Here is a 110,959-nt window from a genome sequence, read left to right as displayed (position 1 = left end):
ATCCGCAGGCCCGCTTCGTCGGCGTGGAGACTGCACCGCTGGTGTTCGCCCTTGCCTGGCTGCGTTGCCTGCCGCGCCGCAATTGCCATATTCGCTATCGCAGCCTGTGGAAAACCCCGTTGGCGCCCTATGCGGTGGTTTATTGCTTCCTCTCCCCGGCCCCGATGCCGGCGCTATGGCGCAAGGCGCAGGCGGAAATGCGGCCAGGCGCGTTGCTGATCAGCAACAGCTTCGCCATTCCCGGGGTCGAGCCGAGCTGGGTGATCAAGCTGGAGGATTGGCGCGACTCGCGCCTGCTGGGCTGGCGCATCGGGGACCAAGCGCCGCCCGCCGTCTGAACGGCGCCGCCATTATTTCGCTACACTGCGCTCTTGAGCCGAGGAGCCGTACCATGCAGAACCCGCAGAACCTGATCTGGATCGACCTGGAGATGACCGGCCTGAATCCGGATCGCGATGTCATCATCGAAATGGCCACCATCGTCACCGACAGCGAGCTGAACGTGCTCGCCGAAGGGCCGGTGATCGCCGTGCACCAGAGCGACGAGATCCTTGCCGGCATGGACGAGTGGAATACCCGCCAGCATGGCGCCTCCGGGCTGACCCAGCGGGTGCGCGAGAGCACCATCGACAGCGCCGAGGCCGAAGCGCTGACCCTCGCCTTTCTCGAACAATGGGTGCCGGCGCGCAGCTCGCCGATCTGCGGCAACAGCATCTGCCAGGACCGGCGTTTCCTGTACCGGCACATGCCCACCCTGGAAGCCTACTTTCACTACCGCAACCTCGACGTCTCCACCCTCAAGGAGTTGGCCGCGCGCTGGGCGCCCCAAGTGCGCGACAGTTTCAAGAAGGGCAATACCCATCTGGCGCTGGACGATATCCGCGAATCCATCGCCGAACTGCGCCATTACCGCGAGCATTTCATCAAAACCTGACGCGTACCGTCGGCCTCTATTGCCGCGCGCGTTCTCGGGCGTTGCCTGCTAGCTCGCGCCGTGCCGCTCCAGCGCCCACTGCACATGTTCGCGCACCAGTGCCGACGGATGCTCGCGACGAGCCTTGAGCGCCTCGAGCACCGGGATGGTCGAGGGCGCATTGCCCAGTCCCACGGCGAGGTTGCGCAGCCAGCGTTCGTAGCCGGCGCGGCGCAATGGCGAGCCTTCGGTGCGGCTGAGAAACTCCTCTTCGCTCCAGCGGAACAGGTCGGCCAGCTCGGCGCTGTCCAGCCCGTGACGCGGCTGGAAATCGCCCTGCTCGGTGGGACGGGCGAAGCGGTTCCATGGGCAGACGATCTGGCAGTCGTCGCAGCCGAATACCCGGTTGCCGATCAGCGGTCGCAGCTCCGGGTCGATGCTGCCCTTGTACTCGATGGTCAGGTAGGAAATGCAGCGCCGGGCATCCAGCACATAGGGACCGACGAAAGCGGCGGTGGGGCAGATGTCCAGGCAGGCGCTGCAGCGCCCGCAGTGCTCGCTGGCGTGCGGCTCGTCCACGGGCAGCGGCAGGTCGACGAACAACTCGCCGAGAAAGAACCAGCTACCGGCCTTGCGGTTGAGCACCAGGGTGTTCTTGCCGATCCAGCCAAGGCCGGCCTGTTCGGCAATGGCCTTTTCCAGCACCGGCGCACTGTCGACGAAGGCGCGGTAGCCGAACGGGCCGATGGCCTGTTGTACGCGCTCGGCCAGTTGCTGCAAGCGCTTGCGGATCAGCTTGTGATAATCGCGGCCGAGGGCGTAGCGCGACACATAGGCCTTCTCAGGCTGGGCCAGGCGCTGGGCCATCTGGGTGTCGCCGGGCAGATAGTCCATGCGCAGCGAGATCACCCGCAAGGTGCCCGGCACCAGCTCCTGCGGGCGCGAGCGCTTGCTGCCATGGGCGGCCATGTAGTCCATCTCGCCGTTGTAGCCGGCGTCCAGCCAGCGCTGCAGATGCTGCTCGTGCGTGCCGAGGTCGACGTCGGCGATGCCCACCTGCTGGAAACCCAGCTCGCGGCCCCACTCCTTGATGGAAAGGGCGAGGGTGGCGAGGTCGGGAGCGGCAGGGCACATTGCGGGAAACCGGGGCGGAGGTGCGTATAATTCTGCCAGACATCTGCAGCCGATAGACCCCATGGCCGACCCCCGCAATAGTTTTCCGACCGCCTTGTACCGCGCCGAGCAGATCCGCGAGCTCGATGCGCGGCTGATCGCCGCCGGCACCAGCGGCTTCGAACTGATGCAGCGCGCCGCCCACGCCGCCTGGCGCGCCTTGCGCCGCCGCTGGCCGGACGTCGGCGAAATCACCGTACTGGCCGGGAGTGGCAACAACGCTGGCGACGCCTATCTGGTCGCGACTCTGGCCTGGCGTTCCGGATGGCGCGTGCAGGTGCTGGCAGTGGGCGAACCCACCCGCTTGCGCGCAGACGCCGCGCAGGCCCACGACGAGGCACTGGCCGCCGGCGTCGCGATCCAGCCCTGGCATGCAGACGCGCCGCTGGCAGGGGTGGTGGTCGACGGACTGCTTGGCACCGGCCTCGCAGGCGCGGTGCGCGAGCCCTACGCCGGGGCGATCGCCCGGCTGAACGCCGCCGACCTGCCGGTCCTGGCGCTGGATATTCCCTCCGGACTTTGCGCCGATAGTGGCCAGGTGCTCGGCGTGGCGGTGCGCGCGTCGCTGACGGTGACTTTCATCGGGCTCAAGCTCGGGCTGTTCACCGGTGAGGCACCCGACTGGGTGGGCGAGCTGCAATTCGACGATCTGCAAGCCGCCGCCGAGGTTGTCGCGCAGATGCCTGCCGAGGCTCGACGCCTGGCGCCCGGCAGCCTGGCCCGGCTGGCGCCGCGGCCGCTGACTTCGCACAAGGGGCGCTACGGGCACCTGCTGGTGGTCGGCGGCGACCGGGGCATGGGTGGCGCCGCGTTGCTGGCGGCGGAAAGCGCCCTGCGTGGCGGCGCCGGGCTGACGTCGCTGGCCACCCGTGGCGAGCATCTGCCGGCAGCCTTGGCGCGTCGGCCGGAGATCATGACCCACGGCGTTATGTCCGCCAACCAGCTACTCGCGTTGAGCGGGCCCGTCGACGTGCTGGTGGTGGGGCCCGGCTTGGGCCGGGGCGCGTGGGGCAAAGGCCTGCTGTCGGCGGCAGCGAGCTGCGAGGTGCCGCAGGTCTGGGATGCCGATGCGCTCAACCTGCTGGCGTCCGGCACGGTGCAGTTGCCGGGCGGCTGCGTGATTACCCCGCATCCCGGCGAGGCGGCGCGCCTGCTGGGCTGCGCCACGTCCGAGGTGCAGGCCAACCGGCCGCAGGCTGCTCGCGAGCTGGCGCGCAGATTCCATTGCGTGGCGGTGCTCAAGGGGGCGGGCAGCTTGGTTGCCGCAGCCGACGGGCGGCTCGCCTTGTGCGACCGCGGCCACCCGGCCATGGCCAGCGCCGGCTTGGGCGATGTGCTGTCCGGTCTGGTCGGTGCCCTGCTGGCCCAGGGCATGGGCGCTTTTGACGCGGCCTGCCTGGCGGTTTGGCTGCATGCGGCGGCCGGCGAGGCGCTGGCCGAGCGGGGGCGCGGCCTGGCCGCCGGCGACCTGCCAGCTGCCATTCGTCAGTTATTGGAGGAGCAGTCGCCATGCCTGAAATGAATCGTTATCTGCCCGACGAGGCGGCAATGCTGGCCTTCGGTGCGCGGCTCGGCGAGCAGACCGACGGTCGCGGGACCGTCTACCTGCATGGCGACCTAGGGGCCGGCAAGACCACCCTGTCCCGAGGTTTGCTGCGGGGCCTGGGCCATGCCGGCGCGGTGAAGAGCCCGACCTTCACCCTGGTCGAGCCCTACCAGATCGGCGGGCGGCAGGTCTTCCACTTCGACCTCTATCGCCTGAGCGATCCGGAAGAGCTGGAATTCCTCGGCATTCGCGACTACTTCGAAGGCGAAGCCCTGTGTCTGATCGAGTGGCCGCAGCGCGGCGCCGGCATTTTGCCAAAGCCAGACCTGGACATTACCATTAGCCAGCAAGCGGGCGGCCGTTCATTGCGCCTGACGCCGCATAGCGCGCGCGGCGAGGCCTGGTGTGCCGCCCTGGCGTTGGAAGTCTGAATAACACAAAGGGGTGGGGTATATGCGCATAGGCGCACTGGTAGCCGGTGTGGGAATGCTGCTTGTAGCGTTGGCCGGCGATGTGCTGGCTGCCGCCGAAGTCCGCAGCGTGCGCCTCTGGCGGGCGCCGGACAATACGCGCCTGGTGTTCGACCTGAGCGGCCCTGTGCAGCACAGCGTATTCACCCTGAGCGCGCCGGAGCGCATCGTCATCGATGTCAACGGCGCCACGCTGGCCGCGCAGCTCGAACAGCTGTCCCTGACCAACACCCCGATCAAGGGCATGCGCTCGGCGCAGCGCAGCCCGGACCAGCTGCGCCTGGTCATCGACCTGAGTGCGCCAGTGACGCCGAAGAGCTTCGCCCTGGCGCCGAACCAGCAGTATGGGCATCGCCTGGTGGTCGATCTGTTCGATCAGGACGCTGCCGATCCCGCCCCTCCCGTACTGCCGGCAACCGGCGCGGCGCAGACACCCACCGTTCCGGTCAGCCCCGCACAGCCGGCGATCAAGCTGCCGCCGATCGCCAACGGCAAGCGCGACATCGTCGTCGCCATCGATGCCGGTCATGGCGGCGAGGACCCCGGTGCCATCGGCCCGAAAGGCCTGCGGGAGAAGGACGTGGTACTCGCCATCGCCAAGGAGTTGCAGCGCCAGATCAGCGCGGAGAAAGGCTTTCGTGCCGAACTGGTCCGCACCGGCGACTACTTCATTCCGCTGCGCAAACGCACCGAGATCGCCCGTAAGAAGGGTGCCGACCTGTTCGTCTCCATTCATGCCGACGCTGCGCCGCGCAGCTCCGCGTTCGGCGCTTCGGTCTTCGCTCTCTCCGAACGTGGCGCGACGTCGGAAACCGCGCGCTGGCTGGCCGACAACGAAAACCGTTCGGACCTGATCGGCGGAGCCGGCAACGTCAGCCTGGATGACAAGGACCGCATGCTCGCCGGCGTGCTGCTGGACCTGTCGATGACCGCGTCCCTGGCTTCCAGCCTGAATGTCGGGCAGAAGGTGCTGGGCAACATGGGCCGCATCACCCCGCTGCACAAGCGCCGGGTCGAGCAGGCCGGGTTCATGGTGCTGAAGTCGCCGGACATGCCATCGATCCTGGTGGAGACCGGGTTCATCTCCAATCCCGGCGAGTCGAAGAAACTGTCCGCTGCCAGTCATCAGCAGGCGCTGGCGCGCTCGATTCACAGCGGCATACGTCAGTTCTTCCAACAGAATCCACCGCCTGGTACCTATGTCGCCTGGCTGCGCGACGAAGGCAAGATCGCCCAGAGCGACCGCGAGCATGTGGTGAGCGCCGGTGAAAGCCTGGCGCTGATCGCCATGCGCTACCAGATCAGCCTGGCGGCCCTGAAGAGCGCCAACTCGCTGACCTCCGACGTAATCAAGGTCGGCCAGACCCTGAGCATTCCAGCCACTGCCCTGGCGGCCCAGCCGTGAGCGCCCGGGAATCGATGAGCGCCGCGCGTCGCATTCAGCTGCTTAGCCCGCGACTGGCCAACCAGATCGCCGCGGGTGAAGTGGTCGAGCGTCCGGCGTCGGTGATCAAGGAGCTGCTGGAGAACAGCCTGGATGCCAGTGCTCGGCGCATCGACGTGGATGTCGAGCAGGGCGGCATCAAACTGCTGCGGGTGCGCGACGACGGCTGCGGGATTCCCGCCGAGGACCTGCCGCTGGCCTTGGCACGCCATGCCACCAGCAAGATTCGCGACCTGGAGGACCTCGAACGGGTGCTCAGCCTGGGCTTTCGGGGCGAGGCGCTGGCCTCGATCAGCTCCGTGGCACGGCTGACCATGACCTCGCGAACCGCCGACGCCGAGCAGGCCTGGCAGGTGGAAACCGAAGGTCGGGAGATGGAGGCTCGGGTTCAGCCGGCGGCGCATCCGGTCGGCAGTTCGGTGGAAGTGCGCGACCTGTTCTTCAATACCCCGGCGCGGCGCAAGTTCCTGCGCGCGGAGAAGACCGAGTTCGATCATCTGCAGGAGGTCATCAAGCGCCTGGCGCTGGCGCGCTTCGACGTGGCCTTCCATCTGCGCCACAACGGCAAAACCGTGTTCGCCTTGCACGAAGCCAATGACGAACTGGCTCGCGGTCGACGGGTCGGCGCGGTCTGCGGTCCGGCCTTCCTCGAGCAGGCGTTGCCGATCGAAGTCGAGCGCAATGGTCTGCGGCTGTGGGGTTGGGTCGGGTTGCCGACCTTTTCCCGTAGCCAGGCCGATCTGCAATATTTCTACGTCAACGGCCGCATGGTGCGTGACAAGCTGGTGGCCCACGCGGTGCGCCAGGCGTATCGCGATGTGCTGTTCAATGGCCGCCATCCCACCTTCGTGCTATTCCTCGAGGTCGACCCGGCGGTGGTCGATGTCAACGTGCACCCGACCAAGCATGAGGTGCGCTTCCGCGATGGCCGCATGGTCCATGACTTTCTCTACGGCACATTGCATCGTGCACTGGGCGATGTGCGCCCGGAAGATCAACTGGCGGCACCGGCGGGGGTGACCCCTGTGCTGCGCCCGAGTGGCCAGGCCGCTGGCGAATTCGGCCCGCAGGAAGAAATGAGCCTGGCCGCCAATCTTCTGGAGCGGCCGGCAGCGGAATCGGTATGGCGCTCGCCGGGGGCCGGCTACCAGGCGCCGCGGGCCAACCCTGCGGTTCCCGTGGCCGAGGCGCAAGGTGCCTACCGTGACTACTTCGCGCCGCTGCAGCCAACCCAGGTGGCGGCGCCGTTGCCGGAAAACGGCGGGGACATTCCCCCGCTCGGTTATGCGCTGGCCCAGCTCAAGGGGGTCTATATCCTCGCCGAGAACGCCCATGGCCTGGTGCTGGTGGACATGCATGCCGCCCATGAACGCATTACCTACGAGCGTTTGAAGACTGCCATGGCCAGCGAAGGCTTGCGCGGACAGCCGCTGCTGGTGCCTGAATCCCTCGCTGTCAGCCAGCGCGAGGCTGACTGTGCCGAAGAGCATGGTGCCTGGTTCCAGCGCCTGGGCTTCGAATTGCAACGCCTGGGGCCGGAAACCCTGGCGATCCGCCAGACACCGGCACTGCTCAAGCAGGCCGAGGCCACGCAGCTGGTGCGTGACGTGCTCGCCGATCTGCTGGAGTACGGCAGCAGCGACCGTATCCAGGCACACCTCAACGAGTTGCTGGCGACCATGGCCTGCCACGGCGCGGTGCGGGCCAATCGACGACTGACCTTGCCGGAAATGAACGGGCTGCTGCGCGACATGGAGCAGACCGAGCGCAGCGGTCAGTGCAACCACGGGCGCCCGACCTGGACCCAGCTCGGCATGGATGATCTCGACAAGCTGTTCCTGCGCGGTCGCTGAGAACCGGTCGCTGGTGTCGCAAGTGCTTGAAGCTTGCGGCCCGAAGCTTGAAGCTATGTGCTTCGAGTTGTAGAGCGTGCCGATGTCCCAGTTACCTCCCGCCATTTTTCTCATGGGGCCGACCGCCGCCGGCAAGACTGACCTGGCCCTGGAGCTGGCTCGTGTGCTGCCGTGCGAGCTGATCAGCGTCGACTCGGCCCTGGTCTACCGCGGCATGGACATCGGTACCGCCAAGCCTTCGCCAGCTGTGCTGGCCGAGTTTCCGCATCGACTGATCGACATCCGCGACCCCGCCGAGAGCTATTCCGCTGCCGAGTTTCGTGCCGATGCGCTGGCCGCCATGGCCGATATCACTGCCCGGGGACGGATTCCGCTGCTGGTTGGCGGCACCATGTTGTATTACAAGGCATTACTGGAAGGCCTCGCGGACATGCCCAGCGCCGACCCGGCCGTACGCGCCGAACTGGAGGCGCGCGCGGCCCGCGAAGGCTGGGAAGCCTTGCATCGCGAATTGAATGCGGTCGACCCGGAATCTGCGGCGCGCATCCATCCCAACGATCCTCAGCGGCTGACCCGCGCCCTCGAGGTCTATCGCGTCAGCGGATTGACGATGACCGCACACCGCAACCGCCAAGCGGCGCAAAATACCGCGCTAGAGGCGTCTGATGGCGTTTGCTTGCCTTATACTGTCGCGCAATTGGCTATTGCGCCAACGCAGCGGCAAGTGCTACACGAGCGCATAGGACTGCGTTTTCGGCAGATGCTGGAACAGGGCTTCATCGAAGAGGTCGAAGGTCTGCGCAAACGAAGTGACTTGCACGCGGGTTTGCCGTCTATACGTGCTGTGGGCTATCGCCAGGTGTGGGACTACCTCGATGGCAATCTGGGGCACGCCGAGATGGTCGAGCGCGGCATCGTTGCAACGCGGCAATTGGCGAAGCGTCAATTTACCTGGTTGCGCAACTGGAACGATTTGCGCTGGCTGGACAGTCTGGCCGGCGACAATCTGGCGCGCGCCTTGAAATACCTGGAGTCGGCCTCCATATTGGCCTGAGACTTCAGCGTTGGCCGTCTATCCTTGGGGGTGGGGCGGGAAAAGCTAGTTTGCTTTCTACTACTACAACTAATTGATTCCTAAAGGAGTGCGGCACATGTCAAAAGGGCATTCGCTACAAGACCCTTACCTCAATACCCTGCGTAAGGAACGCGTACCGGTTTCCATCTACTTGGTCAACGGCATCAAACTGCAAGGGCAGATCGAATCTTTCGACCAGTTCGTCATCTTGCTGAAGAACACTGTCAGCCAGATGGTCTACAAACACGCCATCTCCACCGTGGTGCCCAGTCGCCCGGTGCGTCTGCCCAGTGCCAGCGAAGGCGAATCGACCGAGCCGGGCAACGCTTGATAGGAGTCCGTCTTGTTTTTTGAGCGTCCTGGCGGTGGTGAACGGGCCATTCTGGTTCACCTGGATGGCCAAGATCCCGAGGCGCGTGAAGATCCCCAGGAGTTTCGCGAGCTGGCGTTGTCGGCTGGAGCGGACATGGTGGCATTCGTCAGCGTGCCGCGCCATCAGCCAACTGCTCGCTATCTGATCGGCAGCGGCAAGGTCGAGGAACTGCGCGAGCGGGTCAAGGCCGAGCAGGTGGAGCTGGTGATTTTCAATTACAGCCTCACGCCCAGCCAGGAGCGCAACCTCGAGCGTGCCTTCGAATGTCGCGTGCTCGATCGTACCGGCCTGATCCTCGATATCTTTGCCCAGCGCGCGCGCACCCATGAGGGCAAGCTGCAGGTCGAACTCGCCCAGCTTGAACACATGAGTACGCGTCTGGTGCGGGGCTGGACTCACCTGGAGCGGCAGAAGGGCGGTATCGGTCTGCGGGGTCCGGGTGAGACCCAGCTGGAAACCGACCGCCGCCTGTTGCGAGTGCGTATCCGCCAGATCAAGCAGAAGCTGGAGAAGGTGCGCAGCCAGCGCGAGCAAGCGCGGCGGGGGCGGCGGCGTGCAGATATTCCCTCGGTTTCCCTGGTCGGCTATACCAACGCCGGCAAGTCCACGCTGTTCAACGCGCTGACTTCCTCCGAGGTCTATGCTGCCGACCAACTGTTCGCCACGCTCGATCCGACCTTGCGCCGGCTAGAACTGGACGACCTCGGGCCAATCGTGCTGGCGGATACGGTGGGCTTCATTCGGCACCTGCCGCACAAGCTGGTGGAAGCGTTCCGTGCCACCCTCGAGGAGTCGAGCAATTCCGATCTTCTGTTGCATGTGATCGATGCCCATGAGCCCGAGCGCATGGCGCAAATCGAGCAGGTGATGGCGGTGCTCCAGGAAATCGGCGCCGAAGGGCTGCCGATGCTGGAGGTGTACAACAAGATCGACCTGCTGGAAGGCATCGAGCCTCAGATCCAACGCGATGCCAATGGCAAACCCCAGCGTGTCTGGCTCTCCGCCCAGGATGGCCGGGGCCTGGAGCTGTTGCGCCAGGCGGTGGCCGAGTTGCTCGGTGAAGACCTGTTCGCCGGCACCTTGTGCCTGCCTCAGGCCATGGGGCGGCTGCGCGCCCAGTTCTTCGAGCTGGGGGCGGTACAGAGCGAGGGTCATGACGAGCAGGGTGGCAGCCTGTTGGCGGTGAGGTTGCCCCGGGTGGAGCTGCATCGCTTGATCAGTAGAGCGGGCTGGCAGCCGACCGAGTTCCTCGAACAACACACTTTGCAATAAAGCCTGCGCCTGCGGCTTTGCCGCTGATGGCAGGCTTCGGTAGCATTAGCCGGCGCGCCGTGGGCGCGCCTTCGCTTTATCAGATGGAGAGCGCTATGGCTTGGAATGAGCCGGGTGGCAACTCGAACAATCAGGACCCCTGGGGCGGCCGCCGTGGCGGCGGTCGGCAGGGCCCGCCGGATCTCGACGAGGCCTTCCGCAAGCTGCAGGACCGCCTCAACGGCATGTTCGGCGGCAAGAAACGTGGGGGCGGCGACGACGGCGCTGGCAGCGGCGGGGGCGGTTTCGGGCTGGTTGCCATCGTTCTCCTGGTGCTGGCGGTGCTCTGGCTGTGGAGCGCGGTGTACGTGGTCGACGAGCAGGAGCAGGCGGTCGTGCTGCGCTTCGGCAAGTACTACGAGACCGTGGGGCCCGGCCTGAATATCTATTTCCCGCCGATCGACCGCAAGTTCCAGGAAAACGTCACGCGCGAGCGGGCGTACAGCAAGCAGGGGCAGATGCTCACCATGGACGAGAACATCGTCGAGGTGCCGCTGACCGTGCAGTACAAGATCAGCAACCTGCAGGACTTCGTGCTCAACGTCGACGAGCCGGAAGTCAGTCTGCAGCACGCCACCGAAAGCGCCCTGCGCCACGTGGTGGGCTCCACCGCCATGGACCAGGTGCTGACCGAAGGCCGTGAGCTGATGGCCAACGAAATCAAGGTGCGCCTGCAGCGCTTCCTGGATACCTACCGCACTGGCATCAACGTGACCCAGGTCAACGTGCAGAGCGCCCAGGCGCCGCGGGAGGTGCAGGATGCCTTCGACGACGTCATCCGTGCTCGCGAAGACGAGCAGCGCGAGAAGAACCAGGCAGAGACCTACGCCAACGGCGTGGTGCCGGAAGCGCGTGGCCAGGCCCAGCGCATGCTGGAGGATGCCAATGGCTATCGCGACGAGGTGGTTTCCCGCGCCAAGGGTGAGGCCGACCGCTTCACCAAGCTGGTGGCCGAATACCGCAAGGCGCCGGAAGTGACCCGTCAGCGCCTGTACCTCGACACCATGCAGGAGGTCTTCAGCAATACCAGCAAGGTGTTGCTGACCGGTGACAAGGGGCAGAACAATCTGCTCTACCTGCCACTGGACAAGATGATCGATGGCAATCGTACCGGCAGCACCTCCACTACTTCCGCCGCGAGCGCTGGCGCCGCCGGCGGCGATATCGGCTCGCGCATGGCCAGCGAGCTGGAGCGGCGTGATCTGCGTTCAAGGGAGAGCCGTTGATGAGTAACAAGTCTCTGAGCGTCCTGATCGTCGGCGTGGTACTTGCGCTGTTGGCATGGAACAGCTTCTACATCGTGTCGCAAACCGAGCGCGCCGTGCTGCTGCGCTTCGGCAAGGTGGCCGAGGGTGACGTGCAGCCGGGGCTGCATGTGAAGCTTCCCTTCGTGGACAAGGTGCGCAAATTCGACGGCCGGCTGCTGACGCTGGACGCGCCGACGCAGCGCTTCCTCACCCTGGAGAAGAAGGCCGTGATGGTGGACGCCTACGCCAAGTGGCGAGTGGCGGATGCCGATCATTTCTACACCGCCACCTCGGGTCTGAAGCAGTTGGCCGACGAGCGCCTGTCCCGTCGCCTCGAGTCCGGTCTGCGCGACCAGTTCGGTCGACGCACCTTGCACGAAGTGGTTTCTGGCGAGCGCGATGCGCTGATGGCGGACATCACGGCGTCGCTCGACGCCATGGCCCGCAAGGAGCTGGGCATCGAGGTGCTGGACGTGCGGGTCAAGGCCATCGACCTGCCTAAGGAAGTCAACCTCAGCGTGTTCGAGCGCATGAGCACCGAGCGTGAGCGCGAGGCGCGCGAGCATCGGGCCAAGGGGCGCGAACTTGCCGAAGGCATCCGTGCCGATGCCGATCGTCAGCGCCGCGTGCTGCTGGCCGAGGCCTATCGCGAGGCGGAGGAGATTCGCGGTGACGGCGATGCCCAGGCAGCGGCGATCTATGCAGATGCTTACGGCCAGGACCAGGAGTTCTATGCCTTTTATCGCAGCCTGCGCGCCTACCGCGAAAGCTTCGCCAGCAAGAGCGACGTGCTGGTACTCGATCCGGATAGTGAATTCTTCCGTTATCTGCAGAAGGCCAAGTGAGGCATGCCCGGCGCACCTGAGACGTGCGCCGGGATGACCGCCGGATAAAACGTGTTATCATGAGTCAGCCGGGAAAAAGCCCGGCTTTTTTGCGTCTGCGGGAACCATGTGGCAGGAACTCGGCATTGCCCTCTGTTTGATGCTGGTGCTGGAAGGCGCGCTGCCCTTTCTCTATCCGCGACGCTGGCGCGAGGCATTACGGCAACTGGCACGGCTGCCTGATCGTCGACTGCGCCTGATGGGGTTGGCCAGCATGCTGCTGGGCACCGCCCTCCTGTATTTACTGCACTAGGCCGTCCGAGCAAGAGGAAAGGCGTAATGGCAACGGTAGACCGCTGGCTGCTGCCAGATGGCATCGAGGAAGTTCTGCCGCCGGAAGCGGCGCGCATCGAGGCGGCGCGCCGCCGGGTGCTGGACCTGTTCCAGCGCTGGGGCTATGAGCTGGTGATCACCCCGCATATCGAATATCTCGAATCCCTGCTTACCGGCGCCGGCCAGGATCTGGACCTGCGCACATTCAAGGTGACCGATCCCAACTCCGGCCGGCTGATGGGTTTTCGCGCCGACATCACGCCGCAGGTCGCCCGTATCGACGCGCATACGCTGCGCCGCCAGGGGCCCAGCCGCCTCTGCTATGCGGGTAGCGTGCTGCACGCGCGGCCGCGTGCGTTGTCCACCTCGCGCAGCCCGATCCAGTTGGGTGCCGAGCTCTACGGCGACGCCAGCCCGGCCAGCGACGTCGAGGTCATCAGTCTGATGCTGGAGACCCTCGAATTGGCGCGGGTGCCGGACGTGCACATGGATCTCGGTCATGTCGGCATCTACCGGGGCCTGGCGCAAGCCGCCGGGTTGTCCGGGGATGCCGAGCAACTCTTGTTCGATGCGCTGCAGCGCAAGGCCACCGACGAGATAGCCGAGCTGACCGCGTCGCTGCCAAAGACGCTGGCCATCATGCTGCGCGCGTTGGCGGAGCTGTGCGGCGGTCGCGAGGTGCTCGATCTGGCGCAGGCCGCACTGGTGGAGGCACCAGCCCAGGTGCATGCCGCGTTGGACGAGTTGATCGCCATTGCCGACGCCCTGAGCCTGCGCTATCCGGAGCTCCCGCTATATTTCGACCTTGGCGAGTTGCGGGGTTACCACTATCACACCGGAGTGGTGTTTGCCGCGTTCGTGCCGGGTGTGGGCCAGTCGATCGCCCAGGGCGGTCGCTATGACGATATCGGCGCGGACTTCGGCCGGGCCCGCCCGGCGACCGGTTTTTCCACCGATCTGAAGAGCCTGGTGAGTCTCGGCAGCCTGGAGCTGGTCGAAGCTGACGCGGGTGTCTGGGCACCGGACAGCCACGACCTGTTGCTCTGGCAGGTGGTTCAACGGCTGCGCCGCGAGGGCGAGCGAGTGGTCCAGGCGCTGCCCGGACAAGAGTTAACGGACGCGCGCGAGGCAGGCTGCGATCGGCAGTTGGTGCAGCGCGAGGGTTCCTGGCAGGTGACGCCGCTGGCGTCCTGAGTATTCCGTCGGCCGAGGGCCGGCACCGAGCTTCCGCGATTAGAGGACAAGCGTTATGGGTAAGAATGTCGTGGTCCTGGGCACCCAGTGGGGTGATGAGGGCAAGGGCAAGATCGTCGACCTGCTCACCGACCAGGCTGCCGCCGTGGTGCGCTACCAGGGTGGCCACAATGCTGGCCACACTTTGGTGATCGAGGGCGAGAAAACCGTGCTGCACCTGATCCCCTCGGGCATCCTGCGCGAGGGCGTGCAGTGCCTGATCGGCAACGGTGTGGTGCTGGCGCCGGACGCGCTGATGCGCGAGATCGCCAAGCTGGAGGAGAAGGGCGTGCCGGTGCGCGAGCGCCTGCGTATCAGTCCGGCTTGCCCGCTGATCCTGTCCTATCACGTGGCCTTGGACCTTGCCCGCGAAAAGGCCAGGGGCGACGCCAAGATCGGCACCACAGGTCGTGGCATCGGCCCGGCCTACGAGGACAAGGTGGCGCGCCGCGGCCTGCGCGTCGGCGACCTGTTCCACCGTGAGCGCTTCGCCGCCAAGCTGGGCGAGATCCTCGACTACCACAACTTCGCCTTGCAGCATTACTACAAGGAGCCGGCCATCGACTTCCAGAAGACTCTGGACGAGGCCATGGGCTATGCCGAACAGCTCAAGCCGCTGATGCTGGACGTCACTGCGCGCCTGCACGAGCTGCGCCGCGAAGGCGCCGACATCATGTTCGAGGGCGCCCAGGGCTCACTGCTGGACATCGACCATGGGACCTATCCCTACGTCACCAGCTCCAACACCACCGCCGGCGGTACCGCCACCGGTTCCGGCTTCGGTCCGCTGTACCTGGACTATGTGCTGGGCATCACCAAGGCCTACACCACCCGGGTCGGCTCCGGTCCGTTCCCCACCGAGCTGTTCGACGACGTCGGCGCATTCCTCGCCAAGCGCGGTCATGAGTTCGGCGCGACCACGGGCCGCGCCCGGCGCTGCGGTTGGTTCGATGCGGTGATCCTGCGTCGCGCCATCGAGATCAACAGCATCTCCGGCCTGTGCCTGACCAAGCTCGACGTGCTCGATGGGCTGGACACCATTCGCATCTGCGTCGGCTACAAGGACCACAACGGCGAGGTGCTGGTCGATGCGCCGACCGATGCCGACAGCTACATCGGCCTGCAGCCGGTGTATGAGGAAGTGCCGGGCTGGAGCGAGTCGACCCTTGGGGCGAAGAGCCTGGACGAGCTGCCGGCCAATGCGCGCGCCTACATCAAGCGCGTAGAAGAGTTGGTCGGTGCGCCGATCGACATCATTTCCACCGGTCCGGATCGCATCGAGACCATCATCCTGCGCCACCCGTTCGGCTGATCGGGGCTGTCGCCGGGCAAAGGGTCGCGCAAGCGGCCCTTTTTCTTTTCGGGCACGGTGCAGGCTTTGCGCTATATAAATCCCAGAAGTCGCCGTTATACCGGTAACGGTCGTTGAGGAGTGCCTGCCGTGTCTGCCGTCCTTTCGCTATTGCGTAGCCGCCTGCTGCTGCCGGTTTTCGTTGCCTTGGGTGTTGCCTTGCTGGTCCAGGTGCTGGTTGCCGTGGCCCTGACCCGGGGTACGGTGGCGGTACTGGTGGCGGATATCGACCAGCGCCTGGGAGCGGATAGCCAGCGCCTGGGCGGTGAGCTGGAGCAGGCCGGGAGGGAGGTGCGGGGCGGCCTGGAGGGTCTTTCCACGCGGGCTCGCGAGCGGCTCGGCTCCGGCCTGTCGACTCGCCTGGAGAACGAGCAGGCACAGCTGCGCGGCGTACTCGAGCGCAACCTTACCCAGTCGGCCGATGAGCTGGCCGGGTTGCTCGCGGCGGTGGCGCCCAAGGCCATCTGGGATAGCGACGTGCCGGCGCTTACCGAGCTGGTACGCATGGCGCATCGCAACCCGGCGATACTCTTCGTGGTGTATTCCGATGCCAATGGCGAGCGCCTGACGCGCCACCTCAATCGCCAGGACCCGCGTGTGCAGGCGCTGTTGGAGAAGGGGGAGGGGCGCGGTGCGCTGGACAAGGTGATCGACGCGGCGCGCAAGGATTCCGGTGTCTACCTCGCCGAGGCGGCCGTCAGCCCGATGGGGTCGGAGATCGGCAAGGTGTTGCTGGGTATCTCCACGGCGGCGGTTGACGAGGAGCTGGCGGCGCTGGACAAGCGCTTCGCCGGCTTGATCGTGGATGCCGGTCAGCTGGTGTCTGAGGTGTTGAGCAGTGCTGCGGCCGACAGTGGCGCGGCACTGGATGCGCGGCTCGGGGCGGCCCGCCAGGCAGCGGCTGGCATGGCGACGAACAGTCGTGCGGCGGTGGAAAAGGCGGCCGATGGGCTGCGTTGGAACATCGGCTTGAGCCTGGTGCTGGTGGGGTTGGGCGTGCTGTTGGTGGTGGCGCTGGTGCTCGGTCGGCGGGTGCTCAGCAAGATCCGACTGCTGATCGTCGCCCTGGATGATCTGGCGGCCGGAGAGGGTGACCTGACTCGGCGCATCGAGCTGAATAGTCGCGACGAGCTTGGCGACATGGCGGCGGCGGTCAACCGCTTCGTTGCCAAATTGCAGCCGATCGTGCGCGAAGCGGGCGAGGTGGCCGAACGTACCGAGGAGGAGATCCGTGGCTTGGCCAGTCGCAGTGCGGCAGCGGAGTCGGCGGCCGGACGCCAGCGCGATGAAGTGGCGGGCAGTTTGCAGGCGCTGGCGGCGATGGCCGAGGATGCCCAGGCCGAAAGCCAGGCCATGCAGTCGGCGCTGCAGCGGGTCGGGGCCATTCGCCAGGCGGCCCATGACAACGCGGCAATCGCGGCCCGCGTCAGTGCGCTGATCGAGGAACTGGCGGCCAGCGTGCAGTCCGGCACGTCGGTGATCGAGCGGCTGGCGCGGCAGAGCGAGGAGGTCGAGGTAGTGCTGACGGTGATTCACGGTATCGCCGAGCAGACCAACCTGCTGGCGCTGAATGCAGCGATCGAGGCGGCGCGCGCGGGAGAGAGCGGGCGCGGCTTCGCCGTGGTGGCCGACGAGGTGCGGGCGCTGGCGAGCAAGACCCAGCAGTCCACCGGCGACATCAAGGCGCATATCGCTGCGTTGCAGCAAGGTGCTCGGGAAGCGGTGGAAGCTATCGGCCAGGCTGGGGCGCGGGCCGAGCAGGGGCAGGGGGCGCTGCGTGAAAGCGCGCGTCTGCAGCAGTCGGTCCAGGAGGCGGTGGACGAGGTGCATGGCGCCATCAACGCGGCGACCCAGGCCTCCGAACACCAGGCCGAAGGTGCTGACAAGGTGCGTGGCAGGGTCGAGGTCATCCATAGCGAGGCGCAACGGGCGGCCGAGGCGGTAGCGGCGACGGCGGCCAGCGGGCGAGTGCTGCAGGGGTTGGTGGCGCAGTTGAAGGCAAGTCTGGGGCAATTCCGCGTATAGGGCGGAAGTGCGGGAAAAGGGCTGCAGGCCCTTTCTCGCCCTAGGGTAGAAAAATTTGCAGAAACGGAAAAAACAAAACCGAGCCATTGGCTCGGTTTTGTCTGGAATTTGGTGCCCAGGAGAAGACTCGAACTTCCACGGTGTTGCCACCGCTAGGACCTGAACCTAGTGCGTCTACCAATTCCGCCACCTGGGCATTGAGTTCGATGATTGCTCATCTATTCTCAACTCAACAACGTTTGCCGTCGTTGTGGGGGCGCACTATACGGATCGAGTTTTAGCTTGTAAACCCCTGTTGTTGAAAAAATTTTATTCCATCCGTCGGGCTGACCGGAGCACCGGTTTCGCGCTTCAATAGGCACCATGGCAATCATTCCAGATCAAGACAAGGTGAATTCCCTCTAATGGCCGACTGGCAATCCCTCGACCCCGAGGCCGCCCGCGAGGCGGAAAAGTACGAAAACCCCATTCCCAGCCGCGAGCTGATTCTCCAGCATCTCGCCGAGCGCGGCTCTCCTGCCAGCCGCGAGCAACTGGTCGACGAGTTCAAGCTGACCACCGAGGATCAGCTCGAGGCCCTGCGCCGCCGCCTGCGGGCGATGGAGCGCGACGGCCAACTGATCTACACCCGCCGCGGCGCCTATGCACCGGTGGACAAACTGGACCTGATCCTCGGTCGCATCAGCGGCCACCGCGACGGTTTCGGCTTCCTGATCCCCGATGACGGCAGCGACGACCTGTTCCTCAGCCCGGCGCAGATGCGCCTGGTCTTCGATGGTGACCGTGCGCTGGCGCGGGTGGCCGGCCTGGATCGTCGCGGTCGTCGCGAGGGCTCCATCGTCGAGGTCATCTCCCGCGCCCACGAGACCATCGTCGGCCGCTACTACGAAGAGGGCGGCATCGGTTTCGTCGAGGCCGACAACCCGAAGATCCAGCAGGAAGTGTTGGTCACCCCCGGGCGCACCGCCGGGGCGAAGATCGGCCAGTTCGTCGAAGTGAAGATCACCCATTGGCCGACGCCGCGCTTCCAGCCCCAGGGCGATATCGTCGAAGTGATCGGCAACTACATGGCGCCGGGCATGGAGATCGACGTGGCCCTGCGCAGCTACGACATTCCCCATGTCTGGCCGCAAGCGGTGGTGGACGAGGCGCACCTGCTCAAGCCGGAGGTGGAGGAGAAGGACAAGCAGAAGCGCGTCGACCTGCGCGAGCTGCCCTTTGTCACCATCGACGGTGAGGATGCGCGCGACTTCGACGATGCGGTGTATTGCGAGAAGGTCGGCTGGGGGCCGTTCTCCGGCGGCTACCGGTTGTATGTCGCGATTGCCGACGTGTCCCACTACGTGAAGGTCGGCTCGGCGCTGGACGAAGAGGCGAAGAACCGCGGCAACTCGGTGTACTTCCCCGAGCGGGTGGTGCCGATGCTGCCGGAAGAGCTGTCCAATGGCCTGTGCTCGCTGAATCCCCACGTCGACCGGTTGGCGATGGTCTGCGAGATGACCATTGCCAAGAACGGCAAGCTCACGGACTACCAGTTCTACGAGGCGGTGATCCACTCCCATGCGCGGCTGACCTATAACAAGGTCAGCGCCATGCTCGAGCAGCCGAAGAGCTCCGAGGGCAAGCAGCTGTGCGGCGAATACGCCGAGGTGCTACCGCACCTCAAGCAGCTCTATGCGCTGTACAAAATCCTGCTCAAGGCGCGCCATGTGCGCGGCGCCATCGATTTCGAGACCCAGGAAACCCGGATCATCTTCGGCAGTGGGCGCAAGATCGCCGAGATCAAGCCGACCCAGCGCAACGACGCCCACAAGCTGATCGAGGAGTGCATGCTGGCGGCCAACGTGGCCACTGCGGCCTTCATGCAGAAGCATGAGATTCCCTCGCTCTACCGTGTGCATGACGGTCCGCCGCCGGAGCGCCTGGAGAAGCTCAAGGGCTTCCTTGGCGAGCTGGGTCTGAGCCTGCACCGCAGCAAGGACGGCCCGACGCCGAAGGACTACCAGAAGCTGCTGGAAACCATCCAGGATCGCCCGGACTACCATCTGATCCAGACGGTGATGCTGCGCTCGCTGAGCCAGGCGGTGTACAGCGCGGAGAACAATGGCCATTTCGGTCTCAACTACGAGGCCTACACCCACTTCACCTCGCCGATTCGCCGCTATCCCGACCTGCTGGTGCATCGCGCCATTCGCAGCGTGATCCGCTCCAAGCGCGAGACGCCGCACGTGCGGCGTGCCGGTGCTGCGAGCATGGCCAAGGCGCGCATCTACCCCTATGACGAGCCGGCTCTGGAGCAGCTCGGCGAGCAATGCTCGATGACCGAGCGGCGCGCCGACGAGGCAACCCGCGATGTGGTCAACTGGCTGAAGTGCGAGTTCATGCAGGACCGCGTCGGCGAAACCTTCGATGGCGTGATCACCGCGGTGACCGGGTTCGGCATTTTCGTCGAGCTGAAGGACATCTACGTCGAGGGTCTGGTGCATGTCACCGGCCTGCCGGGCGACTACTACCACTTCGATCCGGTGCACCACCGCCTGTCCGGTGAGCGCAGCGGACGCAGCTTCCGCCTCGGTGACAGCGTTTCGGTCAAGGTCATGCGGGTCGACCTGGACGAGCGCAAGATCGACTTCGAACTGACGGATAGCCAGCTCGCCCAGCCGGTCGGCCGCAAGAAGCGCGGCGAGCGCGCGCCGCTGGAAGAGCGCACCAAGGGCCGCGGTAAGCGTGGCGACAGCCCTGTCGCGCCGTCGCGGGCCAAGGCTGGCAAGGGTGGCAAGGGGGCCAAGTCGCTGCCGCCGGTGGCGCCGGAGCTGCTGGAGCAGGCCGAAGGAATGCTCGGCAATACCGATGTGAAAAAGAGCCGTGCCATCAAGCAGTCGCTGCTATCCGGGGCCAAGGCCGGCAAGTCGGCCGGTAAGCCTGCGGCTGGCAAGGGCGCAGCCAAACCCAAGGCGGCCGGTGCGGCCCGTAAGCGCAAGACCAAATCATGAGTGACCTGGAAAAAGTCTACGGCGTGCATGCCGTCGAGGCGCTGCTGCGCCATCATCCGAAGCGGGTCAAGCAGCTGTGGCTGGCCGAGAGCCGGCACGATCCGCGGATGCAGCAACTGGTCGAGCTGGCCCAGCAGGCGCGGGTGACCGTCGGCCAGCGCGATCGGCGCGAGTTGGACGAGTGGGCAGGCGAGGGTGTGCACCAGGGTGTGGTGGCGGAAGTCAGCCCCAGCCAGGTGTGGGGCGAGGCCATGCTCGACGAGTTGCTCGACCGCACTTCCGGTCCGCCGTTGCTGCTGGTGCTCGACGGCGTGACCGATCCGCACAACCTTGGTGCCTGCCTGCGCACCGCTGACGCTGCCGGGGCACTGGCGGTAATCGTACCCAAGGACAAGTCGGCCACGCTCAATGCCACGGTGCGCAAGGTCGCCTGCGGTGCCGCTGAAGTGATTCCGCTGGTGGCGGTGACCAACCTCGCGCGCACCCTGGAGAAGCTGCAGAAGCGCGGCCTTTGGATCGTCGGCACCGCCGGCGAGGCGGAGCAGGAGTTGTACCAGCAGGACCTCAGTGGCCCGATCGTGCTGGTCATGGGCGCAGAGGGCAAAGGCATGCGTCGGCTGACCCGCGAGCATTGCGACTACCTGGTAAAGCTGCCGATGGCCGGTAGCGTCAGCAGCCTGAACGTCTCGGTGGCTACCGGTGTCTGCCTGTTCGAAGCCGTGCGTCAGCGTGGTGCGAGGCCCGGGGCTTGAGCGTCAGCCGGACGGGCCTCGGTTGGCCGGGGTTGGGGTTGCTCAAATAATCGCCAATTACCTTGCTTCCCGGTCGGCCCTTCTCTAGAATTGCGCCCCTTGTCCGGTGGGCGGTGCTCGCGCATTGCCCGGCTCGGCAAGAAAAAAACGAGAAACTCACTCCTTGCCTGATCGCCCTGGCGGCAGGCTGCAACCCGTAAGGAGCATTTATGCGTCATTACGAAATCGTGTTTCTGGTTCATCCGGACCAGAGCGAACAAGTCGGCGGCATGGTCGAGCGTTACACCAAGCTGATCGAAGAAGACGGCGGCAAGATCCACCGTCTGGAAGACTGGGGCCGTCGTCAGCTGGCCTACGCCATCAACAACGTTCACAAAGCCCACTACGTGATGCTGAACGTCGAGTGCAGCGGCAAGGCACTGGCCGAGCTGGAAGACAACTTCCGCTACAACGACGCCGTGATCCGTAACCTGGTCATCCGCCGCGACGAAGCCGTTACCGGCCAGTCCGAGATGCTCAAAGCCGAAGAAAACCGCAGCGAGCGCCGTGAGCGTCGTGATCGCGTTGAAACTGACGGCGCCAACGATGGCGACGACAGCGACAACAGCGACAACGCTGACGAGTAATCCCGGATCAATTGAGGAGCCAAGTCCATGGCACGTTTTTTCCGTCGTCGTAAGTTCTGCCGTTTCACCGCTGAAGGCGTGAAAGAGATCGACTACAAAGATCTCAACACCCTGAAAGCCTACATCTCGGAAACCGGCAAGATCGTTCCCAGCCGCATCACCGGGACCAAAGCCAAGTATCAGCGTCAGCTGGCCACCGCTATCAAGCGCGCCCGCTACCTGGCCCTGCTGCCCTACACCGACAGCCACGGCCGTTAAGACCGGACGTCGACAAGCAGTAAGGGATAGATCGCATGCGCGCCTTGGCTGAGTTCATCATGCGCGGCCGCATGCAGGCCACTCTGGTAGTGGTCGGCTCCGCGGCAGTGCCGCTGTTGTTCTGGTTGAGTGCCGCCGCTGGCAGCCTGGTTTTGCTGCGGCGTGGCGCGAACGATGCGCTGAGCATCGTCGTCTGGGCGCTGCTGCCGGCGCTCGGCTGGTGGTACTTCGGCGAGCCACGCACCGCGCTGGTGTTGTTCGGTGCGCTGGGGTTGGCGCTGTTGCTGCGAGCCAACCAGCCGTGGAGTCGGGTGTTACTGGCGAGTGTGGTTGTAGGCGTTGTCTACAGCCTGGTGCTCGGGAGTGTGTTCGGCGAGTTGCTCGACGCCACTGCAGCGGAGCTGAACAAGCTCATGCCGCAGGTGCTCGATGGGGTTTACCAGCAGATGTCCGAGCAAGAACGGACACGGCTGGGCGACCTGCTGGTGCCGGTATTGACCGGTCTGTTGGCATCGCTGCTGCAGATCGTCAGCGTGTTGAGCCTCATGCTCGGACGCTACTGGCAGGCAGAGTTGTACAATCCGGGCGGTTTTGGCCGAGAGTTCCGCGCGCTGCGGCTGCCGATGGCAGTGGCGATGCTGCTGCTAGCGGCCATACTGCTAGGCCCCAACCTGGGGCCGCAGGTGGCGATATTGGCGCCGCTTTGCAGTGTGCCGCTGGCGTTTGCCGGTCTGGCGTTGCTGCACGGATTGGGCTTGGCCCGGTTCTGGCTGGTAGGGCTCTACGTCGTGCTATTGCTGTTCATGCAGCTGATCTATCCGTTATTGGTGGTGTTGGCCATTGTCGACAGCCTGTTTGATTTCCGCGGACGCCTGGCGCGCAAGAACGGCTCCGGTCCCGCGGACGGTGAAGGTTAAAAGTTAAGAGGTAAGACCCAAATGGAAGTCATCCTGCTGGAAAAAATCGCCAACCTGGGCAACCTGGGCGACAAAGTGAACGTTCGTGCCGGTTACGGCCGTAACTTCCTGCTGCCGCAAGGCAAGGCCACCGCCGCTACCGCCGAGAACGTTGCTGCGTTCGAAGCGCGTCGCGCCGAGCTGGAGAAAATTGCCGCCGAGAAGAAGGCTTCTGCCGAAACTCGCGCTGCGCAACTGGCTGAGCTGGAAGTCACTATCACCGCTACCGCGGGCGATGAGGGCAAGCTGTTCGGTTCCATCGGCACCCACGACATCGCCGACGCCCTGACCGCCTCCGGCGTGGAAGTGGCCAAGAGCGAAGTCCGTCTGCCCAACGGCACCATCCGCCAGACCGGCGAGTACGACGTAGCCGTGCACCTGCACACCGACGTCGAAGCTACCGTTAAGGTGATCGTGGTCGCTGCCTAAGCCGACCGCCAGGCGGGCTTGCGCTCAGGTGCGAGCCCGCTAAGATTCGGGCACGATCCGCGCGAGCGGTTCGTGCCCGTTGTCTTTCTGCAGTCCCGAATTCCTAGCCATGAACGACATCAGCGTCCCCGAGCAATACGACCTGCAAACCGCTGCACTCAAGGTGCCGCCGCACTCCATCGAGGCCGAGCAGGCCGTGCTGGGCGGACTGATGCTGGACAACAATGCCTGGGAGCGGGTGCTCGATCAGGTGTCCGATGGCGACTTCTACCGCCATGACCACCGGTTGATCTTCCGCGCCATCTATACGCTGGCCGAGCGCAATCACCCGTTCGACGTGGTGACCCTGTCCGAGCAACTGGACAAGGAAGGCCAGCTGTCACAGGTCGGCGGCCTGGCCTATCTCGGCGAGCTGGCGAAGAACACGCCGTCGGTGGCCAACATCAAGGCATACGCGCAGATCATTCGCGAGCGCGCCACCCTGCGCCAACTGATCGGCATCAGCAACGAGATCGCCGACAGCGCCTATGCGCCGCAGGGCCGTACCGGCGAAGAGATTCTCGACGAAGCCGAGCGGTTGATCTTCCAGATCGCCGAGGCGCGGCCGAAGACCGGTGGCCCGGTGGGCATCAACGACATCCTGGTCAAGGCCATCGATCGCATCGACTCGCTGTTCAACGCGGGCGACGCCATCACCGGCCTGTCCACCGGCTTCACCGACCTGGACAACCTGACCAGCGGCTTGCAGCCGGCCGACATGATCATCGTCGCCGGCCGTCCGTCCATGGGTAAGACCACCTTCGCCATGAACCTGGTGGAGAACGCGCTTATGCGCAGCGACAAGGCGATCCTGGTTTATTCGCTGGAAATGCCGTCGGAATCCATCGTCATTCGTATGCTCGCCTCGCTGGGGCGCATCGACCAGACCAAGGTGCGTGCCGGTCGCCTGGACGACGACGATTGGCCGCGCCTGACCTCGGCGGTCAACCTGCTCAACGACCGCAAGCTGTTCATCGACGATACCGCCGGCATCTCGCCGTCGGAAATGCGTGCGCGTACCCGCCGCCTGGCCCGCGAGCACGGCGAGATCGGCCTGATCATGGTCGACTACCTGCAACTGATGCAGATTCCCGGTTCCAGCGGCGACAACCGGGTCAACGAGATCTCCGAGATCTCCCGCTCGCTCAAGGCCCTGGCCAAGGAGTTCAATTGTCCGGTGATCGCCCTGTCGCAGCTTAACCGCGGCCTGGAGCAGCGCCCGAACAAGCGCCCGATCAACTCCGACCTTCGCGAATCCGGGGCCATCGAGCAGGACGCCGATATCATCCTGTTCGTCTACCGGGACGAGGTGTACCACCCGGAGACCGAGTACAAGGGCGTCGCCGAAATCATCATCGGCAAGCAGCGGAACGGTCCGCTGGGTACCGCGCGGCTGGCCTTCCTCGGCAAATACTCGCGTTTCGAGAACCTGGCGCCCGGCGCCTACAACTTCGAAGACGAATAAACCGTCGTGGATCAATGAAAGCGGGCGCCCAGGGGTTAACATGGGCGCCCGTTTTCGTTTCCAGGATTCGCCGTATGCGTCCCCTCGCCGCCACCATCGATCTGGCCGCCATTCGCCATAACCTCGCTGTCGCCAAGCGCTGCGCGCCCGGCCGCAAGGCGTTTGCCGTGGTCAAGGCGAATGCCTATGGGCACGGCGTGCGCGAGGTGGTCACGGCGCTGCACGACGACGCCGACGGTTTCGCAGTGGCGAGCCTGGAGGAGGCGGCCGAGGTGCGCGCCCTGCATGGCGAGGCGCGCATCCTGCTGCTCGAAGGCTGCTTCGACGCCGCGGAGCTGCCGCTCGCCGCCCAGTTGGGGCTGGACGTGGTGGTTCACAGCAACGAGCAGGCCGAAGCGCTGCTGGCTGCCCCGCCAGCGCGACCGCTGCGTGTCTGGCTGAAGCTCGACAGCGGCATGCACCGGCTGGGCTTCGGCCCTGCCGAGATTCGCCAGTGGTATGGACGGCTGGCGGGTTCGGCCATGGTGGCCGAGGTCAATTTGCTTAGCCACTTCGCCTGCGCCGACGAGCGCGGCCATGAGATGACCGAGGCGCAGCTGGAAGCCTTTCTCGATCTGCTGGACCTTGATTTCGTCGAGCGCTCGCTGGCCAACTCGGCGGCGATCCTGACCATCCCGGCGGCCCATATGGATTGGCTGCGGCCGGGCATCATGCTCTACGGCGCCAGCCCCTGCGGCGATCTGACGGCGCGGGAACTCGGCCTGCAACCGGCGATGAGCCTGACTGCGCAGCTGATCGCCGTGCGCGAGGTGCCGGCCGGGGACAGCGTCGGCTATGGCGCGGACTGGTCGGCGCCCCGTCCGTCGCGCATCGGCACCGTCAGTTGCGGGTACGCCGATGGCTATCCGCGCCAGGCCCCGGCCGGAACTCCGGTGCTGATCCGCGGCCAGCGGCTGCCGCTCGCCGGGCGCGTGTCGATGGACATGCTGACGGTGGACCTGACCGACCTCGCCGATGCCAGGGTCGGCGATGCGGTGGAGCTGTGGGGGGCGCAGTTGCCGGTGGATGAGATTGCCCGGGCGTGCGGCACCATCGGTTACGAGTTGCTGAGCAAGGTCACCGCCCGCGTGCCGCGGCGCTATCGCGCCTGAGGATCGCGCTGCCGGCCCGTCAGGCCAGCCCGCTGGATATCTTCAGCACATCCAGGTGCAGGCGCTCGCCGCACGGTTCGGTGTGTTGCCCGTAGAGGCTGATGCCTGAGCGGCCAGCCGCCTTCGCCCGGTACAGCGCCTCGTCTGCCGCCTTGTACAGGCCGGTGAAGTTCTCGGCGTGCTGCGGGTACAGCGCCACGCCGAGGCTGATGGTGACCCGCAGTTGTTCGGTGCCGTAGGTCACCGGCTGTGCCAGTTCGGCCAGCAGGCGCTCGGCGATTTCCTGGGCGCTCCTTTCTGCGTCGGGCCCGCCGATCAGCGCGGCGAACTCATCGCCTCCCAGGCGCGCCACCAAGTCATGGCCGCGCACGTGCTGGCGCAGGCGCTGGGCGATGCAGCGCAGCATCTGGTCGCCGGCGTCGTGCCCGTGCTGGTCGTTGATCGGCTTGAAGTGGTCGAGATCGATCAGCAGCAACGCCATGGATTCGCCGCGCCGTCGGGCACCGCTGAGGGCCGCTTCGGTGTGGTCGATCAGGTAGCGGCGGTTGGGCAGCTCGGTCAGCGAGTCGTGGAAGGCAGCGTGCTGCAATTCCTGCTCGCGCTCCGACAGGCGCCGGTTGGCGGCGGCCAGCTCGGCGGTGCGCTGGTCCACGGCGGCCTGTAGCTCGGCCGCATTGGCCTGGATCAGCGCGAGGCGGGCGCTCTTCTCGCGATCGGCTTGTTGCAGCGCGGCGGCCTTCTCGCGCTTGAGCATCTGGATGCGATAGGCCAGCGCGAAGGAGAACAGGATGGTTTCGGCGGCGACCGACAGTGGGAACATGAAGGTGGTGAAGTTGCCCGGCTGGATGATCCCGGCGGCGCGCAGCACCAGCACCAGTGTGCTGATCAGCACCGCGCTGTAGCCGAGCAGGTAGAAGCGCGCCGGGATGAAGCCCTGGCGCCAGCGGATCGCGGCGCTGACCAGGGCGGTGGGCACGGTGACGATGGGTGTCAGGGCGATCATCAGCGCCCCCTCGGCACGATAGCCGAACGCGTTGATGGCGATCGCGATGAGATACAGCACGCAGCCGGCGTTCAGCAGGCGGTGCGACAGCCGCAGGCTCTTGCGCGTGCCCAGCAGCGACTGGGTGAAGCGCATGACGAAGATGCCCCATAGCGAGGGCAGGGTGACGCGGTCAAGCCAGAACGGTACCGGCCCGTCGGGCCACAGGTACTGAAAGCCGTGCCCGGTCATGCTCATGATGAACACCAGCACGCTGGCGGTGGCCAGCACATACCACAGGTAGGCCGGGTCGCGCAGGGCGAGCAGGATGAACAGGTTGTACAGCAGCAGGGCGAGGATCACGCCATAGATCAGGCCGTAGCCGAGGTTCTCCTGGCTGGCCAGGTGCTGGAGGTCGCCTAATTGCCAGACCTTCAGCGGAAACGAGTTGCCGGCCGGATCGTAGCTGCGAAAGTACAGGGTCAACGGCTCGTCGCTCAACGGCGGCAGGCGGAACAGCATGCGCCGGTAGTCATGGTCGCGGCCGTTGGCGAAGGGGGCGCCCTCGCCGGTTTCGCGCACTTGCCAGCCACCGTTGCCGTCCGGCAGGTAGAGCGTTACCCGGTACACGGTGATGCCGGCGTTCTCCAGCCACCAGTGCGTGGGGGCGTTTGCGGTGCGGTCCAGTTGGACCTTGACCCACCAGGGATTGCGGCTCTGGCCGACACTGGCGCGGCCGTGGGCCGGACGGAAGCGCGCCTGCACGGCGGGGTCGGCCATATCGGCGATGTCCAGCTGACCACCGACATCCTCCAGCAGTTCGATCCGGCCATTGAGGTCTTGGCCGCTGCTCTGTCCATCGAGCTGGATCGGCGTGGCTGCGACTGGCATGCCCAAGGCCGCCAGGCACGCCAGAAGAAACGGAACGAGACGCCGCACGGTTTGCGCTCCCAGGCCCGTGGACTCGGGCGGGTTATTGTTTTGGGCCAGTATAGCGATAAGCCATCACTGGGTCTGTGGGGAAGATCGGCCCGTCCGCACCGGCGCAGATGGCCGAGTGCTGTGGTCGGATTTGCTCATTTTTTGTGCTATATTCCGCGCCCGCGTTTTCCCACGACTTTCCCGGTCCCGCCATGCAAGCAGCCAAGCCGTTGTTCGACTATCCCAAGTACTGGGCCGAGTGTTTCGGACCTGCACCTTTCCTGCCAATGAGCCGGGAGGAGATGGATCAGCTTGGCTGGGATTCCTGCGACATCATCATCGTCACCGGTGACGCTTATGTGGATCATCCGTCGTTCGGCATGGCGATCATCGGTCGCCTGCTGGAGGCCCAGGGCTTTCGCGTCGGCATCATCGCCCAGCCGGACTGGACCAGCAAAGACGACTTCATGAAGCTCGGCGAGCCGAACCTGTTCTTCGGCGTGGCCGCCGGCAACATGGACTCGATGATCAACCGCTACACGGCGGACAAGAAGATCCGTTCGGACGACGCCTACACCCCCGGCGGGCTGGCCGGGAAGCGGCCGGACCGGGCCAGCCTGGTCTACAGCCAGCGCTGCAAGGAAGCCTACAAGCACGTGCCCATCGTACTCGGGGGCATCGAGGCCTCGCTGCGGCGTATTGCGCACTACGACTACTGGCAGGACAAGGTACGCCACTCGATCCTGATCGACGCCTGCGCCGACATACTGCTCTACGGCAACGCCGAGCGCGCTGTGGTGGAGGTTGCCCAGCGCCTGGCCTACGGCGAGAAGATCGAAGACATCACCGATATTCGCGGCACCGCCTTCATCCGCCGCGACACGCCCGAGGGCTGGTTCGAGATCGATTCCACGCGCATCGACCGGCCGGGCAAGATCGACAAGATCATCAACCCCTACGTGAACACCCAGGACACCGCCGCCTGTGCCATCGAGCAGGAGAAAGGGCCCCAGGAGGATCCGAACGAAGCCAAAGTGGTGCAATTGCTGCCGCATCCGCGCCTGGATCGCGCCAAGACGGTGATCCGCCTGCCGTCCTTCGAGAAGGTGCGCAACGACCCGGTGCTCTATGCCCACGCCAACCGCGTGCTGCACCTGGAGACCAATCCGGGTAACGCCCGCGCCCTGGTGCAGAGGCATGGCGAAGTGGACGTCTGGTTCAACCCGCCGCCCATCCCGATGACCACCGAGGAAATGGACTACGTGTTCGGCATGCCCTATGCGCGCGTGCCGCACCCGGCCTATGGCAAGGAGAAGATCCCGGCCTACGAGATGATCCGTTTCTCGGTGAACATCATGCGCGGCTGCTTTGGCGGCTGCACCTTCTGCTCGATTACCGAGCACGAGGGCCGCATCATCCAGAACCGCTCCCACGAGTCGATCCTCAACGAGATCGAGGAAATGCGCGACAAGGTGCCGGGCTTTACCGGGGTCGTATCAGATCTGGGTGGTCCCACCGCCAATATGTACCGCATCGCCTGCAAGGACCCGGAGATCGAGAAGCACTGCCGCAAGCCGTCCTGCGTGTTCCCCGGCATCTGCGAGAACCTCAATACCGACCACAGCTCGCTGATCGAGCTGTACCGCAAGGCGCGCGCCCTGCCGGGCGTGAAGAAGATTCTGATCGCCTCCGGCCTGCGCTACGACCTGGCGGTGGAATCGCCGGAGTACGTCAAGGAGTTGGTTACCCACCACGTCGGCGGCTACCTGAAGATCGCCCCGGAGCACACCGAGCGCGGCCCGCTGGACAAGATGATGAAACCGGGCATCGGCAGTTACGACCGCTTCAAGCAGATGTTCGAGAAGTACTCGAAGGAGGCGGGAAAGGAGCAGTACCTGATCCCGTACTTCATCGCCGCGCATCCCGGCACCACCGACGAGGACATGATGAACCTCGCCCTGTGGCTGAAGAAGAACGGCTTCCGCGCCGATCAGGTGCAGGCTTTCTACCCGTCGCCGATGGCCACCGCCACGGCCATGTACCACTCGGGCAAGAACCCGCTGCGCAAGGTGACCTACAAGAGCGACGGCGTGAAGATCGTCAAGAGCGAACAGCAGCGCCGTCTGCACAAGGCCTTCCTGCGTTACCACGATCCCAAGGGCTGGCCGATGCTGCGCGAGGCATTGGAGCGCATGGGGCGCAGCGACCTGATCGGCAACGGCAAGCATCATCTGATCCCCACCTACCAGCCGCAGACCGACGAGTACCAGAGCGCGCGGCGCAAGAACTCCACGCCGGCCGGCAGCAAGAAGGTCGGGGCCGCCTCGGGCAAGGCCCTGCTGACTCAGCATACCGGCCTGCCGCCGCGCGCTAGCGACGGCAGCAAACCGTGGGACAAGCGCGAGCGGGCCAAGGCCGAAGCGTTCGCCAAGTTGCAGGAGCAGAAGAAGGGCGGCAAGGGCGGCAACGCGGGCAAGAAGAAGCCTCGGCCTGTGGCGCCGCGCTGAGTTTCCGGGCCGTCCCTCGATCCGCATCGCCTTTTGGGCACGGGTTCACTGCGTGATCGGCGTGCTTCTATATCATTGCGTGCTCGCCGGCGATGACGCAGCGCCTGGTTGGTGTCTTGCCCGTCGGCCCGTCATCCTCAATACAAGGACGTTGAATGAAACTCGCAATCGGTGGCGTTGCTGCCAACTTCGTCGTGCTTTGCCTGCTCCTCGCAAGCAATGCCGACCCTTCTTTCGATCAATTCATTCAAATCATGTTCGCACTCTGGGGCGGTTCTTTGCTCGGGCTGGTCCTGTGCCTGAGCGGCCTGCGCAAGCCCGGCGCGATCCTGATCATCATCTGCAGTATCGCGTTCGTGCCACTGGGCATGATCGCCATCATGGGCGCGGCCAGCGTGTTGCGGCCGGCAGCGGAGATCGAGGCGGACCTGGATAAGCGCCGCCAGGCTGCTCGTTCGTAAAGTTAAGGAGCGACCCATGGAAAATCTCACACAAGCCTCCCAGCCAGCGGTTGCGCGCCTGGAGCTTCCGGCTACGCAGCAGACGAACAGCAGCTTTCTGCTGGGCACGATTCTGACCGGGCTGGGCATCCTCTTCCTCGCCGCGCATGGAGGCGTTGGATCCATGGTGCTCGGTATCGGGGTGATGAATCTGCTCATCGCCTTTCTGCGTAAGGACAAACCCTATGTGACCGTTGGGCCTGACTACCTGGGGGTAAGCGGATTCCTGGGTGCGCATGTATTGTTCAGCGAGGTGCAGGGCGTGGAGGAAGGGACCAAGACCATAGCGCTTCATTACCTTCGCCATGGCGATCAGCCAATCGATGCGCGCGTGTTGAAAATCCATCTGGCAACACTGAGTCCCGAGCATCAGAGCCTGCTGATCGAGCGCCTGCGAGCTGCCTTTCCCCAATATTTGGGGAGCACGGAATGATGGCCTTTATCCCCCACGCGTGATCGGTCAAGTCGGCCAGCGGCGCTGGTCGACCTGACCGATCACAAGAAGGGGGTTGGTCTGGTCTGATTTTGGTACTATCGTGCAACTTTTCTGCGACAGTACCGGAGCCCAGCCATGCGTATCGCCGTGTCATCTTTGCTCAGCCTGTCTCTCGCTCTGGCCGCCTGCGGCGAATCCACCGCGCCGCCTGCGGTCAGCCATGACTTCCAGAAGGATTTGCAAACTCGCCTGATCAAGGCCAAGCCCGGCAGCGTGATCGAGATCCCCGCCGGCACCTACCAGCTCGACCGCGGCCTGAGCCTCAAGATCGACGGGGTGACCCTGCGCGGTGCCGGCATGGATCGCACCATTCTCAACTTCAAGGGCCAGAAGGCCGGGGCCGAAGGGCTGCTGGTGAGCGCCTCGGATTTCACCATCGAGGACCTGGCCCTGGAGGACAGCAAGGGCGATGCGCTCAAGGTGGTCGGCGGCAAGAACATCGTGATCCGCCGGGTGCGCACCGAATGGACCAACGGCCCGGCCACCGAGAACGGCGCCTACGGCATCTACCCGGTGCAGACCGAGAACACCCTGATCGATGGCAGCGTCGCCATCGGCGCCTCGGACGCCGGCATCTATGTCGGCCAGTCGCGCAACGTCGTGGTGCGCAACAGCCGCGCCGAGCGCAACGTCGCCGGCATCGAGATCGAGAACACCATCGGCGCGGACGTCTACGACAACGTCGCCACCGGCAACACCGGCGGCATCCTGGTGTTCAACATGCCCAACCTGGAGCAGCCGGGGCACAGCACGCGGGTCTATCGCAACCGGGTCGAGGGCAACAACCACGACAACTTCGGCCACAAGGGCACGCCGGTGGCCAGCGTGCCGGCCGGTTCGGGGGTGGTAATCAACTCCAATGACCGGGTGGAGATCTTCGACAACGATATCGGCGCGCACAAGACCGCCAACGTCATCGTCAGCAGCTACTTCAGCGCCGGCTATACCGACTTGTCCACCACCGAGGATTTCGATCCCTACCCGGAGGGCATCTATATCCACGGTAACCGTTTCGGCCCGGGCGGCGACAGCCCCGACCACCTTGAGCTGAAGGCCCTGCGCATCACCCAGTTCGGCCTCAACGGGCGCTTGCCGGACATTCTCTGGGACGGCTACGTGAACCCGGCCAGGCTGGTCGACGGCAAGCTGCCGGCGGAGCTGGCGATCTGCGTGGACAACGGCGACGCCGGGCTGGTCAACATCGACGGGCCGAACGACTTCAAGAACATCAGCACCGATATCGCCCCCCATCGCTGCACGCTGCCCAGCTTGCCGCCGGTTCACCTGGCCCTGGCGGGCGAGGCCGGTGCATGAGAACGACTGTTTTCCTGGCGCTGTTGCTGCTCGTCGGTTGCGGGCAGCAGCCTGACCCCTTGTATCTGCCGGTCGGCGACGACTACCCGGAAAAGCTCAGCGACTGGGGCATGCTGCACCGCGTCGACGGCTACCTGACGCCGGCGCCGACGGCATTGCCCTACGACCTCAACACTCCGCTGTTCACCGATTACGCCCACAAGCTGCGCACCCTGTGGATACCCGAGGGCGAAGCGGCGCGCTATGGCGAGGAGCGCTTCGACTACCCGGTCGGCACCGTGCTGAGCAAGACCTTCTACTACCCGAGGGATGACCAGGGCCGCCTGTTGCGCAATGCCCAGGATCTGCGCGACCCGGAGCGCGGCGTGCCGCTGGCGCGGGTGCAGCTGATCGAGACACGCATCCTGCTGCGGCAGCGCGACGGCTGGGTGGCGCTGCCCTATGTGTGGGATGCGGGGCAGCAGGAGGCCTATCTGGAATGGGCTGGAGCCGGCCAGGAACTGGCGCTGCGGGACGAACGGGGGGGCGTGCTGCCGGTCGCCTATCAGGTGCCGGATGCCAACCAGTGCGCCGGCTGCCATGAGGAGCAGGCCGGTCAGGGCGTGCAACCCCTGGGTCCGAAGGCCCGGCATCTGAACAAGGGCTTCGCCTATGCTGTCGGGGTGCGCAATCAACTGGAGCAATGGCAGCGCCGGGGGCTGCTGGTCGGCCTGCCGGAGCGGCACCAGGGCGTGCCGCGCAACGCCCTGTTCGGCCGGCCGCGCGCCGGCGAAAGCCTCGAGCTGCAGGCCCGCAGCTATCTGGATGCCAACTGTGCGCATTGCCACAACCGCCGAGGCCCGGCGCGTACCTCAGGGCTCTATCTGGATCCGGGCACGCCCGTGAGTGTCGCCTTCGGCCTGTGCAAGCCTCCGATCGCCGCCGGCAAGGGCTCCGGCGATCGATTGGTGGATATCCATCCCGGCGCGCCGGAGAAATCGATCCTCGGCTACCGGATCGAAAGCACCGACCCCAGCGTGATGATGCCCGAACTGGGGCGCTCCACCGTGCATCGTGAGGGTGTGGAATTGCTCGAGCGCTGGATCGCCAGTCTGCCGGGCGGCTGTTGAGGCAGACCGCGCGGGGGCGAAGCGCCCGCGGGCCTAACAGGGTTGCGGTTTGTTCAATGCCTGCAGTTCCTGCCGGGTCAGCGCCAGCCATTCCCGGTGCAAAGTGCGGTAGTGCTTGGGCGCGCGGCGGGCGTAGCTGTCGATCTGCTCCAGCAGGTTGCGCGCCTCGCCGCTGCGGCCGAGACGCTTGAGTAGCAGAGCGTAGCGATAGCGCGCCTCGGGGCCGGCGTAGTAGTCGGCGAGCACGCGGTATTCCTCTTCGGCCTTGGCGGTTTCCTCCAACTGCTCGAGGGCGCGGGCGTAGAGCAGGTGGCCGTCGGCCGAGCGGTACTGCGGATTGTGCTCGATCAGCCGGTCCAGGCTCTGGCGGCAGCCGGCTGCGTCGCCCTGGGCGAATTGCGCCTGGGCCAGCGGCAGGAGGATTTCCGGGGCCTGGGCATGAATGCCGCGCAGGGCCGCCTGGAAGTGCTCGATGGCTTCCGCGTGACGGCCCAGGCGCGCCAGTTCTTCGGCGAGCTGCACGCGGCTTTCGCTGGTGTCGCGGATCACCAGTTCGTCGCGCAGGGCGCGCAGGTGGCGTTCCGGATCGAAGCGGTCATGCAGGCGGTTGACCGCGCGGCGGCCCCGGCGGCTGCCGAGCACCTCCGGCAGCATCACGCCGAGGAAGTAGATCAGGCCGCCCATGCCGGGCAGGGCGATGATCAGGTACAGCCAGTAGCGTTCCTGGCCCGTGCGTACCACGTGCAGGCCACAGATGATCTGGAAGGCGATAGCCAGTATGGCGAGTAAAGGCATGGCGAGGCGTCCGTGCGGAGAAGGGCGCCTATGTAACACGATATTGCGGGTTTGTCAGCGCGTGCCCGTCGAGAGTGCGAGGCGGTTGGCTATCGGCAGCCACCGCCTCTGTGGAGGATGAGTCGCTAGGCCGCCGCTACCGCCTGGACGAAGGCCTTCACCAGTGGCGGCAGGCGACCGGCGAGGGCGGCGCGCTCCGGCTGGAACAGCGTGGCGACGAAGAACGGGTGGTGATCCAGTTCGATGGCGCGAGGATCGCCCTGTTCGTCCACGGCGGTCACTCGCAGCGGTCCGTCTGCCAGTGCGGCGGCGAACTCGCCGCTGAGGCCGTAGCGGCAGCGGTAGCCTTCTTCCGCCCGGTCGCTGCCGTAGGCCCTGGCCAGGCGGCTGCCGGCGCTGAAGTGCACGGCGCCGAGGGCCTCCACCAGGGCGCAGCTCAGCGGCTGGATCACCGGGCGCGCAGCGTCGGGATTCAGTTCCGCATGTTCGGCATCGCTCCAGCCGAGGACCTGGCGCGCATAGTCGAGCACCGCATGCTGGAAGCCGCCGCAAGTGCCGAGAAACGGCAGCAGGGTCTCCCGTGCATGGCGAATCGCCAACAAGGCGCCATCGGTGTTGCGATAGGGGCTGGCCGGCACGCACCAGAGGCCGTCGAAGTGACCGATGCGCGCCACGCTGTCGATTTCTTCGGTGGGGACCCATTCGGCGCGGACCACCACGCCGAGCGCGGTGGCGGCCAGATCGAGGGCGGGGGGAATGGCTTGGTGCGCGGTAACGGTGGCGTCGTAGTCGCCGATGAGGCCGATCTTCACTTCTTGCATGACATGTCCCTTCTGCCTGCGTTGGAGTGCACGCATGGTAGGTCCGAGCCATGGAGCTTGGCTAGGCAGGTGCCGCTGCAAATTCAGGACTTGAACGCCGGTACTTCCAGGTCCAGGCCGACATGGTCGGCCAGAAAGTCTTCCAGCCGCTGGCCGGGTGCGGTTTCGAAGGTCTGCCCGGTATTGGTCAGGGTCAGGACCCGGTCGATGCGGAAGTTGCGAAAGTCGCCGCGCAGTTCACACCAGCCGCACAGGGTCCACACCTGGCCCCAGAAGAACAGCCCTAGCGGCCGGATGCGTCGCTCTGTCACCGCCTCGGTCAGGCTGCGGTAGCCGAGCAGCAGCGTGTTCCGCTCGCGAATCGCCTGGCGCAGCAGGCCGAGCCAATGCACCGGGTAGGCGTGGACCTCTGGGGCGAACAGGTGGTTGCGGTTGAATTCGTCGCGTAGCGCCGGCGGCAGTACGCCATGGATCTTCGCCATGGCCGATTCGGCCGAGCGCTGCAGTTCGGGATCGGCCCAGGTCTTGACCATGCGGGCGCCGACCAGCAGCGCCTCGATCTCGCTGCGGTCGAACATCAGCGGCGGCAGGTCCATCGGCAGGCGCAGCACATAGCCGACGCCCGCCTCGCCCTCCAGCGGCACGCCGGAAAGGGACAGGTCTTGGATGTCGCGGTAGATGGTGCGCACCGATACTTGCAGGCGCTCGGCCAGCCACTGGGCGGTCGTCAGGCGACGGCTGCGCAGGAACTGCACGATCTGGAACAGGCGGTCGGCACGTCTCATGGGACCCTCCCAGGTTGAGGCTGCGTTCAGGGCAGGCTATGCAGGCCCGCGTCGCTGTCTTGTATCACGGCGGCGAAGCCATGGGGCACGATGAAGGTCCTGCTCGGCTGAATCTGCCCGGCAGCGCCCGGAAGACGGGCGAGTAGCGCCTCCAGAGGGGCGTCGACGTTGAGTTGGCCGCGGGTACCGCCGGCGCGCTGCCGCAGCTGTTCGGCGAGGCCGCCTTCGCTGCGGGGAAGCTGGCTCATGCGCCTGTCCACGACGGGCAATGGCGTGGCCAGGGTGTTTTCATAAGAGCGGGTGGCGCGCTCGAGATCGGCGGTGGCGAGTGCGCACCAGTTGGCGGCATGCATGGCGTCGCTCCTTGGCGGTGGATGTCGGCAGCCGGTGGCGCCTGCGCGGCATCGTGCTGTCGACGGCCACCTTAAGGAGGGGCTACTGACACCCTGCTGTCAGCAGGGGGCGACGCACCGCTCAGCGTTGTGCCGGCGTCACCCGCCAGACCTTGTTGCCGACGTCGTCCGCCACCAGCAGTGCGCCGGCTTTGTCTATTTCCACGCCGACCGGGCGGCCGAAGGCGTTCTCCTCCTCGCTGACGAACCCGGTCAGCACGTCCTGCGGTGGGCCTGAGGGGCGGCCGTTGTCGTCGAATGGCACGTAGATCACCTTGTAGCCGCTCAGCGGCTTGCGGTTCCACGAGCCATGCTGGCCGACGAAGGCGCCGCCGGCATAGCGCGACGGCAATAGGTCGCCCTGGTAGAAGGCCAGACCGAGGGAGGCGGTGTGGGCGCCGAGGGCGTAGTCCGGCACGATGGCCTTCTCCACCAGATCCGGGCGCTGCGGTTCGACCCGCTCGTCGACGTGCTGGCCATAGTAGCTGTAGGGCCAGCCGTAGAAGCCACCGTCGCGCACCGAGGTCATGTAGTCCGGCACCAGGTCGCTGCCGATCTCGTCGCGCTCGTTGACTGCCACCCACAGCTCGCCGCTCTGCGGCTGCCAGGCCAGGCCGTTGGGGTTGCGCAGGCCGAAGGCGTAGAGGCGGGTCGCGCCGGTGGCCGGATCGACTTCGAGGATGGCCGCGCGGTTCTCCTCTGCCTCCATGCCGTTCTCGGCGACATTGCTGTTGGAGCCGACGGTGGCGTACAGCTTGCTGCCGTCGCGGCTGGCAATCAGGTCCTTGGTCCAGTGGTGGTTGATCGGTCCGGCCGGCAGGTCGGCGACTTTTTCGCCCTTGGCGGTGATGCGGGTGTCGCCCACGCGATAGGGGAAGCGCACGATGGCGTCGGTATTGGCCACATACAGCTGGTCATCGACCAGCGCCATGCCGAAGGGCGAGTAGAGGTTTTCCAGGAAGGCGGTCTTGACCTCGGCGACGCCGTCGCCATCGGCATCGCGCAGCAGGCTGATGCGGTTGGCGCTGGGTACCCCGGCGCCGGCCTTGGCCATGACCTTCTTCATCACCCAGCCCCGGATGCCCTGGCCGTCCTCCGGCTTCGGCGGCGCGTTGGTTTCGGCCACCAGCACGTCGCCGTTGGGCAGCGTCAGCAGCGTGCGCGGGTGGTCCAGGCCCTCGGCAAAGGCTTTCACCTGCAGCCCCTCGGCGGCGTGCGGTGTGCGTCCTTCGGGCCAGCCCTTGGCCGGCGCGATGTCCACCGTCGGCAGCAGGCTCGGGTTGGGCGGCAGCAGGGTCGGCTCTGGGCCGTAGGTCTCGCTGACCGGGACTCGGGCCGACTCGCCGCAACCGGCGAGGGCAGTCAGCAGGAGCAGGGCTGTGGCGGCGCGCATGGGCATTCTCCGTTGTGGTGGGGGCAACGGGTGTGACCATGCTCGCCGGGTGGGGTTCGGCGCGGTTCAGTCCTGCGTCTGTGGGCGCTCCAGGCGCTTGAGCAGGGTGAGGATGATCAGCGCCAGCAGGCTGCTGAGCACCGCGGTGGCTTCATGGCCGAGGCCGACGGCGACGCCGATGGCGGCGGTCAGCCAGATGCCGGCGGCGGTAGTCAGGCCGCGCACGTGCAGAGCGGAGTCGTTCTTCAGGATGGTACCGGCGCCGAGAAAGCCGATGCCGGTGGCCAACCCCTGGATTACCCGGCTGAGGGCGTCGTCGGACACGCCGGCCTGCTGCGGCACCAGCACGAACAGGCACGCGCCGAGGGCCACCAGCATGTGCGTGCGCAGCCCGGCGGACTTGCCGCGCTGCTCCCGCTCGAAGCCGAGCAGCCCGCCGAGCAGGGCGGCGGTGAGCAGGCGCAGCAGCACCCGGGTTATGTCGGCGATGTCGTTGAGATCGGAAAACTCGTCGATCAGGGTGGCCCTGACGATTTCCCACCACTGCATGGTTCGCTCCTGTCGCTGGTCGACATTGGACCGGTCAGTCGACAAAGGGTTGGCGATCAGCGGTCATCGACCACCTTGAAGCGCAGCACGCCGATCAACTGGCCGGCTTCGGTGACCACCCGGACCTGCCAACGGCCGACCGCCTCGGCCGGGAAATTGAGCTTGTGGGTCCAGGCCCGGTAGCCCTGTTCGCGGCCGCCACGGATATCCAGGGCGATGCGCTCCACTGTACGGCCATCGCGCAGCCAGACATGGTAGATGCGCTCCTTCAGCCCGCGCGGGGCGTTGATCGCGGTGTAGGCGAACAGCCCCTGGGCGCGCAGGTCGGTCAGGCCGATGCGGTGCAGGCGCTCGCCCGGCTCGCGGTTCGGTCCGTCGATACGCGTGGTCACCGCCACTTCGGTCAGCCACAGCGTGGCCGGCGGTACCCACAGGCGCAGCAGCCATCCGAGGCTACCCAGCAGCGCCAGCAGCATTACCAGCGCCAGCCAGCGCCGCCAGCCTTCCAGGCTCAACCTGGCGGACAGGCTGGGCACCGACAGCACCAGCGACACGCCGAGGGCCCAAAGATAGCTCTGTGCGGTGGTCAGGTGCAGCAGGATCGGCAGCGCGGTGAGCAGTACCGCGAACAGCGTCAGGCTGTGGAAGGCGAGGAACAGCCAGCGCCGCTCGGCCAGGCGCTTGTAGTACAGCGGGTCGATCACCGAGACCAGCGCGGCGATGCCGAGCAGGCTGGTGAAGGCCGCCTGGCCGCTGTTCCAGGTGGTGGTGATGAAGAAGAACGGCAGCACGAAGAACAGGCTTTCCTGATGCACCATCTGGGTTGCATAGCGCAGCAGCAGCGGTGGCAGGTCGCGGCCGAACCAGCGCATGAACTGCCGACGCAGGCTGTTCTCCAGCACCAGCCAGAGCCAGCTGACCAGCATCACCACGGCGATCACCTTGGCCAGGCTGGCCTGGCGGTCGACCAGCACGAAGCTGCCGACCCCGGATAGAAAACCGAACAGCGCAAAGGTGCCGGGATAGCGCTGGAACAGCGCCCCGGCCAAGTCGAGCAGGGATTTCAGGCGCGCTCTGTACAGCGGCATGGCGTGGAATCGATGGCCTGGTTTGCGAATAGGACCCATGGGCAGGGGCTTGGTGCCCTCCGCTGGAAAAGCGAATGCCCGCGGGGCGCGGGCATTCTTTCACAAGCCGGCGGTCAGGGCATGCTGTGCAGGCCTACTTCGTTGCCCTCGCTGTCCTTGATCACCGCGATGAAGCCGTGGGGCGCGATCGATGTCCGACCCTTGACCACCTGCCCACCGGCGCCGGGCACCCGGTCGAGCATGGCATCCAGCTGGTCTCCGGCGTTCAGATAGACACGTACGCCGCCAACGCCCGGCCGCTGGTCTTGCGACAGCACCAGGCAGCCGCCGACTCCGTCCATGACGTGCGGGAATATCGCCATACGGCTTTCCGCGCCATCCACCACCTCCAGGTGGGCATCCAGTGCGCGCTCGTAGAAGCGGTGGGCGCGGTCGAAATCGCTGACGAACAGTTCGAACCAGTTGATGGCATTCATGATGTCGCTCTCCTTGAATAGTGGTCTGTCAGCAGGTCGGCGCAACTGCCGGCGCTGTCTTGCCTGCTGGAGAGCACTCTAGGGAGGGGCTGCTGACAACCTGCTGTCAGCAGCCTGCGGTTTCAGTCGTCGAGGGCTTGCGGATAGCTGCCACTGGCAGCGCCGGCATAGGCGGCCAGCAGGCTTTGCAGGAAACGGGAACGGGGCATGGCGATGACTCCAGTGGATGCGGTGGCGTCATGCTAGGGCGCGCGGCGGTGCGTGGCTGGTTGAATGTTTCGATAAGGGCGATAGGCACGCCCCGCCAGAGGGCTGCGGGGTGATGGCTCAATAGCCGGCGTCGCTATAGGCAAAAGCGCTGGCAAGGATTATCCCCGCATACATCAGGACGGGCAGGACCAGAAACAGCATCAGCGGAACGATGCCGTGCACTGCGAATTTGCTGCGAGCCCCGTGGTAGCTGACGAAGCAGGACCAGACGAGGAAGCTAAAAGGCAGTAACGCCAGCAGGTCCTGCTCCTGCCAGGCGCTGATATGGTTCCGGTAGACCGCTGTCAGGTAGAGGCTGTAGAGCAGCGCCGGAATGCCCGCCACCATCGATGAGAAGGTATGCAGCAGCCGAGCCTCGCGCTTGTCGGGATGCTTGGCGCCGGCCAGGAGCAAGCGCATGCGATACCACCAGCCACCGATCAGCCAGGACACCAAGCCGGAAAACAACCCTGCGATCAACACCGTTACCCAATATGTGGACCAGCTCTCCGCTGTAGCCGGTAGGGAACGGCCAGCGTGCAGGTCGGCTCGTACCATGCCCATATCCAGGCGATCGATTGCCGATGCCATGCCTATCAGCCAGATGCCGAGGAAGACTGCGGCTGTCGACGCGACGTGATTGCCGGGAGCGAAGAACGTTGAGGGCTTCAGGTACAACGCTTTTAGATTGCGTGGCCGGAAGGGGTCCAGATTTGTCTGGACCCTGGAGGGGGCATCTTCAGGTTGCAGTAGTTCGGCGCTGGGCGGGCGGTACAGGTTCTCCCCCTCCATGGCATAAGACTCCGTTCCATCAAAAGGCAAATTATGCGTCGCGGGACTCAGCGTTGCCCCGCCTTTTCGATTGGATCCGGCAGTCGATTGCCGGCTCGTACCCCGGCCATTCGCACCGCCGCGGACACATCTGGCGACCCTCTCTCAACTCGGCGCGCGATCGCTCCATTTGGGCGCGACGCTGGGCTGCCAGTCGCTCAGCAGGTCCAGCAAGTCGCCTGGCGATTCGCTGCGCTGCAGCATGGCGCGGTGCTGGGGGCGCACGAAGCGTTCTTCCACCAGGTGGTCGAGGAAGTGGCTGAGTTTGTCGTAGAAGCCGTTCACGTCCAGAAGGCCCAGTGGCTTGGCGTGGTAGCCGAGCTGGCCCCAGGTCCAGACTTCGAACAGCTCTTCGAGGGTGCCGAGGCCGCCGGGCAGCGCGATGAAGGCATCGGCCAGCTCGGCCATGCGCGCCTTGCGCGCGTGCATGCCGGCGACCACTTCCAGGCGGGTCAGGCCGGGGTGGCCGATCTCCGAGTCTTGCAGGCTTTGCGGAATGATGCCGATGACTTCGCCGCCGGCCGCCAGGGCGGCATCCGCGACTATGCCCATCAGGCCGACGGCGCCGCCGCCGTAGACCAGGGTCATACCGCGCCCGGCCAGCTCCTGGCCCAAGGCGATTGCCGCTTCACGGTAAATCGGGTTGGCGCCGGGGCTGGCGCCGCAGAACACACAGACGGAACGCAGGGACATTGTCTACTCCGCGGGTTTGAGACGGCCTACAGAGTACTGGCAGGCGTCACGCTTACCAAGCGCAGGATGCTCACAAAGTCTGTGGGCCACCCTGTGGATAAGCTGGGCGAATTCGCTTGGAGGCCGCTCGCAGCGTGCCGCCGCGGGCGTTGCGCGAGTTTTGATCGATCCGAGTTTAATCAATACAAACAGAGGGTTGGATTAGTTATCCAGAAGACGTGCAGGCAGGCGCTCGGTTGTCCCCAGGTGTTGTGGATAACACTGTGGAAAGCCCTTGGAGCGTTGGCGGGAAGCCATTCAGGCCAGGCATTGGCGGCCGTTGCTCAGCTTTCGTACAGGCTGGCGTTTGCGCACAGGCGGTGGGTGGAGTCAAGCACGAAGCCGACTGTCCAGGGGGTGCTGCATAGGCAACTGTCCACAGAAGTTGTGGATGTCGCTGTGGATAACCTGGGCAAGAGCGTGGCCAAGCCCGGTAGCGCGCGCCTTGGCGACGATTGATGGGTATTTGCTCAAGGCGCCGCCGAGGCTTTGCCGCGCCGCTCCAGGTAGGCGGAGATATAGGGCTGAAAGTCCGGTAGCTGGCTGGCCGGCAACCAGTGTTCGTAGATGCGCAGGAAGCCCTGGCGCTGCCTGGCCTGTTCGCTGACCGCCTGCTTGAAGCGATCGACCAGGCGCCGGCCCCAGGCGTTCTTCGCGCAATAGATGCCGGAAACCGCAAAGGGGCCGGTTTCCTTGATCGGTAGCGCGCTGAGTTTGTCCTCGCCGGCCGAGTGCATGAGCGGCGGCAGCGGATATTCCAAGGTGTAATCGGCGCGGCCATGGGCGACCATGATGGTCAGGTTGGTTCCCAGGTTAGGGGCCGGCACCAGCTCCAGGTTGCTGGGCGGCTGGCCATGCAGCAGTGGCTGCAGCGCCGCGCCGTAGAGTCGGCCCTTGGTCACCACGCCATGCAGTTGCGGGTCGTAGAGGACCTGGCGCAGCGGCAGGGGCGCTTGCGCCCGCAGCCGGTCGGCCAGCTCCGGACGCATGACCAGGTGCACCGGCGGCAGCACCATCAACTCGGCGTAATAGCCGATGCGATCGCGCTCCGCGGTGGCCAGGGCGACGCCGAAGCAGACCGGCTTGCCCTCCTCGATATCCTTGAAGGTACGCGGTACGTTGCCGAGGCGGAAATGGTGCTGGTACTCCGGCAACTGGGTGGTGATCAGCTGCAGGGCCTCGTAGACCAGGCCGTCCACCGGTTGGCCGTTTTCGAAGTCGCTGAAGCCTTCCCAGTCCGGCAGCGACCAGATGACCGCGGTGTCCTCGGCCGGACAGGCGGCACTGCCCAGCAGCAGTGCCGAGAGAAGGAGATATCTGAGCGGGTTACCCATGTCACACCGCCGCGATGGAAAGACCTGCGCTTTTACAGCTTAGCCAAAAAGCACTGGCGTAGCGGCTTCAGCTCGCCAGTAGCCAGAGCCCGGCACCAGCCGAGGCGCCGCCGGCCAGGCGAACCAGGGGCTCTGCAGACCGCGGTAGCACGCGCACCAGCGCGTAGCCGGCGCCATGCAGGGCAGCGGTGGCGGCGACGAAGCCGATGGCATAGCCCCAGGGGCTGGCCAGGGCGGGCAGCTCCAGGCCATGGGCGATGCCGTGGGCGGCCGCGAACAGCGCGGTCAGGCCGGCGGCCAGTGGCAACGGCGGGCGTACCGCCAGCGCCACCAGCAGGCCGAGGGCCAGCAGCGAACCGGCGATGCCGGTTTCCAGCAGCGGCAGCGACAGGTCGGCAAAACCGAGCAGGCCGCCAACCAGCAGGGTGGCGACGAAGGTCAGCGGCAGCGCCCAGCGCGCCTTGCCCTGCTGCTGCGCCGCCCATAGGCCGACGGCGAGCATCGCCAGCAGGTGGTCGAGGCCGAACAGCGGGTGGGTGATCCCGGCGATCAGGCCGGATTGGTCATGCCCGGGGTGGGCGAAGGCCGCGGTCGGGGCGAGAAGCAACGCGAGGGCGAGCGATGTGCTGCGCAGGTTCATGGTGGATCTCCTTGGTGCTCAGGCGGCGTTCAGCATGCCGTGGCGTTCGATGAAAGCGATGATCTGGTCCAGGCCCTGGCCGGTCTTCTGGTTGCTGAACACGAACGGCTTGTCGCCACGCATCTTCAGGGTGTCGCGCTCCATCACATCCAGCGAGGCACCGACCATGGGAGCCAGGTCGACCTTGTTGATCACCAGCAGATCGGACTTGCAGATGCCGGGGCCGCCCTTGCGCGGCAGCTTGTCGCCGGCGGACACGTCGATCACGTACAGGGTCAGGTCGGACAGTTCGGGGCTGAAGGTAGCGGAGAGGTTGTCGCCGCCGGACTCGACGAGGATCAGGTCGAGGCCGGGGAAGCGCCGGTTGAGCTGGTCGACCGCCTCCAGGTTGATCGAGGCGTCCTCGCGGATCGCCGTGTGCGGGCAGCCGCCGGTTTCCACCCCGATGATGCGCTCCGGCGCCAGGGCCTGGTTGCGTACCAGGAACTGGGCGTCTTCCTGGGTGTAGATGTCGTTGGTCACCACCGCCAGGTTGTAGCGCTCGCGCAGCGCCAGGCACAGGGCCAGGGTCAGGGCGGTCTTGCCGGAACCGACCGGTCCGCCGATGCCGACGCGCAGGGGTTGGCTGTTCATTTTCTTCTCCTAGGAACGAAACAGTCGGGAATACTGGCGCTCGTGCGCCATGCTGGTGAGGGCCAGGCCGAAGGCGGCGCTGCCCCAGCCTTCGGGTTCCAGCTGGTTGGCCTGGCGCTGCGTCTGCTCTAGCAGCGGCAATAACTCGGAGGTCAGGCGCTGGGCGGCCTGCTGGCCCAACGGCAGGGTCTTCATCAACACCGCCAGCTGGTTCTCCAGCCAGCCCCATAGCCAGGCGGCCAGCGCGTCTTGGGGCGCGATGTGCCAGGCGCGTGCGGCCAGCGCCCAGGCCAGCGCCAGGCCGGGTTCTTCGCTGCCGGCGAGCAGGCTGCGGGCCTCGTCGTCCAGTTCCGGCAGGCCTTCCAGCAACTGCCGCAGGGAATAGCCCATCTGCCGGCTTTCCAGGCGCAGCTCGCGGGTTTCGCGGCTGGCGCGGTGGCGTTCGGCGAGCGCGCGCAGTTCGTCCCAGTCGCCGCTCGCGGCGGCTTCGCAGTGGGCCAGCAGCAGCGGCGCCTCGAAGCGCGCCAGGTTCAGCAGCAACTGGTCGGCGATCCACTGGCGTGCGCTGTCACTGTTGTGCACCAATTGCTGTTCGACGGCCATTTCCAGGCCCTGGGAATAGCTGTAGCCGCCGATCGGCAGTTGCGGGCTGGCCAGCCTCAACAGCGCCCAGGCGTCGTTCACGGGCGTTTGCCGAACTGGTGCAGGCGCGGCGCGTAGCTGAATTCGGCGTCGCCGGCGTGGGAATGGTGATGGCCACCGCCGTAGGCACCGTGCTCGGGCTGGTAGGGCGCCTCGATGGATTCGACCCGGGCGCCGAGCTGTTCGAGCATGGCCTTGAGCACATAGTCATCGGGCAGGCGTAGCCAGCCATCGCCGAGCTGCAGCGCCACGTGGCGGTTGCCCAGGTGGTAGGCGGCGCGCATCAACTCGAAGGGGCTGGCGCAGGTGACATGCAGCAGCGTTTCAGGGCGGGCGCGCACGCGCACGATGCGTCCATCCTGGGCGAGCAGGCAGTCGCCATCGGCCAGCGGCGGCTGGCCGCGTTCGAGAAACAGGCCGACCTCCTCGCCCTCCGTGCTGAAGCAGCGCAGACGGCTCTTGCTGCGGGCTTCGAAGCTCAACAGCAGCTCGGCGTCGCAGTCCGGCTGCGGGGCGGTGCGTTGGTGGATCACCAGCATGTGGCGGTTCCGGCAGTGAACGATGCCAGGACCAGAGCAAGGGCCTTGCCAACGTGCCTGGGGCGAGCTGGTGCGGGTTCGGGCGCGTTGCTGCCTCGCTCTGGAGCATTCCGGCGATCCGCCTTGGTGCGTATGCCGGGTTATTGCTCTTAGTTGGTGCGTAATGGGTATTGGTTCCTGGGGCAAGCGCGGCGGCGACCGCCCTTCCCAGGGTGGTCGAGGATGCTGTCGAGATGCCGTCAGATGGGCTGTAAGCCCCGCGCGGCAAGGCCTGCGGCAATCATTGCCGTGGTCGATTTCTACTATTCCGAATGGCCGCTTTGCCGAAAAAATCCCGCGCGTAGCATGGGCCCCGTAGTCACTTTCCAGCCCCCAGGAGGAGCCCATCATGAAACCGCAGATTTTTGCCAGCCTGATCCTTGCCAGCCTCGCCGGCAGCGCCTTCGCCCTGCCGCAGAGCGAGCCCCAGCCGTTGCTGGGCGAAGTCAAGGCCAGCACCCGCACAGTCGCCGAGGACGGCTTCAAGCGCACCCCGCTGGGCGGCGGCTTGGCCGAAGGCGGCGCCGAGCGCACGTTGCAGCGTCTGCGACTTGCCGAAGACGGCTATGACCAGACCCCGCAGGGTCAGAGCTTCGCCGAAGACGGCTATGACCGGACCCTGCCGGGCCAGACCGTGGCCGAGGATGGCTATGACAACACCGTGCAAGGCGAGCGCTACGCCGAGGACGGCGGTACCCGCACCACCCAGCAACGTCGGGTCTGATCGTGCGTAGCGGCAAGAACCAGGGCGCCAGGACGGCGCCCTGGCTGCTTTCAGGCGGTTGCCTTGCTGTTTGCCGCGGCGATCATAGTGCTGGCCATCACCCCGTAGGCGGTGCTCCAGGCGTGCTCCACTTCCTCGGTAAAGGCATCGGCCAGGCCCTGCTTCAGGGTTAGCAACAGGGCGTTGCCCACGGTAGCGTAGTGGCGGTTTTCCACGCCGTACTCCACATGGCGCTCGCCGAGCCGTTGCAGCACCGGCACCAGTACCTCCAGTTCATCCAGCTTGCCGACCGCCACGCCGATCATCTGCATCAGCTTTCGGCCCTGGGCCTGCATGTCGCCCTTGAACATCGGCATCAGGCTGGGATCGGCGTCGAACAGGTTGGCGTAGAACAGCGCCGCCGCCTCGTCGGCAATCGGTGCCACCTGGGCGAAGCTGCCCTGCACCAGTTGGATCTGTCTCGGGGTCATCGTTTCGTTCCTCTGGGTCAATGCGTTTCGGTCATTGGCTATGCGAGACCATGTATTTCACCGCGGCGGCGACCTGCCGGTCGCTCAGCGCGGCGTTGCCGCCACGGGCGGGCATGCTGTTGCCGTCCGGTCCGCTGAAGCCGTTCAGGGCATGGTCGGTCAGTACGTCCTGGCCCTGGGCGATGCGCGGTGCCCAGGCGAGCCGGTCACCCTTGCGCGGCGCGCCAGCCAGGCCGTTCAGGTGGCAGACCTTGCAGGTGCCGTCCCACACCTGCTGGCCGAGCCGCAGCTCGGCCTGCGCGGGAGTCTCGCCGCACCCGGCCAGCGCCAGGCAGCCGGCGAGCCCGGTGCTAGCCGCCCAGCGGCACACGGATCACCACCCCGCCCATGACGTCGCCGATCTTGAAGTCAGTGCGCGGGCTGTCCTTGTGCTCGTTGTGGCAGGCGGCGCAGACCGGGGCGACGGCGACGTCCGGGTAGACGGCGGTGAAGTAGGTCTGCTCGCCGAGCTTTTCTTCGGCGTAGTAGTTCTCTCCGGGGTGATCGAGGATGTATTGCAGGCCGGCCTTCTCCGCCTCGGTGCGCGGTGCGTTCTGCTTGTTCACCGGCCACAGCGATTGCAGCGAGTAGCTGAAGGCCTGGGTCTTGCCGGCGACGGTCTCGGCGCCGAAGCGGAACATCTGCGCCGGCAGCGGCAGGGCCTTGTCGTCGACGAAGTGTTCGCTGGCGGTGATCGCGCCGGCTTCCTTCAGGCGGTTGACCACCTGCTTGGTGTAGACGGCGCGGTCGGATTCCATCACCAGGTGCAACATGTCGGTGAGTTGCTGCGGGGTGAAGCCGCTCGGTTTGCTGTCCTGGCAGCCGGCGAGTGCCAGCAGACCGGTGGCGACGGCGAGAGGGTAGAGGATCTTGTGCATAGGTTTCTCCAGGTCGGGCTCTAGGGTTGGGGCAGGCACAGCGGTGGTGCTAACGCCGGGCACGCTCCAGCGCCATGTCCACGCTGGGGACATGCTGCGCAGGCGCGCCTCGGAAGTTGTCTTGCAACAGGTTCGGATCGGCCAGGGCATCGAGGGCGAAGGGCAGTCCGTGGCAGTCCAGGCAGACGCTGCGCAGCATTTTTTCCACGGGTCGCAGGTTGGCGTTCTGGTTGTGCTGCACCAGGCGACGTGCCCGGCCGCCGATCTCGGCGGCCTCCCGTGGCAGGTGGCAACTGGCGCAGCTCACCCCGGTGCCCGGCGGCAGTTCGCCGCGCTGCTCGGCTTGCCAGAGCCGGTGGTGCGGCGAGTCCCGGTAGGCCAGCGAATGGCGGTCGGCGTGGCAGCCCAGGCAGGCGTCCACCGCGGCCTGGGCGCGGTCGATGCGGTGCTCGCTGTGGCAACTGTTGCAACCCAGCTCGTGCCCGCTGCTCGCGGCAACGAACGGCAATCGGCTACGTTCCGGGCGCATCGGCGTCAGCGCCAGCCCCGGATCGAGACGCATGCCGTGCTTGCCGGCGAAGAAGCCTTGCGCTTCGCCGGCATGGCAGCCCTGGCAGGTTGCCAGGGCAGGCTTGGCCTGCCAGACAGTGCCCGCCGGCTGGTGGCAGCCGCTGCAATTGACGCCGGCCTCGGCGTGGCCGCTGGCTTGCCAGTCGGCAATCGCCTGGGCGCTCAACTGCTCGGCGGGAGCATCGGGCCGTACGGGGTGGACCGGCTTTTGCCAGTCCGGATGTTTTTCCTCCAGCGGTGCCGGTGCGGCGATGCGGGCGATGGCCAGCAGCATCGGCTGGTCGGCACCCCTCACCAGGAATTCTTCATACAGCGCGCGGTTGTCGTGGTAGTTGTGGCAGCCGGCGCTGGCGCAGCTATCGAAGGCCATGTCGCGGTGGCTCGGGCGTTGCTCGGCGATATCCGCGTGGCAGTGGGCGCAGAAGTCGTCGGGCAGGGTCACGCCCATTGGCCGGGTGCGCTCCGGACTGTGCTCGACATGGCAGGCCAGGCAATAGCGGGCGTCCAGATGGGCCAGGCGATCGGCGTTGCGCGGATCGGTGAATTTGCTCTGCGGATGGGCGTCGTGGGCGGCGGCCAGTTCCTCGCCGTGACAGCCGACACAGGCCTTCTGCAGCACCTCGCCGCCTCCCAGCGGGCTGGTGTGACAGGCGCCGCAGGCCTCTTCCAACTGATGGTGGCCGGCGGACAGTGGCCCTGGGTTGAAGGCTTGCAGGTCCTCGCCGGCCAGCAGTCGGTAGCCGTACCAGCCGCCGAGGACGCACAGCGTGGTGAGCCAGAGCGCCCAGATTGCGTACTTCATGAGCGTTCCTTAGAAGTAATAAACCGAGAGCACATGCGCGGCGAGCAGAGCAGGCCAGGGCCAGACCGCGACGATGTGACCCCACACCAACCAGCGGCGGCCCTGGCGGGCCACTGCGGGCGGCAGGCGATGCTCGAGGGCCATCAGCGCCGCCGCCAATCCACCACCGGCGAGCAGCAGGAGGAAGTCGACGAGCAGCCAGCGATTGAGGTTTTGCCCGCCATCCAGGCCGGTGTGCACGGTCAGTAGTGCCGCGGCCAGCACGCCGAGGGCCACGTGCAGCAGGCGCCAGCGGTAGAAGGCGCCGAGCGGCGCTGTCGGCAGGCGCTTGCGCAGCGACATCGCCAGCCCGAGCAGGGCCAGCCCGAGCAACGCGAAGCCGCTGGCCTGGCGCCACGCACTGTCCTGCCAGAGTGGGCTGAGACCAGGCTGCAGGGCCGATACCGGCGCCGCGAAAGCCGGCACCAGGCTGAAGGCGAATACCGCGGCGATCGCCAGGCCGCCGCCCAGCGCCAGGGCCGCGGCACCGCGTTCGGCCGGGCGCGGTGTGTGGTCGCCCAGAAGGTTCTGCAACAGCGGTTTGCAGCCGCCGCAGACCGTGCCGGCTCCGCATTGGCGGCCCAGCTCGGCCAGATCCGTGGCGCCGGCGGCGAGACAGGCGCCGAGCTGACCGCGTGTCACGTTGAGGCACTGGCACACGGTGGTGGCCGGTGGCCAGTGGCTGACCTGCTCGCTGCTCGCCGGCCACAGGCGTCCCTCGCGGCCGAAGCGCCAGAGCATCAGCGGGGTGACGCGCCGGCCGTGTCGCAGGGCATCCAGCCAGCGCCGGCTCTCCGCGCATTCGCCCACCGCCAGCGCGCCCAGTAGTCGGCCACGGTGTACCAGCAGCTTGCGATACAGGCCGCGTTCGGCATCGAAATAACTGCACTCGCGCTGGCGAATGCGCTTGAGCGGCTCGACCACTTCGCCAGCGCTGAATACCGGCAGCCCGGCCACCTTCAGTTGCGTGGCCTGCAGCGAACCTCGATAGCGAGCGTGGCCCCCGGCCAGGTGCTCGGCGAGCACCGCCGCCTGCTCGAAGCCGGGTGCTACCAGGCCGTAGGTCTGTCCGCGATGCTCGGCGCACTCGCCAATGGCGTAGATGTCGGCCTCGGAGGTGCGCAGGCAGTCGTCCACCACGATGCCGGCGCCGACCCGCAGCGAGGCCGCCCGCGCCAGTTCGACATTCGGCCGGATGCCGGTGGCCAGCAGCACGGTGTCGCAGGCCAGTTCCCGTCCGTCGCGCAACCGCACGCCGCTGACCCGCCCCTCGCCCAGCACGGCGGCGAAACCGTTGCCGAGCAACACCTCGATGCCCGATGCCTGGACCCGGCGCAGCAGCTGCTCGGCGCCAGCCTCGTCCAGCTGCCGGTTCATCAGCCGTGGCGCCTGCTGCACCAGGGTCACCTGGGTATGGCCGCGTTGCAGGGCGCGCGCCGCCTCCAGGCCGAGCAGGCCGCCGCCGATCACCACGCAACGGCGACTGCGCGCGGTGCGGGCGAGCAGCGCGGCAGTGTCGCCCAGGTTGCGGAATACGAATACGCCGGACAGACCGACCCCGGGCACCGCGGGGACGTGTGCGCGCGAGCCGGTGGCGAGGATCAGGCGGGAATACCGGAAGCGTCGGCCCTGGGCGTCTATCAGCCATTTGCCGACGGGGTCGATGTGCTCGATGCGACAGCCCAACTGACTGCGCAGGCGCTCGCCAGGCATCGTGCGCAGCGGAATGGCGATGCGCTCCAGCCTCACCTCGCCGGCCAGCAGCGCGCTGAGGCGAACACGGTCGTAGGGAGCCCAGGCCTCCTCGCCGATCAGCAGGATCTGCCCCGGATAGCCGCGCTGCAACAGCTCCTGGGCGCAGCGCACGCCCACCGGACCGGCGCCGACGATGATCAGCGGTGCTTGCTCGCAGGCGGTTGCCGACGCATCCGGCGCGGGCGATTCGGGGGTGACGGCGGTGGCACGGTCGAGCAGCATCTGCATCCTCCTCCGTACTCCGCTTGCCGGGTACGGGGTTGAGCCGAAAAAAAACGCCGTGTCCGGCGCGCAGGCGAAAGGCTTGCACCGGTCACGACGTCTTTGTCTGTCAACCCTGCGCCGCCGTTGGCGCAGTCGTTGTGTATGCAGGCGTTTCAGCAAGCCTTGTGCCAGCACCTGTTTGAAAGTTGTAACTAACTGAAAGAGCGGGATTTATCCGAGGTGTAGAGGTCTCCCTGGTCGGTCCGCTGCAGCGCACAAGCGGTCCATGACGAGGCATCCCGCTGCATCGCGGGGCGCTCGCCGCCTGCCGCCTGGCCATGCACGGGGCGTCCAACTGTGGTAAAACGCCTGCCAGCCATGTAGATGGCTGAAACGTTCTCAGGGCGGGGTGCGATTCCCCACCGGCGGTAATGGCGTGCAAGGCGCCTAGCCCGCGAGCGCTTGCCGATGCGGCAAGGTCAGCAGACCCGGTGTGATTCCGGGGCCGACGGTATAGTCCGGATAAAGAGAGAACGGGATGGCTTTCGGGCGCGACATCGCGTGCCCGCCGCTCCCTTTCGATCCGTAAATGCCCTGTTTTGCCAAAAACAGGAGTTTTCGTTCATGTCATATGCTTCGCGCGCCTTATGCGGCTTCGCCGGTACGAGGCGGCTACCTATAATTCGCCGATCCGGAACCACAGCAGTAGCGGAGGTCGCCCCATGTTCACCGGCATAATCGAGGCCATCGGCAGCATTCGCGCGCTGACTCCCAAGGGGGGCGACGTCCGGGTGCTGGTGGAAACCGGCAAGCTGGATCTCTCCGACGTCAAGCTCGGCGACAGCATCGCCGTCAACGGCGTCTGCCTGACCGCCGTGGAGCTGCCCGGCAACGGCTTCTGGGCCGACGTCAGCCGCGAGACCCTGGCGCGCACCGCCTTCATCGACCTCAAGCCCGGCAGCCGGGTCAACCTGGAAAAGGCCCTGACCCCCACCACCCGCCTCGGCGGTCATCTGGTCAGCGGCCACGTCGATGGCGTCGGCGAGGTCGTCAAGCGCGAGGATAACGCCCGCGCCATCCAGTTCACCGTGCGCGCCCCGCGTGAGCTGGCCAAGTACATCGCGCTGAAGGGATCGATCACCGTCGACGGCACCAGCTTGACGGTCAACGCCGTCAACGGCGCCGAATTCGAGCTGACCATCGTGCCGCACACGCTGGTCGAGACCATCATGGCCGACTACCGTCCCGGCCGGCAGGTCAACCTGGAGGTCGACCTGCTGGCCCGCTACCTCGAGCGCCTGCTGCTCGGCGACAAGGCCGCCGAGCCCAGCTCGACCGGCATCAGCGAAGCCTTCCTGGCCGAACACGGCTACCTGAACAAGTGAGACGCGCCGCCATGGCCCTGAATACCGCAGAAGAACTGATCGAAGACATCCGCGCCGGTAAGATGGTCATCCTCATGGATGACGAGGACCGCGAGAACGAGGGCGACATCATCATCGCCTCCGAATGCGTGACCGCCGAGCACATCAATTTCATGGCGCGCTTCGCCCGCGGCCTGATCTGCATGCCGATGACCCGCGAGCGATGCGAATTGCTCAATCTGCCGCTGATGGCGCCGCGCAACGGCTCCGGCTTCGGCACCAAGTTCACCGTCTCCATCGAGGCCGCCGAGGGCGTCACCACCGGCATCTCCGCCGCCGACCGAGCGCGCACCGTGCAGGCTGCCGTAGCACGCAACGCTGTGGCCGCCGACATCGTCAGCCCCGGCCACATCTTCCCGTTGATGGCCCAGCCCGGCGGCGTGCTGGCCCGTGCCGGCCACACCGAGGCGGCCTGCGACCTGGCGCGCATGGGCGGCTTCGAGCCGAGCGGGGTGATCTGCGAGATCATGAACGACGACGGCACCATGGCGCGTCGGCCGGAGCTGGAGAAGTTCGCCAAGGAGCACGGCCTGAAGATCGGCACCATTGCCGACCTGATCCACTACCGTCTGATCCACGAGCGCACCGTCGAGCGCGTCAGCGAGCAGCCGCTGGACACCGAGCTGGGCCAGTTCACCCTGGTCACCTATCGCGATGGCGTGGAGAACACCGCGCACATGGCCCTGACCCTGGGCAAAGTGTGCGCCGAGGACCCGACCCTGGTGCGGGTGCACAACATGGATCCGTTGCGCGACCTGTTCCTGGTCAACCAGCCGGGGCGCTGGAGCCTGCGCGCGGCCATGGCCGAGGTGGCCAAGGCCGGCAGTGGCGTGGTGCTGCTGCTGGGCAACCCGCTGACCGGGCCCGACCTGCTGGCGCACTTGGAACGCCAGCTGGGCGGCGAGGCCAAGGTGGCCAGCCCGTCCACCTACAGCACCGTCGGTGCCGGCTCGCAAATCCTGCGCGACCTTGGCGTGCGCAAGATGCGCCTGATGAGCTCGCCGATGAAGTTCAACGCGATATCCGGTTTCGACCTGGAAGTAGTAGAATACCTGCCCGCTGAATGACCCGCAGGGCGCCACTCTCCCGAGTGGCGCCCTCGCTCTTTAAACACTGTGAGAATTTGCCCATGTCCCTGAAGACCATCGAAGGTACCTTCATCGCCCCCAAAGGCCGCTTTGCCCTGGTGGTCGGCCGTTTCAACAGCTTCGTCGTCGAGAGCCTGGTCAGCGGCGCCGTCGATGCCCTGGTGCGCCACGGTGTGAGCGAGAGCGATATCACCATCATCCGCGCGCCGGGTGCCTTCGAAATCCCGCTGGTGGCGCACAAGGTCGCCCAGCGCGGCGAATACGACGCCATCATCGCCCTCGGCGCGGTGATCCGTGGCGGCACCCCTCACTTCGAATACGTCGCTGGCGAGTGCACCAAGGGCCTGGCCCAGGTGTCCATGGAGTTCGGTCTGCCGGTCGCCTTCGGCGTGCTCACCGTCGACTCCATCGAACAGGCCATCGAGCGCTCCGGCACCAAGGCCGGCAACAAGGGCGCCGAAGCCGCGCTGTCCGCCCTGGAAATGGTCAGCCTGCTGGCGCAGTTGGAGGCCAAGTGAGCCTCAATCACGACGACCAAGCCCCCGCGCCCGGCAAAGGCAAGGGCGCCGCACGCCGCCAGGCCCGCTGCCTGGCCATGCAGGCGCTCTACCAGTGGCATATCGCCAAGCAGCCGATCAACGAGATCGAGGCGCAGTTCCGCGTCGACAATGATTTCAGCACCGTCGATGGCGCTTACTTCCGCGAGATCCTGCACGGGGTGCCTCGCCTGAAGAGCGATATCGACGAGGCGATCCTGCCTTGCCTGGACCGCCCGCTGGACGAAGTCGATCCGGTCGAGCTGGCGATCCTGCGCCTGTCCACCTACGAGCTGCATAGCCGCCTCGACGTGCCCTATCGCGTGGTGATCAACGAGGGCATCGAACTGGCGAAGATCTACGGCGCCACCGACGGCCACAAGTTCGTCAACGGCGTGCTGGACAAGCTGGCGCCGCGCCTGCGGGCCGCCGAAGTGCGCGGCGCCAAGCGCTGAACGGGGCGCCAGTCAGGTGAGCGGACGGAAGCGGATGCGGCGGTGCCTGCCGGGTGGCCGGCTGCCGACATCCGTTCCTGCCGCCTCGGGCGTCCGCTGACGCCATGGGCGAGTTCGAACTGATTCGCCGCTACTTTGCCGCCGCGCCTTGCGCGCAGCGCGTCGAAGGCGTGGCCCAGGGCATCGGCGACGATTGCGCCCTGCTCGACCTGCCGGCCGGCGAACAACTGGCGGTGTCCACCGACACCCTGGTCGCCGGGGTGCACTTCCCCGACCCCTGCGATGCTTTCCTGCTCGGCCAGCGTGCCCTGGCGGTATCTGCCAGCGACCTGGCTGCCATGGGCGCCACGCCCATCGGTTTCACCCTGGCCCTGACCCTGCCCGGCGCCGATGCCGCCTGGCTGGAGGCGTTCGCCCGTGGTTTGAATGCCATGGCCGAGCGCTGCGACCTGGCGCTGATCGGCGGCGATACCACCCGTGGCCCGCTGAGCCTGACGCTGACCGTGTTCGGCCGCGTGCCGCACGGCCAGGCGCTGACCCGTGCGGGCGCGCGTCCCGGTGACCTGCTTTGCGTCGGCGGAGCCCTCGGCGATGCCGCCGGCGCGTTGCCGCTGGTGCTCGGCCAGGCCATGGCTGCCGAGGCGGTCGCCGGGCCATTGCTGGCGCGCTACTGGTCGCCGCAACCGCAGCTGGCGCTCGGCCAGGCCTTGCGCGGACGGGCGACGGCGGCGCTGGATGTGTCCGACGGCCTGCTCGCCGATTGCGGCCATATCGCCGTAGCGTCCGGCGTGGCACTGCTGGTCGAGCAGGAGCGCGTGCCGCTGTCGGCGGCCCTGCTGGCCTACCTGGGCGAAGCCGCGGCGCTGGAATGCGCACTCGGCGGTGGCGACGACTACGTATTGGCCTTTACCCTGCCGGCGGAACACCTGGCCGATGTATCGGCCGAAAGCGGGGCGGTCCGGGTGATCGGCCGGGTCGAGGCCGGGCAGGGCGTGCATTTGCTGGACGCCCACGGGCGAGCCCGCCAACTGCCCATGACGGGCTATCAACATTTCGGGAGTGCGGGTGACTGAATCTGTGAATGTACCGCCGTCGGTATGGCGCAATCCTTGGCATTTCCTGGCCTTCGGCTTCGGCTCGGGGACCCTGCCGAAGGCGCCTGGCACCTGGGGTTCGCTGGTGGCGCTGCCGTTCATTCCGTTGTGGCAGATGCTGCCGGACTGGGGTTACTGGCTGATGCTCGGGGTGACCATGCTGTTCGGTTGCTGGCTGTGCGGCAAGGTCGCCACCGACCTGCGGGTGCACGACCACGAGGGCATTGTCTGGGACGAAATGGTCGGCATGTGGATAACCCTTTGGCTGGTGCCTGAAGGTTGGCCCTGGTTGCTGCTAGGCTTTCTGATATTCAGGGTGATGGATATCGCCAAGCCGTGGCCGATCCGCTGGATCGACCGGCATGTGCATGGCGGTGTCGGCATCATGCTGGACGACGTGCTGGCCGGAGTGTTCGCCTGGCTGGCAATGCAGTTGATCGTCTGGGGGCTGGCCTGAGGAACATCTATGTACGGCTGGTTGTTCGGTGTGTTGTTGGGCCTCTGCGGTCTGTCATCGATGGCCGCCGGGGAGCCCAGTCCGACGGAAATCCGCCTGGTCAGCGAAGTATGGGAAAACCATAGCAACGCGGACGGTACCGGCTTGGCCTGGGACATCATGCGGCAGGTGTTCGAACCGGCCGGTGTCATGCTGCACATCCAGAGCGCGCCCTACACCCGCTCCGTCGGTCTGGTGCTGCGCGGCGAGGCGGACGCCTGGGTCGGCTCCTACCTCAACGAGGTGGAAGGCGCGCTCTATCCTCAATGGCACTACGATGCCGACCAGATCACCGCGCTCGGCCTGGCCGACGGCCCGGTCCCCAGCCTGGCCACCATCGGCAGCTTTCGCCTGGTCTGGATGCGCGGCTACGAATACCAGCGTTATTTGCCGAACTTGATGCATTTCCGGGAAATCCAGCGGCGTAACGGTATCCTCGGCATGCTTGCCCATGGCCATGCGGATTTCTATATCGATGCGCGTACCGAAGTCGAAGACCTGCTGAGCACCGCCGAGCAGCCTTCCCGGTACCGGATGACCGACCTGACCCGCCTGCCGGTCTATCTCGGATTCACCAACAATGCGCGCGGGCAGGCCCTCGCCGCACTCTATGACCGGCGGTTGGCCAAACTGGTGAAGAAAGGCACTTTGCGGCCGATCTTCGACCGCTGGCAGCAACCCTATCCCTTCTAAGAGGCCCCGATGCGTCGTTTCTATCTGCTCTGTGCCGCCGCGATGATGTCGCTCTCGGCGTTCGCCGCCCCCTCCCAGGTGCAAGTGGTGGGCCTGTTCCCCGGCGCTGCGGTGCTCAACGTCGACGGCCAGCGCAAGCTGGTCAAGGTCGGCCAGACCGGTCCCGGCGGCGTGGTGGTGGTCAGCGCCGACAGCAAGGGCGCGGTGCTGCGCGTCGATGGCGTGGAGCGCGCTTATTCCCTCAGTCGCGAATACAGCGATGGCTTTGCCGACACCAGTGCCAAGCAGCAACTGAGCATTGCCCAGGGTGCGGGTGGCCATTACTGGATCGCCGGGTCGATCCAGGGCCAACCGGTGCAGTTTCTGGTGGACACCGGCGCCTCGTCGGTGGCGATGAACGAGGCCCAGGCCCGGCGCCTGGGCATCGACTACCGGGTCAGCGGCACGCCGATGATGGTTAGCACCGCCAGCGGCACCGCCAGTGCCTGGCGCGTCAACCTCAACAACGTGAAGGTCGGCGCACTGGAAGTGCTTGGCGTGGAAGGCGTGGTGATCCAGGGGGACTCGCCCGCCGAAGTGCTGCTGGGCATGAGCTTTCTCAACCGTGTGCGCTGGCGGGAGGAGCAGGGCGTGCTGATGCTCGAGTCCAAGCTCTGACACTGGGGGCTCGGTTTTCGATGCTTATCATCGGCAATTCAGGCTGACCGGCCCGCCGACGCGGCTGCTACAATGCCGCCCTGCCGATTTTTTAGGAGTCATCCGGTGTCCGTCGTCTTCGTCGCCGCCTCCCAGCTGCCCACCCCGTTCGCAGTGTTCACCATGCACGGCTTCCTCGATGAAGAGACCGGCAAGGAGCATGTGGCCCTGACCCTCGGTCAGGTGAACGACGGCGAGCCCGTGTTGGGTCGGTTGCATTCCGAATGCCTGACCGGCGATGCCCTGTTCAGCCTGCGTTGCGACTGCGGCTTCCAGCTCGAAGCGGCGTTGCGCGCCATCGCCGAGGCCGGCCGCGGCGTGCTGCTCTACCTGCGCCAGGAAGGCCGTGGCATCGGCCTGATGAACAAGATCCGCGCCTACGAACTGCAGGATGGCGGTGCCGATACCGTCGAAGCCAATGAGCGGCTGGGCTTCGGTGCCGATCAGCGCGACTATGCCATCTGCGTACCGATGCTCGAACACCTGGGCATCACCAGTCTCAAGCTGATGACCAACAACCCGCGCAAGGTCAACGCCCTGGAAGGGTTCGGGGTACGCGTGGCCGAGCGCATGCCCCTGCAGTTCGGTCTCAACCCGCACAACCGCAAATACCTGGCGACCAAGGCCGGCAAGCTCGGCCACCTGCTCGGCAGCCTGCACCAGGGTGAAGTGGAGCAGCCGTGAAGCGCAGCGAAGTCCGGCGGCGGCTGGAGCTGGAATGGTGGCGCTACCTGCTGCTGACGCTGGCCCCGCTGTTCGTCGTCAGCCTGGTTTTCGGGCGCGCGGGACCCTCCCTGACGATGCTGGCCATGCCACTGTTCATCGCTGCCCTGGCCTCGCTGTTCCTCAGCTTGCCGCTGTTCCATGCCTACAAGCGCGCCTTGATCGCCACCGAGAAGGCGCTGAACACGGCTGAAGAGCACGACGCCTGGTTGGCCTTGGCGCGCACCCGTCGGGTGGCGTTTCTCGGCGCTGCGCTGCCGGCCTGGATTGCCGCCGTCGCGGTATTCGCCGGTCTCGAGGCGATCCCGCAGATCCTGCTGGCGCTGGCCAGCCTGGTGCTGCTGTACCTCTATCGCATTCCCCGCCAGCTCGGCTGATGCGCGCGCTGCTGCTAGCCCTGCTGTTGCTGGCCCTGCCGGCGTCGGCGGCGCAGCGGGTAATCAGCCTGGCGCCTTCCCTCAGCGAAATCATGCTCGAACTGGATGCCGGCGACCTGCTGGTCGGCGTGCTGGGGGGCGGCGAACGTCCGCCGCAACTGGCAGACCTGCCCTCGGTCGGTCGCCACGGCCAGCTGGAGATGGAAAGCCTTCTCGCCCTGCAACCCGACCTGGTGCTGCTGTGGCCCGACAGCATCGGTGCTGCCCAGCGCGAACAGCTCCGCCGGCTGGGCATTCCCCTCTACGAAGGCGCGCCGCGCAAGCTGGACGACCTGGCCACGCAGATCGTCGAAATCGCTGCCCGCATCGGCCGCGCGGAACGGGGGGCGCAGCGGGCCGAGCGCTTCCGCACGCGCCTGGCCGACCTGCGTGAGCGCTACCGACGGGAGAAGCCGCTGCAGGTGTTCTATCAGATCTGGGATACGCCGCTGTACACCATCGGCGGCCAGCAGATCATTGCCGACGCGCTGCGGGTCTGCGGGGCGCAGAACGTCTTTGCCGAGCTGACCCTGCCGGCGCCGCAAATCGGCATCGAGGCCGTGCTGGCCCGCGATCCCGAGGTCATCCTGGTCAGCGAACCGCGCCTGCTGGCGGGTTGGCAGGACTGGCCGCAACTGACGGCAGTGCGCCGTGGCCAGGTCTGGGCGATACCGGACAAGGGCCTGGAGCGGCCGAGCCTGCAGATGCTCGAAGCGACGGAGAAGCTGTGCGACCTGTTGGTGCGGGCCAGGTAGGGCACGGCCTTATCTGGACAGCGCTGACGTCGCACCCGTTTAAATCCCCAGGACTCCGCCCCGTCAGGGAGGCGGGCTGGTGAGGGTGGGGGGCGGGCCTGCCTGCCTGGTCTAGTCAGGCCAGGGTTTCGCTGGTCGGCAATGTTCCAAGCTGTGCCGCCGCCGAAGGTCGGCACCCAGCCAGCAGGCCGCACGGGAACCGAGCGCAAGCTTCCTTGACCCGGTCTTCGCCTGGGAGGCGGGAGAAGGGGCGCTGCCTGCTTGCCTGTTCCGGCCAGACCGGTAAAAGCCTCGGCTATCGGCAACTCTCCCAAACCCGTCATACCGACGAAGGTCGGTATCCAGCCAGCAGGCGGCGCCGGGCCTGCCCGCTGTGCTAGAAGCCCCTTGTCCGGTCAGAAGCGATAGCCAACGCTCAGTTGCACTTCCTCTTCGGGGGCGGGATACAGCCCTTTGTTGCCAGGTGTCCATTGGCTGTAAACGGCATAGCTGTCATAGCGCTTGCCGGTCAGGTTGTTGATCCGCAGCTTGGCATTGAACTGCTGGTAGTCGTAGGTCAGGCCCGCATTGAACAGGGTATAGCCACCCTCGCGCCCTTCGATATGAGCATCATCGCTGGAGAGATAGCGTGGGCCGGTGTAGTTGGCTTCCACGTAGCCGGTCAAGCCTTCCAGCAACAGGTAGCTGAGATTCACCCCGGCGGTATGCCTGGCTACGCCCGGTACATCGTTGCCCCTGAAGTTGCCGGCCTCATACTCGGCGTCGGTGAAGCTGTACTGGCCTCGCAGGTTCAGGCGCTCGGTGAGCTGACGCTGGCCTTCGAGCAGCAGGCCGTTGCGGCGGGTGTCGTCGAGGTTGACGTTGGCGCCTGGGAATCCGAACGCAAAATCCGGCCCGGGGGCTGCGCTATCGAAAGCGATCTCGTTTTTGAGGGCGAGGCGATAGAGCGTCAGTTGGTAATGCTGAATAGCATCTTGCCATTCGATCCCAGTCTCCCAGGAGGTACCGGTCTGTGGTTTGAGGAAGTTCGTTCCGGGAATGGTGTAACCGTTATCGTCGACATTGGCGAAGCGCAGTACGTCCTCGCGCTTGATGAACATACGGACGTACTCGTTTGCCTGCCAGCTTAGGCCGAGGCTATTGCTGTCCTCCCTGTCGGTGTGCGTGAGCCCTTTGCCTTTGTTGCGATCTTCCGTTTCGCTGGTGCGGTAGCCGACGGTCAGGAGTACGTTGCCGCCGAGCGGCTGGCTCAGTTGGGTGTACCAGTCGCGTTGGGTTTGCCGAAAGAGCGTCGCGCCAAAGCCGGAAACACGTTCGTAGTCGCTGGTGATGTGATCGTGGCCGAAAAGCCACTCGCTACGGCCCAGGGTGCTATCCCAGCGAGCCGTCAGGCGCGGGCTGAACGTCTCGACTCGGGTGTCCTGGACGAGGGGTTGCGACAGGTAGGCCACCGAATCGCTGTCCCGATAGCTGTAGTCGAAGTTCGCTGTCCAGTGCTCTCCCAGCGCCTGCTGCAGTGCGAAGCGGTTGACCTCTGTCTTGCTGTCGTTGAAGTCGCGGGGCTTGACGGTGGCCTTGCGATCCGCCCGGCGCTGGGCTTCGCTGAGCGCGCCGGAAAGGCGCAGTTCATCGTCGATGGTCTGGTATTCATAGAGCAGCCAGCCGCTGTCGTGGTCGTAGCGCAGGCGGCTGAACAGGTTGCTGTAGCTGGCATTGTTGTTGTCGCGATAGCCGTCCGAATGGCGGGCTTCGCCGCTGCCGTAGAGGGAGAAACCGCCGCCCAACTGGGCGAAGGCGTGGCCACGATAGGCTTCCAGGTCGTGGCTGCCGCGGCTGGTTTCCACATAGGCTTCGTTTTCGCTCGGGCGGCGGGTGATGATATTCACCACCCCGCCTACTGCCTGGTCGCCATAGAGCACGGTGCCGGCGCCGCGAATGATCTCGATGCGCTCGATATTGCCCAGCGGTACGCTATTGAGGTCGGCGGCTTCCTGGGAGGGATTGTTCAGTCGGCGCCCGTCCACCAGTATCAGGGTGTTGTTCACCGCGTTCGCTCCAAAGCCTCTGAGGCTCAGGGTCACACGGTTGCCGTCGCCGAAGATGTCCTGGATCTGCAACCCCGCCTGGGTCCGCAGCACATCCACCAGACTGCTGGCGGCGCTGGTCTCGATCTGTTCGCGGGTGATCACGGCGACGCTGGCGGGCGCCGGTGCTTGCAGGGGCGTGGCGCGGGTGACAACCAGGGGAGCTGCCTGGTAGGGCTCATCGGCAGCCAGGCCCAGGCCGGGGGCCAGGGCGACGGCGAGGGCAAGGCGGGACAGTTTCATGGTCGATCCTCAAAAGCAAGACGGAAAACTTTCGAGGAGGGCAGGGCAAGGGCAGGGGCACGGAAAACGCCAGGGCGGCAGCCTGCGCTTGACGGTGGAGCCCTCCGCAACACCAGTCGCATCGTGCCGAGGCAGGTCTCCGGGCTGCCGACACGCACCTCCCCGCCTTCCCAGGCGCCTTGCCCAGTGGCTCATCGAGAAAGCGGCGACCCGTGAGGGTCGCGGTCGGTTACCGTTGCGGGGGCAGCGCAGGCCTTTCACCTGCTTCCCGTTTAACGCCGCGCCTGTCGGCAGCGGCGACCTCGGCCAATCTGAATGCCGCGCACCTTAAGGCGCGGCAAGGGAAAACACAAGAAAGCCGGCGAGGCTTGCGTTGTGCAGCCTGTCTGTAGGGGCGAATTTATTCGCCAATGCAGTCCGTCAGGCGAATAAATTCGCCCAAACAATCGTGCCTCGCCCCGCCTTACGGGAGGGCCTTGATCTGCGCGGGTTCGAGCAGTGCCAGGCGTTCGCGTACCGCGGTCTCGATACCGGCGGCGTCGAGGCCGCATTCGGCGAGCATCTGCGCCGGCTTGGCGTGCTCGACGTAGTAGTCCGGCAGACCCAGGTTGAGCACCGGTTTGAGCAGGTTCTCACGGGCGAGCAGCTCGTTGACCGCGCTGCCGGCGCCACCCATGACGCTGCCTTCCTCGATGGTCACCAGCAGAGCGTGGGACTGTGCCAGCTCGAGCACCAACGCCTCGTCCAGCGGTTTGACGAAGCGCATGTCGGCGACGCTGGCGTCCAGGCGGTCGGCCACCCTCAGTGCTTCGCCCAACTGCACGCCGAACACCAGGAAGGCGACGTTCGCACCGCGGCGCCGCACGATGCCCTTGCCGATTTCCAGCGGCTCCAGGCCAGGCTCGATGGCCGCGTTCGGCCCGCTGCCGCGCGGATAGCGCACCGCTGCCGGCCCCTCGTAGTGGTAGCCGGTGGTGAGCAGGCGACGCAGTTCGTTCTCGTCGCTGGGGGTCATCACCAGCATGCCGGGAATGCAGCGCAGGTAGGCGATATCGAAGCTGCCGGCGTGGGTCGGGCCGTCTTCGCCGACCAGGCCGGCGCGGTCGATGGCGAACAGCACGTCGAGGTGCTGCACGGCGACATCGTGGACCAGTTGGTCATAGGCGCGCTGGAGGAAGGTCGAGTAGATCGCCACCACCGGCTTGGCGCCCTCGCAGGCCATGCCGGCAGCCAGGGTCACGGCATGCTGCTCGGCGATGGCGACGTCGAAATAGCGCTCCGGAAAGCGCTCGCTGAAGGTCACCAGATCCGAGCCTTCCTTCATCGCCGGGGTGATGCCGGTCAGGCGCGGGTCCTGTTCGGCCATGTCGCACAGCCACTGGCCGAACACATTGGAGTACTTCGGCCCGCCGGCCTTCTTCGGCTCGGCGCCCTGCGGCTCGAGCTTGGTGATGGCGTGGTAGCCGATCGGGTCGGCCTCGGCCGGGGCGAAACCCTTGCCTTTCTTGGTCACCACATGGAGGAACTGCGGGCCTTCCAGGTCGCGCATGTTGCGCAGGGTGGTGATCAGCGTCGGCAGGTCGTGGCCGTCGATGGGACCGATGTAGTTCCAGCCCAATTCCTCGAACAGGGTGCCGGGCACCAGCATGCCCTTGGCGTGTTCCTCGGTCTTGCGGGCGATCTCCCAGGCGCCGGGTAGGCGCGAGAGCACCTTCTTGCTGCCTTCGCGCATGCTGGCGTAGGTGCGGCTGGAGAGGATCTTGGCCAGGTAGTTGGACAGTCCGCCGACGTTATTGGAGATCGACATGTCGTTGTCGTTGAGCACCACCAGCATGTCGGCGCCGACGTCGGAGCCGTGGTTGAGAGCCTCGAAGGCCATGCCGGCGGTAAGGGCGCCGTCGCCGATCACCGCCACCGTCTTGCGCTTCTCGCCCTTGAGCTTCGCGGCAATGGCCATCCCCAGGGCGGCGCTGATGGAGGTGCTGGAATGGCCGACGCCGAAGGTGTCGTACTCGCTCTCGATGCGCCGCGGGAAGGCGGCGATGCCGTCCTTCTGCCGCAGGCTGTGCATGCGCTCGCGGCGGCCGGTGAGGATCTTGTGCGGGTAGGCTTGATGGCCGACGTCCCAGACCAGCCGATCGTCGGGTGTATCGAAGACGTAGTGCAGGGCGATGGTCAGTTCGATCACGCCGAGGCCGGCGCCGAAGTGCCCGCCGGTCTGGCCGACCGTGTAGAGCAGGTCTTGGCGCAGTTCGTCGGCCAGGGTCTCCAACTCCGCTTCCCCCAGGCGGCGCAGCTCGGCCGGCATCGCTGCACGGTCCAGCAGGGGCGTTAGCGGTCGCTCGCGGGGGATCTCAAGGAACGTCTTGGGCATCAGGCGAATCGTTATAGGCGTAAAAGAATGCGGCAGTTTACCCGAAAAAGGTTGCTGCAAGCGTGCGAACGCGGCTGAGGCCGGTAGCCGCAGGGGCCGGATCGGCGCCGCGGCGGTGCGCCCCGGCCGCGACCGGCCCAGCCCATTCACCAGGTATCGACGAACGGTCGCTTCTTGCCGCTGCGGGCCGCTGGGCGCGGGGTGGCATCCAGCCCGCGCAGCAGCCAGGCGCGGGTTTCCGCTGGGTCGATCACCGCATCGATCTCCAGATAGCTGGCCATGTTCAGCGCCTTGCCGTTGGCGTAGGCCTTGGCCACCAGTTTGTCGAACAGCGCCTTGCGTGCTGCCTCGTCCGGCTGGCTGGCCAGTTCCTTGGCGAAGCCCAGGCGCACCGCGCCTTCCAGGCCCATGGCGCCGAACTCGCCGCTGGGCCAGGCGACGGTGAACAGCGGCGCATGGAAGCTGCCGGCGGCCATGGCCTGGGCGCCGAGGCCGTAGCCCTTGCGCAGCACCACGCAGAAGAACGGCACCGACAGGCTCGCTGAGGCGACGAACATGCGCGACACGTGGCGCACCGTGCCCTGCTTCTCCGCTTCCGGACCGACCATGAAGCCGGGCGTATCGCACAGCGACAGCATGGGGATATCGAAGGCATCGCATAGCTGCATGAAACGCGCGGCCTTGTCGCCGGCCACCGCATCAATGGCGCCGCCGAGGTGCGCCGGGTTGTTGGCGATCAGTCCGAACGGCCGGCCTTCGATGCGAACCAGGGCGGTGATCAGCCCTGGGGCGAACTGTCGGCGCAGCTCAAGCACGCTGCCGGCATCGGCCAGGGTCTCGATCACCTGGCGAATGTCGTAGACGCGCAGGCGATTCTGTGGAATCGAGTGGCGCAGCGCGCGCTGGTCGGCGCACTGCCAGTCGCTTACAGGACCCTGGAAGTAGGACAGGTATTGCTTGGCCACGCGCACCGCCTCGGCTTCGTCCGCCACCACGACGTCGATCACCCCATTCGGCCCCTGTACGGCGACCGGGCCGACTTGCTCAGGGCTGAAACTGCCGAGACCGCCGCCCTCGATCATCGCCGGGCCGGCCATGCCGAGCGTCGCGTTCTCGGTAGCGACGATCACATCGCAGCAGCCGAGCAGCGCCGCATTGCCGGCGAAGCAGCGCCCGGACACCACCCCCACCAGCGGCACCAGCCCGGACAGCTTGGCCATGCCGACGAAGGTGTGGCAATCCAGCCCAGCCACGCCGACGAAATCGGTATCGCCCGGCCGCCCGCCGCCGCCCTCGGCGAACAGCACCAGCGGCAGGCGCCATTGCTCGGCCAGCTGCAGCAGGCGGTCGGTCTTCTTGTGGTTCATCACCCCCTGGGTGCCGGCGAACACCGTGTAGTCGTAGGCGATGGCCAGGCAACGCGCCGCCTCGGGGCCGAACTGCGCAGCGTTTACCGTGCCGGTGCCGGCCACCAGGCCGTCGGCCGGGCTCAGCTCGATCAACTCCTCCGGCGAGCGCCGGCGCCTTTGGGCGGCCAGGGCGAAGCCGCCGTATTCGCTGAAGCTGCCTTCATCCAGCAGGTCGGCAAGGTTCTCTCGCGCGGTGCGCTGGCCGCTCTTGCGTCGCCTGGCCACGGCCTGCGGGCGACGCTCGTCGGTGAGCAGGGCCTGACGCTCCAGCACTTCGGCGAGATCGGCGCGGATATGCGCCAGGTCCAGGCTTTCCTCGGTGTGCAGGTGGCCGCCGTCGACCTCGACGGGTTCGAGGAACAGCAGCGCCTGGCCTTCGCTGAGCGCATCGCCGGGGCGGGCGGCGAGGGCACGGACGATGCCGCTGCGCTCGGCCTTGACCACGAACTCCATCTTCATCGCCTCCAGCACCGCGACGGTTTGCCCGGCCGCCAGCACATCGCCCTCGGCGACCTCCAGATTGACCAGCACGCCGGTGCTGGGCGCACATAGCGGCTTGCTGCCGGGCGGTGCCTCGATCTGGTTTTGCGGCGGGTTGGTCGCGACCGCCGCCTGGGCGATGAACAGGTGGGGGTGAGCCTGGGGTTGCGCGGCCAGTAGTTCGTCCAGATGGCGTTCGACAAAGCGCGTGCCGACTCGATTGGCCTGCACGGCGGGATGGCGCAGCAGGTTCTGCAGCAGATGCAGGTTGCTCGCCACGCCTTCGATGCGGAACTCGCAGAGCGCGCGATAGGCCCGACGCAGCGCGCCCGGATAATCCGGTGCGTGGACCACCAGCTTGGCCAGCAGCGAATCGTAGGCGGGGCTGACCGGGTAGCCGGCGTAGCCGTAGCCATCGACGCGCAGCCCCGGCCCGCTCGGCGGCTCGTAGGCGGTCAGGGTGCCGGCGGCCGGGCGGGTGCTGCCGTCTGCGTGTTGGGTCTCCAGGTTGAGGCGCAGTTGCACGGCGCAGCCCTGGAGCGGCGGCGGCTGATCCAGGCCCAGCTCGCTCAGGCTGGCGCCGGCGGCCAGGTGCAGCTGGCTGTGTAGCAGGTCGACGCCGGTGACCGCTTCGGTGACGGTGTGCTCGACCTGGATGCGCGGGTTGGCTTCCATGAAATAGAAGCGTCCCGGCTGGGCCTCATCGAGGAGGAATTCGAAGGTGCCGATGCCGCGATAGCGCACCTCGCAGGCCAGGCGCAGCGCCGCTTCGATCAAGGCATCGCGGGTGGCGTCAGGCAACTCGGGGCTGGGGGCGATCTCGATCAGCTTCTGGTTGCGCCGTTGCAGGCTGCAATCGCGCTCCCACAGGTGGCTGACCGCGCCGCTGCCGTCGCCAAGCACCTGCACTTCGATATGCCGCGCCTCGCTCACCAATTGCTCGACATAGAGCGCGCCATTGCCGAACGCCGCCTGCGCCTCCGACTGGCAGCGGGCGTAGGCTTCGACCAGTTCGGCTTCGCTGTGCACCGCGCGCATGCCCCGCCCGCCGCCGCCGGCCAGGGCCTTGAGCATCACCGCGGCGCCGTCGCCGAGACCGAGCAGGAACTCGCGGGCTTCGTCCAGGCTCACCGCGCGGTTGAGGCCGGCCACCAGCGGCACATCGCAGCGCTCGGCCAAGTCGCGGGCGGCGGCCTTGTCGCCGAACAGCTCCAGCACCTGCGGCGGCGGGCCGACGAAGCACAACCCGGCCTGCTGGCAGCGGCGGGCGAACTCGGCGTTCTCGGCGAGAAAACCGTAACCCGGGTGGATCGCCTCGCAGCCCTGTTCGAGCGCGATGGCGAGCAACTGCTCCATGTCCAGGTAGGCCGGCACGCCGCGGCCTTGCAGCGCGACCGCGCCATCGGCCTTGTGCCGGTGCAGGGAGGCGGTATCGTCCTCGGCGTAGACCGCCACCGAGCGAATGCCCAGGTCCGCGCAGGCGCGGGCAATACGAATGGCGATCTCGCCACGGTTGGCGATCAGCAGGGCGGAAAAGGGCATGGTGGCTCCGGAGGGCGCAGTATCGTGCGCCTCATCTTAGGCCGTGGGGTTGCCCGGTAAACCAAGCCCGTGCCGTCGAAATACCGCCCATTGGCGCCAGTGATGATGGCGCGGGGCGTCAGTGGCGGCGGGAGACGATGTAGCGGGCCAGCTCGCGCAGCGGCTCGGCGGCCTCGTCGAACGGGCGCAGGGCGTGCAGCGCCAAGTCGCGTAGCTCCAGGGCGTAGGCCTTGGCCGCGTCCAGGCCGAGCAGGGCGGGGTAGGTGGGCTTGTGGTTGGCCTGGTCCTTGCCCTGGGTCTTGCCGAGGGTGGCGGTGTCGCTTTCCACGTCGAGGATGTCGTCCTGCACCTGGAACGCCAGGCCGATGGCTCGGGCGTAGTTCTGCAGGGCATGCAGGCTGTTTTCCTCGGCATTGCCGCTGGCCAGGGCGCCGAGGCGCACGCTGGCTTCGATCAGCGCGCCGGTCTTGTGCCGGTGCATGCTTTCCAGGGCCTGGCGGTCCAGGCGCAGGCCGACCGAGCCGAGGTCGATGGCCTGGCCGCCGACCATGCCGGCGGGACCGGCCGCTTGGGCCAGGCAGGCGACCATGGCCAGGCGCAGGTCGCTGGCCAAGGGGTTTAGTTGCGGGTCGGCGAGCACGCTGAAGGCCAGGCTCTGCAGACCGTCGCCAGCGAGAATGGCGCAGGCTTCGTCGAAGGCCTTGTGAGTGGTCGGCTGGCCGCGGCGCAGGTCGTCGTCGTCCATCGCCGGCAGGTCGTCGTGGACCAGTGAATAGGCGTGGATCAGCTCCACCGCGCAGGCCGCGCCGTCGGCGTCTTCCGCCGTGCCGCCGAGGGCTTCGCAGGCGGCATAGGCGAGCAGCGGACGCACCCGCTTGCCGCCGTTGACCACGCTGTAGCGCATGGCCTGGTAGAGGCGCGCCAGCTCGGCTTGCGGAGGGTCGAAGAGGTTTTCCAATGCGGCGTCGACCCGCGCCTGGCAGCGCGCCTGATAGGCCTCGATCATGCTTGCGGGTCCGCGTCGAAGGGGGCTTCCTCCAGCGCGCCGTCGCGCTCCAGGAGGATCTGCACCTTCTGCTCGGCCTGGCTGAGGGCGGCCTGGCAGTCGCGGGTCAGGCGGATGCCTTGTTCGAAGGCGTTTAGGGAGTCTTCCAGCGACAGCTCGCCGCTTTCCATGCGCTCGACCAGGGCTTGCAGGTCAGTGAGGGCTTGTTCGAAATCGAGGGCGGCTTTCTTGCGGGCCATGGCGGCGGTCTCGGCGGGTTGAAACGGTCGCGACACTAGCAGGCCGCGAAGCCGGGGGCAAATCCAGGGGTGGGTCAGGCCGAATAGGTCGTCCAGAAGTAATAGAGTGTCATGCCGCTACCGATGAGGATCACGCAGGCCCGCAGAATCATTGGCGGCAGGCGTTCGCCGAGGGCGCCGCCGGCATAGCCGCCGAGGGTCGCGCCGGCCAGCAGCACGGCCAGCTCGAACCAACTGACCCGCCCGGCGACGATGAAGGTCAGGCTGGCGACGCTATAGATCACTGCCGACAACAGATTCTTCAGCGCATTGGCCCGCGCCGGCGCATGGCCTTCGATGGAAAACGCCGCCAGTTGCAGGATGCCCATGCCGGCGCCGAAGTAGCCCCCGTAGACGGATACCAGCCCGTGGGCGCCGAGCGCCGCTGGCGAGTGCCGCGGGCGGTCCGTGCCTGTTCGATGGCTGGCCAGCCAGCGGCTCAGCCAGGGGCTGGCGGCGAACAGCAGAGTGGCCGCCAGCAACAGCCAGGGAATCAGCACGCGGAAGATCGAGTCGCCACCGGCCAGCAGCAACAACCCGCCGCCCAGCCCCCCGGCCAGCCCGGCCAGCATCAACGGCGGCAGGTAGCGCCCCAGCGGCCGCAGCGAGGCCCGCGCCGCCCAGGCCCCGGCCAGGCTGGCTGGCCACAGCGCCACCGCATTGGTGGCGTTGGCCGTCACCGGCGGCAGGCCGGCGGCGAGCAGTGCGGGGAAGGAGAAGAAAGTGCCACCGCCAGCCAGGGCATTCATGCCGCCGGCGGCGAGGCCGGCGAGGGCGAGCAAGAGGAGATCGGTCACAGGCATTTCGTCGCTCGCGGCAAAAGCATGCAGCGTAAGCCGCCGGTCTCAGCTAGCCAAGTTCGATGGAGCTGCTGACCTCGCAGGGATTGGTGCCCGCGAGGCGCCCATATCCGGCACCTCCGCACTGCGGGGTTGGAAATGGAGCGCCAATTCAGCTGATCCCGAAATGCTCCTTGAGCCTTTCGACCGTCCAGCGCCATTTGGGTGTGGTCGGGCGGCACACGGTGTTCTGGTTGCCGAACAGGCCGACCTCCTTCACCGCCTGCTCCAGCGGCACGGTCTGCTGCCATTCGACGGGCACGAAGTACTCGCAGCGCTGCGGGTCGTCGATGTGTTCGCGATGGTAGGTGGCGCTCGTGAGCAGGCTCAGTGCGGGCACCTCATGGCCCTGGTAAGGCAGGAGGAAGTCCGCGGCCGGCGTGGCGTGGCCGGTGACCCTGCCCACGCCGACGTAACCGGCGCCGGGCACGTTGACCCACACGCGGTCGCCGGGGCCGACCAGTTTCAGGCTATTGCTGTACCAGGTACCGCCGCCACCGCAGATGAAGCCGAACTGTCGGGCCTCCGGCCAGGAGCGCGCCATGCTATGGCCGAAGGAGCAGTAGAACTCGCCGTTCCACGGCTCGCTGGGCGTGCCCGGCTTGGTGGCGCTGGCCTGCGGCGCCTCGCTCGGGTCGAGCAGCCAGGCGCGGCTGATCAGTTGCTGCTCGCCCAGCTGGAACACCTGGAAGCACAGCACGTTGATGGCGATATCGCGTTCGCTCAGGTAACCGACGATGCGCTCGCTGCTGGCATCCAGCTCGGCGGCGACGATGACGATCTGGTGGCTCTGGTTCAGCGCCTCGGCCTCCAGCGGCGCGCCGAAGCGCGCCTGGAAGTCGGCGGCCAGATCGCCCAGCGGCTTGAAGCGCTGGTAGATGGCCTCGATATCGTTGGCCTGCAAGCGCTCGACCCACACCGCATAGTCCAGCGCCTGCGCCACCACTTCGCGCGGGGTGCGCTCGCGCTTGAGTTCGATCAGCACCAGCGAGGCATCCGGCGCCAGCGCCAGCAGGTCGATGCGCCCGCCCTGGCCGGTGCTTTCCTGACGGCCGATCAGCATCCAGTCCTCGGACAGCAACGCCGGGGCGCTGACGATCATCTCTTCGAGAAACTGCTCGCTGGCGAGCACGGCATTTTTCAGCGGCGCGGGTTGCGCGCCGACGGTCCAGATCTGGGTGCGAATGGGCATCCCTGCACTCCTGTTGGTTAGGCCACGGCCTGCTCGACCAGGGCATTGGCCAGCTGCTCATGCATCTGACGGGCCTGATTAAGGCGGGCTTTGAGTTGGTCGCAGAGCGCCATCAGTTGATCGACTTTGGCGACGATGCGGTGTTGTTCGGGGAGTGGTGGTAAGGGGAATGCACATGCTCGAAGCTGAGTCATGTTGATTGACGCAAGATTCGTGGTCTGTTTTGACGAGCCCGCAAAATAGTCTCGGGCAGGAGTCGAATTCAGATACATCTCGGCCCAACGAGGCTCCCAATCCTCGACTACCGCTCGTGCCCGAAAAACATGATTTTGGTGCAAGCACTCAGGCAACTCTTCACGCCAAATAGCAGTACGACCAACTTTATCCCAGTCACCTCCCTCAGTAATTAGGAGGTCGCCGTTTCTAAGCAGGTATTTTTCAACCTCATCTTCAGGCAGGTCGACTTCCTTAATCTGATCCAGCTCCAGTTGTCCACGCTGGACATTGGCTACCCGGAGATAGGGTTTGGAGACCAGCTTGCGGTTAGCAAGTTTTCTCCCGAGAGTGACACCGCCAGTGATATGCAGCACATCATCAATGCGTTGCCACTCCCACCCGCTAGGAGCATCAAAGGGGGGGGCGGGCAGTAAGTTAGTATCCAAGTCCTTTTGCTTTCGAGCTTTTGATTCAGCTAGAAATCGACGTTTCTCGATTTGAATTCGTCCTGCAAGTTCACAGGCGGGCTCATCACTAGGATCCTGCGCCACCAACTTACCCATCACCGCCAGTTGCAGCAGGGTTTGCTTGAGGGCGTCGATGCTGGATTCGGTGGTGAACAGGGTGTGGAAGTGTTCGGCCAGGCGCTGCCAGCTTTGCGCAAAGTCCTCGGCATCGCGGGCCTGGGTCAGGCTGTCCAGCAGCGCCTGCACCAGTTGAGCGTGGGCGCTGTCGGCATCTGCCTGCCGGGCTTCCAGCCGGTCGCACAGCGCCATCAGTTCATCGACTTTGGCGACGATGCGGTGTTGTTCAGGGAGAGGGGCCAGCGGAACAGGTGCAGCCCTCAGCTTCTCTTGGGAGATATTAACTTGACTGGCAGCCATTCCAGACTTTGCCTGTTCTAGGTAACGTGCCGTCTCGCCAGAATTAAGGCAAAGCGCCACGTAACGTCCACAAGCTCCAATGTCTATGGGATGAAAGCGGATGATTTTGTCTGAAATCATCAGCCGAGGCCTTGTGTCTTCAACCAAGCACGATATTCCCACTCGATTAGTTGGCCCAGCCCGAGTAAAGAGTATGTCGCCAGCTTTCACTTCCGCCTCGGGCCTTGGACTCAACTTGGCAGGCAGCTCTTTATTCTCCTCCTGTAAATATTGGAGCACCTGAACAGCCGTGGTTTTCAGGACCCCCCAAACATCATCACTTGGCGATGGCGATGACTCACAAGCAGGGCTCCATCCGGAGTCCATATCCGTGGTTATTTCAGAGAGTACTACCCATGTCCAAGAGCCCGGCAACTCAAAAGGCATCTCCCCCTCGCCAATCTCCGCCAACGGCTTCTGCTTCTTGATCTTCCCCTCCGCCACCAACCGCGCCTTTTCCTCGGCAATCCGCTTAAGCAACTCACTGGCCGGCTCATCAGTCGGGTCTTGCGGCACCAATTTGCCGCGCACAGCCAGCTCCAGAATCAGCTCACGCAGTTTTTTGATGCCATTGGGTGCGCCGGCCAGCAGTGGCAGGTTATCGATGAGCAAGGCGGTCATGGGCGGGGCTCCGGGGCGAGCATGTTCATGATCAGGCGAATCAGGGTGTCTTTCTGCGCCGGGGCGGATTCGGCGACCAGCAGGGTCAGCGCGGCCAGGCCGGTGTCGTTGATAAGCGGGTTGCCCTGGGTGTCCAGCAAACGACCGTTGCGGTGCAGAAAATCGACGAACAGGTAGGCGCCGCTGCGCTTGTTGCCATCGGCGAAGGGGTGGTTCTTGACCATGAAATACAGCAGGTGCGCGGCCTTGCTTTCCAGGCTGGGGTAGGCCGGCTCGCCAAACACGCTTTGCTGCAGGTTGCCGAGCAGGGCCGCCAGGCCCTCGCCACGTTCGCGGGCGAACAACTCGCTGGCTTCGCCGCGGGCCATCAACTGCGCCTTGAGCTGGTTCAGTTGCTGGCGGGCCTGGGTCAGGTCGGGTAGTTCGCCGCCGGGGCTGCCGGCCGGTTCGGTGAGCAGACCTTCGTCGTAGCGTTGCAGCCAGAGAAAGGTCTGGGTATAGCGGCTGACGATTTCCACCAGGCCACGGCCACCGTCGGCGTCCAGCTCGGGCGCGCGGGCGGTCTTGCGTACCAGTTCCAGCGCCGCTTCCAACTCGCGGGCGTTGGCCTCGAAGCGCTCGCGGTTGAGGCTGTAGCCCTGAGTCAGGTGTTGCTTGAGCACCTGGCTGGCCCACTGACGAAAACGCGTGCCTTGCTTGGAGTTGACCCGATAGCCCACTGAAAGCACGGCATCGAGGTTGAAGAACTCGACCTGATAGGTTTTGCCATCGGCGGCAGTTGTTGCATTTTTTGCAACCACTGCGGCTCGCTCCAATTCCCCTTCGGAAAATACGTTGCGCAGGTGGCGGGAAATCACGGACTTGTCCCTGGCGAAGAGCTCTGCCATCTGCTGCAGGCTGAGCCAGACGGTTTCTCGCTCCAGCTTGACGCTGATGCTGCCGCTGTCGCTTTGGTAAATCACGATCTCACTGTTCATGGTCTTCCTCCGTGAAGGCTAGGCGCGAGTCAGCGCTTCATTCAGCACGGCCTTAAGCTGGTCGCGCAGCTCGCCAATCTCGCCTTGCAGCTGGGCGTAGTTGCGTAGCAACTCATCCGGGTCATGGCTGATCTGCTCGCCTACATGCGGGTTCTTGCAGTCCAGGTTCCAGTTGCGTGCCTGCAGCTCATCGAGGCTGACCTTCCAGGCGAATTCGTTCTCCACCCGCGCGGCAAAGCCATCGGACTCGCTGCCCCACCAGGCCTCCTCGACGGCGAACTCCTCGATGCGCATGGGTTTGGTCTTGGAGTAGCTCTTGTAGCCGGCCGGGTACTGATGCTCGTAGAACCACACCTGTTTGGTCGGCGAGCCCTTAGTGAAGAACAGCAGGTTGGTCTTGATGCCGGTGTAGGGGTTGAACACACCGTTGGGCAGGCGAACGATGGTGTGCAGGTTGCACTCGGTCAGCAGCTTTTCCTTGATGCGGCTCTTGATGCCTTCGCCGAACAGGAAGCCATCGGGCAGCACCACGGCGGCGCGGCCGCCGTCTTTCAGCAGGTGCATGATCAGCACCAGAAACAGGTCGGCGGTCTCGCGGGTGCGGAAGGCGGCGGGGAAGTTGGTCTCGATGCCGTCTTCTTCCATGCCACCGAACGGCGGGTTGGCGACGATGCAGTCGACCCGCTCACCCGGCCCCCAGCTGATCAGCGGGCGGCTCAGGGTGTTGTCGTGTTTGATCTGGCTGGGCACCTCGATGCCATGCAGGATCATGTTGGTGGTGGCCAGCAGGTGCGGTAGCGGCTTCTTTTCCACGCCGAAGATGCTGGCCTGCAGCACGCGCTCGTCTTCGGCGGTGTTTACGTAGCGCTTGCGCTTGTGGTCGATTGTGCAGGTGAGGAAGCCGCCGGTGCCGCAGGCCGGGTCCATGACCTTGTCGTGCAGCTTGGGGTCGACCATGCGCACCATGAACTCGGTGACCGGGCGCGGGGTGTAGAACTCGCCGGCGTTGCCGGCGTTCTGCAGGTCGCGCAGCAGCTGCTCGTACATGTCGCCGAAGGCATGGCGCTCCTGCGCCTTGTTGAAGTCCACGCCCTCCTGGATCTTGTTGATCACCTGGCGGATCAGCTGGCCGGACTTCATGTAGTTGTAGGCATCCTCGAACACGCCGCGCACCACGTAGGCGGCCGGGGTAGTGCTGTACTCGTGGAGGTTCTGCAGCTGCGGGAACAGGTTGTTGTCGATGAAGTCCTTCAACTCATCGCCGGTGATGCCTTCCGGGTTGGCCGCCCAGGTGCGCCAGCGGCAGCTTTCCGGGATCGGCGAGCGGTAGCTGTCGTCCAGCAACTCCCACTCCTGTTCGCGGTCATCGAAGATCTTGAGGAACAGCATCCACACGAGCTGGCCGATGCGCTGGGCGTCGCCGTCGACGCCGACGTCCTTGCGCATGATGTCCTGGATGGATTTGATGGTTGAGCTGATCGACATGGCGGTTTCCGTTACGGCTGGGCCGGAGGCACGGCGAGGGCCTCCAGGCGCTGAAAAATGAGTTCTTCCCGCGCCTGCTGCTGGCGGGCAGCGGATTGCACGGCGTAGGGAAAGTCGCGGTGGGCAAGCAGCTCGCCAATGGCCTGGGCGATGTAGGCCCGCACACCGGGCTCGGCCAGGGCCAGTTCGGCCTGCAGGCTGGCGCGGCCGTCGACCACGACGAGGATGTCTTCGATATCGCGGCTGGCCAGCGGGTCGTTGCGGCCACGGCCGCGATAGGCCTCCAGCTTGGTGGCGAGGAAGTAGCCGGGGGTGACGACGCGGATCAGGGTGCCGGACGGCAGGGCATGATCGGCGGCGCCGTGCAGGGCGTCGCGGTACCAGCGATTGGTGAAGTTGAGGATGTCTTCGTCATCGGGCATGAAGTCGACGAGCAGCTCGCGGCCGGTCAGCGCATTGGGCAGGCGCATGCGGCAGATCACCTCGTCCTCGGGCGACTCCCGGAACCCCCGCTCACGTAGCTCGGTGAGCAGGCGCTGCCATTTGCCATAGCCGAGCACATGGACGATCACGTCGACATCCTCGGTAAAGCGCACCGCCTCGCGGGCGAAGGCATCGGTGAGCAGCAGCGCGGTGGTGCAGCCGCCGACGAAGGCCACCTGGCGCAGCAGCTCCGGCCCCAGGGCGTCGGCCACGGTCTGCAGCATCTGCTCCTGCACGCGCCACTCAGCGGCCATCGGGCTCGCCTCGCAGTTTTTGCTCCAGCAACGCTCTCGCCAGGCTGGCCTCGCGCTCGTTGCCCAGGCGAATGGCATCGACCAGGGCGAGCATGGCGTACAGGCGTTCGTCCTGGCGGGCGGCGCTGGGCACGCTCTTGAACAGTGGCTCGACGGCCTGGCCCATGTCGTTGCCCAGGGCATCTTCCCAGACCGGAATATGCTCGCCGCCAGACAGCAGCTTGCCGGCCAGCACCGGCGCGGCATGGGCGGTGGCCAGGCCGCGCACGATGGGGCCGGGCCGCACCGGGAAGACGTACTTCAGGCCGTGGCCGAGAAACTCGTTAAGGGCGCGGGTGTTGGTGCGCGGTATGCCGCTGCCCCGCTCCAGTTTGGCCAGACCGGCAGCAATACAGCGGTTGAGCGCATTGCTGACTTCGGACTTGCTGATGCCGGTGGATTGTTCCAGCGCACGCATGGAGAAGTGCTCCGCCGCCTGTTCGGCGGCGTGCGGCTGGTGCTCCAGGCTGGCGAGCTTGAGCAGCAGCAGGATGTCTTGGCCTTTCATCATGACAAATTGTCTCCGTCCACTGTCTATGGACAGAGGACAGTTTGCGGGCGCAGGCGGGCATCGTCAATGTGCGTGGGCCAGGCTGTAGGGCGGCTAGGGCCGCTTGCGGCTTGGTTGCCTGCCGTCAGCCGGTATAGAGCTGCTCTTCCAGTTCGTGGATCGCCTGCTGGTAGGCGGGTTTGCCGCCGAAGGCCCTGACCAGTTCGACAGGCGCACCGATCTGACTGAACGGATCGAGCTGGAGGATCTTGATGTCCTCGATGTGCTCGATGCCGGTGTCGGCGTACTTGTCGAGCAGTGCCTCCAGCACCTGGCGGGCGGTGCCGGCGTACTTGGCGAAGTAGTTGCGCTTCTTCACCTGTTCGGCGCGTTCCTTGCGGGTCAGCGGCGGCTGGTCGAAGGCGATGTGGCAGATCAGGTCGAAGGGGTCGAGCGGCTGCCCGCGCTTGGCTTCGACCTCCTCGGCCAGGGCTTCCCACATCACGCCTTGTGCGGCGAGCTCGTCGATGATGGCTTTCTTCTGCTCGGCGTCTGTCCAGCGGCGCAGGAAGTCATCCAGCGAGGAGAACTGCTTCTTCACACAGGCGCGGGTGTAGTCGCGCAGGGATTCGGTGATGAGCTTGCCGTCCGGGCCGTAGTACTGCACGCGCTCGGCGATGACGTGGATCGGTACGTTGTCGATCACGTACTTGATGCGCTTCTTGCCCGCCTCGTCGCCGCCGGTTGCGTGACCTTCGGGCAACCAATCGTCACCGTCGACGATGCCGTCCTCTTCGGCCTGCGGGCTGTCCGGCGGTACGGGCGAGTCGTCGCCTTCGGGGCTGTAGACCACCACGGGCTCGCCATCGAACGTCGGGTCGGCGAACAGCTCGGTGGCTTTCTTGAAGTCCATGATGGTGAACCAGAACTTGCCGTAATCCTCGTTGATGCGGGTGCCACGCCCGATGATCTGCTTGAACTCGGTCATCGATTTGATGTGCTGGTCGAGCACCACCAGCTTGCAGGTCTGGGCATCCACGCCGGTGGTCATCAGCTTGCTGGTGGTGGCGATGACCGGGTAGCGCGATTCCGGGTCGATGAAGTTGTCCAGCTCGGCCTTGCCTTCCTGGTCATCGCCGGTGATGCGCATGACGTACTTGCGGTTCTCGGCGATGCGCTCGGGATTGAGGTTGACCAGGGCCTGGCGCATGCGCTCGGCGTGGTTGATGTCGTCACAGAAGACGATGGTCTTCTGGTACGGATCGGTGGCCTTGAGGAACTCGGTGACCTTCTGCGCCACCTTCTGGGCGCGCGCTTCGATGACCAGTTGGCGGTCCATGTCTTTGAGGTCGTAGATGCGGTCTTCGAGCAGTTCGCCGTTCTTGTCGCGCATGCCCTTGGGCGGGCGCCAGCCTTGCAGATCCTTGTCGAAGTCGATGCGCACCACCTTGTAAGGGGCGAGGAAACCGTCTTCGATGCCTTGCTTGAGGGTGTAGCTGTACACCGGCTCACCGAAGTAGGTGATGCTGGAAACCTCCTTGGTTTCCTTGGGCGTTGCGGTGAGGCCGATGTGGGTTGCGCTGGAGAAGTAGTCGAGAATCTCGCGCCAGGCGGAGTCCTCGGCGGCGCTACCGCGGTGGCATTCGTCGATCACCACCAGGTCGAAGAAGTCCGGGGAAAACTGCTTGTAGATGTTCTTGTCTTCTTCGGCGCCGGTGACGGCCTGGTACAGCGACAGGTAGATCTCGTAGGATTTCTCGATCTGCCGTTTGGCGATCTTGGTCATCGCCGGGCCGAAGGGTTTGAAGTCATTGTTCTTGGTCTGGTCGACCAGGATGTTGCGGTCGGCGAGGAAGAGGATGCGTTTCTTCTGCTTCGACTTCCACAGGCGCCAGATGATCTGGAAGGCCGTGTAGGTTTTGCCGGTGCCGGTGGCCATGACCAGCAGCACACGATCCTGCCCGCGCGCGACAGCCTCGACGGTGCGGTTGATGGCGTTCATCTGGTAGTAGCGCGGAATACGCCCGGAGCCATCGTCGTAGTAAGGGGCTTCGATCCGCTTCTGGGCCTGGTCGTCCAAGCCTTTCCACTGGCAGTAGCGTTGCCAAAGCTCGTCCGGACTGGGGAACTGATCGAGGCTGAGCTCGGTTTCCACCTGGCTGCCGGTGCCACTGCGGTCGTGGAAGAGGAAACCATCGCCGTTGCTGGAGAACACGAAGGGCACATCCAGCGCCTCGGCATAGCCCAGCGCCTGCTGCATGCCGGAGCCAACGGAGTGCTTGTTGTCCTTCGCCTCGATCACGGCAAGCGGAAGGTTGGTCTGGTGGTACAGGATGAAGTCGGCACGGCGGGATTCGCCACGGCTGTGCAGCTTGCCACGGACGATAATGCGGCCCTTGGTAAAGCTGACCTCCTCCCGCACTTGCTTGTGCAGGTCCCAGCCCGCTTGCTGGATGGCTGGGGCTATGTACTTGCTGCAAATGTCTCGTTCGGACAGCGACTTCTTATCCATGGTTGGCTATATCCCTACGGCGTGCCAAGGACTGTACCAGACCTGATTAAGGCACGATGCCATTGTAGGGCACCTCTAAAAACTACCTGCGTTGTCATCACTGCGTTAAAACAGGCTCAAAAATGCTCATTTACCGCTCGTAAACTCCGATTTTTCGCCTGTTTTTGCCTTGCGCTGACTGCCTTGCCTACGTTTTTAGAGGTGCGCTATAGGTGTGCATGAATGATGTACGAGGTGAGGTCTGAGGTCGGCCTTGGCTCCTGATATTTCCGGGAGCAATAAAAAAGCCGGCTTGTGGCCGGCTTTCAGGGGGTGGTTCTGGCTTATTTTTGGTAAGCCGCAACCGCCTTCAGAATTTCTTGGCGGGCCTCTTCGGCGTTGCCCCAGCCTTCGACTTTCACCCACTTGCCTTTTTCGAGGTCCTTGTAGTTCTCGAAGAAGTGCTTGATCTGCTCCAGCAGCAGGGCCGGCAGGTCGGTGTATTCCTTCACGTCGACGTACAGTTGGCTCAGCTTGTCGTGCGGGACGGCGAGCAGCTTGGCGTCGCCGCCGGCTTCGTCGGTCATGTGCAGCACGCCGACCGGACGGGCGCGGATCACGGCGCCGGGGGCCACCGGGTAGGGAGTTACCACCAGCACGTCGAGCGGGTCGCCGTCGTCGGCCAGGGTGTTGGGGATGTAGCCGTAGTTGGCCGGGTAGAACATCGGGGTGGCCATGAAGCGGTCGACGAACAGGCAGTCGCTGTCCTTGTCGATTTCGTACTTGATCGGCGCGTGGTTGGCCGGAATCTCGATGGCGACGTAGATGTCGTTCGGCAGGTCTTTGCCGGCCGGGATTTTGCTGTAGCTCATGGGGAAACTCCCAGGATGGGCCAAAAAAGTGGCGCGATTATAGGCACATTCCCCCGCCGTTGCTACGACGACGGACTCGGCCATTGGTCGTGTGTCTAGGATTGGTCTGCGCGAAGTTCGTTCCCGGGCGCGTCGCGGTATTCGGGGTGCCGCGCCTGCAGGCCCCGCAACCGGGCCAGTGGGTCTTGCCGGTAGAACGCCTTGAGCTGCGCGTAGACGGCCGGATAGGCGTCGGCCAGCAGGTCCGGCGCGCTGAAAAAGTATTCGCTGGTGACGGCGAAGAACTCGGCCGGGTTTTCGGCGGCGTAGGGGTCGATGGGCGTCTCGCCATCCGGGTCGCGATCCAGGCGTGCGTTGAGGTCGTCGTAGGCGCTTTGCATGGCGGTGGCCCAGTCGGTCACGCGCATGTCGCGGTGCAGCGGCGGCAGGCCATTGGCTGTGCCATTGAGCATGTCGAGCTTGTGCGCCAGTTCGTGGATCACCAGGTTGTAGCCCTCCCAGCCGCCGCTGGCCGCCACGCCCGGCCAGGCGAGGATCACCGGGCCCTGGTGCCAGGCTTCGCCGCTGCGCTCGTCGTCCCACTCGTGCTCGACGCCAGCATCGTCGCGATAGCGCTGGGGACTGACGAAGTCGTCCGGGTACAGCACGAGTTCATGGAAGCCGCGGTACCAGCCGAGTTCCTCCAGATGCAGCAGCGGCAGCTCGGCCTGGGCGGCCAGGAGCAGGCGTTCCACCGGTCCCAGTTCGACGCCGGGCAGGGCACTGAGGTGCTTGGCCTGCAGGAAGAGCACGCAGCGTTCGCGCAGCAGGTGCTCTTCGGTATCGCTCAGCCCGTCGAGAATGGGCAGGCGGCGACGCACGTCCTGCCAGTGCGCCGGGGGAATCGGATGGCGGGCGATTAGGCGGCGGCGCCGCCAGGCACGGAGCGACCACATGGAGGATTGGACTCGATGGCAAGGAAAGGGCGTCACCATAGGCGGGCACGCCCTCGGCCGGCAAGAGGGCGGCAAACGGCATAAAGGCTGCAACGACCCTTCTCTACCCTGATGTGCAGGAGGGCTGCCGATGTCGCCGCAAGTGCTGCAACACCCAATGTTGAGCCTGGCCCTGGGCCACGGGCTGGACCTGCCGACCCAGGCGGCGCGTACTCGGGCGAGCTGGATGAGCGGCCGCCAGGGACGTTCGCCGGTTTTGCTGGTGGCGCTGCTTTGGGCACGTCAATGCGCCGATGTGGTGCAACTGCTCGATGGCCACCTGGACGCGCTGTTCGCCGACTATCGCTGCAGCCCCGGCAGCTGGAGCGAGTCCCAGGCCGCGCGGCAGGTGCTGGCGGCGTTGAACCTGCAGCTGTATCGCCGCAAGCGCCAGGGCTTTGCGATTCCCGAGCTGAATGCCGGGCTGTTGTTGATCCAGGATGGCGAGGCGCAGTTCCTGCAAAGTGGCTCGATCGGCCTGCTGCGTTGCCAGGGCGGCACCTTGCAGAGCTTGGCCGGGCGCGAGAACGCGGCGTTGGGCGGACAGGCCGAACTGGCGCTGATCCAGCACAGCCTGCCGCTTGGTCAGGGGGAGGCGCTGTTGCTGGCGCCGCAACCGCTGATCGAGATCGCCGATCTGCAGCGTTTGCGCCATGCCTGCGGCGACGCCGAGGTCGGTCAACTGGGCGAGGTGCTTGAGCCTCTGCTGCAGGCGCCGGGTGCGGCAGTGCTGGCGCTGCCCGGGGACCTCGCCAGTGCGCCGCCGTTGATGGCAGTCGAACAGTGGCCGGCGCCGGGCGGGCAGCATACCGGGCAGTCGGTGGATGGCTGGACCCTGGTCGAGGCATGCCCCTTCGGGCCGCCGGGACGGGTATTTCGCGGGCGCGACGCCGCGGGCACCGAGGCCGTTCTGTGGCTGGCCGAGCAGGCGGCGGACGAGGCCTTCTGGCAGCGGGAGTGGGTCTTGCGGCGCAGCCCGCCGATTCATCTGCCCTCGCTTTTGCCGTCCCGGGCGTCGCGGCGGCATGCCATGCAGCTGCTGGAACCGCTGCCGGCCGCCATGCGCAGCCTGGAGTCGCGCATGGTCAGCGATGGGCCGCAGGACGCCGGGCGCGTGCTGGTGCTGCTCGAACAGATGATCGCCGCCGTGCGTGCCTTGCAGCGGCGGGGCATGCAGGGGCTGTGGCTGAGTCCGCGTCAGGTGCTGCAGGACGACGAGGGGCGCGTGCTGCTGTTGCCCGAACAGGCGGCCATTTTGCCGGGTGTGGTGCCGCAGGAGCTGCCGGCGCAGGCCGTGCCGTTGGCGCCCGAGTTGCGCGGGCCACCGACGGCGGCGGTGGATGGCCGGGCCGATCAGTTCGCCCTGGCGGCGCTGGCCTACTGGCTGCTGAGCGGGCACTGGCCGGATGTCGCACAGCCTGGCGCCGACCCGCAAAGCGGCTATCGGCCACTGGGTGCCGTGTTGGAAGGGCTGCCGGCCTGCTGGGATCGGGCATTGGCCAAGGCCTTGGCGCCGTCGCCGCAGGAGCGTTTTGCCGCGCTTTCGGAATTCCAGCAGGCCTTGCAGCCGCCGGTGCCGCAAAGCCCGTCCGCGCCTTCGCCCCCGCGTCGGCGGGCACGGCGTGGGCGTGTGGCGATGGCGGTTCTGTTCGGGGTTCAGCTGCTGCTGTGGTTGTGGGCGCTGCGTTAGGCGCGGCACGGACGTCGGCAAGGGCGGCGGTTCGCTCCATCGCACGTCGGTCGAGTGCGGCTCAGCCGCCTTGCCCGACCTGCGTTCGACGACCTTCGCACGGGCCCAGGCGCATGGGTTGGCCTGGGCGTCCGGGCGTCTTACTCGTCGCTGTCGAGTTCCAGCACGTAGTTCTTGAACTGGCTGTCGACGCGAAAACCGATGGACTCGTAGACCTTGTGTGCGACTTCGTTGTCGGCGCTGGTGGACACGCGCATGCGCACGGCCTGGGTTTCCTTGGCCATCTTCTTCGCGGTTTGCAGCAGGCGATCGGCGACCAGTTGCCGGCGGGCTTCTTCGGTGACGTAGATGTCGTTGAGAATCCACACGCGCTTGAGCGCCAGGGAGGAATAGCTGGGGTAGAGCTGGCAGAAGCCGAGCAGCTTGTCCTCGTCGTCGGCCAGGGCCAGGTAGATCACCGATTCCTTGCGCTTGAGGCGCGTCTCCAGGAATTTCCGCGACGAATCGGGGAAGGGCAGCTGGCCGTAGAACTCGCGGTATTTGACGAACATAGGAGCCAGCAGGTCCAGATGCTCCAGGGTGGCTTGGACGATGCGCATGTCGGGCCTCGATTCTTGTAGACGTTGGTGGGCTACACAAGCATTGCAGGCGAAATGCCAGGTGATGCGGGATGCTGCCCTAAAGATTATGGAAAGCGCAATCCAAGCAAGCGTTTGATCATCTGTTGCCGTGATCCTCGTCGCCTAGCAGGAAATTTCCCGTCCTTGTGCGCTCTCCGGTGTCTTCCAGTATCGGCATGTCTGCTTCGTCCTTGAGGTTGACGCCAGAAAGTTGCCGACGACTGGCCTCGCGCATCAGGTACAGCAGGCGATGGGCAGCCAGGCCATAGCTGAGCCCCTCCAGGCGCACGTTGGAGATGCAGTTGCGGTAGGCGTCGGTGAGGCCGACCCTGGGCGCGTAGGTGAAGTACAGCCCCAGGCTGTCCGGCGAGCTGAGGCCGGGGCGCTCGCCGATCAGGATCACGCTCATCTTCGCTTTGAGCCGCTGGCCGACCTCGTCGGCCACCGCCACCCGGCCCTGCTGGACCAGCGCGACCGGTGCCAGCGACCAGGCATCGCCGGCCAGTTGTTCTTCCAGGCGGCGCAGGAATGGCTCGGCATGGCGGTGAACGGCCAACGCGGAGAGACCGTCGGCGACGACGATCGCCAGGTCGTAGCCGGCCGGGTGGGCGGCGGCATGTTCGTCCAGCTGGCGTGCCGAGGCGTCGTCCAGGCGTCGGCCGAGGTCGGGGCGTTGCAGGTACTGGTGGCGATCGGCTGCGGCGCTGTGCAACAGCAGGCTGGTGCGCCCGCGGGCGGCGAGCTGTTCGGCCAGGGCGTTGTGGTCGAACGGCAGGTGCACGGCATCGCGGGCCTGGGCATGGGCGAACTGGAAGTCCAGTTGCGCGGCGGTCGGCAGGCTGGTGCCGGCGCGGCCGAGGGCGATGCGCGCGGGGGTCAGCTGGCGCAGTTGCTGCCAGGGGTTTTCGGTAGCGGGGTGGCGGTCGGTCATGGCTGCCTCGTCGATTGTTCATGTGGCCGGGCGCGGCGGTTCGCGCTGTTCGCGGGCATGGCCCGCTCCTACCGTGGGGGCGCGGTTTCGGTTCATGCACAGGGGCGAATCTATTCGCCTATCCGGCGCTGGGCGAATGAATGCGCCCTTACAGCCTCACAGGTGCGCCAGCGCCTGGCGAAATGCCGGCGGCAGGCCGTCGCCGAGGCGCAGCCGGCCGTCGCGCTGGTACAGGATGTTCATCTTTTCCAGCCAGGCCTCGAACTCCGGCGCCGGGCGCAGGCCCATGGCTTGCCGGGCGTAGAGCGCATCGTGGAAGGAAGTGGTCTGGTAGTTGAGCATGATGTCGTCGGAGCCGGGGATGCCCATGATGAAGTTGATGCCGGCGACGCCGAGCAGGGTCAGCAGGGTATCCATGTCGTCCTGGTCGGCTTCGGCGTGGTTGGTGTAGCAGATGTCGCAGCCCATCGGCACGCCGAGCAGCTTGCCGCAGAAGTGGTCTTCCAGGCCGGCGCGGATGATCTGCTTGCCGTTGTACAGGTACTCCGGGCCGATGAAGCCGACCACGGTATTCACCAGGAACGGTTTGAAGTGGCGGGCCACCGCATAGGCGCGGGCTTCGCAGGTCTGCTGGTCGACGCCATGGTGGGCATTGGCGGACAGCGCGCTGCCCTGGCCGGTCTCGAAGTACATCAGGTTGTTGCCGAGGGTGCCGCGGTTCAGCGACAGGCCGGCTTCGTAGCCTTCCTGCAGAATCTTCAGGCTGATGCCGAAGCCGGCGTTGGCCGCCTCGGTGCCGGCGATGGACTGGAACACCAAATCCAGCGGCACGCCGCGTTCGATGGCGGCGATGGAGGTGGTGACGTGGGTCAGCACGCAGGCCTGGGTGGGAATCTGGTAGCGCTGGATCACCGCGTCGAGCATCTCCAGCATCGCGCAGATCGAGGCGATGCTGTCGGTGGCCGGGTTGATGCCGATCATGGCGTCGCCGTTGCCATAGAGCAGGCCGTCGAGAATGCTGGCGGCGATGCCAGCCGGCTCGTCGGTCGGGTGGTTCGGCTGCAGGCGGGTGGACATGCGTCCGCGCAGGCCGACGGTGTTGCGAAAGCGGGTGACCACGCGAATTTTCTGCGCCACCAGCACCAGGTCCTGCACGCGCATGATCTTCGAGACGGCCGCCGCCATTTCCGGGGTCAGGCCGGGCGCCAGGTTCCGCAGGCTAGCCTCGTCGGCCTGCTCGCAGAGCAGCCAGTCGCGAAAGCCGCCGACGGTGAGGTGGCTGACCGGGGCGAAGGCGGCACGGTCGTGGCTGTCGATGATCAGCCGGGTGACCTCGTCCTCTTCGTAGGGAATCAGCGCTTCGTCGAGAAAGTGCTTGAGCGGGATGTCCGCCAGGGCCATCTGCGCGGCGACGCGCTCGGCGTCGCTGGCGGCGGCGACCTCGGCCAGGTAGTCGCCGGAGCGCGCCGGGCTGGCCTTGGCCATGACCTCTTTCAGGCTGTCGAAGCGCCAGGTCTGGCCACCGACCGAGTGGGAAAAACTTGCCATTGTCGATCTCCACAGCGCCCGTCCGAAGTGGGCTCTGGGTAGAGCCTACTCCGAACGGGCGGAGCTATCACTTGAGCGCCGCTTCGGCCTTCTCGATGGCGGCGAATTCCTCTTCCGGCGTGCCGGCCACCAGGTGATGGCGACTATAGAAGGCGAAGTAGGCGATGAATACGGCATAGATGATCGCCGCGCCGATCACCACTCGCGGATCGACCAGGAAGCCAGCCACCACCGCGATGCAGGCCAGCACCAGGGCGATGCCGGAGGTCAGCACGCCGCCGGGGGTGCGGTAGGGGCGATGCATTTCCGGCCGGCGCACACGCAGCACGATGTGGGCAGCCATCATCAGCACGTAGGAGATGGTGGCGCCGAATACCGCCACCAGGATCAGCAGATCGCCCTGGCCGGTCAGCGACAGGCCGAAACCGATGATGCCCGGTACTACCAGGGCCAGCACCGGCGCCTTGCTCTTGTTGGTCAGCGACAGCGAGCGGGGCAGGTAGCCGGCGCGGGAGAGGGCGAAAATCTGCCGTGAGTAGGCGTAGATGATCGAGAAGAAGCTGGCGATCAACCCGGCCAGACCGACTAGATTGACGAAGCCGCTCATCCAGGTGGATTCACCGTAGGCAGCGGTCAGCGCTTCCACCAGGGGATTGCCGGAGGCGACCAGCGTGCTGGCGCCTGCGCCGCCGGGGCCGACCAGCAGAATCAACCCGGCGAAGGCCAACAGCACCAGCATGGCGCCGATCAGCCCCCGTGGCATGTCGCGCTGGGGGTTTTTGGTTTCCTCGGCAGCCAGCGGCACGCCCTCCACGGCGAGGAAGAACCAGATGGCGTAGGGGATCGCCGCCCAGATGCCGACATAGCCGAACGGCAGGAAGGCGCTGGAGCCGGCCGCGGTGGTCGGGGCGATGTCCAGCAGTTTATCCACCGAGAAGTGCGGCACCATGGCGACGATGAACACCGCCAGGGCGATAGCGGCGATTGCAGTGATGGCGAACATTAGTTTCAGCGCTTCGCCGACGCCAAAGATATGAATGCCGATGAACAGCACGTAGAAGGCCAGGTAGATGGCCCAGCCGCCGATGCCGAACAGCGATTCGCAGTAGGAACCGATGAACACGGCGATCGCCGCCGGGGCAATAGCGTATTCGATGAGAATCGCCGTGCCGGTGAGAAATCCTCCGAGCGGGCCGAAGGCGCTGCGGGCGAAACCGTAGCCACCGCCAGCGGTGGGGATCATTGAGGACAGCTCGGCCAGCGAGAAGCACATGCACAGGTACATGGTGGCCATCAGCAGGGTGGCGATGAACAGCCCGCCCCAGCCGCCCTGGGCCAGGCCGAAGTTCCAGCCGGCGTAGTCGCCGGAAATCACGTAGGCGACGCCGAGGCCGACCAGCAACACCCAGCCAGCGGCGCCCTGCTTCAGTTGGCGGTGGTGGAAGTAATCGGCGCCGACCTGCTCGAAATCGGTGCCCTGGGCCAGCGGTCCTGCACTGCTTTGTTCAAGAGCCATGGGTTATGTCCTCGTTGTTATGGGCCGGGCGGCAGAATGCCCGGCGTGCACGCAAGTAGTCCTACGGGGCTGTAGCAATGGCGGTGCCAGGCGACTGGCTGCTGTCGCTATTGGGAATACTCATGACGCTGGGTGTTGGCCTGGTCCCCCTCTCCCGCGAGGGGAGAGGGGGCCAAGCACCGCAAGAGCCCGTCAGAAGAACCCGAGCGGATTGATGTCGTAGCTGACCAGCAGGTTCTTGGTCTGCTGGTAGTGGTCGAGCATCATCTTGTGGGTCTCGCGGCCGACGCCGGATTTCTTGTAGCCACCGAAGGCGGCATGGGCGGGGTAGAGGTGGTAGCAGTTGGTCCACACGCGGCCGGCCTTGATCGCCCGGCCCATGCGGTAGGCGCGGTTGATGTCGCGCGTCCACAGGCCGGCACCGAGGCCGAATTCGGTGTCGTTGGCGATCGCCAGCGCCTCGGCCTCGTCCTTGAAGGTGGTGACGCCGACCACCGGGCCGAAGATTTCCTCCTGGAACACGCGCATCTTGTTGTGGCCCTTGAGCAGGGTCGGCTGGATGTAATAACCGCTGGCCAGGTTGCCTTCGAGTTTCTCCACGCCGCCGCCGGTGAGCACCTCGGCGCCTTCCTGCTGGGCGATCTGCAGGTAGGAGAGGATCTTGTCGAACTGCTGCTCGGAAGCCTGGGCGCCGACCATGGTCTCGGTGTCCAGCGGGTTGCCGCGCTTGATCGCGGCGACCTTCTTCATCACTTCGGCCATGAACGCCGGGTAGATGGACTCCTGCACCAGCGCGCGCGACGGACAGGTGCACACTTCGCCCTGGTTGAAGAAGGCCAGCACCAGGCCCTCGGCGGCCTTCTCGATGAAGGCCGGCTCGGCTTGCATGATGTCTTCGAAGTAGATGTTCGGGCTCTTGCCGCCCAGCTCCACGGTGCTCGGGATGATGTTCTCCGCCGCGCATTTCAAGATGTGGGAACCCACCGGGGTTGAGCCGGTGAAGGCAATCTTGGCGATGCGCTTGCTGGTGGCCAGGGCCTCGCCGGCTTCCTTGCCGTAGCCTTGCACCACGTTGAGCACGCCGGCCGGCAGCAGGTCGCCGATCAGCTCCATCAGCACGCTGATGCCCAGCGGGGTCTGCTCGGCTGGCTTGAGCACGATGCAGTTGCCGGCGGCCAGGGCCGGGGCCAGCTTCCAGGCGGCCATCAGCAGCGGGAAGTTCCAAGGGATGATCTGCCCGACCACGCCCAGCGGTTCGTGGATGTGATAGGCCACGGTGTTCTGGTCGATCTCGGCGGCGCCGCCTTCCTGGGCGCGGATGCAGCCGGCGAAGTAGCGGAAGTGATCGGCGGCCAGCGGAATGTCGGCGTTCAGCGTCTCGCGTACCGCCTTGCCGTTGTCCCAGGTTTCGGTGACGGCCAGCAGTTCGAGGTTCTGCTCGATGCGGTCGGCGATCTGCAGCAGGATATTCGAGCGCTCTTGGGCCGATGTGCGGCCCCAGGCATCGGCGGCAGCGTGGGCGGCGTCCAGTGCCTTGTCGATGTCTTCGGCGCTGGAGCGGGGGAACTCGGCGATCGGTTGGCCGTTCACTGGCGAGGTGTTGGTGAAGTACTGGCCCTTGACCGGGGCGACGAACTCGCCGCCGATGTAGTTGCCGTAGCGGGACTTGAAGGAAACGACGGCGCCGGGTGTGCCGGGTTGGGCGTAGATCATGGTGGTTCTCCTGGCCTTTATGCTTGTTGGGGAGGATGCGCCGCCGACCGCGCAGCGCTTGCCAGGCCTAGAGCAAGGGCCGGGCCAGTACCCGGGGAATGGCGTGCCAGAGCCTGCCGACGGCTTCGCTGTCGCCATGAGCGGGGCGCGGTTGTATCGCTGCTGGAACGTTGCAGGGTGACGGACTGTCCCAGTTTCGATACAGCGGTTGACCGGTCGGTCATCGCCCGATTGCTTTGCCGTCTGCGCTGGGCGATGCTGCGTCAGCTCCGGCCCTTGGCCGAGGAGAACAACAAGAATGTCGCCGAAACAGATGAGCCATCACGCCGAACAGGTGCTCACCCTGGCCCAGGGCAAGGCGCAGGTGGCCGGCCCCGCAGCCGACCCATCCATCGCCCGCTCCTGGCTGCGTTGCCTGGAGCAATACCATCTCGACCCCGCCACCCCAATGGCCCCCGCTGTGCTGGAGCACGCGCGCATGCTCGAATGCCGCGAGCGTGCCCGCCAGGTACTGGAGATCGCCAACGGCGAGATGAACAGCCTGCATCGCCAGCTCGCCGGCTCCGGCCATGCCGTGCTGCTCACCGATGCCCGCGGGGTGATCCTCAACTGCGTCACCGAAGACGCCGAGCGGCGCACCTTCGAGCAGGCCGGCCTGTGGCTCGGGGCAGACTGGAGCGAAGCCTGCGAAGGCACCAACGGCATCGGCACCTGCCTGGTGGAGCGGCAGTCGCTGACCATTCACCAGGAAGAGCACTTCCGCAGCCGTCACACCGGGCTGACCTGCTCGGCCAGCCCGGTGTTCGACCCCCACGGCGAGCTGCTGGCGGTGCTCGACGTCTCCTCGGCGCGCCAGGACGTCTCGCGACAAAGCCAGTTCCACACCATGGCGCTGGTGAACCTGTCGGCCAAGGCCATCGAAGGCTGCTACTTCCTGCGCAGCTTCGAGGGCGAATGGCTGCTGCGTTTCCATGCCCAGGCCGAGTACATCGGCCTGTTCAGCGAGGGCCTGCTGGCCTTCGACGGCGAAGGACGGGTGCGCGCGGTGAACCAGAGCGCGATCAACCTGCTCGGCCTGCAGCGCCAGCACCTGCTCGGCCGGCGAGTCGAGGAGATTTTCGATTGCCGGCTCGACGACCTGCTTGGCCGCGCCTCGCCGCAACCCAGTGCCAGCTGGCCGCTGTACACGCAGAAGGGCCGCTCGCTGTTCGCCATGTTGCGCGGCCAGCCACGGCGTAGCGCCCAGGCGTTGGGCCAGGCGCTGTTCGCCACGCCGGGCGTGTGCCTGGCCGATCCGGCCTTGCAGGAGGACTTCCGTCGCGCGCTGAAAGTCTACGAGCGCGACGTGCCGCTGCTGGTCGGCGGCGAGACCGGCAGCGGCAAGGAAGCCTTCGCCAAGGCCGTGCACCAAGCCAGCTCGCGGGGTGGCAAGCCGTTCGTCGCGCTCAATTGCGCGTCGATTCCGGAGTCGCTGATCGAGAGCGAACTGTTCGGCTATCGCGGCGGCAGCTTCACCGGCGCGCGCAAGGACGGCATGCGCGGCAAGCTGCAGCAGGCCGACGGCGGCACCCTGTTCCTCGACGAGATCGGCGACATGCCGCTGGCCCTGCAGACCCGCTTGCTGCGGGTGCTGGAAGAGCGGCGGGTCGAGCCCATCGGCGGCGAGGCGCAGGCCATCGACGTGCGGGTGATCAGCGCCAGCCACCGCGATCTGGCTCAGCAGGTGGCGGAAGGGCACTTCCGCGAAGACTTGTTCTATCGCCTCAACGGCCTGCAACTGAACCTGCCGCCGTTGCGCGCGCGTGCGGACAAGCAGCAACTGCTCCATCACCTTCTTGGCGAAGAGGCCCGTGGCCAGGTACTGCGTGTGGAAGAGCGCGCCCGCCAGGCGCTGCTCGACTATCGCTGGCCGGGCAATGTGCGCCAGTTGCGCAACGTGCTGCGCACGTTGGCGGCGCTGTGCGAAGACGGCCTGATCCGCCACGCCGACCTGCCGGCGGACATCCGCAACGCCCCGGCTCTAAACGATCCGCGTGAGGAAGCCGTGGTCACGCCGCTGGACGAAGCCGAACGCAGCGCACTGCTCGCCGTGCTGGAAAGCCAGCGCTGGCATATGACCCGCAGCGCCGAACAGCTCGGCATCAGCCGCAATACCCTCTACCGCAAGCTGCGCCGACACGGGCTGTCGCGACAGGGATAAAGGCGTTGGGCAGGGTGCTCCGAGTCGCCGGTATCTGGATACCGACCTTCGTCGGCATGACGGGATTTGGGGCGCGGCGTCGGTCTTGCTCCGCGCCGCTGGCGCTTGTCGGTAGGTTGGTGTTGAGCGAAGCGAAGCCCAACATGGGCGCGCAGCGCCCCGCCCGTAGTCGACTGACGCTCCGGTTTGCCTGCTCCTGGATACCGACCTGCGTCGGTATGACGGGCTTGAGGGGGCGGCGTTCGGGGCTGGCTCCGCGTCGCTGGCGCTTGTCGGTAGGTTGGTGTTGAGCGAAGCACAACATGGGCGCGCAGCGCCCCGCCTGCAATCGATGGACGCTCCGGATTGTCTGTCCCTGGATACCGACCTTCGCCGGCATGACGGATTGATTCTCTCGCCATAGAGAATTCACACACCTCAACGGGCCAACGAGAACGGCAAAGGGCGCTGTGCTAACCTGCGGCAAGCTTTTTACCGGGCACTGCGGCCCGTTTTCGAGGTCATCCATGCACATTCATATTCTCGGCATCTGCGGCACTTTCATGGGCTCGCTGGCGGTGCTGGCCAAGGAGCTCGGCCACCGCGTCACCGGTTCCGACGCCAACGTCTATCCCCCGATGAGCACCCAGCTGGAAGCCCAGGGCATCGAGCTGATGCAGGGCTACGAGCCGGCCCATCTGCAACCGGCGCCGGACCTGGTGGTGGTGGGCAATGCCCTGTCGCGCGGCAACCCGGCGGTGGAATACGTGCTGAACAAGGGCCTGCCCTACGTCTCCGGCCCGCAGTGGCTGGCCGATCACGTATTGCAAGGCCGCTGGGTGCTGGCCGCCGCCGGTACCCACGGCAAGACCACCACCAGCAGCATGCTCGCCTGGGTGCTGGAGCATGCCGGGATGAGCCCAGGCTTCTTGATCGGCGGAGTGCCGCAGAACTTCGGCATCTCCGCGCGGCTCGGCGGCACGCCGTTCTTCGTGGTCGAAGCCGACGAGTACGACAGCGCCTTCTTCGACAAGCGCAGCAAGTTCGTCCACTACCGCCCGCGCACTGCCATCCTGAACAACCTGGAATTCGACCACGCGGATATCTTCCCGGATCTCGCGGCTATCGAGCGACAGTTCCACCATTTGGTGCGCACCATTCCCGGCGAAGGGCTGATCATCCACCCGACCACCGAGCAGGCCATCGAGCGGGTGCTGGGCATGGGCTGCTGGACCCCGGTCGAGACCACAGGCGAGGGTGGCCAATGGCAGGCCCGTCTGCTGGCCGAAGACGGTTCGCGCTTCGAGGTGATCTTCGACGGCGCCGTGCAGGGCCAGGTGAACTGGGACCTGACCGGCCAGCACAATGTCGCCAATGCCCTGGCCACCCTGGCCGCCGCGCGGCATGTGGGCGTGCTGCCAAAACTGGGCGCGGAGGCGCTGAGTGCGTTCAAAAGTGTCAAGCGGCGCATGGAAAAGGTCGCCGAGGTGCAGGGCGTGACCCTCTACGACGACTTCGCCCACCACCCCACCGCCATTGCCACCACCCTCGACGGCCTGCGCAAGCGCGTTGGCGATGCGACGATCATCGCCATCATCGAGCCGCGCTCGAATTCCATGAAGCTCGGCGCCCACCGTGACGGCCTGCCGGAGTCGGTGCAGCAGGCCGACCAGGTGATCTGGTACGCGCCGCCGAACCTCGGCTGGGACCTCGGCGCCACCGCGGCGGCCTGTCCGGTGCCGGCGGTGGTCTGCGACTCGCTTGAGGCGATCATCGCCCGGGTCCAGGGCCAGGTCGCACCCGGCACCCAGGTGGTGATCATGAGCAACGGCGGCTTCGGTGGGTTGCATGGCAAGCTGGCGCAAGCGCTGGCTGAATAGAACGCTGACTCCCTCTCCCGCCGGGAGAGGGCAGGGGTGAGGGTGGTAAGGCTCGCTTGGAGTGGCCCCTCACTCCCGCCCCCTCTCCCTGGGGGAGAGGGGAAATACGCATACGTGGAGATCCTATGAGCGGCCCCGAACGCATTACCCTGGCCATGACCGGCGCCTCCGGCGCGCAGTACGGCCTGCGCCTGCTCGACTGCCTGGTTCAGGAAGACCGCGAGGTGCACTTCCTGATCTCCAAGGCCGCGCAATTGGTGATGGCCACCGAGACCGACGTCTCCCTGCCGGGCAAGCCGCAGGCGATGCAGGCGTTCCTCAGCGAGTACACCGGCGCCGCGCCGGGGCAGATTCGCGTCTACGGCAAGGAAGACTGGATGGCCCCGCCGGCCTCCGGCTCCGGCGCGCCGAGCGCCATGGTGGTGGTGCCCTGTTCCACCGGCACCTTGTCGGCCATCGCCAGCGGCGCCTGCAACAACCTGATCGAACGCGCCGCCGATGTGGCGCTGAAGGAGCGCCGTCAACTGATCCTGGTGCCGCGCGAGGCGCCGTACTCCAGCATCCATCTGGAGAACATGCTCAAGCTGTCCAACCTCGGCGCGGTGATCCTGCCGGCCTCGCCGGGCTTCTATCACCAGCCGCAGACGCTCGACGACCTGATCGATTTCGTCGTCGCGCGCATCCTGAACCTGCTGAACATCCCGCAGGACATGCTGCCGCGCTGGGGGGAACATCACCTGAGCAGCGAGGAGTGATGTTTTTGCTAAAGAACAGGATCGTTTCCGGCGTGGCCGGTCTGTGTCTGCTTGCCAGCGCTGGCGGCCACGCCTCCACCCTGCGCTGCGACAAGGGCCTGGTCGCCGAGGGCGAAGCCCTCCAGCAGGTACTCGAGATCTGCGGCGAGCCCGCGCAACGCGAGGTCAGCGAGCCCGTGCCCGTGCCCGGGGCGAGGGAAGGTGCGGTAACGGTGGAACGCTGGGTGTATGGCCCGGACGGCGGCATGTACCACTACCTGCGCTTCGTTGATGGGCGCCTGGTGCAGATCGGTAGCGAGCGGCAGTGAGCCGAGGCGGGATTCTGGCCTTGCCGGTGCTGGGCGCTCTGCTCGCCACCGGCTGCGCCACGGTCCGTACTCTGGATGCCGCCAAGCCCGGTGCGCCGGTGGTGTATGCCGGCACCCGGTTGGACTGGTACAGCCTCAACGGGGGCTGCTGCCCGCTGGACCGCTTCGGCGCCTACGCCCCCGAGTACGCGGCCCTCGACCTGCCTGCCAGCGCCTTGCTGGATACCCTGTTGCTTCCCCTTTCCCTCGCGACCGCTCTGGGGCTGCATCTGGGCGTCAGTGGCGGGCTCTAATTCCGCCCGCTTCCAGGGGCTATTGCCCACCCCTTTCCGTTGCGGCTGAAGCGCAGAGCCTTGCAAGTTCAGGAAGTCTTGGCCATCGAGCGCTCGGCATAGCCGCACGGCATCCCGCATGTGCGGGGCGTCGCATCGCGATCATGCCTGGGCGGGCATGGCCGACATATGCACCAGTTCCCAGATATGCCCGTCCAGGTCCTGGAAGCCATGGCCGTACATGAAGCCGTGGTCCTGCGGATCGTTGTAGGTGGTGCCGCCTGCGGCGACGGCCTGGCGCACCATTTCGTCGATGCGCTCCCGGCTTTCGGCGGACAGGCAGACCAGTACTTCAGTGGCTTGGTGGGCGTCGCAGATTGGCTTGGGGGTGAAGGGTTTGAACTTTTCCTCGGTCAGCAGCATAACGAAAATATTGTCCGCCACCACCATGCAAGCGGCGGTTGCGTTGCTGAACTGGGGGTTGAAGCTGAAGCCGAGCTGGCTGAAGAAGTCGCGGCTGCGGTCGAGGTTCTTGACCGGGAGATTGACGTAAATCTGTTGGCTCATGGGGCAGTCCTTTGGCTGGTGGTGGGTGCCATTCCCGACGGGGCGAAGGCGGTGGATGTGCGACCGCTGGCGCGCTCATTGATTCAATGCGCGCACCGCTGACATTGTCTGGCTCAGCCCATAGCGGCCCTTGTCGTCGCAGGTCAGCCGACCGAGAGCGACGTCCGGGTCGTGGGTGAACAGCAGGCGGCCGTTGCGTGCCAGCAGGTCGCGCAGCAGCGTTTCCTTTTCTTCGATCAGGCCCTCGGGGAAGCGGTCGTAGCCCATGGTGATCGGCAAGTGCACCCAAGGCGCGCCGGGGACCAGGTCGCCGGCGAACAGCACCGGTCCGTCGGGCAGGGCGATTTCCGGCAGCATCTGCCCGGGTGTGTGGCCGTCGCTCCAGTGCAGGCGCCAGTCGGGGCCGAGCAGGTCCGAGTGCTCGTCGCCATCCTCGATCAGTTCCAGGCGGCCGCTGGCCTGCAGCAATTCCAGCAACTCCGGAATGTAGGAGGCGCGGTCCCGCGCATGGGGTTGGCAGGCGCGCTGCCATTGGCTGCGTCCGCAGATGAAACGGGCATGGGGGAACAGCAGGCGCGGCGGCTGGCCATCCTGCCAGGCAGCGAGCAGGCCGCCGGCATGATCGAAGTGCAGGTGGGTGAGCAGCACGATGTCGATATCGGCATCGCACAGGCCGAGTTCGGCGAGGCTGTCGAGCAGCACGTGGCGGTCTTCCTGCACGCCGAAGCGGCGTTTCAGTTCCGGCGAGAAGAACGCGCCGATGCCGGTTTCGACGAGGATGTTGCGCTCGTCGTCCTGCACCAGCAGCGCACGGCAGCCAAGGTCGATGCGGTTCTGCGGATCCGGCGTCATCCAGCGCTCCCAGAGCGCGCGCGGGGCGTTGCCGAACATGGCGCCGCCATCGAGTTTCTGGCTATTGCCGGTGAGGCTGTGGAGCAGTGGCATGGGGTGCAGTCCTGAATCGGTGGCCAGCGCGTAGGGCGGGCTTTGCGAAACCGGCCAGCGCAGCGGCGAACGCGCCACCTTACTGAATCCAATGGACGGCGGGTAGTACCGCTTCGCTTAACGGCCGAGACGGCGCAGTTCGTTGGACTCGACGACCCGCACGCCGGGCTGTTCCTCCAGCGCCAGACGCCAGAGCGCGCGTGCCAGCACCGTGGCTTCGATGCCGCGCCATTTGCCCGGCAAGCACTTCATCAGCGGCGCGGCCAGGCGCTCGCCGAGGCGGAACTCCTGGCGCGGGCCGAGCAGCAGCGACGGCCGCACGATAGTCAGTTGTGGCCACCCCTGCGCCTTCAGCGCCTCTTCCATCTCGCCCTTGACACGGTTGTAGAACACGGAGGAGTTCCGGTCGGCGCCGAGGGCGCTGATGACCAGGAAGTGCCTGGCGCCGAGTTCACGGGCCCGCGCGCCGACCGCCAGCACCAGGTCGTGATCCACCGCGCGGAAGGCATCCTGGGAACCGGCCTGTTTGATGGTGGTGCCCAGGCAGCAGAAGGCGGTCTCGATCGGCCCACTGAGCTGCGGCAACAGGCTGGCGAGATCGCCGACGGGGTTTTCCAGCCGGGCATGCTCGGCCAGCGGTCGACGGGTCGGCGCCAGCAGCCGCTCTACGGTAGGCTCGCTGAGCAGACGGTCGAGCAGGTGCTCGCCGGTGAGGCCGGTGGCGCCGGCGAGCAGGATGTGCTGGGGCGTCAGATACATGGCGCTGTCTCTTGGCTGTTACAACTGAGCTTAGTGGCTTTTTTTCTCGATGGTGCTGGCCAGTACGTTCGCGGTCTGGCTATCGCGCAACCGGTGCCACTGCGCGAGCACTGTCTTGGGTGCCCAGATCTGCGGATTGGACGGCGTGAAATCATCGGCTTTTTCCCGTTCGGCAACCTTGGCCTTGGCCAGTTCGAAGGCTTCCTGCAAATCGTCGGTCTGCTGCAGCGCCTCGGCGAACAGGGCGCGGCCGAAATAGGTGAAATCGTTGTCGTCCGAGCAGCCGAAGGACACCCGGTCGGCCTGGGCGGCGGCCATAACCAGGGTCTTGTCGTTCTTCAGCGGCGGGATGAAGCCGCCGGCATAGCAGGCGGAGATCACCACCACCTTGGCCCGGTCGGCGAGCGGTTCGAGCAGGGCGGCGAGCTCTTTCGCCGGCAGGTTGGCCAGTTCCAGACGCGGCTGGCTGAGGGCCAGTTCGTGATTGCGCGAACCATGGCTGGTCAGGTAGAGGAATACCAGGTCTTCCGGACCGCTGCGCTCGGCGATGGCGCGTACCGCGCGGGTCAGGCTTTCGCGGGTGGCCAGCGGGCGGTCGTTCAGGTGATCGCGATGGTTGACCAGGGTGACCTGGCCATAGGCGCCGAAGCGCTCGCCGAGCAGTCCGGTGACGTAGTCGGCTTCGCGCAGGAACACGCTCTGGCTGCCGTCGCCAGCCAGGGTCAGGCTATACAGTTCCACCGCCGGGGTGGAGGTGGGCAGGGCGTCCAAGGCCTCCTGCAGCAGGCGGCCTTGCTCCAGCAGCCCAACCTCCAGCGCATCGGGGTGGGACGTGCCGGTGGCATCGCGCAGCAGCTGGCCAGCGTGCCAGGTGCCGCTCTGCTGGCTGCCGTCGGCGGCGCTCAGGGTGCCGCTACCGGCATACTCGCCATAGGCGAACTGGCCCTTGTAGCTGCTGCCATCGGCCAGCGTCAGCTGGCCGTCGCCGTGGTAGCTCCAGCTGCGGAACTGGCCCTGGTAGTGGCTGCCGTCACTGCCGTGGTATTCGCCCTTTCCGTCCAGCTCGCCGTTCCTGAAGCGCCCGCTCCAGACATCGCCGTCGGCGCTTTCATAGCGCCCCTGGCCATTGAACTGCGTGTTCTTGAAGCCGCCGCTGTAGCGGTCGCCGGTGCTGCCCAGGTAGCTGCCTTCGCCGTGCAGTTGGCCCTTGCGGAAGTCGCCGCTGAACTGGTTTCCGGCGACGTCGGTATACAGGCCCGCGCCTTCGGCGATGCCGCGTTCGAAGCGGCCCTGGTGGCGGCTGCCGTCCGGCATCTCCAGGGTGCCGTGACCGTGGTAGCGATCCTTGCGAAACTCGCCGCGGTAGCGCATGCCGCCTTGTTCGAAGGTGCCTTCGCCATGCAGGCGGCCGAGCTTGAAGCTGCCTTCGTAGGTACTGCCGTCGCTGTAGACCAGGGTGCCCTGGCCGTGGAACAGGCCGAGATGGAAATCGCCGAGGTAGCGTTCGCCGCTGGCGCCGCGCCATTCGCCGCGGCCTTCGGCCTGGCCGTCCTTGAAAGTACCGGCGTACCAGCTGCCATTGGCGTAGTCGACCCGGCCCTGGCCTTGCAGCAGGCCGTCGATCACCTCGCCGCGATAGCGTCCGCCATCGGGCAGCACGGCAGTCGGCGGGACAAGGGGTTCGCCGTCGCCACAGGCGGCGAGCAGCAGGGCGAGACTAAGGGGCAGGAGCGAACGGCGCATGGTCATCCTCGACAGGCGCAGGGAAGAGGGGGGTATTGTGCTGCAAAAACGATGAAAATGCCGTGCATGTCCATGGGCGCCTGGGCGTCCTGCACGGCATTGGCTAGCGCGGTTGCCGGCCGGTGGCTCAGGTCCACTCGGTCAGCTTGTTGCCTTCCTTGTCGGTGAAGGCGCCGACGATGATCATGATGAAATCGATCAGGGTCCAGATGCCCAGGCCGCCGAGGGTCAGGATCTGCAGGATGGCGGTGCCGATCTTGCCGACGTAGAACCGGTGGGCGCCGAAGGTGCCGAGGAAGAAGCAGAGCAGAAAGGCGGGAAGAATGCGCTTTTGAGTCATGAGCGTTCCTTGTCGTTATAGGTATTGGCATAGATGGCGGGTTGCCATCTGGAACGCATTCTAGAGCATCGACAAGGCTGCGAAGCAAGAGCCAGCGCGCATTTCGAGGCCGCCGACGGGGAGTCGGCGGCGGGTGGCGGGTCAGACGAAGCAGAGGGTCAGCGGCTCGGCGACGTAGGCCGGCTTCTCCTGGCCTTCGATTTCGAGCACGGCGCGGGCCTTGAGCAGCCACTGGCCTGGGTTCTTCTCGGTGACGTCCACCAGGGTGACGGATAAGCGTACCTTGGAGTCGACCTTCACCGGCTGGACGAAGCGCACGCTGTCCAGGCCGTAGTTGACCGCCATCTTCAGCCCTTCGGGCATGAGCATGATCTTTTCCATCAGCATGGGGATCAACGACAGCGAGAGGAAACCGTGGGCGATGGTGCCGCCGAAGGGCGTATGCCGGGCCTTTTCCGGGTCGACGTGGATGAACTGGTGGTCGCCGGTGCATTCGGCGAACTGGTTGATGCGGTTCTGATCGATGGTGAGCCACTCCGAGCGGCCCAGTTCCTTGCCAACAAAGTCCTTCAGTTCTGCAACGGGTACGAACGGCATAGGGGTTCCTCCTTGAGGATGCGGGGATGTCTTTATTTTTGTGAACCGGCTCTACATCAGCATGGGTCGGTCCGTCGGTCAAGACAGCATCGCCCTAGCGAATGGTGGGTTATAGCGTGTGCCAGGGCACGCCTATAATGACCGCGCCATCCCGCCGGAGATTCCCATGCTGTTACGCGGCCTGACCTGGCTGGTGCTGTTCCAACTGATCGGCACCGCCCTGCAAGCGCTCTTTTTACCGATGTTGCCCGGGCCGATCATCGGCATGCTGCTGCTGTTCCTCTTCATGCTGATGCGCGGCGAAGTCGGCGAGCCGCTGAGCACGGCGGCGGCCGACCTGCTGCGCTACCTGCCCTTGCTGCTGGTGCCGGCGGCCGTCGGGGTGATGGTCTATGCGCGGGCGATCGCTGCCGATTTCTGGGCGGTGGCCGGCACGCTGCTGCTGTCGCTGGTGCTGTCGCTGGCCTTCACCGGCTGGTTGATGCAGAAACTGATCGAGCGCCAGGCGCGTCGCCGGGGCGAGGCATGAGTCCCGACTGGCAGGGCGCCTGGCAGGCGCTGATCCACCATCCGCTGTTCGGCGTGGGGGTGACCCTGGTGGCCTACCAGGCGGCGTTGATGGCCTATGAGCGGACCCGCTGGGTCGTGCTGCAGCCGGTGCTGGTTTCCATGCTGATGGTGATCGCCGTGCTGCTGGCCTGCGGTATCGATTACACCGAATACCGACGCAGTGCCGAGGTGCTGACCATATTCCTCGGCCCGGCCACCGTCGCCCTGGCGGTACCGCTCTACCTCAACCTGCGACGCATCCGCCAGCTGCTGCTGCCGATCATGCTGACCCTCGGCATCGCCGGGGTGCTGGCGACGGTCCTCGGCGTGGCGCTGGCCTGGTCGTTCGGCGCCGACCGGTTGATGTTGATGAGCGTGGCGCCGAAGTCCGTGACCTCGCCGATCGCCATGCTGGTGGCCGAACAGATCGGCGGCATCGCGGCCCTGGCGGCGGTGTTCGTGCTGATCACCGGCGTGCTCGGTGCCATCTTCGGTCCGGAATTGTTGCGCCGGATTGGCGTCCATCATCCTGCAGCCCTTGGAATGGCCCTGGGGCTGACCGCCCATGCGGTCGGCACCGCGCGCGCCTTGCAGGAAAGCGACGAGGCCGGTGCCTTCGCCGCGCTGAGTATGAGCCTGATGGGAATGGCCACCGCGGTGTTGCTGCCGCTGGCGGTGGCCTTGATCGTTTGAGGACGTTGCGATGTTGCCGCTTTTCCCCCTCAATACCGTGCTGTTTCCCGGTTGCACGCTCGACTTGCAGATATTCGAGGCGCGTTATCTGGACATGCTCGGTCGGTGCCTGAAGCGCGGCGAGGGTTTCGGCGTGGTCTGCATTATCGAGGGCTCGGAGGTCGGCACCTCCGCCAGCCGCTTCTCTGCCCTCGGTTGCGAAGCGCAGATCCGTGACTGGCAGCAACTGCCAAACGGCCTGCTGGGCATTCGGGTCGAGGGCGCGCGGCGTTTTCGCGTGCGTCGCGCGGAGGTCCTGCGCGACCAGCTCGCGCAGGCCGAAGTGACCTGGCTCGAGGAGGTCGCCGAGCGGCCGCTGACAGAGGAGCACGACGACCTCGCCGCGCTGCTCGGTGCCCTGGCCGAGCACCCGATGGTCGCCGCCCTGGGCATGGGGGGCGCGGTTGACGGGCAGCAGGCGCTGGCCAATCAGTTGGCTTATCTGCTGCCGTTCAGCGAGCCGCAGAAGCTACAGTTGCTCGCCCTCGACGACCCGAGCCAGCGTCTGGAACAGATCCAGGAAATGCTCGAACACCTGCAGGGCGAGATACTCGCCTGATCAGTACCGATACATCTCCAGCGCCGTCGGCAGCGCCCAGGTGGCGATGCCGCCGAGCAATGCCAGACAGGCTGGCAGGATCAGCCACCAGACCCGCGGTCCCAGCGCCTGCAAGGGCGTGCGCCATTGCGCCGCGGTGAGGCTGGCGGCGCATACGGTTCCAGCCAGCAATGCGCCGCCGAGGATGTCGCTCGGCCAGTGCACGCCCAGGTATACCCGCGACGTGGCGACCAGCAGCGCCGGCAGCCCGGCCACCAGCATCCAGGTCAGGCGCAGGCGTGGTGGCTGCCCGCGGCCGGCGAGCACGCCGAGGGTCAGGAAGAAGGCGAATGCCGCCGAGCTATGCCCGCTGGGGAAGCTGAAGCTGGTCAGCGGCTCGAGCAGCACCTCCGGCCGGCCGCGGGCGAACAGTATTTTGAGCAGACCGGTGAGCGCCGCGTTGCCGAGCAGCGTGGCGCCGGCGAACATCAGCGAGCGCCATTGCCGCGCCAAGGCCAGTAGCGCGAGCAGCAGCAGGCCAACCGCCCATTGGGTGTGGGCGTCGCCCAGACGGGTGAGCAGCACGATGAGGCGATCCAGCGTCGGGGTGCGCTGTTCCTGCACCAGGGTCAGCAGGCCTTGGTCGAAGGCGATCAGGTAAGGCCAGCCGAAGAACAGCGCCAGCAGGCCCAGCAGGCTGGCGCCGGCCAGCAACGGCGTGGTCCAGCGGTGCCGGCGCAGGCTCTGGTTCGCCCCCAGGGTGAACAGCAGTGCCAGGGGAATCGCAACGGCCGCCGCCTGGCTCCAGAACCCGTCGGGCAACGGCAGGCGCAGTGCCGCACCGGTGCTCCAGCCTGGCAAGAGGTAGGCCAGCGACCAACCGCTGGTAGCCAACAGGCTGACGGCAAAAAAGCGCGTGAACGGCATGTCGAGCATGCCGGCGATCATCGGCAGCATCGGTCGCAGCGGCCCGATGAAGCGACCCACCAGCAGGCTGACGCCGCCATAGCGATGGAAGTGCGCTTCGGCGCCGCTGAGCCACTCGGGGTGATGGCGTAACCCCGGCAGGCGCCGGATGTTCTGGTGAAAGCGACGACCCAGCGCGTAGGACGCCAGGTCGCCGAGCAACCCGCCGGCAAACGCCAGCAGCAGGGTTTCGCCAAGATCGAGCACGCCGCTGCCGGCCAGCACGGCGATGGCGAACAGCATGACCGTGCCCGGTACCAGGATGCCGACGATGGCCAGGCACTCGGCGCAGGCGACGACGAACAGCACCAGGCCGAGCCATTGCGGATGGGACGTCAGCCAGGTGCTGAGACTATCCAGCCAGGCGCTCATCGACGGGCCTGGCGCGGTTGCGACGGTTTAAGGGGGGCCATGGAGGCCGCGGCTCGCTCAACGGACATGTTCAGTCGGACACTTTCGCAGGTGGAAAATGCCGCATGATAGCGAACCCGAGCGGCCGCTTGGCGTCGCGCGCGAGCCTGCGGGGGCCTTCGGCCGGCCAACTAAGGTTGGGCGCTTGCCCCGGTGCATTGTGGCGGCCGGCACTCGCCTCTAGGCTGGGGCTCGCAGAATAACAAGGGTGCCGCCCATGAGCCGCCACGCCCGTACCGACAGCGCGCATATCTCCCCCAGCGCCCACTACACCGGCTATGTCTGGTATCGCCATCGTCTCGCCGAGCCGGCCTTCGCCACCACCTTCGGGCGCTGGGCCCACGGCCTGCTGCGGCCGGTGGCCTGGGGCGCTAGGGTCGGCTTCGGCCTGGATATCGAGCATCTGCTGTTGCAGCGGCATCTGCTGATCGACGCGCGGTTGAGCGCCGCCATCGAGCGGGAAGGCGTTACCCAGGTCGTGGAAATCGCCTGTGGCCTGTCACCGCGCGGAAGACGCTTTCGCTTGCGCTACCCGCAACTGCGCTACCTGGAGGCCGACCTGCCGCCGATGGCCGCGCGCAAGCGCCTGCTGTTGCATGGCGAGGGTTGGCTGGACGGGCAGCACCAGGTCGCCTCGGTGGATATCCTCGCCGAACAGGGCGCACAGAGCCTGGCAGCGCTGTTCGCTCGACTCGATCCGCGCCAGCCAGTGGTGGTGATTACCGAAGGGCTGGTCAACTACTTCGACCGGGCCGCGATCGAGGGCTTCTGGAGTCGCCTGGCCGAGCAGCTTGGCGGCTTTGCCGGGGCCACCTACCTCACCGAACTTTACCCCGACCTGCGCGAGCACCCGCGCTACCGGCAGTTACGCTGGGGCACCGAGCTGATCGGCCGGCTGACCCGAGGCAGCTATCCGCTGCATTACCGTAGCGGCGAAGAAATCGTCGCCGCCTTCGCCCGCTGCGGCTTTCGCGAAACGCTGGTACACGATCCGGCCCTGCAAAGCGCCAGCCTCGGCCTGCCCCCCGCACGGCAGCCGGGCCTGGTCCGGGTGATCGAAGCTCGCCGCTGACGGTGCCCGGGCTGGCGCAACTGTCGGCCATGCCTCCCCGACACCGGGGCGAGCGGGCTAGTGAAGCCCGCCTTCGCAATGCCGTAGTGGCTGATACTTAGCCCGGCTAGAAGAGCGTGCCCCTGTCAGCTCTTGTAGATGGCGCGGTATCTGAAGATGTTACGAACTCCCTTGAATCCGATCATGCCAGCGCCGAAAGCCATGACAACGAACCCCCAGCCGGCGTCGTCGCCCCACTGGAATTCGCGCAAAGCGAAGTAGAGCGCGCAAACAGCTCCTGCGAGTCCGGCAATGATCATTGCGCTGGAGACAATGATGAATGCGGTTCGTTCTTCAGCGGTGTCCATGAGTGTTTCCTTGTATCGCTTGGTCAAGTTGTTGGCAGAAGTTTGGAATTTGCTTGTTGTTGTCTTTACGTCGGCATGGCTTTTTCGGCAGCGGCTTCAGAGATAGCGCACATGCCTGGCCATCTGGTTAGGGCGGGACAGGGCGTCGAGACGGTTGATACGGTCGAGCATCGCGCGGGTCTCGGCCTTGTAGGTGGCATCGTCCATGTCGCGCCAGTGACGCGGGTTGCGGCCAGTCTGGCGATCGTGCTCGGCGGTCACCGGGTCGAGGGGGCGGAATTCTTCCCAGGTGGGGATATCCGGCAGCGGTCGGCTGGTATCCATGTAGTTCTGCCACATGTCCCAGAGCGCCAGGCTGGCCTTGTCCGAGCTTTGCCGGCCGATCAGCGGCATGAAGTCGATGGCCACCGGGTGATAGCGATGCACCAGATGCAGCGAGTACTGCGGTATGCCCTGGCGAGTGGGCAGCACATGGACGTAGGCGTCGAACTCATGGAAGGGGCGGACGAAGTCGCCCTTGATGCCCTGTTCCTCGAACTGCCCCGGCTTGCGGGCGAAGACGGTGACCATGCCGGTCTGGCGATTGAGTTCCCAGAGGGGGCCTTGGGAGGGGCGGAAAATCCAGTTGGATGGGAGGCGAAAAAATAAAATATGCGCTGTTAGCCATGCAGTGAGAGAAGGGAGAGCCACCCATGACCACATATGGAACATTCTTTCCAATAGTTCATTCAGTGGGGACTTATCAACTGTCAAGAGGAGTGGGAAGCAGAGAATCAATAGGCCAGTCCAAATGAAAAAGAACCCTTTCCCAACGGCTCCCAAGAATGCCCAAAGCTGTGTCCAGGCCGAGGCGCGCGCTCCGCGATAGCAGATATGGTTGCAGGCATTATGAAATTTCGCCTCATTACGGGCGCGGCTGCCAGGGTGTTTGCGCTCTTCCTCTTCCCTTTGGCGCAGTTCCTTTGGGGTGTCGTCCTCGAAAAAGGCCAGGGGCGCTACCTCCTGAGTCTTGCCCCAGGACAGGCGCATGCATAGGCGGCCGGCATGGTCGCGCACTTGCGGCGGTTGCTCGGGCAGACACCGCGAGTCGTAGGCGGTGACGGCGTAGGTGTCAGAGGTATTGAACATGCCTGGCCATCTGGTTAGGGCGGGACAGGGCGTCGAGACGATTGATGTGGTCGAGCATCGCGCGGGTCGCGGCCTTGTAGGTGGCATCGTCCATGTCGCGCCAGTGACGCGGGTTGCGGCCAGTCTGGCGATCATGCTCGGCGGTCACGGGGTCGAGGGGGCGGAATTCTTCCCAGGTGGGGATATCCGGCAGCGGCCGGCTGGTATCCATGTAGTTCTGCCACATGTCCCAGAGCGCCAGGCTGGCCTTGTCCGAGCTTTGCCGGCCGATCAGCGGCATGAAGTCGATGGCCACCGGGTGATAGCGATGCACCAGATGCAGCGAGTACTGCGGTATGCCCTGGCGAGTGGGCAGCACATGGACGTAGGCGTCGAACTCATGGAAGGGGCGGACGAAGTCGCCCTTGATGCCCTGTTCCTCGAACTGCCCCGGCTTGCGGGCGAAGACGGTGACCATGCCGGTCTGGCGATTGAGTTCCCAGAGGGGGCCTTGGGAGGGGGTGAATATCCAGTGGTTGGGTAGGCGATGAACGACGATATGGCCGATTAGCCAACACACCGCGGGTAACGGTAGAAACCAATATGCGAGTGCCAGCACCCTGGAGAAAACTTCTGCAAGTGTTTCAGAGGTAAGTGCTGCAAATGGCAGCTGAAAAATGAGAAGCCCTCCTGCCGCCATAAGAGAGAACCCTTTCCCCAGCCCCCATACATGAACCCAGAAATGCGTCCAGGCGGAGGCGTGCGCCCGGCGATAGTGGATATGGTTACAGGCATTATGAAACTTCGCCTCGTTACGGGCGCGGCTGCCGGGATGCTTGCGTTCTTCTTCCTCCCGTTCGCGCAGTTCCCTTGGCGAGTCATCATCGATAAAGGCAAGGGGGGCAACTTCCTCGGTATTGCCCCAGGACAGGCGCATGCATAGGCGGCCGGCGTGGTCGTGGATCTGGGGTGGCTGCTCCGGGAGACGTCGGGAGTCGTAGGCGGTGGCGGCGTAGAGGGTATGCAAGCTGCTCATCTCGGCGGCGACTCCGTCAGGGTTTGTTGTTGTGCTCGTCGGCCCAGAACGACTGGCCGACCTTCAGATAGTCCGGCTTGGCGTGGCGGGCCGGATCATAGCGCAGTGGGTCTACCGGCGGCGGGGCGGGAAAATGCCACTTGTGCTGGCCATCGTCCACCCGCAACTGAGCGCGTACCGCCCAGTCGTAGCGATAAGGCGTACTGCGCTGAACCGTCGGTTGGGCCATATAGAGCTCCAGCCCTTCGGGAGTCAGTCGCTGGGCGACGAAGCTCGGCGGTACTGGCGTGCTGCTGGATAGGCCAGCGTCCAATAACAGGTTGTGGCCGGGCACCAGCTCCACCTCGATGGAGGGTTGGTCGGCGAGCATCGGATGCGCTGGGGCACTGTCGAAGCGCAACAGGCGCAGCCAGGTGCCGACTCGCAACTGGCTCTGGCCCAGGGCGCCGACCATGCCGGGCAGGTTGCTGTCGACGCGGATGCGAATGTTGGCCCTGCGCATGACCTGCTGCCAGGCCCGCTCCTGCGGGTCGCTACCAGGGTGGCTGCGCAGGGCTTCGGCCTGGTGGGGGTTCGCCTCGATGCGGATATTGATGCCGGCCAGCAGGCCGACCAGTCGATAGAAGGCTTCCTGCGGATTTTGCAGATGAGCGGGGCGCTTCTCGCGCAGGCCGAGGGACGACATGAGGCCAGGGTCGTCCTTGCCGTAGGGGCCGACCTTGAGCCATTCCTCGATGGGCGTATCGTCCAGCCACCAGACCAACCCGGCGCCGGCCAGGATCAGTGCCAGGCCAATGGCGGTGACCCAGCCGGCCGGACCCAGGGCCAGCAGCGGCGCACCGGCGGCCGGGCCGGCCATGAAGGAGGCGGCGAAGGCGGCCAGACCACCGGCGGCCATCAGCATATAGCCCCAACCCGCATCGTCGCCCAAGGCGAATTCGTGTATGGCGTCACTGACGCTGAGCGCGGCAAATAGAAAGGAAGTGCCGGCATTCAGGATCATGCGCGCGGTGACATGGGTTGCAATCAGCTGGCCCTGGCTCCCCGGTATCCTGAACAGCTTGTGGTCCAGGGCGCTGGTGATGGTATCCATGCGAAGGGTAAAGGCAGTTGCCCGATGGAAGGTGCGCATATCGTGGGCGAGTCGTTCGGCCAGAACTTCCAGCGCTAACGCCAGGTCAAAGGCGGCTCCGAACATCCCTGCGTCGCCTCTAGTTTGCCCTCGAGTCCGGAGCGTTTGCTCATACGCGGAGTATTCCGCCCTCACATTCCACACCTCAATCATGCTCAGCAAAGCCGGCATAACCGGGCTATTGAGCATGCGGTAGACACGCCGACGCGCTTCGCTGGAATGGCTCAGGTGCGGGTTGAGCAGGGCCTCGTCATAGACGCCTTGTTGTTCCACCAGGCGCAGCTCGGCTTTGTACTGCTCGGCCAGCCGCCGATAAAGCGCCTTCATGCGTGCGCCGGTGGCGTGGCCCTTGGGCAGCACCAATTGATAGATTTCGTGCTTGTCCAGTGGAAGTCCCGCTTTGCGGGCCTCGCCGATATTGCTGGTGGCGATCAGCTCGCCGTGGCCGTTACGCAGGTGGCCGTTCATCTGGGTCGCCCGCTGTCCTGCGATGTCGTAGTCAAGCAGGTCGGGATGCAGGATATGGTGTTCGCGATCGGTGATTCTGCCGGTGCGCTCATAGTGCAGGTCGCCCAGAGCATCCGGGAGCGCCGCGCGTATCAGGCCGAGGACCTGCTCGTAGTGGGCGGGGGCGATGTACAGCTCCATATGAGCCAGGCGCGTGTTCCTGCCGGTGCGTCGCTTGGCCCGGCCTGCCCGGCGCTCTTCGGATTCCACCTCGGCTTGCCGGCTGGCGAGCGCTTGTCCGGCTTCGGCGAGCGTGGCTTCCGCCTTCAGCACATCGTCCATCACGCCCCAGAAGTTGGCCAGCACGCCCAGGACGGCAGCCACGGTCTTTTCCACGCCGAGCAGGGTCTTGAAGTCGCCGCGCTGGGCGGCGGCAACCAGCAGGCGCGCTTCCAGCAATTGCAGTTTTTGCGGGTTGGGCAGCGTGGCGCGCTCCAGGGCTGCCAGTGCCTGCGGGCGAAAGCTGCCGTCGCCGAGGTTTTGCTCTAGCACTGTCGGCGGCTTGTAGGGGGCAAAGCAGGCTTGTGGCTCTACCTTCGGCCAGAGCATCGCATGCAGCGGGTCGCGGTCGTCACGGGCGAGGCTCAGCAGGAACTTCTCCGCCTCGCCGGCAGCCTTGGGCCGCAGGTTGGGGTTCAGCGGATCGTTGAAGCGCTTGGCCAGCGTGGCCATGCATTGCCCGGTAAAGGCGAAGGCTCCCAGGTAGTCGAAGCCATCCATGCAAAACAGGTCACCCAGCGTCTCCTGGCTCAACGGGCTCTTCAGGCAGGCGGTCAGGCACTTGCGGGCCTTGACGTGATGGTGCCCGGCATTGCGCTTCAGAGGCTCCGCCAGGTCGTGGCGGACGCGCCGATGGCCTTCATCATCGAGCGCCTTGGCGAATTTATTCAGAGGGTTTGGCTGATCTTCGATGCGCGCAGACAGGATGTAGTTGCTCACCAGCAGGGCGCTGGCATGGTGAGGCTGTTGGCTGGCCCGCTCGGCAGCCAGGAGGACGCGCTGCTGTATCGCATCCAAGCGGTCTCGTAATTGACGCAGGCGGAACAGGCTGTCTTCCACCAGCAGGCCGGCGATCTGCCGGGTACGGGCATCTGCGAGCATGTCGGGCGATGCTGCCTGGGCCTGCCAGGCTGTCTCCCGTTCAGCCAACGTTTTCTCGGCGTCTTTGTCCTGCGCTTGCCCCGCTGCCTTCTGGCGGGCCTGGCGCAGCGACAGAAGCTTGCGTTCCATGCACAGGCTAAGGGCATCCGTCTCCGGCTCATAGCGAGGGTTGGGTGTCTGGCCGGACTCGTATCTATCGAGGAAGGCGCGGGCGCGGCTGTGACAGGTGGCGGCATGCTCGCCGCTCAGGTCATGCAGGTACTCGGCCGGGCGGTCGAATTGCAGCTCATGGATGAGCGTGCGGGCCCGCTGCGGTTTCGCCAGGTTCAAAGGGAACGAACGATTGGCCAGGTTACGGCGACGTGCTTCGGCTTCCGCGGCGGGCTGCATGGCGGCCTGGTTCTGGAGCAGTATCGAGGCCAGCAGCCCTTCGGCCAGGGCGCGGCCGTCCGGGCCGCTGCCCAACTGCTTGAAGGTCGCGAGGGACGCTTGCAGGGTGAAGCGCTGGCAGCGCTGGGCGCGCAGCTTGGGGTCTCGCTCCAGGCGTGCCAGGCGTGGCGCGGGCAGTTGGATTTCCGAGTAGGCCAGTTCCACGTCGCCGGCCTGGCTGCGGTTCCAGCGGGCCGGCAGCCAGATTTCCTTCAGACCCTTGCCACAGGTATCGCGCGGGCCCAGGCAGAAGCCACCCTGCTGGCGAAACGCGCGCACATCGACGTCGTGGTAGGTGGTGGTGCCGTCCGCGGACTGGCGGATTTCCAGCTCGCGCCAGAGCTTGCCGCAGTAGAACACGTAGAGGTAACCGGGGCGGGCGAGCACGGGCACGCCTTGGTCCTTCTCGTCGGTGGTGCCGCGCATGGGCGTCAGCGGAACGACGGGCACGATCTGGTTCCACTGCTGCTCTGGCTGGCGCGGCGTGGCCTTGGCCTGGTTCATCAGCGGCACGCGGATCGGGCCGCCCCGTTCGGTTTCGATTTCCAGCCAGAGGTGGCGGATGGGTTGGTTTTCCCAGGGCCAGATGTGCAGGGTGCTGCTGAAGGACGGATCTTCCAGCTTTTCCAGCGTGCAGCGCTTGGTCAGCGCTTCCTGCTGCTGGTTGTCGGTCTCGTCGTAGATGACGATGCGCTGGCCCGGCGGGTGGTCCTTGCCGATCACTTCGACGATCAGTTTCCCGGCCTCGCAGGCCGGGCCGCTGCTCAGGCTGCCAACTTTGGCGGTCATGCGTGTTGCTCCTTGAATGCAGGTGCTTCCAGATGGGCGCGCAACTGCTGCAGGCGTTGTGGCGTGTCACCGGCAGGGGGAATCGGGTGAATGTCGTGCTCGGGGTACTGGACGCGCAGGTCGAGATAGGCACGCAGGGTGTCGGGTTCGTCGAAGTCGCATGCCAGGCCCTGCTGCACGTAGTCCCAGGCCAGCCCGAAGGACACGCCGGGCCGGCCTTGCTGCCATTCATAGGTGAAGCGCTCCAGCTGCTGGCGCTCCAGTGCACGGCTCTGCTTCTGACTGAGGGGCATGGGGGTGGCGATCCGGGGCGTGCCGGTGTCGAGGTTGTCCAGCCGGTACCAGTGGCTCAGTGCCTGGGCCGCGTCGCCCCAGGTACCGCCGTGCCAGGCCAGTTGCCGAATCGGCCCGAGCCAGAGCGCGGCGTTCTCCGCGTCGCAGGCGGGGAAGAAGTAGCTGGCGACACGCGGGTCGTAGTAGCGCAGCAAGGCTTTGCGGCGCTCGCCGAAAGCCACGATCAGCAGGCGCCGCAAATGGGATAGCAGCGCTTCCACGGGATGGGTCGTACCCAGCAGCAGACCCGGCCAGTCGGTGGGATTCGTACGGTATGCGTCGAGCAGGGCACCGCCGGTCGATAGTCGCAGGAGCAGAGGGCCCTGGTCCTGATGGGCGGCCAGCTCGGTTTCCGCGAACAGCGGCTCCGGCTCGGGCTGCGGCTCCAAGTGGTAGACGCGTTGCAGCAGGTCGTCGCTGCGTTCCAGAAGCAAATAGCTCTGGCCAACGGCGTTCGGGGCGCTTTGCTGGATATGCGTTTTCATGCCGAGGCCCCTGCTTGCAGGGCGGCGCGGCATGGGCAGTCCGCGAGCGGACATTGCATCGGCGTGCCGCCCTTGGGCTTCTGGCACAGCTCGACCAGCGGGCTGCCATCCAGGCGGGCCTGTTGTAGCTTGTGCGCAAGCACCGCGCCGGGAACATCCGCATCCGCCGGCTTGACCTGCCCTGGCAGGATCGGCGCCGCGCCCGAACCGCTGCCCGGCGCGCCGCCGGAGTTCAGCTTGATCACCGGGCCGACCAGGGTCACGCCGCCGCCGTCGAGTTTGACGAAGCTGCCGCCGCCCTTGAGGGTCAGTTCGCTGCCGGCTTC

Annotated in this window: 104 protein-coding genes, 1 tRNA gene, 1 pseudogene and 2 riboswitches (1 of these 108 cut by a window edge); of the genes and pseudogenes, 50 read left to right on the top strand and 56 right to left on the bottom strand. The window is 65.9% G+C overall.

Features of this window, described 5'->3' with window-relative positions; genetic code table 11:
* A protein-coding gene (locus tag ACWKV7_RS06210; RefSeq protein ID WP_483856783.1) for a class I SAM-dependent methyltransferase crosses the window boundary here: on the top strand, positions 1–338 show its final stretch. It extends 454 nt beyond the left edge of the window; only the last 338 of its 792 coding nucleotides appear in the window; its start codon lies beyond the left edge, outside the window; the stop codon is at positions 336–338.
* Between the two features lie 53 nt (positions 339–391).
* Positions 392–934, top strand: a complete 543-nt coding sequence (gene orn, locus ACWKV7_RS06205; RefSeq protein WP_483856782.1) for an oligoribonuclease — start codon at positions 392–394, stop codon at positions 932–934.
* Between the two features lie 48 nt (positions 935–982).
* Here orn and queG read toward each other — a convergent pair whose 3' ends face one another.
* Positions 983–2,047 (bottom strand): tRNA epoxyqueuosine(34) reductase QueG, encoded by a 1,065-nt coding sequence (queG, locus tag ACWKV7_RS06200; RefSeq protein ID WP_483856781.1) that lies wholly within the window; start codon positions 2,045–2,047, stop codon positions 983–985.
* 61 nt (positions 2,048–2,108) lie between these two features.
* Here queG and ACWKV7_RS06195 point away from each other — a divergent pair, with 61 nt between their 5' ends.
* The 13 genes from ACWKV7_RS06195 (at position 2,109) to ACWKV7_RS23725 (ending at position 17,171) form a co-directional block, all read left to right on the top strand.
* A complete protein-coding gene (locus ACWKV7_RS06195; RefSeq protein WP_483856780.1) occupies positions 2,109–3,608 on the top strand; it encodes an NAD(P)H-hydrate dehydratase in 1,500 nt (499 codons plus the stop codon).
* Complete coding sequence (gene tsaE, locus ACWKV7_RS06190; RefSeq protein ID WP_483856779.1) at positions 3,596–4,063, top strand: tRNA (adenosine(37)-N6)-threonylcarbamoyltransferase complex ATPase subunit type 1 TsaE; 468 nt, start codon at positions 3,596–3,598, stop codon at positions 4,061–4,063. The genes ACWKV7_RS06195 and tsaE overlap by 13 nt, the downstream gene beginning before the upstream one ends.
* A gap of 22 nt (positions 4,064–4,085) precedes the next feature.
* Entirely contained in the window at positions 4,086–5,507 is a 1,422-nt protein-coding gene (locus ACWKV7_RS06185; protein WP_483856778.1) for an N-acetylmuramoyl-L-alanine amidase, read from the top strand.
* Positions 5,508–5,521: 14 nt separating this feature from the next.
* Entirely contained in the window at positions 5,522–7,399 is a 1,878-nt protein-coding gene (gene mutL, locus ACWKV7_RS06180; protein WP_483856777.1) for a DNA mismatch repair endonuclease MutL, read from the top strand.
* A gap of 82 nt (positions 7,400–7,481) precedes the next feature.
* Positions 7,482–8,453 (top strand): tRNA (adenosine(37)-N6)-dimethylallyltransferase MiaA, encoded by a 972-nt coding sequence (gene miaA / locus ACWKV7_RS06175; protein ID WP_483856776.1) that lies wholly within the window; start codon positions 7,482–7,484, stop codon positions 8,451–8,453.
* A gap of 97 nt (positions 8,454–8,550) precedes the next feature.
* Positions 8,551–8,805, top strand: a complete 255-nt coding sequence (gene hfq / locus ACWKV7_RS06170; RefSeq protein WP_483856775.1) for an RNA chaperone Hfq — start codon at positions 8,551–8,553, stop codon at positions 8,803–8,805.
* Positions 8,806–8,817: 12 nt separating this feature from the next.
* Entirely contained in the window at positions 8,818–10,119 is a 1,302-nt protein-coding gene (gene hflX, locus ACWKV7_RS06165) for a ribosome rescue GTPase HflX (RefSeq protein ID WP_483856774.1), read from the top strand.
* A 95-nt stretch (positions 10,120–10,214) separates the two neighbouring features.
* A complete protein-coding gene (gene hflK, locus ACWKV7_RS06160) occupies positions 10,215–11,384 on the top strand; it encodes an FtsH protease activity modulator HflK (RefSeq protein WP_483856773.1) in 1,170 nt (389 codons plus the stop codon).
* A complete protein-coding gene (gene hflC / locus ACWKV7_RS06155) occupies positions 11,384–12,250 on the top strand; it encodes a protease modulator HflC (protein WP_483856772.1) in 867 nt (288 codons plus the stop codon). Before hflK ends, hflC begins: the two co-directional genes overlap by 1 nt.
* Positions 12,251–12,356: 106 nt before the next feature.
* A complete protein-coding gene (locus tag ACWKV7_RS06150) occupies positions 12,357–12,542 on the top strand; it encodes a DUF2065 domain-containing protein (RefSeq protein WP_483856771.1) in 186 nt (61 codons plus the stop codon).
* A 26-nt stretch (positions 12,543–12,568) separates the two neighbouring features.
* Positions 12,569–13,756, top strand: a complete 1,188-nt coding sequence (locus ACWKV7_RS06145) for an ATP phosphoribosyltransferase regulatory subunit (RefSeq protein WP_483856770.1) — start codon at positions 12,569–12,571, stop codon at positions 13,754–13,756.
* A 55-nt stretch (positions 13,757–13,811) separates the two neighbouring features.
* On the top strand, positions 13,812–15,107 hold the full coding sequence (locus ACWKV7_RS06140) for an adenylosuccinate synthase (RefSeq protein WP_483856769.1): 1,296 nt from the start codon (positions 13,812–13,814) through the stop codon (positions 15,105–15,107).
* A gap of 129 nt (positions 15,108–15,236) precedes the next feature.
* Positions 15,237–17,171: a methyl-accepting chemotaxis protein gene (locus ACWKV7_RS23725; protein WP_487249195.1), complete on the top strand. Its 1,935-nt coding sequence runs from the start codon at positions 15,237–15,239 to the stop codon at positions 17,169–17,171.
* A 109-nt stretch (positions 17,172–17,280) separates the two neighbouring features.
* Here the strand turns inward: ACWKV7_RS23725 and ACWKV7_RS06125 are convergent.
* A tRNA-Leu gene (locus ACWKV7_RS06125) sits at positions 17,281–17,367 on the bottom strand.
* A 208-nt stretch (positions 17,368–17,575) separates the two neighbouring features.
* Between ACWKV7_RS06125 and rnr the strand changes: the two genes are divergently transcribed.
* The 8 genes from rnr to alr all read left to right on the top strand — a co-directional run bounded on the left by rnr (position 17,576) and on the right by alr (position 25,840).
* Positions 17,576–20,164: a ribonuclease R gene (gene rnr / locus ACWKV7_RS06120; RefSeq protein WP_483856768.1), complete on the top strand. Its 2,589-nt coding sequence runs from the start codon at positions 17,576–17,578 to the stop codon at positions 20,162–20,164.
* A complete protein-coding gene (gene rlmB, locus ACWKV7_RS06115) occupies positions 20,161–20,916 on the top strand; it encodes a 23S rRNA (guanosine(2251)-2'-O)-methyltransferase RlmB (protein WP_483856767.1) in 756 nt (251 codons plus the stop codon). The genes rnr and rlmB overlap by 4 nt, the downstream gene beginning before the upstream one ends.
* 209 nt (positions 20,917–21,125) lie before the next feature.
* Entirely contained in the window at positions 21,126–21,542 is a 417-nt protein-coding gene (gene rpsF, locus ACWKV7_RS06110; RefSeq protein WP_483856766.1) for a 30S ribosomal protein S6, read from the top strand.
* A gap of 27 nt (positions 21,543–21,569) precedes the next feature.
* Positions 21,570–21,800, top strand: a complete 231-nt coding sequence (rpsR, locus tag ACWKV7_RS06105) for a 30S ribosomal protein S18 (RefSeq protein ID WP_483856765.1) — start codon at positions 21,570–21,572, stop codon at positions 21,798–21,800.
* A 35-nt stretch (positions 21,801–21,835) separates the two neighbouring features.
* Positions 21,836–22,717, top strand: a complete 882-nt coding sequence (locus ACWKV7_RS06100; protein ID WP_483856764.1) for a hypothetical protein — start codon at positions 21,836–21,838, stop codon at positions 22,715–22,717.
* 21 nt (positions 22,718–22,738) lie between these two features.
* Positions 22,739–23,185: a 50S ribosomal protein L9 gene (gene rplI / locus ACWKV7_RS06095; RefSeq protein WP_483856763.1), complete on the top strand. Its 447-nt coding sequence runs from the start codon at positions 22,739–22,741 to the stop codon at positions 23,183–23,185.
* Between the two features lie 109 nt (positions 23,186–23,294).
* On the top strand, positions 23,295–24,689 hold the full coding sequence (dnaB, locus tag ACWKV7_RS06090; RefSeq protein WP_483856762.1) for a replicative DNA helicase: 1,395 nt from the start codon (positions 23,295–23,297) through the stop codon (positions 24,687–24,689).
* Positions 24,690–24,763: 74 nt separating this feature from the next.
* Positions 24,764–25,840, top strand: coding sequence for an alanine racemase (alr, locus tag ACWKV7_RS06085; protein WP_483856761.1), 1,077 nt, complete (start codon positions 24,764–24,766; stop codon positions 25,838–25,840).
* Between the two features lie 19 nt (positions 25,841–25,859).
* Here the strand turns inward: alr and ACWKV7_RS06080 are convergent, their stop codons facing one another.
* Complete coding sequence (locus ACWKV7_RS06080; protein ID WP_483856760.1) at positions 25,860–27,713, bottom strand: diguanylate cyclase domain-containing protein; 1,854 nt, start codon at positions 27,711–27,713, stop codon at positions 25,860–25,862.
* 242 nt (positions 27,714–27,955) lie between these two features.
* On the opposite strand from ACWKV7_RS06080, the gene ACWKV7_RS06075 reads away from it, so the two are divergent.
* From ACWKV7_RS06075 to ACWKV7_RS06055, 5 genes are all read left to right on the top strand, one after another.
* On the top strand, positions 27,956–30,250 hold the full coding sequence (locus ACWKV7_RS06075) for a YgiQ family radical SAM protein (protein WP_483856759.1): 2,295 nt from the start codon (positions 27,956–27,958) through the stop codon (positions 30,248–30,250).
* A 155-nt stretch (positions 30,251–30,405) separates the two neighbouring features.
* Positions 30,406–30,711 (top strand): hypothetical protein, encoded by a 306-nt coding sequence (locus ACWKV7_RS06070; RefSeq protein ID WP_483856758.1) that lies wholly within the window; start codon positions 30,406–30,408, stop codon positions 30,709–30,711.
* A 16-nt stretch (positions 30,712–30,727) separates the two neighbouring features.
* A complete protein-coding gene (locus tag ACWKV7_RS06065; RefSeq protein ID WP_483856757.1) occupies positions 30,728–31,183 on the top strand; it encodes a hypothetical protein in 456 nt (151 codons plus the stop codon).
* A gap of 138 nt (positions 31,184–31,321) precedes the next feature.
* Positions 31,322–32,560 (top strand): parallel beta-helix domain-containing protein, encoded by a 1,239-nt coding sequence (locus tag ACWKV7_RS06060; RefSeq protein ID WP_483856756.1) that lies wholly within the window; start codon positions 31,322–31,324, stop codon positions 32,558–32,560.
* Positions 32,557–33,669: an SO2930 family diheme c-type cytochrome gene (locus ACWKV7_RS06055; RefSeq protein ID WP_483856755.1), complete on the top strand. Its 1,113-nt coding sequence runs from the start codon at positions 32,557–32,559 to the stop codon at positions 33,667–33,669. Before ACWKV7_RS06060 ends, ACWKV7_RS06055 begins: the two co-directional genes overlap by 4 nt.
* A gap of 33 nt (positions 33,670–33,702) precedes the next feature.
* Here the strand turns inward: ACWKV7_RS06055 and ACWKV7_RS06050 are convergent, their stop codons facing one another.
* From ACWKV7_RS06050 to ureE, 15 genes are all read right to left on the bottom strand, one after another.
* Positions 33,703–34,464, bottom strand: coding sequence for a tetratricopeptide repeat protein (locus ACWKV7_RS06050; RefSeq protein WP_483856754.1), 762 nt, complete (start codon positions 34,462–34,464; stop codon positions 33,703–33,705).
* A gap of 125 nt (positions 34,465–34,589) precedes the next feature.
* Positions 34,590–35,285 carry a CTP synthase C-terminal region-related (seleno)protein gene (locus ACWKV7_RS06045; RefSeq protein WP_483856753.1) on the bottom strand — a complete coding sequence of 232 codons (696 nt, stop codon included), beginning with the start codon at positions 35,283–35,285 and terminating at the stop codon, positions 34,590–34,592.
* 83 nt (positions 35,286–35,368) lie between these two features.
* Complete coding sequence (locus tag ACWKV7_RS06040; protein ID WP_483856752.1) at positions 35,369–36,070, bottom strand: helix-turn-helix transcriptional regulator; 702 nt, start codon at positions 36,068–36,070, stop codon at positions 35,369–35,371.
* Between the two features lie 26 nt (positions 36,071–36,096).
* Complete coding sequence (locus ACWKV7_RS06035) at positions 36,097–36,423, bottom strand: VOC family protein (RefSeq protein WP_483856751.1); 327 nt, start codon at positions 36,421–36,423, stop codon at positions 36,097–36,099.
* Positions 36,424–36,544: 121 nt separating this feature from the next.
* On the bottom strand, positions 36,545–37,861 hold the full coding sequence (locus ACWKV7_RS06030; RefSeq protein WP_483856750.1) for a PQQ-dependent sugar dehydrogenase: 1,317 nt from the start codon (positions 37,859–37,861) through the stop codon (positions 36,545–36,547).
* A gap of 60 nt (positions 37,862–37,921) precedes the next feature.
* The gene (locus ACWKV7_RS06025) at positions 37,922–38,404 is read right to left on the bottom strand and encodes an MgtC/SapB family protein (protein WP_483856749.1); all 483 of its coding nucleotides are present in this window, start codon (positions 38,402–38,404) and stop codon (positions 37,922–37,924) included.
* 56 nt (positions 38,405–38,460) lie between these two features.
* On the bottom strand, positions 38,461–39,492 hold the full coding sequence (locus ACWKV7_RS06020; protein WP_483856748.1) for a DUF5924 family protein: 1,032 nt from the start codon (positions 39,490–39,492) through the stop codon (positions 38,461–38,463).
* Between the two features lie 113 nt (positions 39,493–39,605).
* Positions 39,606–39,968, bottom strand: coding sequence for a VOC family protein (locus ACWKV7_RS06015; RefSeq protein ID WP_483856747.1), 363 nt, complete (start codon positions 39,966–39,968; stop codon positions 39,606–39,608).
* A 327-nt stretch (positions 39,969–40,295) separates the two neighbouring features.
* Positions 40,296–41,009, bottom strand: a complete 714-nt coding sequence (locus tag ACWKV7_RS06010) for a hypothetical protein (RefSeq protein WP_483856746.1) — start codon at positions 41,007–41,009, stop codon at positions 40,296–40,298.
* Between the two features lie 144 nt (positions 41,010–41,153).
* A complete protein-coding gene (locus ACWKV7_RS06005; RefSeq protein WP_483856745.1) occupies positions 41,154–41,741 on the bottom strand; it encodes a cytokinin riboside 5'-monophosphate phosphoribohydrolase in 588 nt (195 codons plus the stop codon).
* Between the two features lie 509 nt (positions 41,742–42,250).
* The gene (locus tag ACWKV7_RS06000) at positions 42,251–43,114 is read right to left on the bottom strand and encodes a hypothetical protein (protein ID WP_483856744.1); all 864 of its coding nucleotides are present in this window, start codon (positions 43,112–43,114) and stop codon (positions 42,251–42,253) included.
* Positions 43,115–43,181: 67 nt separating this feature from the next.
* Positions 43,182–43,754: a HupE/UreJ family protein gene (locus ACWKV7_RS05995; RefSeq protein ID WP_483856743.1), complete on the bottom strand. Its 573-nt coding sequence runs from the start codon at positions 43,752–43,754 to the stop codon at positions 43,182–43,184.
* Positions 43,755–43,772: 18 nt separating this feature from the next.
* Entirely contained in the window at positions 43,773–44,387 is a 615-nt protein-coding gene (ureG, locus tag ACWKV7_RS05990; RefSeq protein ID WP_483856742.1) for an urease accessory protein UreG, read from the bottom strand.
* A gap of 9 nt (positions 44,388–44,396) precedes the next feature.
* The gene (locus ACWKV7_RS05985) at positions 44,397–45,071 is read right to left on the bottom strand and encodes an urease accessory protein UreF (protein ID WP_483856741.1); all 675 of its coding nucleotides are present in this window, start codon (positions 45,069–45,071) and stop codon (positions 44,397–44,399) included.
* Complete coding sequence (ureE, locus tag ACWKV7_RS05980; protein WP_483856740.1) at positions 45,068–45,568, bottom strand: urease accessory protein UreE; 501 nt, start codon at positions 45,566–45,568, stop codon at positions 45,068–45,070. Before ureE ends, ACWKV7_RS05985 begins: the two co-directional genes overlap by 4 nt.
* Before the next feature lie 388 nt (positions 45,569–45,956).
* On the opposite strand from ureE, the gene ACWKV7_RS05975 reads away from it, so the two are divergent.
* Positions 45,957–46,331, top strand: a complete 375-nt coding sequence (locus ACWKV7_RS05975; protein WP_483856739.1) for a hypothetical protein — start codon at positions 45,957–45,959, stop codon at positions 46,329–46,331.
* Positions 46,332–46,381: 50 nt separating this feature from the next.
* Here the strand turns inward: ACWKV7_RS05975 and ACWKV7_RS05970 are convergent, their stop codons facing one another.
* From ACWKV7_RS05970 to ACWKV7_RS05950, 5 genes are read right to left on the bottom strand one after another with little or no spacing between them, the layout of a single operon-like run.
* Positions 46,382–46,801: a globin family protein gene (locus ACWKV7_RS05970; protein ID WP_483856738.1), complete on the bottom strand. Its 420-nt coding sequence runs from the start codon at positions 46,799–46,801 to the stop codon at positions 46,382–46,384.
* Between the two features lie 31 nt (positions 46,802–46,832).
* A complete protein-coding gene (locus ACWKV7_RS05965) occupies positions 46,833–47,171 on the bottom strand; it encodes a c-type cytochrome (protein ID WP_483856737.1) in 339 nt (112 codons plus the stop codon).
* Positions 47,152–47,718 carry a Tll0287-like domain-containing protein gene (locus tag ACWKV7_RS05960; RefSeq protein ID WP_483856736.1) on the bottom strand — a complete coding sequence of 189 codons (567 nt, stop codon included), beginning with the start codon at positions 47,716–47,718 and terminating at the stop codon, positions 47,152–47,154. The genes ACWKV7_RS05965 and ACWKV7_RS05960 overlap by 20 nt, the downstream gene beginning before the upstream one ends.
* Positions 47,719–47,767: 49 nt before the next feature.
* On the bottom strand, positions 47,768–49,090 hold the full coding sequence (locus tag ACWKV7_RS05955; protein ID WP_483856735.1) for a cytochrome c3 family protein: 1,323 nt from the start codon (positions 49,088–49,090) through the stop codon (positions 47,768–47,770).
* 9 nt (positions 49,091–49,099) lie between these two features.
* Entirely contained in the window at positions 49,100–51,106 is a 2,007-nt protein-coding gene (locus ACWKV7_RS05950) for an FAD-dependent oxidoreductase (RefSeq protein ID WP_483856734.1), read from the bottom strand.
* 373 nt (positions 51,107–51,479) lie between these two features.
* Positions 51,480–51,627: riboswitch (FMN riboswitch) on the top strand.
* A gap of 183 nt (positions 51,628–51,810) precedes the next feature.
* Here ACWKV7_RS05950 and ACWKV7_RS05945 point away from each other — a divergent pair.
* The 11 genes from ACWKV7_RS05945 (at position 51,811) to ACWKV7_RS05895 (ending at position 59,464) form a co-directional block, all read left to right on the top strand.
* A complete protein-coding gene (locus tag ACWKV7_RS05945; RefSeq protein ID WP_483856733.1) occupies positions 51,811–52,473 on the top strand; it encodes a riboflavin synthase in 663 nt (220 codons plus the stop codon).
* Between the two features lie 11 nt (positions 52,474–52,484).
* Complete coding sequence (gene ribBA, locus ACWKV7_RS05940; RefSeq protein WP_483856732.1) at positions 52,485–53,579, top strand: bifunctional 3,4-dihydroxy-2-butanone-4-phosphate synthase/GTP cyclohydrolase II; 1,095 nt, start codon at positions 52,485–52,487, stop codon at positions 53,577–53,579.
* Positions 53,580–53,641: 62 nt separating this feature from the next.
* On the top strand, positions 53,642–54,118 hold the full coding sequence (gene ribH, locus ACWKV7_RS05935) for a 6,7-dimethyl-8-ribityllumazine synthase (RefSeq protein ID WP_483856731.1): 477 nt from the start codon (positions 53,642–53,644) through the stop codon (positions 54,116–54,118).
* Positions 54,115–54,591: a transcription antitermination factor NusB gene (gene nusB, locus ACWKV7_RS05930; RefSeq protein WP_483856730.1), complete on the top strand. Its 477-nt coding sequence runs from the start codon at positions 54,115–54,117 to the stop codon at positions 54,589–54,591. The genes ribH and nusB overlap by 4 nt, the downstream gene beginning before the upstream one ends.
* Before the next feature lie 104 nt (positions 54,592–54,695).
* On the top strand, positions 54,696–55,664 hold the full coding sequence (gene thiL / locus ACWKV7_RS05925) for a thiamine-phosphate kinase (RefSeq protein WP_483856729.1): 969 nt from the start codon (positions 54,696–54,698) through the stop codon (positions 55,662–55,664).
* A gap of 4 nt (positions 55,665–55,668) precedes the next feature.
* Positions 55,669–56,142: a phosphatidylglycerophosphatase A family protein gene (locus ACWKV7_RS05920; protein WP_487249197.1), complete on the top strand. Its 474-nt coding sequence runs from the start codon at positions 55,669–55,671 to the stop codon at positions 56,140–56,142.
* 9 nt (positions 56,143–56,151) lie between these two features.
* Positions 56,152–56,874 (top strand): ABC transporter substrate-binding protein, encoded by a 723-nt coding sequence (locus ACWKV7_RS05915; RefSeq protein ID WP_483856727.1) that lies wholly within the window; start codon positions 56,152–56,154, stop codon positions 56,872–56,874.
* Between the two features lie 9 nt (positions 56,875–56,883).
* Positions 56,884–57,531 carry a retropepsin-like aspartic protease family protein gene (locus ACWKV7_RS05910; protein ID WP_483856726.1) on the top strand — a complete coding sequence of 216 codons (648 nt, stop codon included), beginning with the start codon at positions 56,884–56,886 and terminating at the stop codon, positions 57,529–57,531.
* Positions 57,532–57,636: 105 nt separating this feature from the next.
* Positions 57,637–58,254: a GTP cyclohydrolase II gene (gene ribA / locus ACWKV7_RS05905; protein WP_483856725.1), complete on the top strand. Its 618-nt coding sequence runs from the start codon at positions 57,637–57,639 to the stop codon at positions 58,252–58,254.
* Positions 58,251–58,670, top strand: a complete 420-nt coding sequence (locus tag ACWKV7_RS05900; protein ID WP_483856724.1) for an MFS transporter — start codon at positions 58,251–58,253, stop codon at positions 58,668–58,670. Before ribA ends, ACWKV7_RS05900 begins: the two co-directional genes overlap by 4 nt.
* On the top strand, positions 58,670–59,464 hold the full coding sequence (locus ACWKV7_RS05895; RefSeq protein ID WP_483856723.1) for a cobalamin-binding protein: 795 nt from the start codon (positions 58,670–58,672) through the stop codon (positions 59,462–59,464). The genes ACWKV7_RS05900 and ACWKV7_RS05895 overlap by 1 nt, the downstream gene beginning before the upstream one ends.
* Positions 59,465–59,859: 395 nt before the next feature.
* Here the strand turns inward: ACWKV7_RS05895 and ACWKV7_RS05890 are convergent, their stop codons facing one another.
* The 15 genes from ACWKV7_RS05890 to ACWKV7_RS05820 form a co-directional block, all read right to left on the bottom strand.
* The gene (locus tag ACWKV7_RS05890; RefSeq protein ID WP_483856722.1) at positions 59,860–61,791 is read right to left on the bottom strand and encodes a TonB-dependent receptor; all 1,932 of its coding nucleotides are present in this window, start codon (positions 61,789–61,791) and stop codon (positions 59,860–59,862) included.
* 113 nt (positions 61,792–61,904) lie between these two features.
* Positions 61,905–62,111, bottom strand: a riboswitch (cobalamin riboswitch).
* Between the two features lie 143 nt (positions 62,112–62,254).
* A complete protein-coding gene (dxs, locus tag ACWKV7_RS05885; protein ID WP_483856721.1) occupies positions 62,255–64,165 on the bottom strand; it encodes a 1-deoxy-D-xylulose-5-phosphate synthase in 1,911 nt (636 codons plus the stop codon).
* A gap of 146 nt (positions 64,166–64,311) precedes the next feature.
* Positions 64,312–67,596 (bottom strand): carboxyl transferase domain-containing protein, encoded by a 3,285-nt coding sequence (locus ACWKV7_RS05880; RefSeq protein ID WP_483856720.1) that lies wholly within the window; start codon positions 67,594–67,596, stop codon positions 64,312–64,314.
* A gap of 118 nt (positions 67,597–67,714) precedes the next feature.
* Complete coding sequence (gene ispA / locus ACWKV7_RS05875; RefSeq protein ID WP_483856719.1) at positions 67,715–68,602, bottom strand: (2E,6E)-farnesyl diphosphate synthase; 888 nt, start codon at positions 68,600–68,602, stop codon at positions 67,715–67,717.
* The gene (locus ACWKV7_RS05870) at positions 68,599–68,841 is read right to left on the bottom strand and encodes an exodeoxyribonuclease VII small subunit (protein ID WP_483856718.1); all 243 of its coding nucleotides are present in this window, start codon (positions 68,839–68,841) and stop codon (positions 68,599–68,601) included. The genes ispA and ACWKV7_RS05870 overlap by 4 nt, the downstream gene beginning before the upstream one ends.
* A 74-nt stretch (positions 68,842–68,915) precedes the next feature.
* Positions 68,916–69,683, bottom strand: coding sequence for a sulfite exporter TauE/SafE family protein (locus ACWKV7_RS05865; RefSeq protein WP_483856717.1), 768 nt, complete (start codon positions 69,681–69,683; stop codon positions 68,916–68,918).
* A 148-nt stretch (positions 69,684–69,831) separates the two neighbouring features.
* Positions 69,832–70,911 (bottom strand): endonuclease NucS domain-containing protein, encoded by a 1,080-nt coding sequence (locus ACWKV7_RS05860; protein ID WP_483856716.1) that lies wholly within the window; start codon positions 70,909–70,911, stop codon positions 69,832–69,834.
* A gap of 17 nt (positions 70,912–70,928) precedes the next feature.
* Entirely contained in the window at positions 70,929–72,671 is a 1,743-nt protein-coding gene (locus ACWKV7_RS05855; protein ID WP_483856715.1) for a restriction endonuclease subunit S, read from the bottom strand.
* Positions 72,668–73,648, bottom strand: a complete 981-nt coding sequence (locus ACWKV7_RS05850; RefSeq protein WP_483856714.1) for a virulence RhuM family protein/type II toxin-antitoxin system death-on-curing family toxin — start codon at positions 73,646–73,648, stop codon at positions 72,668–72,670. Before ACWKV7_RS05850 ends, ACWKV7_RS05855 begins: the two co-directional genes overlap by 4 nt.
* An 18-nt stretch (positions 73,649–73,666) precedes the next feature.
* Positions 73,667–75,133, bottom strand: coding sequence for a type I restriction-modification system subunit M (locus ACWKV7_RS05845; RefSeq protein WP_483856713.1), 1,467 nt, complete (start codon positions 75,131–75,133; stop codon positions 73,667–73,669).
* 11 nt (positions 75,134–75,144) lie between these two features.
* Positions 75,145–75,870, bottom strand: a complete 726-nt coding sequence (locus ACWKV7_RS05840; protein WP_483856712.1) for a nucleotidyl transferase AbiEii/AbiGii toxin family protein — start codon at positions 75,868–75,870, stop codon at positions 75,145–75,147.
* On the bottom strand, positions 75,860–76,420 hold the full coding sequence (locus ACWKV7_RS05835) for a MarR family transcriptional regulator (protein ID WP_483856711.1): 561 nt from the start codon (positions 76,418–76,420) through the stop codon (positions 75,860–75,862). Before ACWKV7_RS05835 ends, ACWKV7_RS05840 begins: the two co-directional genes overlap by 11 nt.
* Positions 76,421–76,544: 124 nt before the next feature.
* Positions 76,545–78,911, bottom strand: coding sequence for an EcoAI/FtnUII family type I restriction enzme subunit R (hsdR, locus tag ACWKV7_RS05830; RefSeq protein ID WP_483856710.1), 2,367 nt, complete (start codon positions 78,909–78,911; stop codon positions 76,545–76,547).
* A gap of 323 nt (positions 78,912–79,234) precedes the next feature.
* Positions 79,235–79,762 carry an inorganic diphosphatase gene (ppa, locus tag ACWKV7_RS05825; protein ID WP_483856709.1) on the bottom strand — a complete coding sequence of 176 codons (528 nt, stop codon included), beginning with the start codon at positions 79,760–79,762 and terminating at the stop codon, positions 79,235–79,237.
* Positions 79,763–79,857: 95 nt separating this feature from the next.
* On the bottom strand, positions 79,858–80,697 hold the full coding sequence (locus ACWKV7_RS05820; protein ID WP_483856708.1) for a M90 family metallopeptidase: 840 nt from the start codon (positions 80,695–80,697) through the stop codon (positions 79,858–79,860).
* 130 nt (positions 80,698–80,827) lie between these two features.
* On the opposite strand from ACWKV7_RS05820, the gene ACWKV7_RS05815 reads away from it, so the two are divergent.
* The gene (locus tag ACWKV7_RS05815) at positions 80,828–82,426 is read left to right on the top strand and encodes a protein kinase (protein WP_483856707.1); all 1,599 of its coding nucleotides are present in this window, start codon (positions 80,828–80,830) and stop codon (positions 82,424–82,426) included.
* Positions 82,427–82,566: 140 nt separating this feature from the next.
* Here the strand turns inward: ACWKV7_RS05815 and ACWKV7_RS05810 are convergent, their stop codons facing one another.
* From ACWKV7_RS05810 to exaC, 5 genes are all read right to left on the bottom strand, one after another.
* Entirely contained in the window at positions 82,567–83,025 is a 459-nt protein-coding gene (locus ACWKV7_RS05810) for an N-acetyltransferase family protein (RefSeq protein ID WP_483856706.1), read from the bottom strand.
* Positions 83,026–83,143: 118 nt separating this feature from the next.
* Positions 83,144–83,977: an ethanolamine ammonia-lyase subunit EutC gene (gene eutC, locus ACWKV7_RS05805; RefSeq protein WP_483856705.1), complete on the bottom strand. Its 834-nt coding sequence runs from the start codon at positions 83,975–83,977 to the stop codon at positions 83,144–83,146.
* Positions 83,978–84,133: 156 nt separating this feature from the next.
* A complete protein-coding gene (eutB, locus tag ACWKV7_RS05800; protein WP_483856704.1) occupies positions 84,134–85,525 on the bottom strand; it encodes an ethanolamine ammonia-lyase subunit EutB in 1,392 nt (463 codons plus the stop codon).
* Between the two features lie 67 nt (positions 85,526–85,592).
* Positions 85,593–87,041 (bottom strand): ethanolamine permease, encoded by a 1,449-nt coding sequence (gene eat / locus ACWKV7_RS05795; RefSeq protein WP_483856703.1) that lies wholly within the window; start codon positions 87,039–87,041, stop codon positions 85,593–85,595.
* 192 nt (positions 87,042–87,233) lie between these two features.
* Positions 87,234–88,754: an acetaldehyde dehydrogenase ExaC gene (gene exaC / locus ACWKV7_RS05790; protein WP_483856702.1), complete on the bottom strand. Its 1,521-nt coding sequence runs from the start codon at positions 88,752–88,754 to the stop codon at positions 87,234–87,236.
* A gap of 298 nt (positions 88,755–89,052) precedes the next feature.
* Between exaC and ACWKV7_RS05785 the strand changes: the two genes are divergently transcribed.
* From ACWKV7_RS05785 to ACWKV7_RS05765, 5 genes are all read left to right on the top strand, one after another.
* A complete protein-coding gene (locus ACWKV7_RS05785; protein ID WP_483856701.1) occupies positions 89,053–90,954 on the top strand; it encodes a sigma-54-dependent Fis family transcriptional regulator in 1,902 nt (633 codons plus the stop codon).
* Between the two features lie 506 nt (positions 90,955–91,460).
* A complete protein-coding gene (gene mpl, locus ACWKV7_RS05780) occupies positions 91,461–92,813 on the top strand; it encodes a UDP-N-acetylmuramate:L-alanyl-gamma-D-glutamyl-meso-diaminopimelate ligase (protein ID WP_483856700.1) in 1,353 nt (450 codons plus the stop codon).
* A 125-nt stretch (positions 92,814–92,938) separates the two neighbouring features.
* Positions 92,939–93,568, top strand: a complete 630-nt coding sequence (gene ubiX / locus ACWKV7_RS05775) for a flavin prenyltransferase UbiX (protein WP_483856699.1) — start codon at positions 92,939–92,941, stop codon at positions 93,566–93,568.
* Between the two features lie 5 nt (positions 93,569–93,573).
* Positions 93,574–93,876 carry a DUF2845 domain-containing protein gene (locus ACWKV7_RS05770; protein WP_483856698.1) on the top strand — a complete coding sequence of 101 codons (303 nt, stop codon included), beginning with the start codon at positions 93,574–93,576 and terminating at the stop codon, positions 93,874–93,876.
* Positions 93,873–94,169, top strand: coding sequence for a YceK/YidQ family lipoprotein (locus tag ACWKV7_RS05765; RefSeq protein ID WP_483856697.1), 297 nt, complete (start codon positions 93,873–93,875; stop codon positions 94,167–94,169). Before ACWKV7_RS05770 ends, ACWKV7_RS05765 begins: the two co-directional genes overlap by 4 nt.
* Before the next feature lie 141 nt (positions 94,170–94,310).
* Here ACWKV7_RS05765 and ACWKV7_RS05760 read toward each other — a convergent pair whose 3' ends face one another.
* From ACWKV7_RS05760 to ACWKV7_RS05735, 6 genes are all read right to left on the bottom strand, one after another.
* The gene (locus ACWKV7_RS05760) at positions 94,311–94,715 is read right to left on the bottom strand and encodes a VOC family protein (protein ID WP_483856696.1); all 405 of its coding nucleotides are present in this window, start codon (positions 94,713–94,715) and stop codon (positions 94,311–94,313) included.
* 75 nt (positions 94,716–94,790) lie between these two features.
* Positions 94,791–95,660, bottom strand: a complete 870-nt coding sequence (locus tag ACWKV7_RS05755; RefSeq protein WP_483856695.1) for an MBL fold metallo-hydrolase — start codon at positions 95,658–95,660, stop codon at positions 94,791–94,793.
* Between the two features lie 117 nt (positions 95,661–95,777).
* Positions 95,778–96,419, bottom strand: a complete 642-nt coding sequence (locus tag ACWKV7_RS05750; protein ID WP_483856694.1) for an oxidoreductase — start codon at positions 96,417–96,419, stop codon at positions 95,778–95,780.
* A 30-nt stretch (positions 96,420–96,449) separates the two neighbouring features.
* A complete protein-coding gene (locus ACWKV7_RS05745; protein WP_483856693.1) occupies positions 96,450–98,162 on the bottom strand; it encodes a C13 family peptidase in 1,713 nt (570 codons plus the stop codon).
* Between the two features lie 127 nt (positions 98,163–98,289).
* Positions 98,290–98,502: a TM2 domain-containing protein gene (locus ACWKV7_RS05740; protein ID WP_483856692.1), complete on the bottom strand. Its 213-nt coding sequence runs from the start codon at positions 98,500–98,502 to the stop codon at positions 98,290–98,292.
* Between the two features lie 141 nt (positions 98,503–98,643).
* A complete protein-coding gene (locus ACWKV7_RS05735; protein WP_483856691.1) occupies positions 98,644–99,099 on the bottom strand; it encodes a MaoC family dehydratase in 456 nt (151 codons plus the stop codon).
* Between the two features lie 166 nt (positions 99,100–99,265).
* On the opposite strand from ACWKV7_RS05735, the gene ACWKV7_RS05730 reads away from it, so the two are divergent.
* The 3 genes from ACWKV7_RS05730 to ACWKV7_RS05720 are packed head-to-tail and all read left to right on the top strand — an operon-like array spanning position 99,266 to position 100,939.
* The gene (locus ACWKV7_RS05730; protein ID WP_483856690.1) at positions 99,266–99,628 is read left to right on the top strand and encodes a CidA/LrgA family protein; all 363 of its coding nucleotides are present in this window, start codon (positions 99,266–99,268) and stop codon (positions 99,626–99,628) included.
* A complete protein-coding gene (locus ACWKV7_RS05725) occupies positions 99,625–100,341 on the top strand; it encodes an LrgB family protein (RefSeq protein ID WP_483856689.1) in 717 nt (238 codons plus the stop codon). The genes ACWKV7_RS05730 and ACWKV7_RS05725 overlap by 4 nt, the downstream gene beginning before the upstream one ends.
* A gap of 10 nt (positions 100,342–100,351) precedes the next feature.
* Positions 100,352–100,939 carry an LON peptidase substrate-binding domain-containing protein gene (locus tag ACWKV7_RS05720; RefSeq protein WP_483856688.1) on the top strand — a complete coding sequence of 196 codons (588 nt, stop codon included), beginning with the start codon at positions 100,352–100,354 and terminating at the stop codon, positions 100,937–100,939.
* On the opposite strand, the gene ACWKV7_RS05715 is transcribed toward ACWKV7_RS05720, so the two are convergent.
* A complete protein-coding gene (locus tag ACWKV7_RS05715; RefSeq protein WP_483856687.1) occupies positions 100,940–102,256 on the bottom strand; it encodes a bifunctional DedA family/phosphatase PAP2 family protein in 1,317 nt (438 codons plus the stop codon).
* Positions 102,257–102,512: 256 nt separating this feature from the next.
* Here ACWKV7_RS05715 and ACWKV7_RS05710 point away from each other — a divergent pair, with 256 nt between their 5' ends.
* A complete protein-coding gene (locus ACWKV7_RS05710; RefSeq protein ID WP_483856686.1) occupies positions 102,513–103,367 on the top strand; it encodes a class I SAM-dependent methyltransferase in 855 nt (284 codons plus the stop codon).
* Between the two features lie 125 nt (positions 103,368–103,492).
* Here the strand turns inward: ACWKV7_RS05710 and ACWKV7_RS05705 are convergent, their stop codons facing one another.
* The 6 genes and pseudogenes from ACWKV7_RS05705 to ACWKV7_RS05680 form a co-directional block, all read right to left on the bottom strand.
* Complete coding sequence (locus ACWKV7_RS05705; protein WP_483856685.1) at positions 103,493–103,714, bottom strand: hypothetical protein; 222 nt, start codon at positions 103,712–103,714, stop codon at positions 103,493–103,495.
* A 96-nt stretch (positions 103,715–103,810) separates the two neighbouring features.
* Positions 103,811–104,284 (bottom strand): hypothetical protein, encoded by a 474-nt coding sequence (locus ACWKV7_RS05700; RefSeq protein ID WP_483856684.1) that lies wholly within the window; start codon positions 104,282–104,284, stop codon positions 103,811–103,813.
* A gap of 541 nt (positions 104,285–104,825) precedes the next feature.
* Positions 104,826–105,401 (bottom strand): hypothetical protein, encoded by a 576-nt coding sequence (locus ACWKV7_RS05695; RefSeq protein ID WP_483856683.1) that lies wholly within the window; start codon positions 105,399–105,401, stop codon positions 104,826–104,828.
* 472 nt (positions 105,402–105,873) lie between these two features.
* Positions 105,874–109,815 carry a toxin VasX gene (locus tag ACWKV7_RS05690; RefSeq protein ID WP_483856682.1) on the bottom strand — a complete coding sequence of 1,314 codons (3,942 nt, stop codon included), beginning with the start codon at positions 109,813–109,815 and terminating at the stop codon, positions 105,874–105,876.
* Positions 109,812–110,633, bottom strand: a complete 822-nt coding sequence (locus tag ACWKV7_RS05685) for a DUF4123 domain-containing protein (protein ID WP_483856681.1) — start codon at positions 110,631–110,633, stop codon at positions 109,812–109,814. Before ACWKV7_RS05685 ends, ACWKV7_RS05690 begins: the two co-directional genes overlap by 4 nt.
* Positions 110,630–110,959: pseudogene (locus tag ACWKV7_RS05680) on the bottom strand (type VI secretion system tip protein VgrG); the annotation flags it as partial. The gene ACWKV7_RS05685 and the pseudogene ACWKV7_RS05680, both read right to left, overlap by 4 nt.

The organism is Zestomonas ipomoeae (genome assembly GCF_057128665.1).
The sequence above is the reverse complement of the archived record's forward strand: the minus strand, read 5'-3'. Positions and strand labels throughout refer to the sequence as shown.

Bases quoted from the DNA above. Each gene is read 5' to 3' on its own strand.
- ACWKV7_RS06035 (WP_483856751.1), bottom strand. From the start codon at position 36,423: ATGCATGCCGCCAACTGGTGCGCACTCGCCACCGCCGATCTCGAGCGC.
- mutL (WP_483856777.1), top strand. From the start codon at position 5,522: ATGAGCGCCGCGCGTCGCATTCAGCTGCTTAGCCCGCGACTGGCCAAC.
- rnr (WP_483856768.1), top strand. From the start codon at position 17,576: ATGGCCGACTGGCAATCCCTCGACCCCGAGGCCGCCCGCGAGGCGGAA.
- ACWKV7_RS05720 (WP_483856688.1), top strand. From the start codon at position 100,352: ATGTTGCCGCTTTTCCCCCTCAATACCGTGCTGTTTCCCGGTTGCACG.
- queG (WP_483856781.1), bottom strand. From the start codon at position 2,047: ATGTGCCCTGCCGCTCCCGACCTCGCCACCCTCGCCCTTTCCATCAAG.
- ACWKV7_RS05785 (WP_483856701.1), top strand. From the start codon at position 89,053: ATGTCGCCGAAACAGATGAGCCATCACGCCGAACAGGTGCTCACCCTG.
- ACWKV7_RS06195 (WP_483856780.1), top strand. From the start codon at position 2,109: ATGGCCGACCCCCGCAATAGTTTTCCGACCGCCTTGTACCGCGCCGAG.
- ACWKV7_RS05835 (WP_483856711.1), bottom strand. From the start codon at position 76,420: ATGATGAAAGGCCAAGACATCCTGCTGCTGCTCAAGCTCGCCAGCCTG.
- ACWKV7_RS05745 (WP_483856693.1), bottom strand. From the start codon at position 98,162: ATGCGCCGTTCGCTCCTGCCCCTTAGTCTCGCCCTGCTGCTCGCCGCC.
- ACWKV7_RS05760 (WP_483856696.1), bottom strand. From the start codon at position 94,715: ATGAGCCAACAGATTTACGTCAATCTCCCGGTCAAGAACCTCGACCGC.
- ACWKV7_RS06060 (WP_483856756.1), top strand. From the start codon at position 31,322: ATGCGTATCGCCGTGTCATCTTTGCTCAGCCTGTCTCTCGCTCTGGCC.
- ACWKV7_RS05960 (WP_483856736.1), bottom strand. From the start codon at position 47,718: ATGCACAAGATCCTCTACCCTCTCGCCGTCGCCACCGGTCTGCTGGCA.
- eutB (WP_483856704.1), bottom strand. From the start codon at position 85,525: ATGGCAAGTTTTTCCCACTCGGTCGGTGGCCAGACCTGGCGCTTCGAC.
- ispA (WP_483856719.1), bottom strand. From the start codon at position 68,602: ATGATCGAGGCCTATCAGGCGCGCTGCCAGGCGCGGGTCGACGCCGCA.
- exaC (WP_483856702.1), bottom strand. From the start codon at position 88,754: ATGATCTACGCCCAACCCGGCACACCCGGCGCCGTCGTTTCCTTCAAG.
- rpsF (WP_483856766.1), top strand. From the start codon at position 21,126: ATGCGTCATTACGAAATCGTGTTTCTGGTTCATCCGGACCAGAGCGAA.
- ACWKV7_RS06070 (WP_483856758.1), top strand. From the start codon at position 30,406: ATGAAACTCGCAATCGGTGGCGTTGCTGCCAACTTCGTCGTGCTTTGC.
- ureE (WP_483856740.1), bottom strand. From the start codon at position 45,568: ATGCTGGTGATCCACCAACGCACCGCCCCGCAGCCGGACTGCGACGCC.
- ACWKV7_RS06080 (WP_483856760.1), bottom strand. From the start codon at position 27,713: ATGCCAGTCGCAGCCACGCCGATCCAGCTCGATGGACAGAGCAGCGGC.
- ACWKV7_RS05890 (WP_483856722.1), bottom strand. From the start codon at position 61,791: ATGAAACTGTCCCGCCTTGCCCTCGCCGTCGCCCTGGCCCCCGGCCTG.
- ACWKV7_RS05860 (WP_483856716.1), bottom strand. From the start codon at position 70,911: ATGCCCATTCGCACCCAGATCTGGACCGTCGGCGCGCAACCCGCGCCG.
- dxs (WP_483856721.1), bottom strand. From the start codon at position 64,165: ATGCCCAAGACGTTCCTTGAGATCCCCCGCGAGCGACCGCTAACGCCC.
- ACWKV7_RS05705 (WP_483856685.1), bottom strand. From the start codon at position 103,714: ATGGACACCGCTGAAGAACGAACCGCATTCATCATTGTCTCCAGCGCA.
- ACWKV7_RS05855 (WP_483856715.1), bottom strand. From the start codon at position 72,671: ATGACCGCCTTGCTCATCGATAACCTGCCACTGCTGGCCGGCGCACCC.
- ACWKV7_RS06015 (WP_483856747.1), bottom strand. From the start codon at position 39,968: ATGAATGCCATCAACTGGTTCGAACTGTTCGTCAGCGATTTCGACCGC.
- tsaE (WP_483856779.1), top strand. From the start codon at position 3,596: ATGCCTGAAATGAATCGTTATCTGCCCGACGAGGCGGCAATGCTGGCC.
- ACWKV7_RS05815 (WP_483856707.1), top strand. From the start codon at position 80,828: ATGTCGCCGCAAGTGCTGCAACACCCAATGTTGAGCCTGGCCCTGGGC.
- ACWKV7_RS06100 (WP_483856764.1), top strand. From the start codon at position 21,836: ATGCGCGCCTTGGCTGAGTTCATCATGCGCGGCCGCATGCAGGCCACT.
- ACWKV7_RS06010 (WP_483856746.1), bottom strand. From the start codon at position 41,009: ATGGAGGGGGAGAACCTGTACCGCCCGCCCAGCGCCGAACTACTGCAA.
- ACWKV7_RS06145 (WP_483856770.1), top strand. From the start codon at position 12,569: ATGGCAACGGTAGACCGCTGGCTGCTGCCAGATGGCATCGAGGAAGTT.
- ACWKV7_RS05685 (WP_483856681.1), bottom strand. From the start codon at position 110,633: ATGAAAACGCATATCCAGCAAAGCGCCCCGAACGCCGTTGGCCAGAGC.
- thiL (WP_483856729.1), top strand. From the start codon at position 54,696: ATGGGCGAGTTCGAACTGATTCGCCGCTACTTTGCCGCCGCGCCTTGC.
- ACWKV7_RS05715 (WP_483856687.1), bottom strand. From the start codon at position 102,256: ATGAGCGCCTGGCTGGATAGTCTCAGCACCTGGCTGACGTCCCATCCG.
- ACWKV7_RS06185 (WP_483856778.1), top strand. From the start codon at position 4,086: ATGCGCATAGGCGCACTGGTAGCCGGTGTGGGAATGCTGCTTGTAGCG.
- orn (WP_483856782.1), top strand. From the start codon at position 392: ATGCAGAACCCGCAGAACCTGATCTGGATCGACCTGGAGATGACCGGC.
- rplI (WP_483856763.1), top strand. From the start codon at position 22,739: ATGGAAGTCATCCTGCTGGAAAAAATCGCCAACCTGGGCAACCTGGGC.
- ppa (WP_483856709.1), bottom strand. From the start codon at position 79,762: ATGAGCTACAGCAAAATCCCGGCCGGCAAAGACCTGCCGAACGACATC.
- ACWKV7_RS05845 (WP_483856713.1), bottom strand. From the start codon at position 75,133: ATGTCGATCAGCTCAACCATCAAATCCATCCAGGACATCATGCGCAAG.
- ACWKV7_RS05700 (WP_483856684.1), bottom strand. From the start codon at position 104,284: ATGGTCACCGTCTTCGCCCGCAAGCCGGGGCAGTTCGAGGAACAGGGC.
- rpsR (WP_483856765.1), top strand. From the start codon at position 21,570: ATGGCACGTTTTTTCCGTCGTCGTAAGTTCTGCCGTTTCACCGCTGAA.
- eat (WP_483856703.1), bottom strand. From the start codon at position 87,041: ATGGCTCTTGAACAAAGCAGTGCAGGACCGCTGGCCCAGGGCACCGAT.
- ACWKV7_RS05730 (WP_483856690.1), top strand. From the start codon at position 99,266: ATGCTGTTACGCGGCCTGACCTGGCTGGTGCTGTTCCAACTGATCGGC.
- ureG (WP_483856742.1), bottom strand. From the start codon at position 44,387: ATGAACAGCCAACCCCTGCGCGTCGGCATCGGCGGACCGGTCGGTTCC.
- ACWKV7_RS05950 (WP_483856734.1), bottom strand. From the start codon at position 51,106: ATGCTGCTCGACCGTGCCACCGCCGTCACCCCCGAATCGCCCGCGCCG.
- ACWKV7_RS05880 (WP_483856720.1), bottom strand. From the start codon at position 67,596: ATGCCCTTTTCCGCCCTGCTGATCGCCAACCGTGGCGAGATCGCCATT.
- ACWKV7_RS05750 (WP_483856694.1), bottom strand. From the start codon at position 96,419: ATGTATCTGACGCCCCAGCACATCCTGCTCGCCGGCGCCACCGGCCTC.
- ACWKV7_RS06020 (WP_483856748.1), bottom strand. From the start codon at position 39,492: ATGCCGCTGTACAGAGCGCGCCTGAAATCCCTGCTCGACTTGGCCGGG.
- rlmB (WP_483856767.1), top strand. From the start codon at position 20,161: ATGAGTGACCTGGAAAAAGTCTACGGCGTGCATGCCGTCGAGGCGCTG.
- ACWKV7_RS06030 (WP_483856750.1), bottom strand. From the start codon at position 37,861: ATGCCCATGCGCGCCGCCACAGCCCTGCTCCTGCTGACTGCCCTCGCC.
- ACWKV7_RS06055 (WP_483856755.1), top strand. From the start codon at position 32,557: ATGAGAACGACTGTTTTCCTGGCGCTGTTGCTGCTCGTCGGTTGCGGG.
- ACWKV7_RS06000 (WP_483856744.1), bottom strand. From the start codon at position 43,114: ATGGGTAACCCGCTCAGATATCTCCTTCTCTCGGCACTGCTGCTGGGC.
- ACWKV7_RS05755 (WP_483856695.1), bottom strand. From the start codon at position 95,660: ATGCCACTGCTCCACAGCCTCACCGGCAATAGCCAGAAACTCGATGGC.
- dnaB (WP_483856762.1), top strand. From the start codon at position 23,295: ATGAACGACATCAGCGTCCCCGAGCAATACGACCTGCAAACCGCTGCA.
- ACWKV7_RS05820 (WP_483856708.1), bottom strand. From the start codon at position 80,697: ATGTGGTCGCTCCGTGCCTGGCGGCGCCGCCGCCTAATCGCCCGCCAT.
- ACWKV7_RS05850 (WP_483856714.1), bottom strand. From the start codon at position 73,648: ATGAACAGTGAGATCGTGATTTACCAAAGCGACAGCGGCAGCATCAGC.
- ACWKV7_RS05840 (WP_483856712.1), bottom strand. From the start codon at position 75,870: ATGGCCGCTGAGTGGCGCGTGCAGGAGCAGATGCTGCAGACCGTGGCC.
- ACWKV7_RS05865 (WP_483856717.1), bottom strand. From the start codon at position 69,683: ATGCCTGTGACCGATCTCCTCTTGCTCGCCCTCGCCGGCCTCGCCGCC.
- ACWKV7_RS05810 (WP_483856706.1), bottom strand. From the start codon at position 83,025: ATGCGCATCGTCCAAGCCACCCTGGAGCATCTGGACCTGCTGGCTCCT.
- hflC (WP_483856772.1), top strand. From the start codon at position 11,384: ATGAGTAACAAGTCTCTGAGCGTCCTGATCGTCGGCGTGGTACTTGCG.
- ACWKV7_RS06040 (WP_483856752.1), bottom strand. From the start codon at position 36,070: ATGAGACGTGCCGACCGCCTGTTCCAGATCGTGCAGTTCCTGCGCAGC.
- ubiX (WP_483856699.1), top strand. From the start codon at position 92,939: ATGAGCGGCCCCGAACGCATTACCCTGGCCATGACCGGCGCCTCCGGC.
- ACWKV7_RS06025 (WP_483856749.1), bottom strand. From the start codon at position 38,404: ATGCAGTGGTGGGAAATCGTCAGGGCCACCCTGATCGACGAGTTTTCC.
- ACWKV7_RS05710 (WP_483856686.1), top strand. From the start codon at position 102,513: ATGAGCCGCCACGCCCGTACCGACAGCGCGCATATCTCCCCCAGCGCC.
- ACWKV7_RS06050 (WP_483856754.1), bottom strand. From the start codon at position 34,464: ATGCCTTTACTCGCCATACTGGCTATCGCCTTCCAGATCATCTGTGGC.
- alr (WP_483856761.1), top strand. From the start codon at position 24,764: ATGCGTCCCCTCGCCGCCACCATCGATCTGGCCGCCATTCGCCATAAC.
- hflK (WP_483856773.1), top strand. From the start codon at position 10,215: ATGGCTTGGAATGAGCCGGGTGGCAACTCGAACAATCAGGACCCCTGG.
- ACWKV7_RS05995 (WP_483856743.1), bottom strand. From the start codon at position 43,754: ATGAACCTGCGCAGCACATCGCTCGCCCTCGCGTTGCTTCTCGCCCCG.
- ACWKV7_RS06045 (WP_483856753.1), bottom strand. From the start codon at position 35,285: ATGCAAGAAGTGAAGATCGGCCTCATCGGCGACTACGACGCCACCGTT.
- ACWKV7_RS05740 (WP_483856692.1), bottom strand. From the start codon at position 98,502: ATGACTCAAAAGCGCATTCTTCCCGCCTTTCTGCTCTGCTTCTTCCTC.
- ACWKV7_RS05945 (WP_483856733.1), top strand. From the start codon at position 51,811: ATGTTCACCGGCATAATCGAGGCCATCGGCAGCATTCGCGCGCTGACT.
- ACWKV7_RS05915 (WP_483856727.1), top strand. From the start codon at position 56,152: ATGTACGGCTGGTTGTTCGGTGTGTTGTTGGGCCTCTGCGGTCTGTCA.
- ACWKV7_RS05725 (WP_483856689.1), top strand. From the start codon at position 99,625: ATGAGTCCCGACTGGCAGGGCGCCTGGCAGGCGCTGATCCACCATCCG.
- ribH (WP_483856731.1), top strand. From the start codon at position 53,642: ATGTCCCTGAAGACCATCGAAGGTACCTTCATCGCCCCCAAAGGCCGC.
- ACWKV7_RS05970 (WP_483856738.1), bottom strand. From the start codon at position 46,801: ATGACCCCGAGACAGATCCAACTGGTGCAGGGCAGCTTCGCCCAGGTG.
- mpl (WP_483856700.1), top strand. From the start codon at position 91,461: ATGCACATTCATATTCTCGGCATCTGCGGCACTTTCATGGGCTCGCTG.
- eutC (WP_483856705.1), bottom strand. From the start codon at position 83,977: ATGACCGACCGCCACCCCGCTACCGAAAACCCCTGGCAGCAACTGCGC.
- ACWKV7_RS06075 (WP_483856759.1), top strand. From the start codon at position 27,956: ATGCAAGCAGCCAAGCCGTTGTTCGACTATCCCAAGTACTGGGCCGAG.
- ribBA (WP_483856732.1), top strand. From the start codon at position 52,485: ATGGCCCTGAATACCGCAGAAGAACTGATCGAAGACATCCGCGCCGGT.
- ACWKV7_RS05975 (WP_483856739.1), top strand. From the start codon at position 45,957: ATGAAACCGCAGATTTTTGCCAGCCTGATCCTTGCCAGCCTCGCCGGC.
- ACWKV7_RS06140 (WP_483856769.1), top strand. From the start codon at position 13,812: ATGGGTAAGAATGTCGTGGTCCTGGGCACCCAGTGGGGTGATGAGGGC.
- ACWKV7_RS05910 (WP_483856726.1), top strand. From the start codon at position 56,884: ATGCGTCGTTTCTATCTGCTCTGTGCCGCCGCGATGATGTCGCTCTCG.
- ACWKV7_RS05895 (WP_483856723.1), top strand. From the start codon at position 58,670: ATGCGCGCGCTGCTGCTAGCCCTGCTGTTGCTGGCCCTGCCGGCGTCG.
- ACWKV7_RS05690 (WP_483856682.1), bottom strand. From the start codon at position 109,815: ATGACCGCCAAAGTTGGCAGCCTGAGCAGCGGCCCGGCCTGCGAGGCC.
- miaA (WP_483856776.1), top strand. From the start codon at position 7,482: ATGTCCCAGTTACCTCCCGCCATTTTTCTCATGGGGCCGACCGCCGCC.
- hfq (WP_483856775.1), top strand. From the start codon at position 8,551: ATGTCAAAAGGGCATTCGCTACAAGACCCTTACCTCAATACCCTGCGT.
- ACWKV7_RS05870 (WP_483856718.1), bottom strand. From the start codon at position 68,841: ATGGCCCGCAAGAAAGCCGCCCTCGATTTCGAACAAGCCCTCACTGAC.
- ACWKV7_RS06005 (WP_483856745.1), bottom strand. From the start codon at position 41,741: ATGTCCCTGCGTTCCGTCTGTGTGTTCTGCGGCGCCAGCCCCGGCGCC.
- ACWKV7_RS06065 (WP_483856757.1), top strand. From the start codon at position 30,728: ATGGAAAATCTCACACAAGCCTCCCAGCCAGCGGTTGCGCGCCTGGAG.
- ACWKV7_RS05955 (WP_483856735.1), bottom strand. From the start codon at position 49,090: ATGAAGTACGCAATCTGGGCGCTCTGGCTCACCACGCTGTGCGTCCTC.
- ACWKV7_RS06150 (WP_483856771.1), top strand. From the start codon at position 12,357: ATGTGGCAGGAACTCGGCATTGCCCTCTGTTTGATGCTGGTGCTGGAA.
- ACWKV7_RS05735 (WP_483856691.1), bottom strand. From the start codon at position 99,099: ATGCCGTTCGTACCCGTTGCAGAACTGAAGGACTTTGTTGGCAAGGAA.
- hsdR (WP_483856710.1), bottom strand. From the start codon at position 78,911: ATGGATAAGAAGTCGCTGTCCGAACGAGACATTTGCAGCAAGTACATA.